This window comes from Streptomyces sp. NPDC087440 (assembly GCF_044744005.1).
Taxonomy (GTDB): Bacteria; Actinomycetota; Actinomycetes; order Streptomycetales; family Streptomycetaceae; genus Streptomyces.
Window position 1 is genome coordinate 297823 of record NZ_JBIUXN010000002.1, and the last position, 111168, is coordinate 408990.

107 protein-coding genes, 1 tRNA gene and 1 riboswitch (2 of these 109 cut by a window edge) are annotated in these 111168 nt (G+C 72.3%); of the genes, 57 read left to right on the plus strand and 51 right to left on the minus strand.

Going from position 1 to position 111168, the window contains the following annotated elements; translation table 11 throughout:
- A protein-coding gene (locus tag ACIO3O_RS06030) for a carboxymuconolactone decarboxylase family protein (protein WP_401742473.1) crosses the window boundary here: on the minus strand, positions 1 to 222 show its start. Its footprint begins 402 nt before the window's first position; only the first 222 of its 624 coding nucleotides appear in the window; the start codon lies at positions 220 to 222; the stop codon falls past the left edge of the window.
- A gap of 27 nt (positions 223 to 249) precedes the next feature.
- Between ACIO3O_RS06030 and ACIO3O_RS06035 the strand changes: the two genes are divergently transcribed.
- The 3 genes from ACIO3O_RS06035 (at position 250) to ACIO3O_RS06045 (ending at position 2601) form a co-directional block, all read left to right on the plus strand.
- The gene (locus ACIO3O_RS06035) at positions 250 to 825 is read left to right on the plus strand and encodes a MarR family winged helix-turn-helix transcriptional regulator (RefSeq protein ID WP_401742476.1); all 576 of its coding nucleotides are present in this window, start codon (positions 250 to 252) and stop codon (positions 823 to 825) included.
- 115 nt (positions 826 to 940) lie between these two features.
- Positions 941 to 1534, plus strand: coding sequence for a Uma2 family endonuclease (locus ACIO3O_RS06040; protein ID WP_401742478.1), 594 nt, complete (start codon positions 941 to 943; stop codon positions 1532 to 1534).
- 65 nt (positions 1535 to 1599) lie between these two features.
- The gene (locus tag ACIO3O_RS06045) at positions 1600 to 2601 is read left to right on the plus strand and encodes an aldo/keto reductase (RefSeq protein ID WP_401742481.1); all 1002 of its coding nucleotides are present in this window, start codon (positions 1600 to 1602) and stop codon (positions 2599 to 2601) included.
- A 733-nt stretch (positions 2602 to 3334) separates the two neighbouring features.
- On the opposite strand, the gene ACIO3O_RS06050 is transcribed toward ACIO3O_RS06045, so the two are convergent.
- Entirely contained in the window at positions 3335 to 4060 is a 726-nt protein-coding gene (locus ACIO3O_RS06050) for a TetR/AcrR family transcriptional regulator (protein ID WP_401742484.1), read from the minus strand.
- Positions 4061 to 4292: 232 nt separating this feature from the next.
- Between ACIO3O_RS06050 and ACIO3O_RS06055 the strand changes: the two genes are divergently transcribed.
- Positions 4293 to 5744, plus strand: a complete 1452-nt coding sequence (locus ACIO3O_RS06055) for an APC family permease (protein WP_401743391.1) — start codon at positions 4293 to 4295, stop codon at positions 5742 to 5744.
- Between the two features lie 49 nt (positions 5745 to 5793).
- Positions 5794 to 7452: an amidohydrolase gene (locus ACIO3O_RS06060; RefSeq protein WP_401742487.1), complete on the plus strand. Its 1659-nt coding sequence runs from the start codon at positions 5794 to 5796 to the stop codon at positions 7450 to 7452.
- 101 nt (positions 7453 to 7553) lie between these two features.
- Here the strand turns inward: ACIO3O_RS06060 and ACIO3O_RS06065 are convergent, their stop codons facing one another.
- Positions 7554 to 8891 (minus strand): MFS transporter, encoded by a 1338-nt coding sequence (locus ACIO3O_RS06065; RefSeq protein WP_401742490.1) that lies wholly within the window; start codon positions 8889 to 8891, stop codon positions 7554 to 7556.
- Between the two features lie 64 nt (positions 8892 to 8955).
- Positions 8956 to 9393, minus strand: a complete 438-nt coding sequence (locus ACIO3O_RS06070) for a MarR family winged helix-turn-helix transcriptional regulator (protein WP_401742493.1) — start codon at positions 9391 to 9393, stop codon at positions 8956 to 8958.
- Between the two features lie 154 nt (positions 9394 to 9547).
- Here ACIO3O_RS06070 and ACIO3O_RS06075 point away from each other — a divergent pair, with 154 nt between their 5' ends.
- Positions 9548 to 9730 carry a ribbon-helix-helix protein, CopG family gene (locus ACIO3O_RS06075; protein WP_266652680.1) on the plus strand — a complete coding sequence of 61 codons (183 nt, stop codon included), beginning with the start codon at positions 9548 to 9550 and terminating at the stop codon, positions 9728 to 9730.
- 13 nt (positions 9731 to 9743) lie between these two features.
- Here the strand turns inward: ACIO3O_RS06075 and ACIO3O_RS06080 are convergent, their stop codons facing one another.
- On the minus strand, positions 9744 to 11216 hold the full coding sequence (locus ACIO3O_RS06080) for an NCS2 family permease (RefSeq protein WP_401742497.1): 1473 nt from the start codon (positions 11214 to 11216) through the stop codon (positions 9744 to 9746).
- Between the two features lie 200 nt (positions 11217 to 11416).
- Between ACIO3O_RS06080 and ACIO3O_RS06085 the strand changes: the two genes are divergently transcribed.
- Together ACIO3O_RS06085 and ACIO3O_RS06090 are read left to right on the plus strand one after the other, a co-directional pair.
- A complete protein-coding gene (locus ACIO3O_RS06085) occupies positions 11417 to 11719 on the plus strand; it encodes a DUF2530 domain-containing protein (protein ID WP_401742500.1) in 303 nt (100 codons plus the stop codon).
- A 202-nt stretch (positions 11720 to 11921) separates the two neighbouring features.
- The gene (locus tag ACIO3O_RS06090) at positions 11922 to 14345 is read left to right on the plus strand and encodes an HAD-IC family P-type ATPase (protein ID WP_401742503.1); all 2424 of its coding nucleotides are present in this window, start codon (positions 11922 to 11924) and stop codon (positions 14343 to 14345) included.
- Between the two features lie 102 nt (positions 14346 to 14447).
- Here ACIO3O_RS06090 and ACIO3O_RS06095 read toward each other — a convergent pair whose 3' ends face one another.
- Positions 14448 to 17594: a sacsin N-terminal ATP-binding-like domain-containing protein gene (locus ACIO3O_RS06095; protein ID WP_401742505.1), complete on the minus strand. Its 3147-nt coding sequence runs from the start codon at positions 17592 to 17594 to the stop codon at positions 14448 to 14450.
- A 179-nt stretch (positions 17595 to 17773) separates the two neighbouring features.
- On the opposite strand from ACIO3O_RS06095, the gene ACIO3O_RS06100 reads away from it, so the two are divergent.
- Positions 17774 to 18664 carry a hypothetical protein gene (locus tag ACIO3O_RS06100; protein ID WP_401742508.1) on the plus strand — a complete coding sequence of 297 codons (891 nt, stop codon included), beginning with the start codon at positions 17774 to 17776 and terminating at the stop codon, positions 18662 to 18664.
- 99 nt (positions 18665 to 18763) lie between these two features.
- Here ACIO3O_RS06100 and ACIO3O_RS06105 read toward each other — a convergent pair whose 3' ends face one another.
- Positions 18764 to 19672, minus strand: a complete 909-nt coding sequence (locus tag ACIO3O_RS06105) for a DUF3027 domain-containing protein (RefSeq protein ID WP_401742510.1) — start codon at positions 19670 to 19672, stop codon at positions 18764 to 18766.
- Positions 19673 to 19972: 300 nt separating this feature from the next.
- Between ACIO3O_RS06105 and ACIO3O_RS06110 the strand changes: the two genes are divergently transcribed.
- From ACIO3O_RS06110 to ACIO3O_RS06125, 4 genes are all read left to right on the plus strand, one after another.
- Positions 19973 to 21358, plus strand: a complete 1386-nt coding sequence (locus tag ACIO3O_RS06110) for an MFS transporter (protein WP_401742513.1) — start codon at positions 19973 to 19975, stop codon at positions 21356 to 21358.
- Between the two features lie 162 nt (positions 21359 to 21520).
- Entirely contained in the window at positions 21521 to 22006 is a 486-nt protein-coding gene (locus ACIO3O_RS06115) for a DUF2771 domain-containing protein (protein ID WP_401742516.1), read from the plus strand.
- A gap of 5 nt (positions 22007 to 22011) precedes the next feature.
- The gene (locus ACIO3O_RS06120) at positions 22012 to 22650 is read left to right on the plus strand and encodes a futalosine hydrolase (RefSeq protein WP_401742518.1); all 639 of its coding nucleotides are present in this window, start codon (positions 22012 to 22014) and stop codon (positions 22648 to 22650) included.
- A complete protein-coding gene (locus ACIO3O_RS06125; protein ID WP_401742520.1) occupies positions 22643 to 23491 on the plus strand; it encodes a 1,4-dihydroxy-6-naphthoate synthase in 849 nt (282 codons plus the stop codon). Before ACIO3O_RS06120 ends, ACIO3O_RS06125 begins: the two co-directional genes overlap by 8 nt.
- A 4-nt stretch (positions 23492 to 23495) precedes the next feature.
- Here ACIO3O_RS06125 and ACIO3O_RS06130 read toward each other — a convergent pair whose 3' ends face one another.
- A complete protein-coding gene (locus tag ACIO3O_RS06130; protein WP_189825350.1) occupies positions 23496 to 23879 on the minus strand; it encodes a cold-shock protein in 384 nt (127 codons plus the stop codon).
- Positions 23880 to 24075: 196 nt separating this feature from the next.
- On the opposite strand from ACIO3O_RS06130, the gene ACIO3O_RS06135 reads away from it, so the two are divergent.
- On the plus strand, positions 24076 to 24327 hold the full coding sequence (locus ACIO3O_RS06135) for a hypothetical protein (protein WP_401742521.1): 252 nt from the start codon (positions 24076 to 24078) through the stop codon (positions 24325 to 24327).
- A gap of 61 nt (positions 24328 to 24388) precedes the next feature.
- On the opposite strand, the gene ACIO3O_RS06140 is transcribed toward ACIO3O_RS06135, so the two are convergent.
- Complete coding sequence (locus ACIO3O_RS06140; RefSeq protein WP_401742524.1) at positions 24389 to 25030, minus strand: HAD family hydrolase; 642 nt, start codon at positions 25028 to 25030, stop codon at positions 24389 to 24391.
- A 354-nt stretch (positions 25031 to 25384) separates the two neighbouring features.
- Between ACIO3O_RS06140 and ACIO3O_RS06145 the strand changes: the two genes are divergently transcribed.
- The 3 genes from ACIO3O_RS06145 (at position 25385) to ACIO3O_RS06155 (ending at position 28725) form a co-directional block, all read left to right on the plus strand.
- Positions 25385 to 26386, plus strand: coding sequence for an ABC transporter substrate-binding protein (locus ACIO3O_RS06145; protein WP_401742526.1), 1002 nt, complete (start codon positions 25385 to 25387; stop codon positions 26384 to 26386).
- A 113-nt stretch (positions 26387 to 26499) separates the two neighbouring features.
- Positions 26500 to 27453: an aldo/keto reductase gene (locus ACIO3O_RS06150; protein ID WP_401742529.1), complete on the plus strand. Its 954-nt coding sequence runs from the start codon at positions 26500 to 26502 to the stop codon at positions 27451 to 27453.
- Positions 27454 to 27501: 48 nt separating this feature from the next.
- Positions 27502 to 28725: a serine hydrolase domain-containing protein gene (locus ACIO3O_RS06155; protein WP_401742531.1), complete on the plus strand. Its 1224-nt coding sequence runs from the start codon at positions 27502 to 27504 to the stop codon at positions 28723 to 28725.
- Positions 28726 to 28738: 13 nt separating this feature from the next.
- Here ACIO3O_RS06155 and ACIO3O_RS06160 read toward each other — a convergent pair whose 3' ends face one another.
- Positions 28739 to 29389, minus strand: coding sequence for a TetR family transcriptional regulator (locus ACIO3O_RS06160; protein WP_401742533.1), 651 nt, complete (start codon positions 29387 to 29389; stop codon positions 28739 to 28741).
- A gap of 118 nt (positions 29390 to 29507) precedes the next feature.
- On the opposite strand from ACIO3O_RS06160, the gene ACIO3O_RS06165 reads away from it, so the two are divergent.
- From ACIO3O_RS06165 to ACIO3O_RS06210, 10 genes are all read left to right on the plus strand, one after another.
- Complete coding sequence (locus ACIO3O_RS06165) at positions 29508 to 30665, plus strand: IS701 family transposase (RefSeq protein WP_401743393.1); 1158 nt, start codon at positions 29508 to 29510, stop codon at positions 30663 to 30665.
- A 124-nt stretch (positions 30666 to 30789) separates the two neighbouring features.
- Positions 30790 to 31233, plus strand: coding sequence for a MarR family winged helix-turn-helix transcriptional regulator (locus ACIO3O_RS06170; RefSeq protein ID WP_401742535.1), 444 nt, complete (start codon positions 30790 to 30792; stop codon positions 31231 to 31233).
- A 250-nt stretch (positions 31234 to 31483) separates the two neighbouring features.
- A complete protein-coding gene (locus tag ACIO3O_RS06175) occupies positions 31484 to 32929 on the plus strand; it encodes an AMP-binding protein (RefSeq protein ID WP_401742536.1) in 1446 nt (481 codons plus the stop codon).
- Positions 32929 to 33198, plus strand: coding sequence for an acyl carrier protein (locus tag ACIO3O_RS06180; protein ID WP_401742539.1), 270 nt, complete (start codon positions 32929 to 32931; stop codon positions 33196 to 33198). Before ACIO3O_RS06175 ends, ACIO3O_RS06180 begins: the two co-directional genes overlap by 1 nt.
- A gap of 96 nt (positions 33199 to 33294) precedes the next feature.
- Complete coding sequence (locus ACIO3O_RS06185; RefSeq protein ID WP_401742540.1) at positions 33295 to 33669, plus strand: ectoine synthase; 375 nt, start codon at positions 33295 to 33297, stop codon at positions 33667 to 33669.
- Positions 33670 to 33777: 108 nt separating this feature from the next.
- Positions 33778 to 34908, plus strand: a complete 1131-nt coding sequence (locus ACIO3O_RS06190) for an acyl-CoA dehydrogenase family protein (RefSeq protein WP_401742542.1) — start codon at positions 33778 to 33780, stop codon at positions 34906 to 34908.
- 14 nt (positions 34909 to 34922) lie between these two features.
- Positions 34923 to 35666: a transglutaminase family protein gene (locus ACIO3O_RS06195; RefSeq protein ID WP_401742544.1), complete on the plus strand. Its 744-nt coding sequence runs from the start codon at positions 34923 to 34925 to the stop codon at positions 35664 to 35666.
- A 61-nt stretch (positions 35667 to 35727) separates the two neighbouring features.
- Entirely contained in the window at positions 35728 to 36591 is an 864-nt protein-coding gene (locus tag ACIO3O_RS06200; protein WP_401742546.1) for a maleate cis-trans isomerase, read from the plus strand.
- Positions 36588 to 36830, plus strand: coding sequence for a DUF6253 family protein (locus ACIO3O_RS06205; RefSeq protein WP_401742549.1), 243 nt, complete (start codon positions 36588 to 36590; stop codon positions 36828 to 36830). Before ACIO3O_RS06200 ends, ACIO3O_RS06205 begins: the two co-directional genes overlap by 4 nt.
- Before the next feature lie 56 nt (positions 36831 to 36886).
- The gene (locus ACIO3O_RS06210; RefSeq protein WP_401742552.1) at positions 36887 to 37666 is read left to right on the plus strand and encodes a 4'-phosphopantetheinyl transferase family protein; all 780 of its coding nucleotides are present in this window, start codon (positions 36887 to 36889) and stop codon (positions 37664 to 37666) included.
- A gap of 88 nt (positions 37667 to 37754) precedes the next feature.
- Here the strand turns inward: ACIO3O_RS06210 and ACIO3O_RS06215 are convergent, their stop codons facing one another.
- On the minus strand, positions 37755 to 38711 hold the full coding sequence (locus tag ACIO3O_RS06215) for a ScbA/BarX family gamma-butyrolactone biosynthesis protein (RefSeq protein WP_401742555.1): 957 nt from the start codon (positions 38709 to 38711) through the stop codon (positions 37755 to 37757).
- 215 nt (positions 38712 to 38926) lie between these two features.
- Between ACIO3O_RS06215 and ACIO3O_RS06220 the strand changes: the two genes are divergently transcribed.
- From ACIO3O_RS06220 to ACIO3O_RS06230, 3 genes are all read left to right on the plus strand, one after another.
- Positions 38927 to 39559: a ScbR family autoregulator-binding transcription factor gene (locus ACIO3O_RS06220; RefSeq protein WP_401742556.1), complete on the plus strand. Its 633-nt coding sequence runs from the start codon at positions 38927 to 38929 to the stop codon at positions 39557 to 39559.
- A gap of 80 nt (positions 39560 to 39639) precedes the next feature.
- On the plus strand, positions 39640 to 40359 hold the full coding sequence (locus ACIO3O_RS06225) for an HAD family phosphatase (RefSeq protein WP_401742558.1): 720 nt from the start codon (positions 39640 to 39642) through the stop codon (positions 40357 to 40359).
- Positions 40356 to 41126 carry an SDR family NAD(P)-dependent oxidoreductase gene (locus ACIO3O_RS06230; protein ID WP_401742560.1) on the plus strand — a complete coding sequence of 257 codons (771 nt, stop codon included), beginning with the start codon at positions 40356 to 40358 and terminating at the stop codon, positions 41124 to 41126. Before ACIO3O_RS06225 ends, ACIO3O_RS06230 begins: the two co-directional genes overlap by 4 nt.
- A gap of 74 nt (positions 41127 to 41200) precedes the next feature.
- On the opposite strand, the gene ACIO3O_RS06235 is transcribed toward ACIO3O_RS06230, so the two are convergent.
- The 5 genes from ACIO3O_RS06235 to ACIO3O_RS06255 form a co-directional block, all read right to left on the minus strand.
- Positions 41201 to 41614 (minus strand): DMT family transporter, encoded by a 414-nt coding sequence (locus tag ACIO3O_RS06235; RefSeq protein ID WP_401742562.1) that lies wholly within the window; start codon positions 41612 to 41614, stop codon positions 41201 to 41203.
- A 110-nt stretch (positions 41615 to 41724) separates the two neighbouring features.
- Positions 41725 to 42045 carry a DMT family transporter gene (locus ACIO3O_RS06240; protein ID WP_401742563.1) on the minus strand — a complete coding sequence of 107 codons (321 nt, stop codon included), beginning with the start codon at positions 42043 to 42045 and terminating at the stop codon, positions 41725 to 41727.
- Between the two features lie 86 nt (positions 42046 to 42131).
- Positions 42132 to 42635, minus strand: coding sequence for a nucleoside deaminase (locus ACIO3O_RS06245; protein WP_401742565.1), 504 nt, complete (start codon positions 42633 to 42635; stop codon positions 42132 to 42134).
- A 139-nt stretch (positions 42636 to 42774) separates the two neighbouring features.
- Positions 42775 to 43893: an NADH:flavin oxidoreductase gene (locus ACIO3O_RS06250; RefSeq protein ID WP_401742568.1), complete on the minus strand. Its 1119-nt coding sequence runs from the start codon at positions 43891 to 43893 to the stop codon at positions 42775 to 42777.
- Position 43894: 1 nt separating this feature from the next.
- Positions 43895 to 44551, minus strand: a complete 657-nt coding sequence (locus ACIO3O_RS06255) for a DsbA family protein (RefSeq protein WP_401742570.1) — start codon at positions 44549 to 44551, stop codon at positions 43895 to 43897.
- 184 nt (positions 44552 to 44735) lie between these two features.
- Here ACIO3O_RS06255 and ACIO3O_RS06260 point away from each other — a divergent pair, with 184 nt between their 5' ends.
- On the plus strand, positions 44736 to 45140 hold the full coding sequence (locus ACIO3O_RS06260) for an ArsR/SmtB family transcription factor (RefSeq protein ID WP_401742572.1): 405 nt from the start codon (positions 44736 to 44738) through the stop codon (positions 45138 to 45140).
- Between the two features lie 50 nt (positions 45141 to 45190).
- On the opposite strand, the gene ACIO3O_RS06265 is transcribed toward ACIO3O_RS06260, so the two are convergent.
- Positions 45191 to 46204, minus strand: a complete 1014-nt coding sequence (locus tag ACIO3O_RS06265; RefSeq protein WP_401743394.1) for a hypothetical protein — start codon at positions 46202 to 46204, stop codon at positions 45191 to 45193.
- A 1081-nt stretch (positions 46205 to 47285) separates the two neighbouring features.
- Here ACIO3O_RS06265 and ACIO3O_RS06270 point away from each other — a divergent pair.
- Positions 47286 to 49721, plus strand: a complete 2436-nt coding sequence (locus ACIO3O_RS06270; protein WP_401743397.1) for a helicase-associated domain-containing protein — start codon at positions 47286 to 47288, stop codon at positions 49719 to 49721.
- Positions 49722 to 49741: 20 nt separating this feature from the next.
- On the opposite strand, the gene ACIO3O_RS06275 is transcribed toward ACIO3O_RS06270, so the two are convergent.
- Positions 49742 to 50428 carry a VanZ family protein gene (locus ACIO3O_RS06275; protein WP_401742575.1) on the minus strand — a complete coding sequence of 229 codons (687 nt, stop codon included), beginning with the start codon at positions 50426 to 50428 and terminating at the stop codon, positions 49742 to 49744.
- Positions 50429 to 50528: 100 nt separating this feature from the next.
- Between ACIO3O_RS06275 and ACIO3O_RS06280 the strand changes: the two genes are divergently transcribed.
- Positions 50529 to 52172: a DNA repair helicase XPB gene (locus ACIO3O_RS06280; protein WP_401742576.1), complete on the plus strand. Its 1644-nt coding sequence runs from the start codon at positions 50529 to 50531 to the stop codon at positions 52170 to 52172.
- 69 nt (positions 52173 to 52241) lie between these two features.
- Here the strand turns inward: ACIO3O_RS06280 and ACIO3O_RS06285 are convergent, their stop codons facing one another.
- The 5 genes from ACIO3O_RS06285 to ACIO3O_RS06305 all read right to left on the minus strand — a co-directional run bounded on the left by ACIO3O_RS06285 (position 52242) and on the right by ACIO3O_RS06305 (position 55776).
- The gene (locus ACIO3O_RS06285; RefSeq protein ID WP_401742579.1) at positions 52242 to 52607 is read right to left on the minus strand and encodes a hypothetical protein; all 366 of its coding nucleotides are present in this window, start codon (positions 52605 to 52607) and stop codon (positions 52242 to 52244) included.
- Positions 52595 to 53020, minus strand: coding sequence for a hypothetical protein (locus ACIO3O_RS06290; RefSeq protein ID WP_401742582.1), 426 nt, complete (start codon positions 53018 to 53020; stop codon positions 52595 to 52597). Before ACIO3O_RS06290 ends, ACIO3O_RS06285 begins: the two co-directional genes overlap by 13 nt.
- A 162-nt stretch (positions 53021 to 53182) precedes the next feature.
- Positions 53183 to 53554 carry a hypothetical protein gene (locus ACIO3O_RS06295; RefSeq protein ID WP_401742583.1) on the minus strand — a complete coding sequence of 124 codons (372 nt, stop codon included), beginning with the start codon at positions 53552 to 53554 and terminating at the stop codon, positions 53183 to 53185.
- A 71-nt stretch (positions 53555 to 53625) separates the two neighbouring features.
- Complete coding sequence (locus ACIO3O_RS06300; protein WP_401743398.1) at positions 53626 to 54792, minus strand: glycosyltransferase 87 family protein; 1167 nt, start codon at positions 54790 to 54792, stop codon at positions 53626 to 53628.
- A gap of 690 nt (positions 54793 to 55482) precedes the next feature.
- The gene (locus ACIO3O_RS06305) at positions 55483 to 55776 is read right to left on the minus strand and encodes a hypothetical protein (protein ID WP_401742585.1); all 294 of its coding nucleotides are present in this window, start codon (positions 55774 to 55776) and stop codon (positions 55483 to 55485) included.
- Between the two features lie 419 nt (positions 55777 to 56195).
- Here ACIO3O_RS06305 and ACIO3O_RS06310 point away from each other — a divergent pair, with 419 nt between their 5' ends.
- Entirely contained in the window at positions 56196 to 58328 is a 2133-nt protein-coding gene (locus ACIO3O_RS06310) for a HelD family protein (RefSeq protein WP_401742587.1), read from the plus strand.
- 681 nt (positions 58329 to 59009) lie between these two features.
- On the opposite strand, the gene ACIO3O_RS06315 is transcribed toward ACIO3O_RS06310, so the two are convergent.
- Positions 59010 to 59714: a copper homeostasis protein CutC gene (locus ACIO3O_RS06315; RefSeq protein ID WP_401742589.1), complete on the minus strand. Its 705-nt coding sequence runs from the start codon at positions 59712 to 59714 to the stop codon at positions 59010 to 59012.
- Between the two features lie 250 nt (positions 59715 to 59964).
- On the opposite strand from ACIO3O_RS06315, the gene ACIO3O_RS06320 reads away from it, so the two are divergent.
- On the plus strand, positions 59965 to 62226 hold the full coding sequence (locus ACIO3O_RS06320; protein ID WP_401742591.1) for a heavy metal translocating P-type ATPase: 2262 nt from the start codon (positions 59965 to 59967) through the stop codon (positions 62224 to 62226).
- 74 nt (positions 62227 to 62300) lie between these two features.
- On the opposite strand, the gene ACIO3O_RS06325 is transcribed toward ACIO3O_RS06320, so the two are convergent.
- The gene (locus ACIO3O_RS06325) at positions 62301 to 63140 is read right to left on the minus strand and encodes an oxidoreductase (protein WP_401742592.1); all 840 of its coding nucleotides are present in this window, start codon (positions 63138 to 63140) and stop codon (positions 62301 to 62303) included.
- Positions 63141 to 63250: 110 nt separating this feature from the next.
- On the opposite strand from ACIO3O_RS06325, the gene ACIO3O_RS06330 reads away from it, so the two are divergent.
- Genes ACIO3O_RS06330 through ACIO3O_RS06345 form a run of 4 tightly spaced genes read left to right on the plus strand, consistent with a single transcriptional unit; the run spans position 63251 to position 66676 of the window.
- Positions 63251 to 64171 (plus strand): LysR family transcriptional regulator, encoded by a 921-nt coding sequence (locus ACIO3O_RS06330; protein ID WP_401742595.1) that lies wholly within the window; start codon positions 63251 to 63253, stop codon positions 64169 to 64171.
- 22 nt (positions 64172 to 64193) lie between these two features.
- On the plus strand, positions 64194 to 64853 hold the full coding sequence (locus tag ACIO3O_RS06335) for a hypothetical protein (RefSeq protein ID WP_401742597.1): 660 nt from the start codon (positions 64194 to 64196) through the stop codon (positions 64851 to 64853).
- Positions 64854 to 64901: 48 nt separating this feature from the next.
- Positions 64902 to 65804 (plus strand): DUF2268 domain-containing protein, encoded by a 903-nt coding sequence (locus tag ACIO3O_RS06340; protein ID WP_401742598.1) that lies wholly within the window; start codon positions 64902 to 64904, stop codon positions 65802 to 65804.
- Between the two features lie 14 nt (positions 65805 to 65818).
- On the plus strand, positions 65819 to 66676 hold the full coding sequence (locus ACIO3O_RS06345) for a MerR family transcriptional regulator (protein ID WP_401742601.1): 858 nt from the start codon (positions 65819 to 65821) through the stop codon (positions 66674 to 66676).
- 3 nt (positions 66677 to 66679) lie between these two features.
- Here the strand turns inward: ACIO3O_RS06345 and ACIO3O_RS06350 are convergent, their stop codons facing one another.
- Genes ACIO3O_RS06350 through ACIO3O_RS06360 form a run of 3 tightly spaced genes read right to left on the minus strand, consistent with a single transcriptional unit; the run spans position 66680 to position 67894 of the window.
- Entirely contained in the window at positions 66680 to 67210 is a 531-nt protein-coding gene (locus tag ACIO3O_RS06350) for an NUDIX hydrolase (RefSeq protein ID WP_401742604.1), read from the minus strand.
- 9 nt (positions 67211 to 67219) lie between these two features.
- Entirely contained in the window at positions 67220 to 67624 is a 405-nt protein-coding gene (locus ACIO3O_RS06355) for a VOC family protein (protein WP_401742606.1), read from the minus strand.
- A gap of 36 nt (positions 67625 to 67660) precedes the next feature.
- Positions 67661 to 67894, minus strand: coding sequence for a hypothetical protein (locus ACIO3O_RS06360; RefSeq protein ID WP_401742608.1), 234 nt, complete (start codon positions 67892 to 67894; stop codon positions 67661 to 67663).
- Between the two features lie 246 nt (positions 67895 to 68140).
- Between ACIO3O_RS06360 and ACIO3O_RS06365 the strand changes: the two genes are divergently transcribed.
- The gene (locus ACIO3O_RS06365; RefSeq protein WP_401743401.1) at positions 68141 to 69364 is read left to right on the plus strand and encodes a Cmx/CmrA family chloramphenicol efflux MFS transporter; all 1224 of its coding nucleotides are present in this window, start codon (positions 68141 to 68143) and stop codon (positions 69362 to 69364) included.
- A gap of 113 nt (positions 69365 to 69477) precedes the next feature.
- Positions 69478 to 70158: a DUF4232 domain-containing protein gene (locus ACIO3O_RS06370; protein ID WP_401742610.1), complete on the plus strand. Its 681-nt coding sequence runs from the start codon at positions 69478 to 69480 to the stop codon at positions 70156 to 70158.
- A 43-nt stretch (positions 70159 to 70201) separates the two neighbouring features.
- On the opposite strand, the gene ACIO3O_RS06375 is transcribed toward ACIO3O_RS06370, so the two are convergent.
- Positions 70202 to 70474: a DUF4031 domain-containing protein gene (locus ACIO3O_RS06375; protein WP_401742613.1), complete on the minus strand. Its 273-nt coding sequence runs from the start codon at positions 70472 to 70474 to the stop codon at positions 70202 to 70204.
- Positions 70471 to 70824, minus strand: coding sequence for a hypothetical protein (locus tag ACIO3O_RS06380; RefSeq protein WP_401742615.1), 354 nt, complete (start codon positions 70822 to 70824; stop codon positions 70471 to 70473). Before ACIO3O_RS06380 ends, ACIO3O_RS06375 begins: the two co-directional genes overlap by 4 nt.
- A 92-nt stretch (positions 70825 to 70916) precedes the next feature.
- Between ACIO3O_RS06380 and ACIO3O_RS06385 the strand changes: the two genes are divergently transcribed.
- Genes ACIO3O_RS06385 through ACIO3O_RS06395 form a run of 3 tightly spaced genes read left to right on the plus strand, consistent with a single transcriptional unit; the run spans position 70917 to position 74337 of the window.
- On the plus strand, positions 70917 to 71855 hold the full coding sequence (locus ACIO3O_RS06385; RefSeq protein WP_401742617.1) for a MurR/RpiR family transcriptional regulator: 939 nt from the start codon (positions 70917 to 70919) through the stop codon (positions 71853 to 71855).
- Between the two features lie 13 nt (positions 71856 to 71868).
- A complete protein-coding gene (murQ, locus tag ACIO3O_RS06390; RefSeq protein ID WP_401742620.1) occupies positions 71869 to 72816 on the plus strand; it encodes an N-acetylmuramic acid 6-phosphate etherase in 948 nt (315 codons plus the stop codon).
- A gap of 42 nt (positions 72817 to 72858) precedes the next feature.
- Positions 72859 to 74337, plus strand: a complete 1479-nt coding sequence (locus ACIO3O_RS06395; protein ID WP_401742622.1) for a PTS transporter subunit EIIC — start codon at positions 72859 to 72861, stop codon at positions 74335 to 74337.
- An 89-nt stretch (positions 74338 to 74426) separates the two neighbouring features.
- Here the strand turns inward: ACIO3O_RS06395 and ACIO3O_RS06400 are convergent, their stop codons facing one another.
- From ACIO3O_RS06400 to thrC, 6 genes are all read right to left on the minus strand, one after another.
- Positions 74427 to 75032 carry a Uma2 family endonuclease gene (locus tag ACIO3O_RS06400; RefSeq protein ID WP_401742625.1) on the minus strand — a complete coding sequence of 202 codons (606 nt, stop codon included), beginning with the start codon at positions 75030 to 75032 and terminating at the stop codon, positions 74427 to 74429.
- Positions 75033 to 75141: 109 nt separating this feature from the next.
- Positions 75142 to 76563, minus strand: a complete 1422-nt coding sequence (locus ACIO3O_RS06405; protein WP_401742627.1) for an alanine/glycine:cation symporter family protein — start codon at positions 76561 to 76563, stop codon at positions 75142 to 75144.
- 131 nt (positions 76564 to 76694) lie between these two features.
- Entirely contained in the window at positions 76695 to 78317 is a 1623-nt protein-coding gene (gene groL / locus ACIO3O_RS06410) for a chaperonin GroEL (protein WP_401742630.1), read from the minus strand.
- Between the two features lie 361 nt (positions 78318 to 78678).
- Positions 78679 to 78882: a cold-shock protein gene (locus ACIO3O_RS06415; RefSeq protein ID WP_005315736.1), complete on the minus strand. Its 204-nt coding sequence runs from the start codon at positions 78880 to 78882 to the stop codon at positions 78679 to 78681.
- 429 nt (positions 78883 to 79311) lie between these two features.
- A complete protein-coding gene (locus ACIO3O_RS06420; protein WP_189822116.1) occupies positions 79312 to 79587 on the minus strand; it encodes a MoaD/ThiS family protein in 276 nt (91 codons plus the stop codon).
- Positions 79588 to 79622: 35 nt separating this feature from the next.
- Positions 79623 to 80909: a threonine synthase gene (gene thrC / locus ACIO3O_RS06425; RefSeq protein ID WP_401742633.1), complete on the minus strand. Its 1287-nt coding sequence runs from the start codon at positions 80907 to 80909 to the stop codon at positions 79623 to 79625.
- Positions 80910 to 80924: 15 nt separating this feature from the next.
- Positions 80925 to 81053, minus strand: a riboswitch (SAM riboswitch).
- A gap of 174 nt (positions 81054 to 81227) precedes the next feature.
- On the opposite strand from thrC, the gene ACIO3O_RS06430 reads away from it, so the two are divergent.
- From ACIO3O_RS06430 to ACIO3O_RS06440, 3 genes are all read left to right on the plus strand, one after another.
- Positions 81228 to 82175, plus strand: coding sequence for a glucosyl-3-phosphoglycerate synthase (locus ACIO3O_RS06430; protein WP_401742636.1), 948 nt, complete (start codon positions 81228 to 81230; stop codon positions 82173 to 82175).
- Positions 82176 to 82248: 73 nt separating this feature from the next.
- A complete protein-coding gene (locus ACIO3O_RS06435) occupies positions 82249 to 84066 on the plus strand; it encodes a hypothetical protein (RefSeq protein ID WP_401742639.1) in 1818 nt (605 codons plus the stop codon).
- Between the two features lie 109 nt (positions 84067 to 84175).
- Positions 84176 to 85597: a trehalose-6-phosphate synthase gene (locus ACIO3O_RS06440; RefSeq protein ID WP_401742641.1), complete on the plus strand. Its 1422-nt coding sequence runs from the start codon at positions 84176 to 84178 to the stop codon at positions 85595 to 85597.
- 57 nt (positions 85598 to 85654) lie between these two features.
- Here the strand turns inward: ACIO3O_RS06440 and ACIO3O_RS06445 are convergent.
- From ACIO3O_RS06445 to ACIO3O_RS06460, 4 genes are all read right to left on the minus strand, one after another.
- Positions 85655 to 85728 (minus strand) — tRNA-Met (locus tag ACIO3O_RS06445).
- Between the two features lie 46 nt (positions 85729 to 85774).
- Positions 85775 to 86608, minus strand: a complete 834-nt coding sequence (gene otsB / locus ACIO3O_RS06450) for a trehalose-phosphatase (protein WP_401742643.1) — start codon at positions 86606 to 86608, stop codon at positions 85775 to 85777.
- A gap of 372 nt (positions 86609 to 86980) precedes the next feature.
- Positions 86981 to 87286, minus strand: coding sequence for a DUF3263 domain-containing protein (locus ACIO3O_RS06455; RefSeq protein WP_401742645.1), 306 nt, complete (start codon positions 87284 to 87286; stop codon positions 86981 to 86983).
- Between the two features lie 43 nt (positions 87287 to 87329).
- Entirely contained in the window at positions 87330 to 88607 is a 1278-nt protein-coding gene (locus ACIO3O_RS06460) for an extracellular solute-binding protein (RefSeq protein ID WP_401742648.1), read from the minus strand.
- Between the two features lie 263 nt (positions 88608 to 88870).
- Here ACIO3O_RS06460 and ACIO3O_RS06465 point away from each other — a divergent pair, with 263 nt between their 5' ends.
- The 5 genes from ACIO3O_RS06465 to ACIO3O_RS06485 all read left to right on the plus strand — a co-directional run bounded on the left by ACIO3O_RS06465 (position 88871) and on the right by ACIO3O_RS06485 (position 95422).
- Entirely contained in the window at positions 88871 to 89776 is a 906-nt protein-coding gene (locus ACIO3O_RS06465; protein WP_401742651.1) for an SIS domain-containing protein, read from the plus strand.
- 917 nt (positions 89777 to 90693) lie between these two features.
- The gene (locus ACIO3O_RS06470) at positions 90694 to 91716 is read left to right on the plus strand and encodes an ROK family protein (RefSeq protein ID WP_401742653.1); all 1023 of its coding nucleotides are present in this window, start codon (positions 90694 to 90696) and stop codon (positions 91714 to 91716) included.
- Positions 91716 to 92879, plus strand: a complete 1164-nt coding sequence (gene nagA, locus ACIO3O_RS06475; RefSeq protein ID WP_401742656.1) for an N-acetylglucosamine-6-phosphate deacetylase — start codon at positions 91716 to 91718, stop codon at positions 92877 to 92879. The genes ACIO3O_RS06470 and nagA overlap by 1 nt, the downstream gene beginning before the upstream one ends.
- A gap of 166 nt (positions 92880 to 93045) precedes the next feature.
- A complete protein-coding gene (locus tag ACIO3O_RS06480) occupies positions 93046 to 93981 on the plus strand; it encodes a 1-phosphofructokinase family hexose kinase (protein ID WP_401742658.1) in 936 nt (311 codons plus the stop codon).
- 592 nt (positions 93982 to 94573) lie between these two features.
- Positions 94574 to 95422, plus strand: a complete 849-nt coding sequence (locus ACIO3O_RS06485; protein WP_401742661.1) for a ketose-bisphosphate aldolase — start codon at positions 94574 to 94576, stop codon at positions 95420 to 95422.
- A 70-nt stretch (positions 95423 to 95492) separates the two neighbouring features.
- Here ACIO3O_RS06485 and ACIO3O_RS06490 read toward each other — a convergent pair whose 3' ends face one another.
- Entirely contained in the window at positions 95493 to 96476 is a 984-nt protein-coding gene (locus tag ACIO3O_RS06490; RefSeq protein ID WP_401742664.1) for a carbohydrate-binding protein, read from the minus strand.
- A 132-nt stretch (positions 96477 to 96608) separates the two neighbouring features.
- The gene (gene cdgB, locus ACIO3O_RS06495; protein ID WP_401742667.1) at positions 96609 to 98309 is read right to left on the minus strand and encodes a diguanylate cyclase CdgB; all 1701 of its coding nucleotides are present in this window, start codon (positions 98307 to 98309) and stop codon (positions 96609 to 96611) included.
- 347 nt (positions 98310 to 98656) lie between these two features.
- On the opposite strand from cdgB, the gene ACIO3O_RS06500 reads away from it, so the two are divergent.
- Positions 98657 to 99268: a flavin reductase family protein gene (locus ACIO3O_RS06500; RefSeq protein ID WP_401742670.1), complete on the plus strand. Its 612-nt coding sequence runs from the start codon at positions 98657 to 98659 to the stop codon at positions 99266 to 99268.
- Between the two features lie 9 nt (positions 99269 to 99277).
- Here the strand turns inward: ACIO3O_RS06500 and arfB are convergent, their stop codons facing one another.
- Positions 99278 to 99706, minus strand: coding sequence for an alternative ribosome rescue aminoacyl-tRNA hydrolase ArfB (gene arfB, locus ACIO3O_RS06505; RefSeq protein WP_401742678.1), 429 nt, complete (start codon positions 99704 to 99706; stop codon positions 99278 to 99280).
- Between the two features lie 193 nt (positions 99707 to 99899).
- Here arfB and ACIO3O_RS06510 point away from each other — a divergent pair, with 193 nt between their 5' ends.
- Positions 99900 to 100475 carry a TerD family protein gene (locus ACIO3O_RS06510; RefSeq protein WP_401742681.1) on the plus strand — a complete coding sequence of 192 codons (576 nt, stop codon included), beginning with the start codon at positions 99900 to 99902 and terminating at the stop codon, positions 100473 to 100475.
- A gap of 51 nt (positions 100476 to 100526) precedes the next feature.
- Here the strand turns inward: ACIO3O_RS06510 and ACIO3O_RS06515 are convergent, their stop codons facing one another.
- From ACIO3O_RS06515 to ACIO3O_RS06530, 4 genes are all read right to left on the minus strand, one after another.
- Complete coding sequence (locus ACIO3O_RS06515; protein WP_401742684.1) at positions 100527 to 101015, minus strand: hypothetical protein; 489 nt, start codon at positions 101013 to 101015, stop codon at positions 100527 to 100529.
- Positions 101016 to 101069: 54 nt separating this feature from the next.
- On the minus strand, positions 101070 to 101438 hold the full coding sequence (locus ACIO3O_RS06520) for a hypothetical protein (RefSeq protein WP_401742686.1): 369 nt from the start codon (positions 101436 to 101438) through the stop codon (positions 101070 to 101072).
- Between the two features lie 258 nt (positions 101439 to 101696).
- Positions 101697 to 102524 (minus strand): class I SAM-dependent methyltransferase, encoded by an 828-nt coding sequence (locus tag ACIO3O_RS06525; RefSeq protein ID WP_401742689.1) that lies wholly within the window; start codon positions 102522 to 102524, stop codon positions 101697 to 101699.
- A gap of 29 nt (positions 102525 to 102553) precedes the next feature.
- Positions 102554 to 103879 carry a tetratricopeptide repeat protein gene (locus ACIO3O_RS06530; protein WP_401742692.1) on the minus strand — a complete coding sequence of 442 codons (1326 nt, stop codon included), beginning with the start codon at positions 103877 to 103879 and terminating at the stop codon, positions 102554 to 102556.
- Between the two features lie 135 nt (positions 103880 to 104014).
- Between ACIO3O_RS06530 and ACIO3O_RS06535 the strand changes: the two genes are divergently transcribed.
- Together ACIO3O_RS06535 and ACIO3O_RS06540 are read left to right on the plus strand one after the other, a co-directional pair.
- Positions 104015 to 104677, plus strand: a complete 663-nt coding sequence (locus tag ACIO3O_RS06535) for a hypothetical protein (RefSeq protein ID WP_401742694.1) — start codon at positions 104015 to 104017, stop codon at positions 104675 to 104677.
- 52 nt (positions 104678 to 104729) lie between these two features.
- Positions 104730 to 105902, plus strand: a complete 1173-nt coding sequence (locus ACIO3O_RS06540) for a methyltransferase domain-containing protein (RefSeq protein WP_401742697.1) — start codon at positions 104730 to 104732, stop codon at positions 105900 to 105902.
- A gap of 15 nt (positions 105903 to 105917) precedes the next feature.
- Here ACIO3O_RS06540 and ACIO3O_RS06545 read toward each other — a convergent pair whose 3' ends face one another.
- Positions 105918 to 106250 carry a hypothetical protein gene (locus ACIO3O_RS06545; RefSeq protein ID WP_401742700.1) on the minus strand — a complete coding sequence of 111 codons (333 nt, stop codon included), beginning with the start codon at positions 106248 to 106250 and terminating at the stop codon, positions 105918 to 105920.
- Positions 106251 to 106278: 28 nt separating this feature from the next.
- A complete protein-coding gene (locus tag ACIO3O_RS06550) occupies positions 106279 to 106605 on the minus strand; it encodes a hypothetical protein (protein WP_401742702.1) in 327 nt (108 codons plus the stop codon).
- Positions 106606 to 106914: 309 nt separating this feature from the next.
- Between ACIO3O_RS06550 and ACIO3O_RS06555 the strand changes: the two genes are divergently transcribed.
- Positions 106915 to 108489 (plus strand): M4 family metallopeptidase, encoded by a 1575-nt coding sequence (locus ACIO3O_RS06555; RefSeq protein ID WP_401742704.1) that lies wholly within the window; start codon positions 106915 to 106917, stop codon positions 108487 to 108489.
- Between the two features lie 3 nt (positions 108490 to 108492).
- Here the strand turns inward: ACIO3O_RS06555 and ACIO3O_RS06560 are convergent, their stop codons facing one another.
- A complete protein-coding gene (locus ACIO3O_RS06560) occupies positions 108493 to 109968 on the minus strand; it encodes a M1 family metallopeptidase (RefSeq protein WP_401742705.1) in 1476 nt (491 codons plus the stop codon).
- 228 nt (positions 109969 to 110196) lie between these two features.
- Positions 110197 to 111168: the 3' portion of a zinc-binding dehydrogenase gene (locus ACIO3O_RS06565; protein WP_401742708.1), read on the minus strand. The gene runs 45 nt beyond the window's last position; the window shows 972 of its 1017 coding nt (coding positions 46-1017); its start codon lies beyond the right edge, outside the window; it ends in the stop codon at positions 110197 to 110199.

The following is a 111168-nucleotide window of genomic DNA, read 5'->3' on the forward strand; positions in this document are numbered from 1 at the left end:
GTTGCGCGCCGCGACCGTCATGATGACGACCTCCCGCGCGACCGGCTCCAACGTCACGCTCTCGAACAGTGCGCTCATGCGCAGGAACCCGTTCAGCAGCTCGGGCGACTCGGCCTGCCTGGCCGCCGGGGGCGGCACGAAGCCGAGGTTCCCGGCGATGGACTCCAGGGCCCGGACGGAGCCGGCGGGGGCGGTCTCGGTGGTGTGCTCGATGAAGGACATGGGCGACTCCTCGGCCGTGGACCTAGAATGGACAACATGGTTGACGATGAGATGAAGGTAAACCAGGTTGTCGATCTGGGCAAGGGGATGCCCACGGCAGGCGAGGCGAGCGAGGAGATTCCCCCGGCGGGCGAGGCGAGCGAGGACGGCCCCGCCTGGGAGCTGCCCTTCCTCCTGCTCTCCGGGTTCCGGTCACTGATCGACCGCCTGCACACCGAGCTGGCCGCCCAGGGCCACCCCGTCGCCCGCCCCGCCCACGGCTTCGCCCTCCAGGCCGTCGCGAACGGCGCCACCGCCAGCGAGATCGGGCGGCGGCTCGGCATCTCCAAGCAGGCCGCGGGCAAGACCGTCGACCGGCTGACCGCCCTCGGTTACGTCACCACGGCCGCCGACCCCGCCGACGCCCGCCGCAAGGTCGTCCGCCTCACCCCGCAGGGCCGCGATCTGCTGACCCGGTCGGCGGTGATTTTCGAGTCCCTGCGGGCCGAGTGGGCGGCTGCGGCCGGACACGACCGCGTACAGGAGATGGAGGCCGCCCTGCGGACGGTCGTCCCGCCTTCCGACCGGTATCGGCTGGACGCGGCGGGGTGGTTGGGCGGGTGAGGCGGGCCGTCAACGCCGGCAGGGCCGTCACCCCTGCGTAACCACGTCACCGTACGTATCGTTGTACTGCGCGACTGCCCGCTGGCCACGAGCGGCAGCGGGGAGGAGCGGCATCATGACGATCACCGAGGCGCCCGAGGGGATCAGGATGACCGACAGCAGCGACGATCCCACTCTGGACATGATGTTCGAGTGGCTTGAGCCGACCCCCGAGGGATACAAGGTCGAGATCGTCGAGGGTGCCGTCTACATGTCGCCGCAGACGGACACGCACTGGCAGATCATCCGCAGGATCGTGCGCGCCCTGGAGGACCGGTTCGGCCTCAAGGCCAAGGTCACGTCCGACGTACGCATCGACTTCGAGGGGCGGCTGAACGGCCTGGCTCCCGACGTGGTGAAGCTTCGCGACGACGCACGGAAGGACCCCGAAACCGGCCGCTGGAACCACCGGGACATCGAATTCGTGGCCGAGGTCATCTCCCAGGACACCGCGGCCAACGACTACGGCTCCAAGAAGGCCACTTACGCCGCCGCAGGTGTCCCGGTGTACCTGATCGTCGACCCGTACACCGGCGAATGGCACCTCCACACCCTCCCCAAGGACGACGAGTACAAGGGCAGCCTGTCCCTGGACTTCGGCGAGACCGTCGACATGACCGGCACCGTCCTCGACCTCACACTCGACACGAGCGACTTCCCCCGCGACTGAACCCCCGCCGGGACCGCACGGGCCCCCTTGCATCGAGCGCGCTCGAAGGCGTTGGGTTGAGGGTCATGAAGTACACACAGCTCGGACGCACCGGACTCAAGGTCAGCCGTCTTGTCCTCGGCACGATGAACTTCGGGCCCCAGACCGACGAGGCCGACAGTCACACGATCATGGACGCCGCCCTCGGCGCGGGCATCAACTTCTTCGACACCGCCAACGCCTACGGGTGGGGCAACAACAAGGGCCGCACCGAGGAGATCATCGGGTCGTGGTTCGCCCAGGGCGGCGGGCGGCGCGACAAGGTCGTCCTCGGGACCAAGGGGTACGCCAACATGGCGGGCGACGGCGAGCCCCCGTGGCCCAACCACGACAAGCTGTCGGCCCTCAACATCCGGCGGTCGGTCGAGGCCAGCCTGCGGCGGCTGGGGACCGACCACATTGACGTGTACCAGTTCCATCATGTCGACCGGTCGACCCCCTTCGAGGAGATCTGGCAGGCCGTGGACGTGCTCGTGCGGCAGGGGAAGATCCTGTACGCCGGGTCGTCGAACTTCGCCGGGTGGCACATCGCCCGCGCCAACGAGACCGCGCGGCGGCTCGGTTCGTACGGGCTGGTGAGCGAGCAGTGCCTCTACAACCTCGCCGAGCGGCGCGCCGAGATGGAGGTCATTCCGTCAGCCCAGGAGTACGGGCTCGGGGTCATCCCCTGGTCGCCGCTGCACGGCGGGCTGCTCGGCGGCGCGCTGCGCAAGGAGCGGGAGGGCTCCGGCGCGGGGCGCACCGCGTCCGGGCGGGCCTCGGACGAACTGGCGAAGCCGGAGGTACGGGCGCGGGTGCAGGCGTACGAGGACCTGCTCGGCAAGCACGGCCTCGAACCCGGCGAGGCGGCCCTCGCGTGGCTGCTGACGCGGCCCGGCGTCACCGGGCCGATCGTCGGCCCGCGCACCGCCGACCAGCTCGCGTCCGCGCTGCGGGCGGTGGAGCTGGAGCTTTCGGAGGAGGTGCTGGCCGGGCTGGACGAGATCTTCCCGGGGCCGGGGGCGTCACCGGAGGCGTTCGCCTGGTGAGGTTCGCTCGGGGTCAGTTCCCGAGGATGGAGGCCGCCGCGATGACGACGAACATGAGGACCAGGACGCCGGCCATGATCTGGTTACGGATTTTGGGATTCACGTATCGAGCGTAACCGGCGGGGCTGACGGGTCCGGCCACCGGCCCGGGGGCCACGCGGCGGGGGCCTCGCAACGGGGGCGTCTGTGCGGGCCGCTGCACACGAGGGTGAGCTCGGACACCGTCCACGGGGTGCCGGTGGGGGCCCCTCTCCACCTCCCTACCCCCCTTGGGCGGCGGGCCGCCCTTCCCCCTTCCCCCAGCCCCCTTGGGCGGCGGGCCGCCCCCCTCCCCTTCCCCCTAGCCCCCTTGGGGCGACGGAACCGCCCCTCCCCTTCCCCGTAGCCCCCTTGGGCGGCGGGGCCGCCCCCCCGGGGGCGGGACGGGCGGGCAAGGGGGCGGCCCCTCTCGCTCCCGGCCCACCCGGGTACCGCCCCTGGCTCCGCCCCGCCACCGGGCGCACGTCCAAAGGGGCCCCGGCCCGCCCCCGTACCGGACGCACAGCCCCGCCCGGCTCGGGCAGAAGAGGCCCCGGACCCGCCCCTTTCCCTAAAGCGCTCGCCGCGCGGCCGCACACGGTTCCCGTGCGGGAGCATCGTGGCTGGTCGCGCAGTTCCCCGCGCCCCTGAAGGGGCGCCCGCGCGGCGGAGCCGCACGTACAACACAGCCCCGCGCCCCTGACGGGGCGCGCCCCTATCGGGGCGCCGAGGCGATCGCCGTCAGGAGGAGGTCCAGGGCGCGTTCGAAAGCCGAGTCGCGCATCAGCGGGAGGTGGGCACGCGCCTCGTGCAAGTGGGGGTGCGTGGACGGGGAGAGGTCCGCGTAGACATCGGCCCACGCCCCCTCGTCCGCCTCCCGCTGCTCCGGACGCAGACCCTGCACCGCCGCGTCCAGCGCGGCGTGGCCCAGGACCGTGTCCACGAAGACGTGGTAGTGGCGGACCGCGTCCCGCGGGCCGAAGCCCGCCGCCCGCAGCAGGCCGATGCCCGTGTCGATGGCGCGTTGTTCGTTGGGGAGGCGGGTGACGCGGAAGCCGCTCAACAGGGCCGCCCGCGGGTGGCGTTGGGCCGAGCGGTAGGCCCGTATGCCGAAGTCGCGCAGGGAGGACTGCCAGTCGGCGGGGTCGGGCGTGAAGCCGGACATCGTTTCGCCGATCAGGCGGTCGCCCAGGGCCAGGTGCAGATCCTCCACCGAGCGGAAGTAGCGGTAGACCGCACTCGGGTCCGCCCCCAGCGCCTGGCCCAGTTTGCGCATGGTCAGGGCGTCCGCGCCGTGCTCGTCCACCAGGGTGAGAGCCTTCTCGACGATCGATTCGGCGGAGAGGACCGCCCCCGAGCGGGTCGGACGCCGCCGCTTGCGTTCCACCGGGACGCGCCCCGTGCCCGCCGTCGCGTCGTCCTTCGCCCTCGGCATGGTCATCCGCACGCCCCTCCCTCGGCCCGGCCCCGTCCGTACACCTTCCGCGCGCCAGTTAACCACCGCGTTACGTCAACACCATTGACATAACTCTGACGGCGGCTGTTTCATCGGCGCACACCACCCGAAACCCCATGACCCCGCAGGAGTGTGCGCCGTGCCCCCGAACACGCAGCAGCCACCGTCTTTGACGTCGCCGCCCGCCCTGCGCCGCTCCCTCGGCGTCAAGGACGGCATGGCCATCGCCGCCTCCAGCACCGCCGCCACCACCAGCATCGGGATCGGGATGGGGTCGCTGGCCGCGTACGCGGGGCGGCAGACTCCCGTACTGCTGCTGATCGCGTTCCTGCCGATCGTGGGGATCGCCCTCGCGTACGCCCGGCTGAACCGGACGGAGCCGAACTGCGGGAGCGGCTACACCTGGGTGGGGCGGACCATCGGGCCCTGGTCCGGGTTCCTCACCGGGTGGGTGGTGCTCGTCGGCACCATGATCTTCATGGCGTACACCGGGGCCGTCACCGGCTCGGTCATCCTCCAGTTCCTCAACAAGCTGGGGATGGAGTCCGCCTTCGGCGTCGCGCTCGACCCGACGTCGACCGGGGTCAGCACGGTCGTCGGGCTCGTCGCGCTCGTGGCCGTGACCATCACCGCGATCACCGGGGTGCGGGGGGCGACCCGCCTCCAGCTCGGGCTGCTGATCTTCGAGTACGCCGTGCTGATCGTGTTCTGCGGGTGGGCGATCGTCGTCGGCGACCAGCCGTTCTCCTTCTCCTGGTTGAATCCCTTCGAGATCTCGTCCGGGCAGGCGCTCGCGCAGGGGCTGGTGCTCGCGGTCTTCATCTTCTGGGGGTGGGACGCGGCCTTCAGCGTGAACGAGGAGAGCAAGGACCCGAAGGACGCGGCGCGGGGCGGGTTCATCGCGCTGTTCACCATGCTGGGGCTGTTCCTGTTCGCGTCGATCGCCTTCCAACGGGTCATGGACACCGGCGAGTTGGTGGAGAACGGGCCCGCCGCCCTCACCTTCCTCGGCTCGCACCTCGCCGCCGAGCCCTGGGCCTCCCTCCCGCTGGCCGCGCTGATGTGCTCCGCCTTCGCCTCGCTCCAGTCCAGCGTCATCCCCACCGCGCGCGGCAACTTCGCGATGGGCCGCGACCGTACGCTCGGCAAGGTGTGGACCCGTATCCACCCGCGCTTCGGGACGCCCGCGGTGGGGACGCTGATCCTGATGGCCATCGCCGCCGGGATCGCGGTCCTCGCCGTCGGCATCCCCAAGCTCAACGACATGATCCTGACCGCCGTGAACTCCATCGGCCTCACCGTCTCCCTCTACTACGGGCTCACCGCGATCGCCTGCGCCGTCCGCTTCCGGGCCAACCTGAAGGCCGGTGCGCGGGACGCCTTCGCCTCCGTCGTCGTCCCGGCGGCGAGCGGGCTCGCGCTCTTCGGACTCGGGGCGTACCTGGCGTACACGTACGCCACGATGAGCGACCACTTCGAGGCGAGCCCGGACAACGGGTGGTTCATGCTGACCATTCCCGTCGTCGTGGTCGGCTCGGGCTTCGTCGCCGCGGCGATCGCCAAGTGGGGGAGGAAGTCGCCGTACTTCACGCCGGAGGGGCGGGGCCGGGGCACCGACCCCGACCATGTCGTCCTGCCCATGGACCGGGCCGCCACCACACCTCACTGATCCCACCGATCTCGTACGACACCGCCGCACCACCCCGAGGAGCACCACCATGCCGACCTTCGACCACCCCGCCGACCTCGTCCTCACCGGCGGACCGGTGCACACCGTCGACTCCGCCCGCAGCCGCGCCACGTCCGTCGCCGTCCGGGGCGGACGGATCGTCGCCGTCGGGCACGACGAGGTGCGCGACCTGATCGGGCGCGGCACCCAGGTGGTGGACCTCGCGGGGAAGCTGCTCCTGCCGGGCTTCCAGGACGCGCACGTCCACCCGGTCGGCGGCGGCGTCGAGATGGGGCAGTGCGACCTGACGGGGGCCATCACGGCGGACGAGTACCGCGAGACCATCCGTGCGTACGCCGACGCCCACCCCGAGGCGGAGTGGATCACCGGCGGCGGCTGGTCGCTGGAGGCCTTCCCGGGCGGCACCCCCGACCGGGGCTTCCTCGACGCCCTCGTGCCCGACCGGCCGGTCTACCTCGTCAATCGCGACCACCACGGCGGGTGGGTCAACTCCCGCGCCCTGGAGGTGTGTTCGCTCGGGAAGGACACCCCCGACCCGGCCGACGGGCGGCTGGAGCGCGACGCGGACGGCGTTCCGACCGGCATGCTCCAGGAGGGCGCGATGGGCCTGGTCGCCCGCCACGTGCCCGACCTCACCGACGCCCAGCTCCTCTCCGGACTGCTCCGCGCCCAGGCCCTCCTGCACGCGCACGGCATCACCGCCTGGCAGGACGCCCTCCTCGGCGACCACGCGGGCATGGCCGACCCGGCCCGCGCCTACGCGGCGGCCGCCCGCGACGGGCTCCTCACGGCGCGGGTGGTCGGCTCCCTGTGGTGGGACCGGGCGCGCGGCGAGGAGCAGATACCCGAACTCCTCGCCCGGCGGGCCGAGTTGACCATCGGCGACCGGCTCCGCGCCTCGACCGTGAAGATCATGCAGGACGGCATCGCGGAGAACCACACGGCCGCCATGCTCGACCCGTACCTCACCGCCTGCGGCTGCGCCTCCGACAACTCCGGCATCTCCTTCATCGAGCCCACGGCGCTCTCCTCGTACGTCACCGCGCTCGACGCGGCGGGCTTCCAGGTGCACTTCCACGCGCTGGGCGACCGGGCGGTACGGGAGGCCCTGGACGCGGTGGAGGCGGCCCGGGCGGCCAACGGCCGGACCGACACCCGCCCGCACCTGGCCCACCTCCAGGTGGTCCACCCGGACGACGTCCCCCGCTTCCGCGCACTCGGCGCGAGCGCCAACATCCAGGCCCTGTGGGCGGCCCACGAACCCCAGATGGACGAGCTGACCATCCCCTTCCTGGGGACGGAGCGCGCCGCCCACCAGTACCCCTTCGGCGACCTGCTGCGCTCCGGGGCCACCCTGTGCGCGGGCAGCGACTGGCCGGTCAGCAGCCCCGACCCGCTGGCCGCGCTCCAGGTCGCGGTGACCCGCCGCGAGCCGGGCGCGGACGCGGACGTGCCGGTCTTCCTGCCGGAGCAGCGGATCGACCTGGGGTCGGCGGTCGCGGCGTACACGGCAGGCAGCGCGTACGTGAACCACCTCGACGAGACGGGCGCGATCCGGGTGGGCATGCTCGCCGACCTGACGGTCCTCGACCGGGACGTCTTCGCCGGACCGGCGGAGGAGATCGCCGAGGCCCGGGTGGTGGGAACGTACGTGGGCGGCGAAGCGGTGTACGCGGCGACGGAGTAGGCCACGGAGCAGGTCACGGAGCAGGTCACGGAGCAGGCCCGGGAAACGCAGGATGCCCCCGCCCCCCTCGGAAGGGGGACGGGGGCATCCGCGCGCGACCGTCAGGCCACCGCCACCAGCTCGCGGCGGCGGGCCCGTGCGCTCGGGACCAGCCGGAAGTGCTCGTGCCCCCGGCGCAGGTCCAGCTTCGGGCGGAGGCCGCCGACCCGCAGGAGCAGCGCGCCGACGCCCAGCGCCGCGAGGGCCGAGATGAGGCCACCGGCGGCGAAGCCCACCCGGGCCCCGTAGGTGTCGGTGATCCAGCCGAGCAGCGGGGCGCCGAGCGGGGTGCCGCCGGTGAAGACCATCATGAAGAGGGCCATGACGCGTCCGCGCATCGCGGGGTCGGTCGCCATCTGGACGCTGGAGTTCGCCGTGACGTTGACCGTCAGGCCGAACATCCCGATCGGCACCATCAGCGCCGCGAACAGCCAGAAGGACGGCGCGAAGGCGGTGACCGCCTCCAGCACGCCGAACAGCAGCGCGGCGCCCACCAGCAGCCGCAGCCGCGAGGTGCCGCGCCGGGCCGCGAGCAGCGCACCGGCCAGCGAGCCCGCCGCCATGAGGGTGTTGAGCAGGCCGTACGTCCCCGCCCCCTCGTGGAAGACGTCGTCCGTGAAGGCCGAGAGCCAGATGGGGAAGTTGAACCCGAAGGTCCCGATGAAGCCGACCAGCACGATCGGCCAGATCAGCTCCGGGCGGCCCGCGACGTACCGCAGTCCCTCCCGCAGCTGTCCCTTGCCGCGCGGGGTCCGCTCGACCTTGTGGAGTTCGGAGGTACGCATCATCAGCAGACCCGCGATGGGGGCCAGGAAGGACAGGCCGTTCAGCAGGAAGGCGACACCGCTGCCCACGGCCGTGATCAGCACACCCGCCACGGCGGGGCCGACCAGCCGGGCCGACTGGAAGTTCGCGGAGTTCAGGCTGACCGCGTTGCGAAGGTCCTTGGGGCCGACCATCTCGGCGACGAAGGTCTGCCGCGCCGGGTTGTCGACCACGGTGACGAGACCGCCGACGAAGGCGGTGGCGTACACGTGCCAGACCTCGACGTTGCCGGTCAGCGTCAGCGCGGCCAGCGCGAGGCCGGTGAGGCCCATCGCGGACTGCGTCACCAGCAGCAGCGGCCGCTTGGGCAGCCGGTCGGCCAGGACTCCTCCGTACAGACCGAAGAGCAGCATCGGCAGGAACTGAAGGGCGATCGTCACGCCCACGGCGGAGGCGGAGCCGGTGAGCGAGAGCACCAGCCAGTCCTGGGCTATTCGCTGCATCCAGGTGCCGGTGTTGGAGATGACTTGCCCGCTTGCGAAGAGCCGGTAGTTCCGGTTCCTGAGCGAGCTGAACATGGACTGCTTGGGGGTGGTCGGTGCGGGGGCGGAGTCTGCTCCGGATCCCGTACTCAAAGTGGGTTCGCCTCCTCGACGGCGCGCGGGGTTGTTGTCGTCAGGCGCCCACCCTGGGCAGTTCTTACAGGTGGGCGAGTTTCTCCAGGACGGGGGCGGCAGCGCGCAGCTTCTCCCAGTCGTCCTCGTCCAGACCGTCGGCGAGATGTGCCAGCCAGACGTTCCGCTTGCGGCGGCTCTCTTCGAGCATCGCCTCGGCGGTCTCGGTCTGGCTGACCACCTTCTGACGGCGGTCCTCGGGGTGCGGCTCGAGCCGGACCAGTCCCTTGGCTTCGAGCAGCGCCACGATGCGGGTCATCGACGGCGGCTGCACGTGCTCCTTGCGGGCCAGCTCGCCCGGGGTGGCGCTGCCACAGCGGGCGAGGGTGCCGAGCACCGACATCTCGGTGGGGCTCAGCGACTCGTCCACGCGCTGGTGCTTCAGGCGACGGCCGAGAAGCATGACGGCGGAACGGAGGGCGTTCACGGCGGCGGCGTTGTCGCCGTGGGACAGGTCAGGCATGTTTGTTAGCGTAACTCATTACCCATGCTAAGGACCACCTGAATCACAGGCGTATACGCAGCGGTGGCGGATCTCACCTCACATGTCACCCGTACGAGTGAGCCGCAGCCGGAAAGTGACGTGCCCGGCGGCCGACCGGCCCGACCCTGGGCACATGGACTCGTCAGTGCTCAGCCTGCGGATAGACGGCGATCTCCTCGACCGCCTCCGGGACCGTGCCGCAAAACGCGGAATGAGCGTCCAGGACTATGTGACCCGGACGCTCATTCGCGACGACTTCGACGAGCGCTTCAAGACGGCGGTCGACGAGACGGAGAAGTTCTACGGGCTGACCTAGCAGCCCCCGGCGCTTACGTCAGACCCAGCGCCGGCATCAGGTAGTAGAAGGCGAAGACCGCCGAGACGGCGTACATCGCGATCGGCACCTCGCGACCGCGCCCCGCCGCGAGCCGCAGCACGCAGAAGCTCACGAAGCCGATGCCGATGCCGTTGGTGATCGAGTACGTGAACGGCATCATCAGCATGGTCAGGAACGCCGGGATCGCGATCGTGTAGTCGCTCCAGTCGATGGCCTTGACCGAGCCCGCCAGGATCATGAAGCCGACCGCGAGCAGCGCGGGGGTGGCCGCCTGCGACGGGACCATCGTGACGATCGGGGTCAGGAACAGGCCGATCGCGAAGAGGCCGCCGGTGACCATGTTGGCCAGACCCGTGCGCGCGCCCTCGCCGACACCCGCCGTGGACTCCACGAAACAGGTGGTGGCGGAGGAGGAGGTGCCGCCGCCCGCGGCGACCGCGAGGCCGTCGACCAGGAGGACCTTGTTGACGCCGGGCAGGTTGCCCTTCTCGTCGGTCAGCTTGGCCTCGTCGCCGACGGCGAGGATCGTGCCCATCGCGTCGAAGAAGCAGGACAGCAGGACGGAGAAGACAAAGAGGACGCCGGTGAGGATGCCGACCTTGCTGAAGCCGCCGAACAGGCTGACCTGGCCGACCAGCCCGAAGTCGGGGAGCGCGACCGGGTTGCCGGGCCACTCGGGCGTGGTCAGGCCCCAGCTGTCCAGGTCGACGAACGCCTGGATGACCATCGCGACGATCGTCATGACGACCATCGAGATCAGGATCGCGCCGGGCACCTTGCGGGTCAGCAGCGCCATCGTGAGCAGTACGCCGAGTACGAAGACCAGGACCGGCCAGCCGGTGAGGTGGCCGCCGGTGCCGAGCTGGAGCGGAACGGTGGTGTGCGCGGCGTCCGGCATGCGCGAGACGAAGCCGGAGTCGACCAGGCCGATCAGCATGATGAACAGGCCGATACCGATCGCGATGCCCTTGCGCAGGCCCAGCGGCACCGCGTTCATCACGCGCTCGCGGAGCCCGGTGGCGACCATCAGCATGACGATGACACCGGCGAGGACGACCATGCCCATCGCGTCGGGCCAGCTCATCTTGGGTGCGAGCTGGAGGGCGACGACGGTGTTCACGCCGAGACCGGCGGCGAGCGCGATCGGCACGTTGCCGATGACGCCCATCAGGAGGGTGGAGAGGGCGGCGGTCAGGACGGTCGCGGTGACCAGCTGACCGTTGTCGAGCTGGTGCCCGTACATGTCCTTGGCACTGCCGAGGATGATCGGGTTCAGCACGATGATGTACGCCATCGCGAAGAAGGTGGCGAGACCACCGCGCAGCTCGCGCGCGACGGTCGAACCCCGCTCGGTGATCTTGAAGAACCGGTCGAGTCCGTTGACCGGCCCCGTCGGCTGCGTCGCGGACGACTCGGGGGCGGGCGGCTGCTCGGCGGCATCCACCGGGGAGCTGGCGGGGGACATGCGTGACCTCACGGGGAGACAGGAGCGGGGCGAAATTCGGCCGGACTTGGAGGTTTAAACGAACGGAACAAGTCAAACCAAGGCAGATTCAGTATGAATGCATAAGGCGAAGATCGGTATCTCCGCGCGTAGACCCTTGGGCTCACTGGCCCCACGGCCTTCCCGCGACCCCCTCCCGGATGCCGCCTACACTGACCCGCATGGCGAAGTGGACAGCGCAGCACGAGGCACCCGAGCCCCTGGAGGGGCCCGTCGTCGGCACGATCGTCGGCGGCACGATCATCTGGTTCGTGCTCTTCCTCGCCCAGGCCGCGTTCTACGGCTGGTTCGCCGACCGGGGTCTGACCTGGTGGTACTGGACCCCGCTGGCCGGAGCGGGCCTCGGGCTCATCGGCATCTGGTACGTCCGGGGGCGCGACGCCGCACTGAAGCGCTTCGCGGCGGAGAAGGCCGCCCGGGAGGCGGAGGCCGAGGGCGGGACGCCGGGGCCGGTCACTCCGTAGCAACGGGTCGCAGCCACCGCGTAGGGCACGCGAACGCGTCCGCCCATCGGTCGTAAGTCGTCCCGTAACCGACCGAAGTCGCCCGTTGTGTACGACTCCCGGTCGGCCCGCATCGTCCCCCGGGCGGATCTTGCCTCCCGGTGGCCCTGAAATTCGCGCACTCGACGGGTGAACCCGAACATCCGGCCGTACCGTCGGAGCCATGACGCACATTGACGCGGGCTCGGAGCTGGACCCCGTACACCCGGTGAAACCGCCTGCCTCCGAAGGGGCCGTCGCCGTGCGCGCGAGTGGCCTCAGCTCGGCCGAGGTGGCGGAACGGATCGCGCGGGGCGAGGTCAACGACGTACCGGTACGGAGTTCCCGCTCGACGGCGGAGATCGTCCGGGGCAACGTCTTCACCCGCTTCAACGCGATCATCGGCGTGCTGTGGATCATCATGCTGTTCGTCGCGCCGATCCAGGACAGCCTGTTCGGCTTCGTGATCATCGCGAACACCGGCATCGGCATCATCCAGGAGCTGCGTGCCAAGAAGACCCTCGACGGGCTCGCGGTCATCGGCGAGGCGAAGCCGACGGTGCGCCGTGACGGCGTGGCCGCCGAGATCTCGACCTCGGAGATCGTGCTCGGCGACGTCATCGAGCTGGGCCCGGGCGACAAGGTGGTGGTCGACGGCGAGGTCGCCGAGGCCGACAGCCTGGAGGTCGACGAGTCGCTGCTTACGGGCGAGGCGGACCCGGTGCTGAAGAAGCCGGGCGATGTCATGATGTCGGGCTCGTTCGTGGTGGCGGGCGGCGGCGCGTTCACCGCGACGAAGGTCGGCCGGGAGGCGTACGCGGCGCAGCTCGCCGAGGAGGCGTCCCGCTTCACGCTCGTCCACTCCGAGCTGCGCACCGGCATCTCCACGATCCTCAAGTACGTGACGTGGATGATGATCCCGACCGCGATCGGGCTGATCATCAGCCAGATGGTCGTGAAGGACAACGACTTCAAGAACTCGGTCGCCCGGACCGTCGGCGGCATCGTCCCGATGATCCCCGAGGGGCTGGTGCTCCTTACCTCGGTCGCCTTCGCCATCGGTGTCATCCGGCTCGGCCGCAAGCAGTGCCTCGTCCAGGAACTCCCGGCCATCGAGGGCCTGGCCCGCGTCGACGTGGTCTGCCTCGACAAGACCGGCACCCTCACCGAGGGCGGCATGGACGTCACCGAGCTCCGCCCGCTGGGCGGGGCGGACGAGACGTACGTACGACAGGTGCTCGGCGCGCTCGGCGAGTCCGACCCGCGCCCGAACGCGAGCCTGCAGGCCATCAAGGAGGCCTACCCGGACGAGGCCGAGTGGCGGGTCCTGGAATCCCTCCCCTTCTCCTCCGCGCGCAAGTACAGCGGGGCGTCCTTCAGCGACGGTACGGGCGAGAACTCGACGTGGCTGCTGGGTGCGCCGGACGTCCTGCTGCCGCAGGGGGACCCGGCCCTGGCCGAGATCGACGACCTGAACGCCCAGGGCCTGCGCGTCCTGCTGCTGGCCCGGGCCACGGGCTCGGACCTGACCGACCCGAAGATCGGCGCGGGCGCGAAGGCGACGGCCCTGGTCGTCCTGGAGCAGCGTCTGCGCCCCGACGCGGGCGAGACCCTGGCCTACTTCGCGGACCAGAACGTCGCCGCGAAGGTCATCTCCGGCGACAACGCGGTGTCGGTGGGCGCGGTCGCCGGGAAGCTGGGGCTGCCGGGCGCGGAGAACACGGTCGACGCGCGGACGCTGCCGACGGACCAGGCGGAGATGGCCAAGGTCCTCGACGAGAACGCGGTGTTCGGCCGGGTCACCCCGCAGCAGAAGCGGGACATGGTCGCCGCCCTCCAGTCGAAGGGCCACACGGTCGCCATGACGGGCGACGGCGTGAACGACGTCCTGGCCCTGAAGGACGCGGACATCGGCGTCTCGATGGGCTCGGGCTCGGAGGCGACGCGGGCCGTCGCCCAGATCGTCCTCCTCAACAACAGCTTCGCGACCCTCCCCTCGGTGGTCGCCGAGGGCCGCCGCGTCATCGGCAACATCACGCGGGTCGCGACGCTCTTCCTGACGAAGACCGTGTACTCGGTGCTCCTGGCGATCCTGGTGGTGTGCTCGCAGGTCGACTACCCGTTCCTGCCGCGCCACCTGACGCTGCTCTCCACCCTCACCATCGGCGTCCCGGCCTTCTTCCTCGCACTCGCCCCGAACAAGGAGCGTGCGAAGCCGCACTTCGTGAAGAGGGTGATGCGGTACGCGATCCCCAGCGGCACCATCGCGGCCGTCTCCACCTTCACGACGTACCTGATCGCCCGCCACTACTACACCGGCCCGGACGCCCTGGCGGCCGAGACGAGCGCGGCGACGCTGACCCTCTTCCTGGTCTCCATGTGGGTCCTGGCGATCATCGCCCGCCCGTACACGTGGTGGCGGATCGGGCTGGTCGCGGCGATGGGCCTGGGCTTCCTGATCGTGCTGGTCGTGCCGTGGCTCCAGAACTTCTTCGCGCTGAAGCTGATCGGGACGACGATGCCGTGGACGGCGGTCGGCATCGCGGTGGCGGCTGCGGCGCTGCTGGAGCTGGCGTGGCGCTGGGTCGGCAAGAAGTGGCCCGCGTAAGGGCGGCTTGAGCGCTGCGGGGGGGGGCGGGGCCCGGCCGGATGCACCGGCCGGGCCCCGCCCTCCGTCGTACTCGCTGGTCGAAGTCCTCCGTCGTACCCGCTAGTCGAACCAGCGGTTGCGCGCCAGTTCCGCCGTCCGGGTCGGGTCCTCCAGGAGGGCCGCCACCTCGAAGCGCCTCGGCCACTGGCCCGCCGCCCAGGCGAGCCCCGCCGCCACGCCCTCCAGCGTGGCCGCGTGCAGCGACCCGTCGGGCGTCCGCCGCCAGTCCAGCTCCACGCCGCCCGCGCGGAGTTCCTCGTGCTCGTAGTACGAGGACGGGGTCGCCGCGCCCAGCAGCTCGCGCACCTCGTCCGGCACCGCGTGCTCCGTCCCCTGCGACGTCACCTCCGCCGGTACGGTCTCGCTCAGCCGCCGCACCTGGAGCAGTTCGGCGAGCGCGCCCGCGCGGGACGGGGCGACCGGCAGCAGCGGCAGCCCGACCGTCAGCGGGAGGAGGTCCGGGGCGTCCACGACGAGCGCGTCGGCCGCGTCCACGACCTCCACCCGCCCGTCCGTGACCACGCACAACTCCTCGGGGACGGTGACCGTTTCGGGGTCGAGGTCGGCCAATGCCGTGTAGAGCGCGTGGAGTTGCGAGGTCGTCACCACGCTCTGCGGATCGGTCATCCGCCCGAGCAGCTCCGCCGCCCCGCCCGGCTCGGCGAGCAGCGAGGCGAGGGACGTGCGGACCCCGAGCGCCCGCAGCACCTGCTCGTCGTCAAAGCCGGTCGCGTCGGCCTCGTCGTACAGGCCCTCCAGGAGCGCGTCCCCGCCCGCCGCGAGCAGCCCCGCCGGGCGGCGGCCGTCGAGCACCGGGTGGTCGCGCAGCCACCACGCCGTGTACGGGCGTACGGACCGCGTCGTGCCGTCGGGCAGCAGCACCCGCACCTGCTGGGTGAGGGCGTCCCGCAGCGGGGGCCGGGCCAGCAGCGCGAGGGCCTGCGGCCACTTGTCGTCGTCGACCAGCTCCAGGTCCCGTACCGCCACGATCTCCGTCGCGACGGGCGGCAGCGGAGTGTCCGGCAGCCGGTCGAGGACGTCCTCGCACCACACGTCGACGGCGTCGAGGAGCCCGGCGTCGTCGGGTTCGGCGAAGTCGCCGTCGCGCGGCTCGAACTCGTCCGGGTCGAGCACGACGTCCGTCGCCCGCACGAGAGCGAAGTTGGCCAGCACACCGACCGCCGCAAGCGTCGCTTCGCCCCACTTATCCACCAATTCACCGTCACACAGGGCGAGTTCGTCCTCCCTCATGACCTGCGCGAAATGGCTTCCCGGTACGACCAGCTCCCCCGCCGGGGACAGTTCGCCGTCCTCGTCGGGGAGGGCGAGCGCCGCGAGCCAGGGCTCGTCGCCGGGGGCCAGGTCGGCGTCCCGTACGAGACCGAGAACGGCGTCGACCAGCTCCTCCGCGTCGAGCGCGTCCTCGTCCCACACGTCGGAGCCGTCGAGGGAAGCGGCCACGGCCGTCCGTACCTGCGGCGTGGTGAGCACCGCGCGCGGCGTCGCGGGGAGCGCGCCCAGCTTCTCCAGGAGCGGATGGGCGGCGTCGGCGTGCGCCACCCGCAGCCCGAGGCGGGCGAGCCGGCGGGCCGCGTCGGCGGACGCGTCGGGCAGCGGCAGGAGCACCTGCCGGGGGCCGACGGCCGTCCGCCCGCCGGCGAGCGGCACGGGAAGTCCGGCGAGCCGGTCCGGGTCGACGCCCGCCAGGGACTCGTACAGCCGGTGCCACCAGCCGGGAGCCCGCTCCGCGCCCGCGATCCGCTCGATGGCGTCGCCGAGGGGGAGGCGGCCGACGCCCAGCGTGCGCAGTTCCGTGCGGCGTTCGAGCCCGGCGGGCAGGAGGGTCGGCAGGACCTCGGAGAGGATCCGTACGGTCTCCTCGCCCGCCCCCTCCACGACCTCCGCCTCGAACGGGCGCAGCGCGGGCTGTTCCTCGGTCGGGTGGGCGGGCAGGAGGAAGGCGATGCGGGGCAGCAGCGCCACGATCGCGGCGCGCAGCGCGCCGTCCAGCTCGCCCTTGCCGAGCGGCCCGGGGGTGAGGCTGATCGTCCCGACGCCGACCGGCTCCCACTCCCCCAGCAGCTCGGCGTACGCGTCGGCCGCCCGCTCCACCAGGAAGGCGGTCAGCGGTCCCGGCGCGGGGTGACGGCGTGCGGTGTCGAGCGGGAAGGAGGCGATGAGCAGCGCGGGCACGCCGAGGGGCTCGTCGGTGGGCGTCGGCGCGTGTACGACGCGGGCGGTCCGGGGCGGCAGCGGCGAGCCGTCCTCGTCGACGGGAACGGCCCAGGTCAGGGCCCAGTGCGGCCGCAGCCGCTCCTCGACGGGCCGGTCGGCGAGGAGGTCGGTGGTGAGGGGGCCGGAGGCGGTTGCGGTGCGCCAGCGGGTGAGGCCGTGCGCGCTGTCGTCGACGTGTGTGTACGCCCCGTGCACCGACCGGGTCAGGGTCCGTACGCCCTCCGGGGTGTCGACGGCGACCTCGGTCAGCCCCGGCAGGGTGAGCAGCAGCGCGTCGTCGACGGCGGCGAGGAGGTGCTCGACGAGGGCGACGGCGGCGGGATCGCGCAGCGGCAGCACCACCACCGTGTCGTACCCGTCCGGCGCGCTGCCTTCGGCGGGCAACGGCAGCCGCAGCAACGGCACATGCCCGTCCCGACGCCGCAACTCGTCGGCCAGCCCGGGGCTCTTCTGCGCGGCGGCCTCCTCCGCCATGCCCCTGGCCTCGGCGAGGGACCACCGCACGCCGCCGTGCCGCCCGAGCACGGCGGGCTCGTCGCTGACCGCGAGTACGGCCGCGAAGCCGACGCCGAAGCGGCCGACGGCGGTCTCGGTGTCCTCGCGCTTGGCGGAGGCCCGCAGGGTGCTGAGGGATTCCGCGCCGGCGGCGTCCAGCGGGGCGCCGGTGTTCGCGGCGGCGAGGAGGGCGGGGCTGTCGACGGTGGCGGGGTGCAGGGTGAGGCGCAGCCGCCCCTCGACCCCGGCGCGCCCGGCCGCGTCGGCGGCGTTCTGGGCCAGCTCGACGACGAGGCGGTCCCGGTACCCGCCGAGGGCGAGGTCCTCCTCGGCGTTGGCGTCCTCGCGGAACCGGGCAGGGGTGGCGGTCCAGGCGTCGAGCACCCCGCGCCGCAGCCGGGCGGTGCCGAAGGGGTCGCCGGGGGTGGAGTCCTCACCCGTGTCGGCCCCGGGGGTGTCCGTCTCCTGAACGCTCACGGTGGTGCTCCTCTGTCGTGGGTGCTGCGGCGTGCAACGTATCGCGCGTGGACCCTTGCCCCTGCCCGGTGGGGGCAAGGTCAGTCCTGGTGGGGCGGCCGGGTGCGGCGGCCCCGCACGCCGGCGGCGGATCTTCCAACGCCCGGCGCCCTCCACCGCCGTCGCCCTATGCTCCGTGCATGACAAACACAGGTGCGCGTCGGGACGGCACCCCGGAGGTCGTCCTGACCGACCGGGGCGGCACCGCCCGCTTCGACGGGGCGCGCGTGCAGTTGGTGAGGGGCCCCAGCACCTGGCACATACCGGTGCGGGCCCTGCACACCGCCGAGTTGACCGGGGACGGCCGGGTCCGGATCGCGTTGGCGGAGGGCTCCGGCGACCACGGTCTCGGGACGGAGGTGCTGCTGCCCGCCGCGAGCCCCGTCGCCTCGGAGGCCTTCGCCGACCGGCTGCACCGGGCGATCCGTGCGGCAGGCCCCGCCGACGGCCCCGTACGCGTCCGGCGGGAGATCGCGGCGCCCTGCTCCTGGGGACCTCGGAACCTGGGGCGCCGCGCGCGCCTCCTGGTCCAGTACGCCGGTCTGGCCCTGCTCCTCGCCCCGCTGTTCCTGCTCGCCGGGCTGCTCGCCCCGCCGGTGGACGGTCTCTTCTACCGGCTCGCGGCGACGGAGCTCGCGATGCTGACCGGCTCAATCGTGCTGTGGCGGGTCGGGCAGCGCGTCCGGTCCCTGTGGCTGCTGCGGCTGCGGGGCATCGGAGTGGTCGGCGAAGTCATCGGATACGTACACATCTGGGACAGGGGCGGCCATCTGTGGGAATTCTCCAAGCTGGCCTACACGACGCTCGACGGGCAGTACCACCGGGGCGTTCCGTCGGTCGTCACGGTCTGGGGCCTCTCCGACAAGGTCTCCGGAAAGGTGGACCTCCTGTACGACCCTCAGCGACCGACCCGGGCCAGTCGCCCCCTCACGGTCGGCTTCGCCTTCCGCACCCTGCTGCTGGCGGCCGTGGGAGCCGTACCGGCGTTCGTCGGCACCACGATGCTGCTCTCGCTGCTGCTGTCCGGCTGACAGGAGGCCGCGCCCGGCCGGCATCAGGCCGCGCCCGGCGGTGAGGGAAGGCCGCGCCCGGCGGCCCCGCATCACCCCACGTCGGCCGAAGGACCCGCCTCAGGAGTGGCCCAGATCCTCCGACTCCGGGTCCGGGGCACCGGACACCGAGCCGCCGTCCGGGTCCGGGCGGAGCGGGAAGGCGTCGACGGCCATCGAGTCCAGTACCGGCACCGGCTGCTTCCCGGGCTTGGGGACGACCGCCTCCGAGTGGCCCCCGCAGCCGTACGAGAGCGAGACCACGTGCCCGTCCGCCGGGCCGAACTCGTTGGCGCAGATGCCGAAGGCCTGGCCGAGCGAGCCCGAGACGGGGATCAGGAAGGCGCAGGACACGCAGGTCGCCGGGGCCGCCTGGGCCATCGGGGTCTTCGCCCCGTACTCCTCGTCCCAGCGGTCGGCGGCGAGGTGGAGCCCGTACCGGGACAGGACCCGGGCCCGGCGCATGCCGAGTTCCTCGGCGACGGAGGTGATGGAGCCCCGGACGGGCGGGACCGTGGCCGTGGCCAGTTCGGCGTCCTCGGCCTCGACGAGGGATTCCATCTCCTCCGAGAGCAGGGAATTGGGCGGGGGCGCGTCCTCGCCCGTCCAGCCCGGCTCCAGGCGGAGGTCTTCGGCCTCGGTGGGCAGCAGGTCGCCGGGGCCCATGTCGCCCGGACGCAGCCGCTCGCTCCACGGCACCCATTCGGGGGCCTGGAGGGAGTCGGGGCCGGGGAGCAGGACGGTCTCGTCGATCGTCACGAACTTCGCGCGGGAGGCGCGGGCGACGGTGACCGCCCAGCGCCAGCCCCGGTAGCCCGGCTCCTTGGCCTCGAAGAGGTGGGTGACCACCCGGTCGCCTTCGGAGAAGAGAGAGACGTGCTCGCCCACCACCCCCGGGAAGGCCGCCTCCTCGGCGGCCTCGCGTGCGAGGTCGACCGCTTCGGCGCACAGACGGTCGGGGGTACGGCTTCTCGTCGTCGCAGCACTCACAGGTTTCGCTTCTCTCCTACGCCGTATCACGGGTGCGCCTGCCGAGGAGCGATGTAGACGGATGTCGGATGTACGAGCCGCGGGCGGAGCGGACCAAGGGGCCGCGTCGACGTCCGCGCCCGGTCCTGTCCTGTCTACGTGTCTCGGGCACACCTTCCGCGAACCATTCTGCGGGATCGCTGAGAGGCGCGCGGCCGAGGACAACCGCCGGTGGCGCGCTACGCACGCTACCCCCTCCGCCGCCCCCATCCCACCTGCACGTCCGAATCCCGGTTCGGGTCGTGTGGGGTCGGCGCGTCGTTGGGGCACTATGACGTGGTGGCCGGTACTCGTACGTCGTCACGCATCTCCGCCCCAACTGGGCCGCTGCGCAAGGCGGGCCGGGCGGTGGGACATGCCCTCCACCTGCCGTTCACCGGCACCGCGAAGGGCATCCGGCGGGCCACCCACGCGAACGGAGCAGGCGAGTCCGGCCTCGGGAAACTCATCGAGCTGCACGCCGTCAACGGCGCAGGCGACGTATTGATCACAATTGCGCTCGCCTCGACCGTTTTCTTTTCGGTACCGACGGACGAGGCCCGGGGGCGGGTGGCCCTCTACCTCGCGATCACCATGGCGCCGTTCACTCTTCTCGCCCCCGTCATCGGCCCGCTGCTCGACCGGCTGCCGCACGGGCGGCGGGCCGCGATGGCGGGGGCCATGCTCGCCCGGGCGGTGCTGGCGCTGGCCATGTCGGGGGCGGTGGCGACCGGCGGGATCGAGCTGTATCCCGCCGCGCTGGGGGTGCTGGTGGCGTCCAAGGCGTACGGGGTGGTGCGGAGCGCTGTCGTGCCCCGGCTGCTGCCGCCACGGTTCTCGCTGGTCAAGGCGAACTCGCGGGTGACGCTCGCGGGGCTGCTGGCCACCGGGGCCGCTGCTCCGATCGGGGCCGGGCTGCAGCGGATCGGGCCCGCGTGGCCGTTGTACGGGGCGTTCCTCGTGTTCGTCGCGGGGACCTTCCTGGCCTTCTCCATGCCCGGGAAGGTGGACTCCGCGAAGGGTGAACGGCGGGCCCATCTGGCGGCGGAACACGTCGGCGAGGCGCAGACGAAGACGGGGCTGCGGGACGTGGGGCCGTCCGTGGTGCACGCCCTCCAGGCGAACGCGGCGCTGCGGGCCCTGTCCGGGTTCCTGATCTTCTTCCTGGCCTTCCTGCTGCGGCAGCATCCGCTGGGCGGGCAGAGCGCGGCCGTCTCGCTCGGCATCGTCGGCGTCGCGGCGGGGCTCGGGAACGCGGTGGGGACGGCCGTCGGGGCCTGGCTGAAGTCGCGCGCCCCGGAGCTGATCATCGCGACCGTGCTCGGGGTCGCCCTCGGGGTGTCCGTGCTGACCTCGGTGTTCTTCAGCGGGTTCCTGGTGGCGGTGCTGGGCGCGGTGGCCGGCCTGTGCCAGGCGCTGGGGAAGCTGTCGCTGGACGCACTGATCCAGCGGGACGTGCCGGAAGGGGTGCGGAACTCGGCCTTCGCCCGCTCCGAGACCCTGCTCCAGGTCGCCTGGGTGGTGGGCGGCGCGATCGGCATCGCGCTGCCGCTGGTGGCGTGGCTGGGCATGGGCGTGGGCGCGGCCCTGGTGGGACTGGGCGCGCTGATCGCCGTCCGAGGCCTCCTGCGGGCCGCCCGCGCCAAGGGCCGCACGGCACTGAAGTAGCCGCCGGACCACGCTCACGCAGCTGCCGCCCGGCGCTCCAGCAGCCGCCGGGCCACGCTCACGCAGCCGCCGGACGGCACGCACGCAGTCCCCGCCCCGGCCCGGGACACCCCGTAAACCCCCCGGCGCAGCCGAGCGCGTCCGGAGCGATAGCCTTCGCGCATGACCGCTGCGTTGTTCACGGGCAAGGCCCGCCGTACCACTGCCGCCCTCGGCGTTGCCGCTGCCGGGCTGCTCGTCCTCTCCGCCTGCGACAAGCCGACGCCCCGCGCCACCGTCACGGTCGGCTCGACCTCGGTCAACGCCGAAGCGAACTGCTACGACGCGGACAAGGGCATCGCCGAGAAGGACATGAAGGCCTGCCTGAACAAGAAGCCCGCGGAGACCGTCAAGCTCTCCCTGGAGGACACCCTCCGCCTGGGCGTGGACCCCGAGGTCGCCGAGAACGGCTGGTCCCTGTTCCTCAACGGCGAGCAGGCCGAGCGCGAGCCGTACAAGAAGACGTACCGCACCCTCCCCGGCTCGGCCTTCTTCGGCCCCCGCCAGGACGGCTCGCCCGCCCCCAAGGAGGTCGTCCTGAGCATCGTGGAGACCGGCAGCAACAAGCTCATCGGCTCCTGGAACTTCAAGCTGGAAAAGGCCGCCTGAGCCCGGTGGACATCCTCGTCGTGACCGCGGTCCCCGCCGAGCGGGACGCGGTCACGCGTGCGTGCGGGGCCGGTTTCGACGTCCTGGCGGGCGGTGTCGGGCCCGCCGCGGCCGCCGCCTCGACCGCCCGCGCGCTGGCCACCGGGTCGTACGGCCTGGTGGTCTCGGCGGGCATCGGCGGCGGGTTCGCCGGCCGGGCCCCGCTCGCCTCCGTGGTCGTCGCGGACGCGATCGTCGCCGCCGACCTGGGCGCACAGACCGCCGAGGGGTACGTGCCCGTCACCGGCCTCGGCTTCGGCACCGTGGAACACCTGCCTCCGGCCGATCTCGTACGAGTGACCAGCGAGGCCGCCGGAGCCGTCACCGGCACCGTCCTCACCGTCTCCACCGTCACCGGCACCGCCGCCCGCGCCGCCGAGCTGAGCACCCGGCACCCGGGGGCCGCCGTCGAGGCGATGGAGGGCTTCGGGGTGGCGGAGGCCGCCGCCCTGTTCGGGCTGCCGGTGCTGGAGATCCGCGCCGTGTCCAACGCGGTGGGGCCGCGTGACCGCGACGCCTGGCGGATCGGGGACGCGCTCGGTGCGCTGAGCGACGCCTTCGGGAAGATCGCACCCGTACTGGAGGGTTGGACCCCACATGACTGACGACCGGCTGAACATAGCTTTCTCGCCCTGCCCCAACGACACCTTCGTCTTCGACGCCTGGGCGCACGGCCGGATCCCCGGCGCACCCGCGCTCGACGTGACCTTCGCGGACATCGACATCACGAACGGCATGGCCGAGCGCGGCGAGTTCGACGTGCTGAAGGTGTCGTACGCGGTGCTGCCGTGGGTGCTGGAGGAGTACGCGCTGCTGCCGTGCGGCGGGGCGCTCGGGCGGGGCTGCGGGCCGCTGGTCCTGACGAAGGACGCGGGCGTCGACCTCACCGGCAAGACCGTCGCCGTGCCGAGCGAGCGCTCGACGGCGTACCTGCTGTTCCGGCTGTGGGCCGCCGACGTCGTCCCGGGCGGGGTCGGCGAGGTCGTGGTGATGCCCTTCGACCAGATCATGCCCGCCGTGCGGGACGGCAAGGTCGACGCGGGTCTCGTCATCCACGAGGCACGCTTCACCTATCAGAACTACGGGCTGCACAAGCTGGCCGACATGGGCGAGCACTGGGAGGCCACCACCGGGCTGCCCATCCCGCTCGGCGCGATCATCGCCAAGCGCTCGCTGGGCGAGGAGCGGCTGCGGCAGCTGGCCGAGGCCGCGCGGACGTCCGTGACGATGGCGTGGGACGACCCCGAGGCCTCGCGTCCGTACGTCTCCGCGCACGCCCAGGAGATGGACCCGGCGGTCGCCGACCAGCACATCGCGCTGTACGTGAACGAGTTCAGCGCCGACCTCGGCGAGGACGGGTACGCGGCCGTGCGCGGGCTGCTGGAACGCGCGGCGGCCGAAGGGCTCGTTCCGCCCCTCGGCCGCGATGCGCTGAGTTTTCCCTGAGCTCCTACACGTCGAGCTGGTCCGCCACCGCGCGCAGCAGGCCCGCGATCTTCTTGCCCGCGGCCTTGTCGGGGTAGCGGCCCCGCTCCAGGGACGGGGTGATGTTCTCCAGGAGCGTCGTGAGGTCCTGGACGATGGAGGCCAGCTCGTCGGGCTTGCGGCGCTGGGCTGCGGCCACCGAGGGGGTCGGGTCCAAGACCGTCACCGACAAAGCCTGGTCACCGCGCTGACCTGCGACGACACCGAACTCGACGCGCTGTCCGGGCTTGAGGCTCTCGACACCGGCCGGGAGCACCGAGGAGTGGACGAAAACGTCGCCGCCGTCGTCGCGGGAGAGGAAGCCGAAGCCCTTCTCGCTGTTGAACCACTTGACCTTGCCGGTAGGCACCGTCTGTCCTCGTCCTCGTACTCGTCGGGTCCGGACAGCCGCGAAAACGGGTCCGGATAGCACTACAGCGGGTCTCCAGTGACCCGCCACTCATTAGGCTAATGGTCTGTTCGCCGCTGACAAGAGTCGCCGGGGGCTCCCCCGGGCCCCTCGGGCCCCGGGCCGACTCCCAGGGCTTGGGAACTACCCTTGCCGGGTGAGCAATGAAACCCGTACGACAGAGTCCGCGGAGTCCACGGCCGGCGATCGGCTGGTTCGCGTCGGTGGAGTCGTCTTCTTCGTGGGCGCGATCGCGACGCTGGTCACGATGGCGCCGCTGTTCCTGGGCACCGAGCCGTTCCCGTCGATCGCGTACGCGGTGTGCATGCTGATGGGCGTCGGTTTTGTGATCGCGGCGGCCGGTGTGCTGACGTCGATCGCGGCACAGCGCCGGGCCGCGCGGGGCTGAGCCCCGGCCCGTACGGGGTGAACGGCCGCCCCGGCGGGGCTGGCCGGAACCAGACGGCCCGTCAGCGTGCGGTCAGGGTGCGCAGCCAGGCGGGGAAGGCGGTCAGGTCGGGCAGGACCACGTCCGCGCCCGCCTCGCGCAGGGGTGCTTCGGCGTACGGGCCCGTGGTGACCGCCACCGCGAGCGCGCCGGCGGCCTTCGCGCCCCGGACGTCGCCCAGGTGGTCGCCGACGTAGATCCGCGCCCCCTCCTCGCGCAGGGCCAGCGCCTTGCCCTCCGCCCAGACGTTGCCCGCCAGCACGTCGACCTCGATGCCCAGGTGGGCGAGGTGCAGCTTGGCGTTGGGCTCCCACTTGCCGGTGACGACCATGACCCGGCCGCCCGCCTCCCGTACCGCCGCGACCGCCTCGTGCGCGCCGGGCAGTGCCGTGGTGGGCTCGATCGCGTACGAGGGGTAGAGGGAGCGGTAGAGGTCCGCCGCCTCCTCGACGCGGTCGGCCGGGAACCAGTTCGCGATCTCCTGCTCCAGCGGCGGGCCGAGCCGGGTGACCACCAGGTCGGCGTCGATCGCCACGCCGGTCTCCGCAGACAGCCGCCGGTAGGTGGCGCGGATGCCGGGGCGCGAGTCGATCAGCGTCATGTCGAGGTCGAAGCCGACGGCGAAGGGGGCGGTGAGGGGCTGGGCGGGGGTGGTGGTCGTCATGCGGCCATTGTGCCGCTGCGCCGCGGGGGTGTCCGAGGCCCGCACCAACGCTTAGGGTCACCTAACACGCTCACCTGCACGTACGCACGCCTTCCCCACACCCCCCGTCCTTCGGCCCCCCCCTGCTCCCCTGCTGCCTTCGGCTCACCGCTCCCCTCCGCTCACCCGTCCCCGCCCTTCGGCCCCCCCTGCTCCCCTCCTGCCTCAGCTCACCGCTCCCCTCCGCGCCCTTCCGCTCACCCTTCCCCGCCCTTCAGCCCTCCCTGCTCCCCGCCCTTCGGCCCTCCCAGCTCCCCTCCCCGTCCTTCGGCTCCCCGCTCCCCCGCCCCGCCCGAGGTTCAAGGAACTCCGCTCATGCACCGTGCGCCGCGCCCCCTCGCCGCGCTCTGCCTCGCCGCCGCCCTCGCCACCCTCGCCGCCTGCACGGCCTCCCCCGGCGCTCCCGGCGCTCCCGGTTCGGCCCCGAAGAGCGCGAGTGGCACCCGTACCGTCGAAACCGCGATGGGCGACGTGACCGTTCCCGCCGTACCGAGGCGGGTGGTCGTCCTCGACACCGCGGGGCTCGACTCCGCGCTCGCCCTCGGCGTCACCCCCGTCGGCGCCACCCACGGCGACGCCCCGTCCGGCTTCCCCCGCTACCTGCCCGCCGCGCGGCTCACCGGCGTGCAGGACCTCGGCGAGTCCATGAACCCCGACCTGAAGGCCGTCGCCGCCCTCAGACCGGACCTGATACTCGCCGGGAAGGTCCGCCACGAGGACACCTACGCGGAGCTGCGGGCCATCGCCCCCACCGTCATGACCGACGACTCCGGCGACTCCTGGAAGGACGGCTTCCAGATCCATGCCGCGGCCCTGGGCCGCGAACGGGAGGCGGCCCGCACGGTCGCCGCCTACACCGCGCACGCCGCCCGCGTCACCGAGTCCCTCGGCGGGACGGCCGCCGCCGCGCGCACCAAGGTCAGCGTGATCCGCTTCGTCGAGGGGGCCGACATCCGCATCCAGGGCCGCCGCACCTCGCTGGGCGTCGTCCTCGCCGACGTCGGGCTCGGCCGCCCGCCGGTGACGGCCAGGGCCGCGAACGGTTTCTCGTACGACATCGGGCCCGCCCGCATCGCGCTGGCGGGGGCGGGCGCCTCCGTGCTCTTCCACTCCACCTACGGCGACCCGGCCGCCGCGGGCCGCACCCGCACGCTGGCCTCCCCGGCGTGGCGGGCACTGCCGCCGGTGCGGGCGGGCCGGGCCTTCCCGGTCGACGACGAGGTGTGGGTGCGCAGCCCCGGCTACCTCGCGGCGGACCGCGTACTGACCGAACTCCAACAACACTTGACGACCCGTCAGGCACCGGGCGGGGGGTGACGTGGCGAAGTCGTCGGAGATCGGCAAGTAGGAGCGGGTTGCTGTCCCTCGGCGGTGCGGGCTGGTGACATGAGGGGGTCGCTTTCCGTCGTGCCGAAGGGAGTTCTCGCAGGATGCGGACCACAACACTGGGCAGGGACGGGCCGGTCGTCGGCCGGCTGGGGCTGGGGGCGATGGGCCTCTCCTACCGGTACGCCCCGGCCCTGCGGGACCGGAACAAGGCCGTCTCCCTGGTCCGGGAGGCGATGGATCTCGGGGTCAACCTCATCGAGACCGCCGGTGCCTACGCGGCCGGGGGCAACGAGCGCCTGATCGGCGAGGCCGTCCGGGGACGCCGGGACGAAGTGGTGCTGTGCACCGGCGGCGGCCTGCACGGCGACGCGGACGGATCGCTGCGCCCGGCCGGTGCCCCGCGCGAGCTGCGGGCCGCGGTGGACGAGAGCCTGCGGCAGTTGCACGTCGATCACATCGACCTCTACCTGCTGCGCCGTGTCGATCCCGGCGTGCCGCTGGAGGAGAGCTGGGGCGCGCTGGCCGAGCAGGTCTGGGCGGGGAAGATCCGCATGCTGGGGCTGCCCGTCGTCACGGTGGAGCAGGCGCGGGCCGCCGAGGCCGTGCACGGGGCGGCGGCGATGGCCGCCGAGGTGTCGCTGTTCACCCGCTGCGGGCTCGACGACGTGGTGCCGTACGCGGTGGAACGCCAGCTCGCGCTGCTGGTCGGCGCCCCGCTCGGCCGGGGCCTGCTGACCGGGACGCTGGCACGCCCGGAGGACCTGCCGCCGGGCGACTGGCGGCGCACCCAGCCCCGCTTCGCCCCGCGTGCCATCCGGCACAACTTCGCGCTCGCCCGGGCCGTCGCCCAGGTGGCCGACCGGCACGGGGCCACGCCCGCGCAGGTCTCCCTGGCGTGGCTGCTGCGGCTCGGCGAGCACGTGGTGCCGCTGCCCGGCACCAGGGCGTGGGACCACCTGACGGAGAACCTGGGCGCCGAACGGCTCCGGCTGACCGAACAGGACCTGACCGACCTGGAGTTCCTCCCCTACCCGTCGGGCGCTCCCGAGACGTAGCCCTCCACCCCCTTCCCCATCCCCTTCTCCCTCTTCGGAGTTCTCACCATGACGCTCTCGTTGACCCGTCCCCTGCCGCCGCATCCGTGGCCGACGTCCACCGGCGTCCGGGGGACCACCGCGCCCGGCTTCTCCTCCGTACGCCCCCTCTTCGAACGGGCCTGCCGGGACGCGGGCCGGCCCGGATCGCAGGGCGCCGCGCTCGCGGTCGTGCGGGACGGCGAACTGGTCGTCGACCTGTGGCAGGGCACCGCCGACCCCCACTCCGGCACGCCGTGGACCGGCGACACCCTCCAGCCGGTGCTGACGGGCTCCCACGGGGTCCTCGCCACGGCGGTCCTGCTGCTCGCCGACATGGGCGCGCTGGAGCTGGATCTGCCGATCGCCGCTTACTGGCCCGAGTTCGCGGTACGGGGCAAGGGCGCGGTGACGCTGCGGGACGTGCTGACGTTCACCGCCCGGCTGCCCGGCATGGCGGCCGATCTCGACCAGCGCGACATCGAGGACCCGCACATGATGGCCGCGCTGCTGGAACTGCACAGCCCGGAGGAGGACCCCCGGGCCCAGGGCGTGCTGCACGGGCCGTGGACGGCGGGCTGGATCGTCGCCGAGGTGGTGCGCCGGGTCGACGGCCGCGAGCTCGACCTGTTCTTCCTGGAGGAGATCGCGGGGCCGCTGGGCCTGGACGTCCACTTCGGGCTCGTCCCCGACCAGTTGCCGCAGGCCGCGCACATCTCGTACGACGCGGACTTCCACGCCCGGTTCCGGGCGCTGGGCGGCGGGGCCGACCTGTTCCGGCGGGTGTGGGACAACCCGTCCCCGTTCCCGGCGGACGCCGGGGTGTGGAACCAGGACCGGCGGCGGCGCGCGGTCGTCCCCTCACTGGGGGTGTACGCGTCGGCACGGGGTCTCGCCCGGCTCCAGGGCGTGCTGGCGGCGGACGCCGTCCGGGCCCCGGGCGAGGAGCCGCTGCTGCTGTCGCGCCGGACGCTCGACCAGGCGCGGAGCTTCTGGGTGGAGGGCCTGGACCCGCTGCTGGGCGGGGTCAGCGCGTACGGCGAGGGCGGCCTGCAACTGCTCGACGAGGGGCTGCACCCGTCCGTCCGCTCCGGCGCCTTCGGCCACCAGGGGCCCGGCGGGGTGGCCTACCAGGCATGGCCGCGGGTCCGGGCCGGGGCCGCCTGGGTGCACAACCGGCTGACGGCGGGGCCGGGGGCGGGAGTGCTGGAGGAGGTGGCGGGCGCGGTGGCGAAGGCGCTGCGGGAGGCGTGACGGCGAGTGGGGGTCAGGGCCGGTCGGTACGGCCCGGCTGCTCGGGCAGGTCCGGCTGCTCGGGCAGATCCGGATGCTCGGGCAGGTCGGCCGCGAGACCGTGCAGGACGATGTCCCAGACCGCGTCCCAGTCCGCTTCCCCGGCGCCCCCGAGATCGTCCGCCTCCCCCGTCACGTCGTGCGCGGTCAGGGTTCCCCGGGCGAGGTGCACGAGCAGGGTCACCGCGTCCTCGTACGACACACCGGGGCGCAGCCGTCGGGCCCGGCACGAGCGGTCGACCAGGGTGCGCAGCGGCGGGAGCCAGATCCGGGACAACGGCTGTGCCCCTTGCGGGCAGTCGGTCTCCAGTCGGCGCGCGGCGCGTACGAACCGGTCCTCCCGCACCAGCCCGGCCAGCCGGGCCAGCAGCGTGCGCAGCTCGTACAGCGGGTCGGCGGCGGGGGCGAGGTCCCGCAGCCCGTGCTCCAGGCGGGTCCGCCCGGTGACGCGCACCTCGTGGGCGAGCGCCGTCTTGGTCCTGAAGTGGAAGGTCAGCGAGCCCACCGAGGTGGTCGCCCGCCGGGCCACCTGATGCAGCGAGGCACCCTCGTAGCCCTGCTCGGCGAACTCTTCGGCAGCCGCTTCCAGCACGGCCTGGCGCGTCTTCGCCGCCCTTTCCTGCATGGGCCTTCTCCTTGGACTTCGGTAAGTAGTGACCTGGCTCAAAAAATTATAACGAACGTTTTCTATGTTTGTTAGTGTGCCTACGACGCTCACCTGGGAGGGACCTGCAGTGACGACGATGCATGACGTGCCGGACACGGCGGCGGGCCAACCGCCGAGCCCTCTGTCCCAGCGGGTGTTCAGCCACCTGCACCGCTCCGACCAGCAGCGATGGGGTCACGTCTACCTCCAGGGACTGCTGCGGACGCCGGGGAAGAAGACCGTGCGCAAGATGGCCTCCGCCGTCACCGGCTCGGAGGCGGCGTCGGCGTCGCTGCACCAGTTCGTCAACGCCAGCCCGTGGGACTGGGCCCCGGCGCGCGGCGAACTGGCCCGCTGGGCCACCCGGTCGCTGCCGGTACGGGCCTGGACGCTGGCACCGGCGGTACTGCCCAAGCGGGGCGACCGCTCGGCCGGGGTGCACCGGCGGTTCCTGCCGGAGACCGGACGGACCGTCAACTGCCAGCTGGGGCTCGGCCTGTTCCTGGACACCGGGCAGGCACACATGCCGGTCGACTGGCGGCTGTTCCTGCCGCCCCGCTTCACGCACGACGCGGCGGCGCGCGACCAGGCGAAGATCCCCGCGGCGGCGCAGGCCACACCTCTGTGGGCGCACGCCCTCGACCTGGTCCGGGAGACGGCGTCGTGGTCGGCGGCACGGTCGGCGTCGTGGTCGGCGTCGCCCTCGACGGCACAGACCGCGGCGCGGTCGGTCCCGGTGGTGGCCGACCTGACCTCCCTGTGCGACGCCCTGCCACTGGCGCGCCACCTGCACGGCGGCGGGCACGCCTACGCCCTCGCCCTGCCGGGCCAGAGCACGCTCGCCGATCCCGAACTGCCGCCCGGAGAGCGGGAGTCGGTGCGCGGACTGCTGCTGCGCCGGGGCGTCCTGCGGGCGGCGGGCACGGGGCGGCAGGTGGTCTCGTACGACACACCGGCGACCGGGCTGCGCCCGGACGGCGGACCCGGGCACCGGACGGTGCGCCTGCTGGCCGAATGGGACGCGGCCGGCAGGCGGCCGGGCCGGATCTGGCTGACGAACCTCACCGAACGCCACCCGGCCGACGTGCTGGAGCTGACCCGATCGCCCCGGGGCGCGCAGGCCGCGATCCGGCGCATGGGCGAGGACTTCGGCCTGCTGGACTTCGAGGGCCGCTCCTTCCCCGGCTGGCACCGGCACATGACGCTGGTCTCGGCCGCGTACGCCTGCGGCGTCCTGGAGGGCACCGGCTACTGACTCGATGCTCGTACCTACAACTGAAGAGCGAGCGGCCTCCCGCTCCCCCGGCTCCCGGCCTCCCCAGATGATTGCATGGGCATGTATATTGTTGGGAATCGCAGTCGAGAAGGGGAGCCGTTCCATGACGATCCACCAACAGCCGCGCGCCGCCTCCGACCAGGACATGTGGGAGGCCGTACTCGGCCTGCAGGCCTTCGTGGAACGACAGCTCGCGCACTCCCTGCAGCGCCGCCACGGCGTCGGCCTGTCCGAGTACCGGGCCCTGGAGGCCCTCGCCCAGACCGAGAAGGGCGAACGCCGCATGCAGGAGCTCGCCGACCGCATCGGTCTGGGCCAGAGCTCCGTGACGCGCCTGGTGGGAAGGCTCGACAGCGCCGGTTTCGCCCACAAGGACACCTGCGCCGACGACAAGCGCGGCGTTTTCGCCGTGATCACCGAGGCGGGCCGCAAGCGGTACCAGGAGGCCCGCGCCACCTACGCCGACGTGCTCAGCTCGGCACTCAACACCGCGAGCGCCGACGACCAGTTCGCCCGGGCGGTGCAAGCGCTGCGCAGCGCCGCCTGACACGACCGGGACAGACGGCGGGAGGCATCCGGGGAGACCCGGTGGCCTCCCGCCGTCTTTTGCATGCTCGGGCCATTTTCCCCTGAGGGCCGCACGTGACCTGGATCACTCCAGATCGAAAGATACATGCTTGACCATGCAAATGTTTGGCCCTAGATTCTTCCTCGTAGCCACCACCGATCACTCCGATCACTCCATCGAGGGGGGACCGTTGCCTTCGCCTCGCCTGTTGCAGGCCATCAGCCGGCACGTGCAGGAAAGACCCGACAGCACCGCGCTCGTCAGCGCCGGTCACCGGGTCACCTACGCAGAGCTCGACCGGCTGACCCGCCGTGCCGACGCAGACCTCGACGGCGCCGACTTCGGCCCCGTACGCGCTCTGTGCGTTCCGGCCCACAAGTCGCCGGAGACGATCGCGCTGCTGCTGGCGGCCTGGCGCCGGGGGATCAACACCCTGGTTCCGTCGCCGGGGCTCGGCGCCGCCGCCCAGTCCACGCTCATCGCCCAGGCACACGGCCCGCTGTCGGCCGTCGCGGTACCCGGCGGCGGTGCGACCCTCTCCCGGGAGCAGGCCGATCCGGCACTGGCGGAGGGTTTCCGTGTCCCCGACGCCGCAGAGTCGCTGCTCACCCTCACCACCTCCGGGTCCACCGGCGTGCCCAAGCTGGTTCCGATCCACACCGACTCCTTCGACCGCTTCGGCGCCTGGGCCACGGACACGTTCGGGCTCGACGCCGCCACCAGGTCGCTGAGCTTCGCCCCCCTGAACTTCGACCTGGCGCTCCTGGACGTGTGGACCGTGCTCCTGGCCGGCGGCACCGTCGTCCTGGCCGACGCGGGAGCGAGCGGGGACTCCGGTTACCTGCGCGAACTGACCCAGCACAACGAGGTGACCCTCGTCCAGGGCGTACCGCTGCTGCACCGCCTCCTGGCCGCCGACCACGCCCGCTATCCGACGGTCCGCACGGTCGTGTTCACCGGCGAGGCCGTCTCCGAGCAGGGGCTGCGGGACGCGTTCGCCTCCTGCCCGGCCGCCCGCTTCCACAACGTCTTCGGCTGCACGGAGACCAACGACAGCTTCGTCCACGACATCGACCCGGACGCCCTGGTGCACCCGCTGCCCATCGGCACACCGATCGAGGGCACCGAAGCCGTGGTGCTGATCGAGGGCGCCGACGGCGCCCGGGTGCTGCGCGGCCCCGGCATCGGCGAACTGCTGGTGCGCACCCCCTTCCAGACCGGCGGCTACCTCGAACAGGCCCGCAACGCCCACGCGTTCCTGCCGGACCCGCGCGGCGGCGACGCCCTGTTCTACCGCACCGGCGACCTCGTCCACCGCGACGCCGACGGCCGGTACTTCCTCCAGGGGCGCACCGACTTCCAGGTCAAGGTGCGCGGCGTGCGCACCAACACGCTGGAGGTCGAGACCGTACTGGAGGCGCATCCGGACGTCGTCGAGGCCGCCGTCGTCGCCCTGCCCTGTCCCGAGGCCGGTACCCGGCTGCACGCCGAAGTGGTGCGCCGGGACGGAGTCTCCCTCAGCTCGCTGGGCCTGCGGGCGTACGCGGCCAAGCACCTGCCGCGGCACGCCGTGCCCAGCTCGGTGGGGCTCACCGGCACTCCGCTGCCGAAGACCCCCACCGGCAAGCCCGACCGAAATTCCATCAAGAACGCCCGACTGAACGGAATCGCCTGATGAACATCGCCACCACCGACCCGATACGCGACTACATCGTCCAGGACTTCCTGGGCGGCGAGGACTCTGAGGACCTGACCGACGACTTCGACCTCATCGAGAGCACCGTGGTCAACAGCCTCGGGCTGGTCCGCCTCATCTCCTGGATCTCCGAGACGTACGCCATCTCCGTCGACGACATCCCGCTGGAGCCGGACGTGTACCGGACCCTCGCGGACATCCGGCGCTTCGTCACCCAGGCCGCTCCGGCCGCTCCGGCCGCGGCCTGACGAGCGCCGCTCCCCCGCACCACCTGCACCACTCGCACCACTCGCACCACTCGCACCAGCAGCACGCCCAGATACCGCGATGACAGGAGTGTCCTCATGATCGTCCGTTCCCTTTCCGACGTCCCCGCGATCCAGTGGGGCAACGGCACCAGCCACCGCCTGCTCACCGAGGCCGACGGCATGGGCTTCACCGTCTGCGAGACGCTGGTCCGCCAGGGCACCACCAGCTCGCTGCAGTACCTCGGCCACCTGGAGGCCTGCTACTGCATCGGCGGCTCCGGCGAGGTCGTCACCAAGGACGGCGACCGCCACAAGATCAAGACCGGCACCATCTACGCCCTGGACCTGCACGACGCCCACCACCTGGTCGCCTCCGACGACGAGGACCTGCTCCTCGTCTCGGTCTTCAGCCCGGCGCTGCGCGGCGACGAGAAGCACTCGCTGTCCGAGGACGGCTTCTCCCGCTACTGATCCGTCCCCGCCGGGTGCGGGGCAGCACGCCCCGCACCCGGCGACCCCGGCGACCCGCATCCGCCGCCCCGCACCCGGCGCCCCCCCGAAAGGCAAGGCAGAACAGGCATGGCAGTAGAGAAGGCCGCAGACACCTACGGCGTCACAGCGCCCTACGGCGACGAGTTGAACGACGACGTCACCGGCTGGGACCGCGCCGCGAAGTTCCCGCACGAGAAGTGGAAGCCGCTGCAGCAGTCCGGGCTCTTCACCCTCCCCTTCGCACCGGAGTACGGCGGAGCCGGGCGGACCCTGACCGAGACCATGGCGGCACTGGAGGGCCTCGGCCACACCAGCCGGGACGCCGGGCTGAACTTCTCGGCGTCCACCCAGATCGTCAGCGTGGGCATCCCGCTCCAGGCCTTCGGCTCCGAGGAGCTGCGGGCCCGCCACCTGCCGCGCATCACCTCCGGCCAGGCCATCACCGCCCACGCGATCACCGAGGCGGGCCACGGCTCGGACGTGATGAACATCCGGACGACGGCCGTCCGCGAGGGCGACGAGTACGTCATCAACGGCGGCAAGCTGTTCATCACCAACGCCCCCGTGGCCGACCTCTTCCTGCTGTACGTCCGCACCGGCAAGCCGGGGGCCTTCGGGCTGAGCACCTTCCTCGCCGAGCGCGACACGCCCGGCCTCACCATCGGCGAGCCGCTGGAGACGATGGGCCTGCGCACCTCCCCGATCAGCGAGGTCACGCTCAAGGACGTCCGGCTGCCCGTCGCCAACCGGCTGGGCAGCGAGGGCGCCGGCTTCCTGATCATGGACCACGTGATGAAGCGGGAGGTCCTCTTCTCCTTCGCGGTCAACCTCGGCGAGATGACGCACCGGCTGAAGCGGGTCGTCGAACACGCCACGACGCGCCAGCAGTTCGGCAGCGCCATCGGCAAGAACCAGGCGGTCTCCCACAAGATCGCCGACATGCGGATCGCGGTGGAGACGGCCCGCAAGTGGCTGTACGACACCGGCCGCAAGGTCGAGGCGGGCACGGACGCCTCGCTCGACGTGGCCGCCACCAAGATCGTGGTCAGCGAGGCCAACCAGCGCACCGCGCAGGACGCGATCCAGATCTTCGGAGCCCGCGGCTATCTGACCGACACGGGCATCGAGCGCGAGCTGCGCAACGCCGCCGCCGGCTCCATCTACTCCGGCACCAACGAAATCCAGCGCAACTGCATCGCCGCCCTCATGGGCCTGTGACGAGAGGCACCCGCATGACCGACACCATGGCCCCCACCACGGCCCCCACCACCGCCCCCGCCGCCGAAGGACCGCTGACCGACGACGAGCGCGCCCGGCTCACCGCGGCCACCGACTTCCTCGACCACGAGCACGAGAGCGTCCGGGCCTTCGTCGCCAAGGCCCTGCGCGGCATCGACCGCGAGAGCGCCGACCCGGTCGACCTCGCCGTCGCCCTCTACTACGCGGTCCGCGACGGCATCCACTACGAGGTCTACGGAGCCGACCTGTCGCGGCAGGGCCTGCGCGCGTCCCACGTCCTGGACGTCGGCAAGGGCTTCTGCCTGCACAAGTCCGTGCTGTACGCCGCCTGCTGCCGCGCCGTGGGCATCCCCGCCCGGCTGCACTACAGCGACGTCCGCAACCACCTCGCCTCCGACCGGCTGCGCGAGTACATCGGCGGCGACGTCTTCTTCCACGGCCTGGCCACCGTGTACCTCGACGGCCGCTGGCTGAAGGTGACCCCGGTCTTCAACAAGCTCCTGTGCCGTCTGTACGGCATGACCCCGCTGGAGTTCGACGGCCGCGCCGACAGCCTCTACCACCCCTTCGACGGCCAGGGCCGGCAGAGCATGGAGTTCCTCACCGACCACGGCGACTTCGACGACGTCCCCTACGAGTTCGTCATGGGCAACATGCGCCGCAAGCACCCGAAGTTCCTGGACGCGGACGGCACCGGAACCGTCGGCGGCGGCTCGCTCGCCGACGAAGCGGCCTGAGACCGCGCCGCCCCGCCCACGACCGAGCAGCAGCAGCACACCAGACGAGGAGAAGCACCCCATGTCGCAGTTCCAAGCCCGCGAGGACGGCTGGGCCGCGGTGGCCCGCGTCGGCGTCGTCGTTCCGCACGCGGACGTCGGCCCTGAGTCCGAGTTCCAGGCGATGGCACCGCGCGACGTCTTCGTCCACGGCTCCCGCGTCCACTTCGGGGCGATGCGCCCCGGCGGGGAGATGGACCCCAAGATTCCGCACGATCCGGTACGCGCCTTCATCGACCCGCCCTTCATCGACGACGCGGTCGAGCTGCTCGCCGCCTCGCCGCTGGACTCCATCGCCCTGGGATTCACCAGCTCCGCCTACGTGCTGGGCGCCGACGGCGAGCAGAAGCTCTTCGAGCGGCTCGCCGAGCGGACCCGCGGCATCCCGCTCACCGGCACCACCCACGCGGCCTCGGCCGGTTTCACCGCCCTGGGCGCCGAGCGGATCGCGCTCGTCAACCCGCCGTGGTTCGACGACGAACTGTCGTCCCTGGGCGCCTCGTACTTCGGCGAGCGGGGCTTCGACGTGGTCCACCACGCCCCGTGCGGTCTGCCCAGCAACCAGAAACTGATCACACCGGAGGCGCTCGTGCAGTGGATCGAGTCCACCGTCGCCCCCGAGCGGCCCCAGGCGGTGCTGGTGGCAGGCAACGGCATCCGCGCCGTGGGCACCATCGCGGGCCTGGAGGAACGGCTCGGGTTCCCCGTGCTCACCGCGAACCAGGTGCTGTTCTGGCACGCGCTGCACCTGGCGGGCGGGGCCGAGGCAGCCGCGCGGGTCACCGACTACGGGTCCCTGTTCGGCGTACGCCCCGAAGGCTCGTCCGTGGGCTCGCCCGTGGCGGCGAGGGCGGCGGAATTCGTGGGCGCGGGGGCAGCCGCATGAGCCTGCTGTCCGCGTACGGCTACGAGGCCGCCGTACAGGAGACCTGCGACACCCCCGAGTACCGGATGCCGCTCGTCTGCTGGCAGGACACCGGGACCGGCGTGTGCGGGCTGGTGCTCTACCGCGGGGCGCTGCGCCCGGCGGAGCAGGTGCCGGGGTTCCGGCGCTACGTCGTGACCGAGGACTTCGAGCAGCACTCCACGACCGGCCTGTGGCCGCTGCTCGCCGCAACCGCCTGACTCGACCCGCGGCGGGGACCGGCCGGGTTCCCGCCGCAGCAGGGAGCCGTATCGACATGACACACGACCTCACGTGGTCCGACGCACCCCCCGGGGAGGTGCTCGATCCGGTCGGCATCTGGATCGTCCGGGCCCCGGCCGGGCAGCGCCTGGTGGCCGACGGGTCCCCGCCCGACTGGCTCGACGAGAACGAACGGCGCCGACTGGCCGCGATCCCGCGCCCGGAGGGCCGGGAGGCGTACGTCTTCGCGCACTGGGCGCTGCGGAGCGTGCTCGGTTCCTCCCTCGGCTGCCGGCCCGGGAGCATCGGCTTCCTGCGGCAGCCGTGCCCCGGCTGCGGCGGGGCGCACGGCAGACCGGCCCTGGACGACCGGGTGCCGGGCGGGGAGGCGCTGGAGTTCTCGATGTCCCACAGCGGGGACCTCGTCGCCGTCGCGCTCGCCGAAGCCACCATCGGCATCGACATCGAGTCGTGGCCCACCCCGGAGGCGGTCGCCGGGTACCTGCCGTTCCTCCACCCGAGGGAGCAGCAGTGGCTGGGCGGCCGTCCGGACGACGAACTCGTCCGGGACTTCGCCCGCCTGTGGACCCGCAAGGAGGCCATGGCCAAGGCGACCGGACAGGGCATGGCCGCCGTCATGAACCGGCTGGATCTCACCGGCCAGCCGCTCGGCTGGCGGGTGCGGCAGCTTCTCGCACCCCCCGGGTACGAGGCCAGCTTCGCCGTTCCGGCCTCGGTGCATGTCGAGGTCACGGTGCACGAGGAACTTCCGGAACCCCTGCCGGGATCCATGCCGGGGCCCCTGCCCGAGCCCCTGCCGGAACCGGCGGCCTGACCCCACGGCGGGCGCAGGCTCCCCCCTCTCCGGGGTGGAGCGTGCGCCCGCCGTGTCGTGTGCCCGGGCCACAAACCCCGCGTCGCGCCTACAGGCCGAGCGCCGTCTCGACGGTCACCTCGGAGGTGAAGGCCGACGCCCCGTGCTGCTCCACCGACACGGCCACCCGGTGCCGGCCCGGGCCGTCGGGGACCGGTTCGCCCACCAGGACCAGGGCGGGGGCGTCGAACTCGACGTACCGGATGAATCGCGTGCGCATCCCGACCACGGCGTGCGGGCTGTCGAACGCGGCGTGCGCCGCCTGCCGGGCGGCCTCCAGCAGGAGCATCCCGGGAGCGTGGTCGACGGCGTGGTCGAAGAGCACCGGGTGCGCGGGGTCGGAGCGCAGCAGCCATCGCCCCCGCCCGCCGCCGGGGGCCGGTGAGAGGACCACGTCGTGCCGGGAGTCCCGGTCCACCCGGCGGGGCTCCACGGGCGGGCCCGGCGGCAGCCGCAGCGCGAGTGCCGCGGCCTTGTCCGCGTACGGTCCGCGCAGCCGTCGGTAGACGGCGGCGGGCTGGTTGTTGAAGCGGGTGCGGGCGGTGCCCAGCAGCCGTTCGCCCTGGTGCACCTCGACGTCCATCACCATGCCCGCGAACCTGGCGCCGCGCCGGACCACGTCCGAGCAGGCCACCGTCAGCCGCACCTCCTCGTCGGCTGTGGTCACCAGCGAGGCCAGCGGCTCGAAGGAGAAGCTGAAGTCCTCCCACGCCTGCTGGTGCTCGCGGGGAACGCCGTGCACGGCGTGGGACAGCAGCGGCACCGCCTGGCGCACGCTCTCGGCCAGCAGCAGCGGATCGTACGCACCCTGCGACGGCCGGTAGAAGTCGTGCTGCCGCGGCCAGTTCGCCGTGAGCACGAAGCACTCCGGGGACCGCTCGGCCCACGTCGTGAGCAGGATTTCCTCCGCGCACAGCTTGTGCACCTGCCACTGGTGCACCGGCTGCGGGTGCACCGCCGACTCGTGCTCCGGCTGCGTCTCACGGCTCAGTACGGAAACAGACAACTCCGCCCCCCAGGCTCGGTAGTGATGACGGTTGACTACACGGAGACACCGCAAGGCGACTCCGCGTGCCGTCGAACAAAATAATCATTCTTTTTTTTCGACACGTCAAGGGCAGCCATCGCCCTCCCCTGGGCCCTCTGGGGCCGATTTTCCGGTAGCCGGGCCCCTGCGACCCAGGTAACATAAGAATCATTCTTTTTTGAAAGGTGAGTGACATGGCGCACCTCAAGCAGGAACGGGCGGAGCAGACTCGCCGCGATCTCCTGTACGCAGCCGCGGAGGTCTTCGACGAGTTCGGTTACGCGGGGGCCAGCATCACCCGCATCCTCAAGCGGGCCGGAGTGACGGCGGGAGCCCTGTACTTCCACTTCGGCTCCAAGGAGGACCTGGCCAAGGCGGTGATGAGCAGCCAGCCGGAGACCATCGCCCCGCTGCTCGCCACCGGCGGGCTGCAGCGGCTCATCGACCTCACGCTCGTGTGGTCGTGGCAGTTGCAGCGCGACCCGCTGCTCAGGGCCGGCGTACGGCTGACGAACGAACAGGCATCCATGGCGGGGATGGCGAACCCGGACCCGTACGAGAAGTTCCGCAGCATCATGACGGAGTTCCTCCAGGAGGCGCAGGAGCACGGCGAGCTGCAGCCGGGCATCGAGCCGGTCACCGTCGCGGAGTTCGTGGTCGCCGCCTGCACCGGGATGCAGATGTACTCCCACGTGGTGAGCAACCGCACCGACCTCCCCGAGCGCACCCACCAGATGTGGAACCTGCTCCTGCCCGGCATCGCGGTCCCGGCCGTGATCACCCGGGCCGAGACGACGCCCGCCCGGGGCGCCTCGCTGATGCCCTGACCACCCGGTCGCCCCTCTCCTTCCGCCCCCGTCCGCACGTTCCGCACGTTCCGCTGCGGACGATTCCCTTACGGAGCCGCATGCTCTCGCTACGCCTGGCCGCCCTGAACATCGACGGCGTCCTGCTCAACGACACCTTCAGTCCGGTGATCCGCCACTTCGTCGTCAGCCGGGGCGGCGTGTACACCGCCGAGCTGGAGCGGTCCGTCTTCTCCCAGCCGCAGCACATAGCGGGCGAGTTGCTCGCGGCGGCCGTGGGCGGCGGCATGACGGGCCCCGAGGCCCTCGCCGCCTACTTCGAGGACCGCGCCGCCCACACCGACCGCCACCCGGTCACGGTCACGCCGGGCACGCGCGAACTGCTGCACCGGCTGCGGGAGGCGGGCCTGCGCACGGTCTGCTACGGCGGGCTGGGCAAGGACCACTTCGACCGTCACCTGGGGCAGTACGCCGACCTGTTCGACGGGCCGGGCTACGTCTGCACCAACGACATCCGCCCCGGCCTCAAGGAGATCACCGAGGACGTCTTCGGGCTCCGGCCCGAACAGGCCCTGTTCGTCGACGACGTGGCCCGGGTCGCCGTGGCGGCCCGTGAGCTCGGCACCGCCTTCGTCGGCCACCCCTCCGCCGACGCCCACAGCCACCAGCGCGCCTTCATGCGGGAGGCGGGTGTACGTCACGTGATCAGCGGTCTCGACGCGCTCGACGACGGCCTGCTGCACCGGATCGACCGGGAGGTGGGCGCCGGCACGTTCTGGGACCCCGCCCCGTCCGCGGCCGAGCAGGACGTGCTCGCGTGAAGCCGGCCGGGCCCCTGCTGGCGGACAAGGTGGCGCTGATCACCGGCGCCTCCAGCGGCATAGGCGCCGCCGCGGCCCGCTGCTTCGCCGCCGAAGGAGCCGCCGTCGTCCTCGTGGCCCGTCGGGCCGGTCTGGTGGAGGAGGTGGCGCGGGGCATCCGGGAGGACGGTGGCCGGGCGGTGGCCGTACCCGGCGACGTCACCCGGTACGCGGACATGGAGCAGGCCGTCGCGACGGCGGTCGACGAGTTCGGCAGCCTCGACTGCGCCTTCAACAACGCCGGTTACGCCAGCGCCGGACCGCTGCTGCACGAGCTCTCCGACGAGGTCTTCCAGCAGACCGTGGACGTCAACCTGCGCGGTGTGTGGAACTGTCTGCGCGCCCAGATCCCCGCCATGCTGTCCGCGGGCGCGGGGGCGATCGTCAACACCTCCAGCGTGGCGGGCGTCCGCGCCACCGCCGCCTCCGCGCCCTATGTGGCCGCCAAGCACGCCGTCCTCGGCCTGACCAGGGCGGCCGCCGCCGAGTACGGGGCGTACGGCATCCGCGTCAACGCAATCATGCCGGGCAGCACCGACACGGAGATGATGGACGGCGTCCTCGGCGCCGACCCCGCCGTGCGGACCCGGTTCGGCGGCAAGGCCATCCAGCAGCGTCTCGCCGACCCGGTCGAGATCGCCCGGTCGGCGGTCTGGCTGTGCTCGGACGCCTCGTCCTTCACCACCGGTGCCGTCCTCGCGGTGGACGGGGGCAGGACCGCGCGATGACGCCGGTACGACCGCGGGCGCCTGCCGTCCCTTCGAGGTGAAGGGAGGGCAGGCGCCCGCGGTGCACGACGGGGTCAGACCTGGAGGGCCGTGGCCCGGTCGTCGAGGCTCTTCGGCTGCGGCGCCGGAGCGGCCTCGGGGGCGGTACGGTCGGCCAGCTTGAGCCAGATGACGCCGACGATGATGACACCCAGCCAGACGCCCTTGGCCACGGTGAGGGTCTCGTCGAAGAAGAGGGGGCCGAAGACGGCCGCGCCGACGGCGCCGATGCCCGCCCAGACGGCATAGCCGATGCTCACGTCGATCGAGCGCAGGGCGAGGCTCAGCGCGTACAGCGTCAGCAGGAAGAACACCACGGCGACCAGGGACCAGGTCAGACGGCTGAAGCCCTCGCTGCCGCCGACGGCGAGCGCGTAACCGATCTCGAAGACACCGGCGAGCAGCAGCATGAGCCAGGCGTTGGCGGAGCTCCGGGGTGCGTGGGACATGGGGGTGGGTCCTCTCGTAAGACAAGGGGCTGAGGTGGCTGACAGGGCTTGAGTGGCTGACGGGGCTGGTGTCAGGTGGTGGCGACGTGCGCCCGGGGGTGGGCCGTGGCTCAGGCGGAGCCGCTGAGCTGGAGGCCGACGACGCCGCCGATGACCAGGGCGATGCCGATGACCTTCTTCCAGTTCAGGCGCTGGCCGAAGAACAGCGCTCCGAGGACGGTGATGCCGACGCCCGCGACGGACGTCCACAGGGCGTAGCCGACGCCGACGTCGAAGGTCAGCAGCGCCTTGCTGAGGAAGAAGGTGGCGGCGGCACCGCTGGCCAGAGTGATGGCGGTCCACTTGCGGTTCTTGAAGCCCTCGGCCTTGCCCGCGGCGATGGCGACGGTGGTCTCGAAGGCGACGGCGATGGCGAGGTAGAGCCAGTGCATGGGGGGTCCTTCCGTGCGGTGAGTGCGGTGAGTGCGGGGGTGGAGTGGAGCAGGGGGGTATGGCTGCGGCGGGTGTCCGGGGGCGGTCAGAGCCGGGCCGGGCCACCGGTGAGGTAGTCCCGGAAGGGCTGCTCCGCCTCGGGCAGCCGCAGTGCCGTGACCTTGAGCGGCCAGTTCGCCGGGTCCTCGGCGAACAGGGAGTACGAGTCCGTGTAGTCGAAGCCGAACCGGGCGGCGGTCCTGCGGTCGGCGGCGTGCACGATGTGGGCGACGCCGGCGTACCGTGCCGCCAGGTAGCAGAGGGCGCAGGGTTCGCCGGAGGCGATCAGGAGGGCTCCCGCGAGGGCGTGCAGGCCGTGCCGGGCGGCGGCCTCGCGCAGGGCGACGACCTCGGCGTGGGCGGTCGGGTCGCTGGTGTCGCGGACCCGGTTGAAACCGGCCCCCAGCACCCGTCCGCCGTTCACGACCAGGCCGGAGAAGGGGATGCCGCCCTGCGCGACGTGCTCGGCGCTGATCCGGATCGCCTCGTGGGCGTACTCCGTGACCTGCGCGAGCTCGCTGTCCGTCAGGTCGCCTTCGTGGGTCCGCATGAGCAGTTCTCTCCCGAGTTCAGCCGGTCAACTTCATAGGGTCAATGATTTGCCTGCACATGCATGGAATTTCTTCCACGGAGCCGCGGGCACGATGTCCGTCCACGCGCCTTAATCTTGCATGTGCATGTAACAACTGTCAAGCACGGGAACGCGCTTGGGCGTTCTCCAGCGTCGCCAGCGGCTCGATCAGCCGGGGGTCGAACGACGCCTGCTCCTCCCCCGCCGCCACCTTGCGCGGCAGGTCGGGGTTGGCCAGCGCGGCCGTGCCGATCGCCAGGAGGTCGGCGTGCTCCTCGTCCAGGACGCGCCGTGCCACCGCGTCCCGGTGCAGCCCGCCGTTGGCGATCACGGGGAGCCCGGTGGCCTTCCGGGCGAGCGCGGGAAGGGTGGACCCGAGCCGCCCGGACGGCATGGGTCCGTCGGCGGCCCAGTCCCGGCCGCTCCCCGCCAGGTGCAGGTATCCGGCCCCCGCACCGGCCGCGGCCTCGAAGACGGCCGCCGCCTCGGCGTCGCCGCCCGGCCACCGCCACGAGGGATCGTTGATCTTCCCCTGGGAGAAGCGGACGCCGACCGGGAACCCGGGCCCGACCGCCCCTCTGACCTCGGCCGTCACCTCCCTGACGAGCCGCAGCCGCCCCTCGGGCCCGCCTCCGTACCCGTCCGTGCGGACATTGGTGTACGGAGTGAGGAACTGGTCGAGCAGATAGCCGTTGGCCGCATGGATCTCCACGCCGTCGAACCCGGCCTCGCGGGCCCGGGCCGCGGCGGTGACGAACCCGTGCACGGCCTCGGCGATCTGCCGGTGGGTCAGCTCCAGCGGTACCGGCCAGCGTCCGCCGCCCCGGTACTTGGCCAGTTGTTCGCCCAGTGGCTGGACCGCCGAGGGCCCGGCCGCCCGGTCGCGGAACCGGTTGCCCTGCGCCACGGCCCCGGCGTGCATCAGTTGCAGGACGATGCGCGCCCCGGCGGCGTGCGCCTGCTCCACGACGGGCCGCCAGGCCTCGGCCTGCGCCTCGTCCGTGATGCCCGGCTGGTACAGGTACCCCTGGCTGAAGGCGGTGTCGGTGTACGTCCCCTCGGTGATCAGGAGGGCGAAACCGCCCCGGGCGAAGTCCCCGTAGTAGTCGGCCATTTCCGGTGTGGCCCGGCCGTCCTCGGTGGCGGACACCCGGGTCATGGGGGCGAGGGCGAACCTGTTGCGCAGTTCCATTCCCGCGAACCGGCAGGCGGTGAGGGCGGAGTGAGTGCCGGTCACCTCAGCAGCCCCCCTCGATGCCGCAGGCGGCGCCGTACGCGACGTCCTCCGCCTGGTGCGCCCGGGCGTCCAGGATCGCCTTGCGGAGTTGGGCGACGCGCGGGACGCCCTCGATGCGGGTGTCGCCGACGAGCAGGGTGGGCACCGACCGCACCTGGTGGGCCGCCGCCTCCCGCAGGGCGTCCTGGTGCCGGGCGCGATGGGTGCCGTCCTCCAGCGCGGCCCGGAAGCCGGCTTCGTCCAGGCCGATCTCGCCCGCCAGGGCGGTGAGGACGTCGAGCTGGCCCAGGTCCTGGTTCTCCTGGAAGAAGGCGCGGAACATCCGCCGGTTGTAGGCGGTGCCCAGGCCCCGGTCGGCCGCGTACTGGTACCCCTCGAAGGCGAGCGCGGTGTAGGGCTGGGGCGACACGTCGGGGAGCGTGATGTCCACGCCCAGGGCGCGGGCCATCGGGTAGACGGCACGCTCCCAGATCTCCGGCAGGTAGGGGTCCTCCGGCCGCAGAGTGGGGTGGGGGTGGGGGCGCAGCTCGAAGGGCATCCACTCGACCTCCACCTCGACGCCGACGTCGGCGATCGCCTCCTCCAGGGGGCCTTCGGCCAGCATGCAGAAGGGACAGACGTAGTCGGACCAGATCTTGATCTTCACTGGGTCGGCCATACAAGGCTCCTGGTAATTGATTGCGTAAGCAATAAGGGTGCGCGCCGACGGGACCCCGGGCGGCGAGAACGCTCAGAAGGTTGCACGAGCATGCACTTTTATGTCAAGTTCTCCTGGCCCCCGCAGAGCTGACGGACCGGCACCCTGCAGCACCACCCGGCATCACGAGGAGAGGCGTCCCGACATGAGCCCACGGACCATCACCACCACCGAGCGCACCGGGGAAGGGACCGCGGAGCGCGTCACGGACCACCCCGCGACCGCCGACATCACGCTCCAGGGAGTGCTGGAGGCCCTCGCCGATCCGGTACGGCGCACCATCGTGCGCGGGCTCGTCCACGCGCCCGGCCACATCGCCTGCGGCAGCTTCGATCTCTCCGTGACCCGCTCCACCCGCACCCACCACTTCAAGGTCCTCCGGCAGGCGGGCGTCATACGGCAGCACTACGTCGGCACGTCCCGCCTGAGCGAGCTGCGCGCCGAGGAGCTGGAGCGGCTCTTCCCCGGGCTGCTCTCCGCGGTCGTCGGCGCGTCGTCGGCCACGGAGAGCACGGAGACCGCCGAAACCACGGAGATCGCGGTGAGGTGAGGGGCGGTACCCCCGCCCCACGCGGGCCCCCCGCCCCAGGCGCCTCGCCGCTACCTGCTCAGGCGCCTCGCGCGCCACAGCACGAAGAGCGCCGAGGACACCGCCGCCACCCGCACCAGCACCGGCCACAGCCCGGACAGGGCGTCGGCCAGCGCGCCTTCCGCCTGGAGGGACAGCGGCGCGCCCCACCGCCCCTCCGTGCGGCCCCACAGCCACACCAGCCCCCCGGCCACCACCACTCCCGGCACTCCGAGCGCCGCGAACTTCGCCTCGGTGCGGGTCAGCCTGCGGGACACGTACACCAGGAACCAGCCGCCCAGCAGGAGCAGCAGGTTCCCCACGACCGCCCCCGCCACCAGCAGGACGGCGGCCAGCAGCAGGAAGGGGCTCCCGCGCGGGACCAGGGGCGCGCGCACGAACGCGTCCTCCTCGCCGGCCGCCGGTGCGCGGCGGCGCCGCAGCCGCGCCGGAATCCAGGGCCGCCGCCCGTCCGCCTGCGGCTCCTCCTCCCCGGACCCCTTCTCCTCCCCCTCTTCGTCCTCCTCCTCCGCGGGCGGCCGGAGTATCTCGGGGATCTCCACGCCCCCGGTGAAGCCGGGCACCGCCGTGCCCATGCCGCCGAAGGGCCCCGGCTCCGTACGCCACCAGTCGGGGTTGGCGTCGCCGGGGCCGAGCTCGTCCGTCCCCGCGACATGCGGCGCGGACGGGCCGGACGGGCCCGGCGGCGCCTTCTCGAACCCCACCGGCGCCTCGGGCTCCTCCGGCGCGGCGGCGCGCCGCTGCCGGGGCACCCTGCGTGACGTACGCGTGGACAGCACCGCCTCCACCCCGCCGCCGTCCGCCGCGTCCACGACCTCGTCCGGCGTGCCGAGCCTGCCGAGGATGCGCTGCACGGCGGCGGCGCTGTCCGGGCCGCCGATGGCCTTGGCGCGCTGCCGGTCGATCTCCCCGCGCAGGGCGCTGACCAGGCGCATCCGGTCGCCGGAGTCCAGCTGGCGCTGCTGGGCGAGGTCGCCGACCCGGCTCAGGTAGTCAAAGACCAACTGGTCGCTCTCGATGCCCACGGCGTCCGTCCCCTGCGTGTTCTGCGGCCCCGACGGCTTCGGCACCTCGCGGATCGTGTACGTCGATCTCCTGCCCGCAAGTGCCGGTCGGCCACGCCCGGTTGCCGACCCGCCCCGCACCGACGGTAGCGCCTGACGCTCGGGGCGGAGCGGTTCAGGGGCTAACGTGGGGCGGATGGGGACCAGCGAGCGCGACCTGGAGGCGCACGTGCCCGAACAATTCACCACCGGGAACCACACGGCGGACGCATCGAACACCTCGGTGGGCCACCACACCCCCCGGCCCGACACACCGGCACGTCACGACGCCGCCCGCACGGACACCACCGCCGCGAGCGACTCCGCCGCGGGTGGCGCGGCGCGCCCGGGCACGTCGGCGCATGCCACCGCGCGCCGGGCCACGCCGGTGGACCTCGACGCCTCCGCCACACCGGTGGACCTCGACGCCTCCGCCACACCGGTGGACCTCGACGCCTCCGCCACGGACACCTCGGCGAGCAGCACCGCCCACCGGGGCACCGCCGCGCACCGCACCCCGCACACCGGCACCCCGGCGGACCGCGGCACCAACACACCCGCTGCTCGCGACGCCGCCGCGAGCAACACCGCCCGCACGGGCACATCCGCCAGCGACGCCCCCCAGCCGGGCATCCCCCCGCACAGCGCCGCCCGCACCGACACACCCGCTGCTCGCGACGCCGCCGGCGCGAGCAACACCGCCCGCCCGGACACGTCCGCCAGCGACGCCCCCCGGACGGGCATCCCCCCGCACAGCGCCGCCCGCACCGACACACCCGCAGGCCCCGAAACCGTCGCCCGCGCGGACAGTTCCCCGGGCGGCACCCCCCGCACGGACGCCGACCCGGCGCCGGGCCGCGCCGCCGTGCACGGGCAGGCCCCCGCCTCCGCCCCGGGGCCCCTCGGGCGCGTGCCGGGTTCCCTCGGTGCTCCCCGAGCGGCCTCCGACGCCACCCGGCAGAGCAGTGCGGACGCCTCCGACGCCACCCGGCAGAGCAGTGCCGACGCCTCCGACGCCACCCCGCAGAGCGGGGCCGCCGCGCCCCGTACGCTCGCCGAGTCGCTGCGTACGCGGCCCGACTCCTCCCTCGCCGCGCTGCTGCGGTCGCGGCCCGATCTGCTCAACCCCGTGCCCGGCGACCTCACCCTCCTCGCCACCCGGGCCGGGACGCGGGCCTCCGTCGTGCGGGCCCTGGAGCGGCTGGACCGGTTCTCGCTCCAGGCGGCCGAGGCGCTCGCGGTGGCCCCCGATCCGGCTCCGTACGAGACGCTGCTGCACCTCATGACCGGCGACGAGGGCGACCCGGCGACCGCCGCCGCCCTCCCGGACGCCGTGCACACCCTGCGCGAGCAGGCCCTCGTATGGGGCGGCGACGACCGGCTGCGGCTGGTCCGCACGGTCCGCGAGCTGCTCGCGCCCTCCGCCACACACCCCTCCCCGACCGGTCTGGGCCCGACCGTCGCCGAGGCGACCGCCGGGATGTCCCCGACCCGGCTCCAGGAGATCCTGACGGCGATCGGGATTCCGACCACCCACGACCCGGTGTCGGCGGTACGGGCCCTCACCGCCCTGTTCACCGACCGCTCCCGCATGGACGGCCTGCTCGACACCGCGCCCTCCGACGCGCTGACGGTGCTGGACCGCCTGGTGTGGGGTCCGCCGTACGGCGAGGTCAGCTCCGACCCGGCCCCGCCGGTGCGCTGGCTGCGCGACCACGGCCTGCTGCTGCCCACCAGCGCCCGCACGGTCGTCCTGCCCCGCGAGGCCGCCCTGCACCTGCGTGCGGGCCGCGCCCACCGCACCACGGAACCCGCGCCTCCGCAGCTCGCGCCCGCCGCCACGCACGCCCCGAAGATGGTGGACCTGACGGCGGCCGGCCAGGCCTTCAGCGCCCTGTCCACCGTCGAGGAGCTGCTGAAGGACTGGGACAAGGGCGGCCCGGCCGTCCTGCGCTCGGGCGGCCTGAGCGTCCGCGACCTCAAGCGCACGGCCACCGCCCGCGACCTCACCGAGCCGACCACCGCCTTCTGGCTCGAGCTCTCTTATGCGGCGGGCCTGTTGGCCTCCGACGGCCAGGCCGACGAACGGTACGCGCCCACTCCCGCGTACGACGAGTGGCTCGACCTGCCGCCCCAGGACCGCTGGTCCCGCCTCGCCGCCGCCTGGCTGCGCGCCACCCGCACCTCGGGCCTGGTCGGCGGCCAGGACGCGAAGGGGCGGACGCTGTCCGTACTGGGCCCGGACCTGGACCGTTCGTCCGCCCCTGAGGTACGCCGCCGGGTCCTGACCCTGCTGGCCGCCCTCCCGGAGGGCACCGCCCCCGACCCGGACGCGGTCCTCACCCGGCTGCGCTGGGAACGCCCGCAGCGCGGCACCACCGGCGAACTCCGCGCCCGGCTGGCCCTGTGGACGCTGGACGAGGCGGAGCTGCTGGGTGTGACGGGCCGGGGCGCGCTCTCGGCACACGGGCGGGCGCTGGCGGGCCTGGACGGGGACCCCGAGCACCCGAAGTCCCCGGCACCCACCGAAGCCGACGCCGAAGCGGCCACCGCCGCCCTCCGCGCCGCCGCCCTCCTCGCCCCCCTCATCCCGGAGCCCCTGGACCACGTCCTCCTCCAGGCCGACCTGACCGCCGTGGCCCCCGGCCCGCTGCAACGCCCCCTCGCCGAGGCCCTCTCCGTGCTCGCCGACATCGAGAGCCGGGGCGGCGCGACGGTCTACCGCTTCACCCCCGGTTCGGTGCGGCGCGCCCTGGACTCCGGCCAGACCGCCTCCGACCTGCACGCCTTCCTCGCGGCGCACAGTCGTACCCCGGTTCCGCAACCGCTCAGCTACCTCATCGACGACGTGGCCCGCCGGCACGGCCACCTGCGGGTGGGCGCGGCCTCCTCGTACGTCCGCTGCGACGACGACGCCGTGCTGGGCGAGATCCTCGCCGACAAGCGCTCCGCCGGACTCGGCCTGCGCCGCCTGGCCCCGACCGTGCTGGCCTCCCGCGCCGAACCCGCCGCCCTCCTGGACGGGCTGCGCTCGATGGGCTTCGCCCCGGCGGCGGAATCAGCGGCAGGGGACGTCCTGATCACCCGGGCGGACGCCCACCGCACGCCGCCCCGGACGGCTCCCGTCCCGGTGCCGGAAGGTCCTCCCGTACCGGACGAGACCCTGCTGAGTGCCGCCCTGCACGCGATCCGCGCGGGCGACATGGCGGCGAACGCGGCCCGCAAGCCGACCGCCCCCGAGTCGCCCCGCTCGCACAACTCCCTGCCCCGCACGTCCTCCGCCGAGACCCTGGCGACCGTCCAGGCGGCGGCCATGACGGGCTCGGCGCTGTGGATCGGCTACGTCAACGCGGACGGCGCGGCGAGCCAGCGCGTGATCGCGCCGGTCCGGGTGGAGGGCGGTTTCGTCACGGCGTACGACCACACCGCGGACGAGGTCAAGACGTACCCCTTGCACCGCATCACGGGAGTGGCCGAACTGGCCGACGACCCGGCCTAGTCGGGGGGCTGCCCGGCCGGTCAGGGAGTCCGGGCCCCGGCACCCCCGGCACTCCCGGCACTCCCGGAACGGGACCGGGCCCGGGCGGCGAGCCCGCTCCCCCACGTCCGCCAGGACGCCTTCCCGCTCTCCGGCTTGTCCAGCTTGCCCGGCTTGCCCAGCACCGGAGCCGCGGGCTCCGCGACGGGCTCGGCCACGGGCGCCTCCTCCCGGTACCGCTTGCGGTGCACCACACGCCCCAGTCGCCGCCCGAGCACCAGCCACCCGATCAGCGCCCCGGTCGTGTTCATGATCACGTCGTCCACGTCGAACGCCCGCCCGGTGACGATCGCCCCCTGCGCCAGCTCCACCAGCACGATCACCGCGACGGTCGCGAGCAGCATCCGCAAGAACCGCCACCGCCTCGGCCCCAGGATCGGCAACAGCACCCCAAACGGCACCCCGAGCAGCACGTTCCCCCCGACCTGCTTGCACGCCGCGAGGAAGGTGTAGTCCTGCGCGTACTGCCGCAGCGAGTCACCGGGCCGCAGGTTGCTGTGCACGAGCCCCTCGGAGGCGGGCGAGGGCACGAGGGTCAGCTTCGCCAGGACGACGGAGAAGCCGATCAGCACGAGGAAGGCCAACAGGATCAGGGTGGTCCGCAGGAGCACCCAGCTCCACAGGGGACGCGGTTCCACTTCGGCGACGGGCGTGCGCTCGGCAGTCATGGCATCCCGCTTACCCCGCCGATCCCGGCTCTCACCCATGGAGTGGGGGCGTGCGTGAGGCACTATGGAGGTTTGACCGCGCGCGGAAGGACTCACGGCGTTGAACGGACCCCTCATCGTCCAGAGCGACAAGACGCTCCTCCTCGAAGTCGACCACGAGCGGGCGGACGCCTGCCGTCGGGCCATCGCACCGTTCGCGGAGCTGGAGCGGGCGCCCGAGCACATCCACACCTACCGGCTGACCCCGCTGGGGCTGTGGAACGCGCGGGCCGCCGGGCACGACGCCGAGCAGGTCGTCGACGCGCTGGTGGAGTTCTCGCGCTACCCCGTGCCGCACGCACTGCTGGTGGACGTCGCCGAGACGATGGCGCGGTACGGGCGCCTGACCCTCTCCAAGCACCCGGTGCACGGACTCGTCCTGACCTCCACCGACCGCCCGGTCCTGGAGGAGATCCTGCGCTCCAAGAAGGTGCAGCCGCTGGTGGGCGCCCGGCTCGACCCGGACACCGTGGCCGTGCATCCCTCCGAGCGCGGGCAGATCAAGCAGACGCTGCTGAAGCTGGGCTGGCCGGCCGAGGACCTCGCCGGGTACGTCGACGGGGAGGCGCACCCGATCGAGCTGGCCGAGGACGGCTGGGCGTTGCGCCCGTACCAGAAGCAGGCCGTGGAGGGCTTCTGGCACGGCGGCTCGGGTGTCGTCGTACTCCCCTGCGGTGCGGGAAAGACACTGGTCGGGGCCGGTGCGATGGCCGAGGCGAAGGCCACGACCCTGATCCTGGTCACCAACACCGTCTCCGCCCGCCAGTGGAAGCACGAGCTGGTGAAGCGGACCTCGCTGACCGAGGACGAGATCGGCGAGTACAGCGGTACGAAGAAGGAGATCCGTCCGGTCACCATCGCCACCTACCAGGTGCTGACGACCCGGCGGAAGGGCGTCTACCCGCACCTGGAGCTGTTCGACTCGCGGGACTGGGGGCTGGTGATCTACGACGAGGTGCATCTGCTGCCCGCACCGGTCTTCAAGTTCACCGCCGACCTCCAGGCGCGGCGGCGGCTCGGGCTCACGGCGACGCTGGTGCGCGAGGACGGGCGGGAGTCGGACGTCTTCTCGCTGATCGGCCCGAAGCGGTTCGACGCTCCGTGGAAGGAGATCGAGGCGCAGGGGTACATCGCGCCCGCCGACTGTGTGGAGGTACGGGTCAACCTGACCGACTCCGAGCGGCTCGCGTACGCCACGGCCGAGGCCGAGGAGAAGTACCGCTTCTGTGCGACGACCGCGACCAAGCGGAAGGTGACGGAGGCCCTGGTCGCCAAGCACAAGGGCGAGCAGACGCTGGTCATCGGGCAGTACATCGACCAACTGGACGAGCTGGGCGAGCACTTGGGGGCGCCGGTCATCAAGGGCGAGACGCCGAACTCGCAGCGGGAGAAGCTCTTCGACGCGTTCCGGACCGGTGAGCTGAACGTGCTCGTGGTGTCCAAGGTCGCGAACTTCTCGATCGACCTGCCGGAGGCGACCGTCGCGATCCAGGTGTCGGGCACGTTCGGGTCGCGGCAGGAGGAGGCGCAGCGGCTCGGGCGGGTGCTGCGGCCGAAGGCGGACGGGCACGAGGCCCGGTTCTACTCGGTGGTCGCGCGCGACACCATCGACCAGGACTTCGCGGCGCACCGCCAGCGCTTCCTGGCCGAGCAGGGGTACGCGTACCGGATCGTGGACGCGGACGATTTGCTGGCGGGGCAGTAGCCGACATGACGTGCGTCGGGCGTCCGTTGCGTGTGGATGCCCGGCGTACGGTGTGGTCCCCGGCCGGCCTCACATGGACATGAGCAGCAGGACGGTCGCCAGCGCCATGGTGCCCGCGGCACCCGCCGTCAGGGTCGCGCGTTTCGTACGCCACTGGCGGCGCGAGGGCAGCACGAGCGCCCTCGCCCAGAGCACGAGCGACCCGAACGTGCAGAACAGGGAAACCCAGGTCAGGGCGTAGAGGGTCGTCTCGCAGCTGCCGCTGCAATGGGCCAGGCTCATCTGCGACACCAGCAGGAACACGAGGTAGAGGTACACCAGCCCCACCATCAGCACCACGCTGCCGAGCCGCACCCACGTGGCCAGCGGGTCGCGCGCTTCGGGGGCGTACGACTCGGGGGCGTACGACTCGGGGCCGCCGATCACAGCGACCACAGCGAGCCGAGCGAGAGCGCCAGTGCGGCCACCGTCGCCGCGACCAGGAACCCGCGTGCCGCCCGGAACTTGCGGTGCGAGGGCAGGGCCAGCGAGGCGAGGAACGGCACCGCGCCGACGATCAGGGACACGAACGCGACGTTGATCCTGCCGGTGATCTCGCCGTAGCAGGGATCGGCGGGCTCGCAGTGGTCGAGCGCCATGGGGGAAAGCCCCAGGAGCATCAGGACGAACAGCATCGCCGGCACCAGCACGAGCACCGCCGCGAGGCGGATCCACTTGGCCGCCGGGTCGTGGTCGGCCGAGGCACGGAGTGCGCCGAGCGGGGTCTGCGGTCCCCATGTGGGGAATCTCTGCGCCGAGTTGGCGGGACCTGCTGCGGTGGGGCCGAGGTCGGCCGTGCGTCGCGTCATGTGCCCAGTGGACCGCGCGGCACCGCCCTCGTACATCCGGTGACGTACTCAGAAGTCCCGGCCCGGCGTACTCAGTTGACGTTCCCGGGAGCGGTTCTCCGTGGGTCTCCGACGGGGCCCGGCCTGCCGGGTCTCCGTGGGTCCCGGCCTGCGGATCAGGCCCTAGGGAACCAGGAACATCAAGCCGTACGCCGCCACCACCGCACCCAGCGACGACACCGCCAGCTGGACGCGCAGCACCTTGCGGGCACGGTTCGACGGCATCCACAGCACCACCGCGACCAGCACCGCCGCCACGATCAGGCAGCCCGCTCCGAGGACGGCTCCACCCGTAGCACGGCCCTTCGGGACCTCCAGCATCGACCAGACGGTCACGGCGACGAAGTACCACAGCGGGGCCAGCACCAGCAGGGTCAGGACGCGGACCCACACGGCCGTGCGGTCGCGCGGCGTCGGCGCGTAGGGCGGCGGGGGCGGGACGTGCGGCATCCGGCGGGTGGGCGACGGGTCGTTGCTGCTTCTCTGGGGCTCCATGCGGGCAGTACACCGTGCGGCCGGGCCCGTACACGTCCGCGCGGATACTCAGAACTCCCTTGCGTACGTGCTCACTTCTCCCCCTCGGGCACGACCGGGGCGGGGGCGTCCGCCACCGCCCCTTCGACGGTCGTACGCTGCGGGGTCGGACGCTGCGGGGTCCACCGGCGGCGGGCCAGCCAGCCCAGCAGGACCAGGCCCAGCAGGGGGTACGGGGAGAGCGCGGGCTGGGCCCACAGCCCATACGCGATGTCCGTGTCGCCGTGGTGCGGGAACACCCAGAAGCTGCGTGCGGTGAACACCACGGCCAGCACGCCCGCGAGCCGGTAGCGGCCCTCCGCCAGCAGCAGCGCCAGCAGCGGCACGCACCACACCCAGTGGTGGGACCAGCTGATCGGCGAGACCAGCAGCATGGTGAGGGCGACGGTGACGATGCCCCACTCCTCCTGCCCGGCCCGCACCGCGCGGCGCGCGATCCACAGTCCGGCGAGCCCGACGACGGCGGCGCAGCCCAGCCAGACCAGCCCCGGCTCCATGGAGTTCATGGCCCGGGCCAACAGCCCTTGCAGGGACTGGTTGTCGACGATCCAGACCTTGCCGACCCGGTCGGTCTCGAACATCCGCCGGGTCCAGAAGTCCAGGCTCGCCGACGGCAGCACGAGGATGCCGAACAGGACGGTGGCGACGAAGGACGCGAGCGCGGTGAGGCCGTTGCGGATGCGGCCGGTGACCAGCAAATACACGATGAAGATCGCCGGGGTGAGCTTGATCCCGGCGGCGATGCCGAGCGCGACGCCCTTGCCCAGGGACCCCTGGGGCCGAGTCAGGTCCCACAGCACCAGGCAGGCGAGCACCAGGTTGATCTGCCCGTACACGAAGGTCTGGAAGACCGGCTCCAGCCAGATCGCGAACGCGGTGGCGACCAGGATCAGTTCGGGCCGCCTGGGCAGCTTCGCGAACCGCCAGGACAGCCGGACGAGGAGGGCCAGCAGGGCGAGGTTCCCGAGGAAGAAGCAGACCTTCATGGCGGTGACCGGCAGCCAGGTCGTCGGCACGAACAGGATCGCCGCGAAGGGCGGGTACGTCGCCGGGAGCTTCCACTCGGTGGTCACGAAGTCGTACAGGCTCGTGCCGTTGACGACGGCCTGCCCCTCGGCCCGGTAGACGAGGGTGTCGCCGAGAGGGATGCGGGTCACCACGAAGAGGGTGGCGAGGGCGGCCACGGACAGAACGAGCAACACCCGTGCCGCGAGAAGCGCGCGCGGGCGCGGGGCTGGGCTCTCCCCTCCCCGGTCCCCCTGGTCACGCGTGCCGTACGGGCCGCTCGGGGAGCGGGAGGAGGTCACGCGGGCGGTGGCGGCGCGGGCGTTCTCGGTCCGGTCTGTCGTCACGCCGCAACCCTATGAGGATTCGCGGGGGACGGGGACGCGGGGACGCGGGGCTTCGGGGGGGTGGGGCTGTGCTCGCGCTGCGGCTCCGCCGCCCAGGCGCGCCCGCCCGGTGCCGGACTGCTCAACCGTGCCCCGCCAGGGACGCGAGGCTGTACTGACCTGCGGCTCCGCCGCCCAGGCGCGACCGTCCGGTGCCGGGCTGCTCAGCCGTGCCCCGTCAGGGGCGCGGGGAACTGCGCGAGCAACCACCCACCCACCCGCACGGGAACCGTTCACAGCCCCGCGGGTTTAGGTGAAGGGGCGGGGCTGGGGACCCCTCGCCCCGGCGGGACAGGGCCGAACGCACCCCGCACGGGGAGAGGCGGGCCCGGCGGCAGGTCGGGGCCGAACACACCCGACGCCGAGTGGGCGCGCCGAGGCCTTGACGATGACGCACGCGCGCCCGCCCCCCTGCGCTGACGCACGACGGCCGAACCCCTCCGGTGACGCCCCCCGTACCGGGCCCGGTCGACACCGAAAGCCCGACCCGCAGGCTGCTCAGTACGTACGGGGCGCGGAGCCACCCCGCTCCCCCGCCGCCCAAGCATCCCGCTCGCGCCGCCAGTCGCCCCCCGCACGCGCATCCTGCTTCCAGTCGTCCGCATAGTCCCCGAGCAGCACCACCCCCGCCGCCGCCCCCGCGAAGATACGGACGGCCCGGAGCGCGCGGGCCACGCGGTGGGGCTTGTCGGTGACCGCCGTCGCACCGGTGTGCGCGCGGTCCTTGGTCGTCGTCGTACGGGCGTCTGCCCTGCCCGTACCTGCACCGGGGGTGAAGGTCGCTGTACTCATGCCTCCATGGTGTCCGCCGGGCCTCCCCCGCACATCGGACCCCGGTCTGAACCTCCCCCGCCCCGCCCTCCCCCTCCAGGCTGACCCTTTCGGCCCACCCCGTCCCCCTTGGGGCCTACAGGCCGTGCACCCCAAGGCCAGCGGGCCCGTCCCCGCCCCGGGACGCCCCCGACCCCGACCCCGACCCCGTAAAAAATCATTCGCCAGACCCCGCCCCCGCCGCTAGAATCGCGCGTCTGCCCGCCTCCCTTCCGTGGAGTGCGCCGCGCCGCCCGGACGGAAACCGGTCGGCAGCCAGACGTGACTTCCCCGCCGAGCCGAGCCGCACACCCGGCCGCCCCGGTCCTCGCCCCGCGCCAGGACCCCGGCCGCCGCAAGGAACCCGGCCGCCCGGCCCGCGTACAGCCGGAGGCTTCACCGTGCCCGCGCACGACAACGTCAGCACCACCGCCGACACCACCGACACCACCACAGACACCCCCGGCACCCCCGCCGACCCGCTCTCCCACGAGCGCGCCCACCTCACCGCGTCCCGTGCCGCCCTGCGCGCCATGCGGGAGGACGTCGAGAACCTCGACATCAAGGACGTCACCGCGAACTGGGTGAACGCCGTCGTCCTCACCGCCCAGATCGAGGACCGCATCAAGGCCCTCGCCGACCTCTCCCACACCCCGCTCTTCTTCGGCCGCCTCGACTACCTGCACACGGTCGGCGCCGAGCAGGCCGAGGGCACCCCGGGCGAGAGCTTCTACATCGGCCGCCGCCACGTCCACGACGCCGACGGCGACCCCATGGTCATCGACTGGCGCGCGCCGGTCTCGCAGCCCTTCTACCGGGCGTCGAAGAAGGACCCGCAGGACGTCGGCCTGCGCCGCCGCTTCGGCTACACCTCCGGCGAGCTGACCGCGTACGAGGACGAGCACCTCTCCGACCCCTCCGACGCCGACGACCCCCTCACCAGCAAGCTCCTCCAGGCGGAGATCGAGCGTCCGCGCGTGGGCCCGATGCGCGACATCGTCGCCACGATCCAGCCCGAGCAGGACGAGATCGTACGGTCCGGGCTGGCGGGCTCGGTGTGCGTGCAGGGAGGCCCGGGCACCGGGAAGACGGCCGTCGGCCTGCACCGTGTCGCCTACCTCCTCTACGCGCACCGCGAGCGCCTCGCCCGCACCGGCACGCTCGTCATCGGCCCGAACAAGTCCTTCCTCCACTACATCGAACAAGTCCTCCCCGCGCTCGGCGAGTTGGAGGTCAAGCAGGCGACCGTGGACGACCTGGTGACCAGTGGGGACGGCGCCGGGATCGAGATCCGTGGCGCTGACGACTCGTCAGCCGCCTCCGTCCTCAAGGGAGATGCCCGGATGGCGGAGGTGCTGCGGCGCGCGGTGCGTTCGCACGTGACCCTGCCCGAGGAGGGCCTGGTCGTGGTGCGCGGCTCGCGCCGCTGGCGGGTCCCTTCCTACGAACTGGAGGAGATCGTACGGGAGTTGCTGGCCCGCGACATCCGGTACGGGGCCGCCCGCGAGGCCCTGCCGCAGCGCATCGCGCACCAGGTCCTGGTCCGGATGGAGCAGGCGGGCGAGGCCCCCGACGACCGGGTGCAGGACGCGGTGGCCCGCAACGCCGCGGTGAAGGCGGCCGTGAAGGCGATCTGGCCGCCGGTCGACCCGGCGAAGCTGGTGCTGCGGCTGCTGTCCGATCCGGAGTTCCTGGCGGAGCACGCGGAGGGGCTGCTGAGCGAGGACGAGCAGGCCGCGGTGGTGTGGGCGAAGCCCGCCCGGTCCGTACGGTCGGTGAAGTGGTCGGCGGCGGACGCCGTGCTCATCGACGAGGCGCGGGACCTGGTGGCGCGCACGCACTCGCTCGGTCATGTGGTGCTGGACGAGGCGCAGGACCTGTCGCCGATGCAGTACCGGGCGGTGGGCCGACGGTGCAGCACCGGCTCGGCGACCGTCCTCGGGGACCTGGCGCAGGGCACCACCCCGTGGGCGACGGGGAGTTGGGCGGAGGCGCTCGGCCACCTGGGGAAGCCGGACGCGGTGGTGGAGGAGCTGACGGCGGGCTTCCGCGTGCCGCGCGACGTCATCGCCTACGCGTCGCGGCTGCTGCCGTTCATGTCGCCGGGACTCGCCCCGGTCTCGTCCGTACGGGAGTCGCCGGGGGCGATGTCGGTGCGGCAGGTCGCGGACGGCGACCTCGACGCGGCGGTCGTCGCCGCGTGCGAGGAGGCGCTGCGGAACGAGGGGTCGATCGGGCTGATCGCGGCGGACGCACGGATTCCGGTGCTGGCGGAGGTGCTGGCGGCGGCGGGGCACGCACCCCTGTCCCCCGGCGAGGAGACGACGGCCGCGTCCCGGCTGACGCTGGTGCCGGCGTCGCTGGCGAAGGGCCTGGAGTACGACTACGTGGTGGTGGACGAACCGGCGGCGATCGTTGCCGGGGAGCCGGACGAGAGGACGGGGCTGCGGCGGCTGTATGTGGCGCTGACGCGGGCGGTGTCGGGACTGGCGGTCCGGCATGCGGGGGCGTTGCCGGGGGCGCTGGGGGTGTGACGGGGGTCCGCCGTGCGAAGGCTCGCCGCCGCCGGGGAACGCGCCCTTCAGGGGCGCGGGGAACTGCGCGACCAGCCACGACGCGCTCGCACGGGACGGAGACCACACGCCCCCTGCACGGGACCTGCCCCCATCAGCCCCGCGGGTTTAGGTGAAGGGGCGGGGCTGGGGCCCCCTTGCCCCGGCGAGGCGGGGCCGAACGCACCCGGCACCGGGTGGCGAGCCAGGGCCCGGCCCCGTACCGGGCAGTGCAGCCCCGTCCTGCCCAGGCAGAGAGGCCCCAGACCCGCCCCTCCACCTAAAGCGCTCGCCGCGCGGCCATTGCACGGGTCCGTGCAGGTGAGTGGGTGGCTGGTCGCGCAGTTCCCCGCGCCCCTAGGGCGCGTCCCTCGACGGCAGCGAGCCCGCCGGTCGCGCCCACGCGGCGAAGCCGCACATCGGAACAGCCCCGCGCCCCTAGGGTGCGTCCCTCGACGGCAGCGAGCCCGCCGGTCGCGCCCACGCGGCGAAGCCGCACATCGGAACAGCCCCGCGCCCCTAGGGTGCGTCCCCTGACGGCAGCGAGCCCGCTGGTCGTGCCCACGCGGCGGAGCCGCACATCGGGACAGCCCCGCGCCCCGGACGGGGCGCCCCGCGCGGCGGAGCCGCACGTGGAGCACAGCCCCGCGCCCCGGACGCGGCTCAGCGCTTGCCGTCCAGGACCCCCCGCCACTCCCCCACCGCATCCGCGCACACCGGCTCGCCCCAGCCCCGGGGCCTCGCCGCGCCGCCGATGTGGAAGGCGTTGATTCCGCCGGACCGGAGCACCGGCAGGTGGTCCAGCCGCAGGCCGCCGCCGACCAGGATCTCCGCGCCGTAGCCCGGGGTCCCCGCGCGGGACGCCTCCGCGAGGAGGGTCTCCAGGCCCGCGTCCACGCCCTCCGCCGCGCCCGCCGTCAGGTACGTGTCCAGGCCCGGCAGGTCCGCCAGCAGCTTGCGCGCAGCGTCGCGGTCCGCCGCCCGGTCGATCGCCCGGTGGAAGGTCCAGCGGCAGCCGTCCAGCTCCGCGACCAGGCGTTCCACCGTGACGAGGTCGGGGTTGCCGGCCGGGTCGAGGAAGCCCAGTACGAACTCCTCCGCCCCCTCAGCCCGCAGCGCCCGCGCGTCCTTGACCAGCGCTTCGACGTCCTCCGGCGTACCGGCGGAGAAACCGTCCGCGGCCCGCAGCATCACCCGCAGGGGAATGTCCACGGCAGCCCGGATCGCCGCGAAGGTCTCGACCGGGGGCGTCAGCCCGTCGGCGGCCATGTCCGTCACCAGTTCGAGCCGGTCGGCCCCTCCGGACTGGGCCGCGATCGCGTCCTCGGCGTTGAGGGCGATCACCTCCAGGACTGCACGCTCACTCATGGGGTTCGGTTTCCTTCGCCATCGCCGACACGGGTACGGGTTATAGGTCTAGTCCAATATCAAGACTAGAGCGCTTGCCGCGTCCGCGCACCACCCCCACGCGGCATGTGATCAACGCCCGATGGGCGGCCCATCGGGTCGATATACCCCCAGGGGGTGTGCCAATGGACCTTGCATCACATGGGGGTGGGGGGTATACATGGACTCATCAGATACCCCCCAGGGGTAACCAAAGTCCAGGGAGCCCCCCATGACCACCGCCACCCCCACCCACGTCGAACTCGCCATCGGCGGCATGACCTGCGCCTCCTGCGCCGCCCGCATCGAGAAGAAGCTCAACCGCATGGACGGCGTCGAGGCCACCGTCAACTACGCCACCGAGAAGGCCAAGATCGCGTACGACGGGCAGAACACCGAGGTCGCCGACCTCATCGCCACCGTCGTCAAGACCGGCTACACCGCCGAGGAACCCGCCCCCCGGGAGGAGACCCCACCCGATCCCGACGCTCCGGGCGCTTCGGGCGAGCCCGACGACCCCGCCCTCACCTCCCTCCGGCAGCGGCTCGTCACCGCGACCGTCCTCGCCGTACCGGTCATCGCGATGGCGATGGTTCCGGCGCTCCAGTTCCCGAACTGGCAGTGGCTGTCGCTGACACTGGCCGCACCCGTCGTCACGTACGCCGCCTGGCCCTTCCACAAGGCGGCCTGGACGAACGCCCGGCACGGCGCGGCGACGATGGACACGCTGATCTCGGTCGGCACGTCGGCGGCCTTCCTGTGGTCCCTGTGGGCGCTGTTCTTCGGCACGGCGGGGATGCCCGGCATGACGCACCCCTTCGCGTTCACGATCGCCCGCAGCGACGGCGCCGGGAACATCTACCTGGAGGCGGCGGCCGGCGTCACCGCGTTCATCCTGGCCGGGCGGTACTTCGAGGCGCGCTCGAAGCGGAAGGCGGGGGCCGCCCTGAAGGCCCTGCTGCAACTGGGCGCCAAGGACGTCACGGTGATCCGGGCCGACGGCAGTGAAGCCGTCGTCCCCACCCGGCAGTTGACGACCGGGGACCGCTTCCTGGTCCGCCCCGGCGAGAAGATCGCCACCGACGGGAAGGTCGTGGAGGGCTCCTCCGCCGTCGACGTCTCGATGCTGACGGGCGAGTCCGTGCCGGTCGAGGTCGGCGTCGGCGACGCCGTCACCGGGGCCACCCTCAACGCGGGCGGCCGGCTGGTCGTCGAGGCGACCCGGGTCGGCGCCGACACCCAGCTCGCCCGGATGGCCAAGCTGGTGGAGGACGCGCAGAACGGCAAGGCGGCGGCACAGCGGCTCGCCGACCGGATCTCCGCCGTGTTCGTGCCGATCGTCATCGCGCTCGCGCTGGGCACGCTGGGGTTCTGGCTCGGCAGCGGGGCGGGCCTGACGGCCTCCTTCACGGCAGCCGTCGCCGTACTGATCATCGCCTGCCCGTGCGCCCTGGGGCTGGCCACGCCGACCGCGCTCATGGTCGGCACCGGGCGGGGCGCGCAGCTCGGCATCCTCATCAAGGGCCCGGAGGTCCTGGAGAGCACCCGCAAGGTCGACACGATCGTCCTCGACAAGACGGGAACGGTCACGACCGGCCGGATGACCCTGCTGTCGGTGCACACCGCTCCCGGCGTCGACGAGGCCGAAGTACTGCGGCTGGCGGGCGCGTTGGAGAAGGCCTCCGAGCACCCGATCGCGCAGGCGGTCGCCACGGGGGCGACCGCGAAGGTGGGCGCCCTGCCCACCCCCGAAGACTTCGCGAACGTCCCCGGGCTCGGCGTGCAGGGAATCGTGGACGGACACGCCGTCCTCGTGGGCCGTACGAAGCTGCTTGCCGAGTGGGCCATGGCGCTGCCCGTCGAGCTGGAGCGGGCGAAGGCGGAGGCCGAGGCGGCGGGACGTACCGCCATCGCCGTCGCCTGGGACGGCGAGGCCCGCGCGGTCCTCACCGTCGCCGACGCCGTCAAGGACACCAGCCCGGAGGCCGTCCGCCGCCTGCGCGCCCTCGGTCTCACCCCGATCCTGCTCACCGGCGACAACAAGGCCGTCGCCGAGGCCGTCGCGGCGGAGGTCGGCATCGAGCGGGTCATCGCGGAGGTCATGCCCGAGGACAAGGTCAGCGTCGTCAAGTCCCTCCAGGAGGAAGGGCGTTCGGTGGCGATGGTCGGCGACGGCGTCAACGACGCGGCCGCACTCGCCCAGGCGGACCTGGGCCTGGCCATGGGCACGGGCACCGACGCCGCGATCGAAGCGGGCGACCTGACGCTCGTACGGGGAGACCTGCGGGCGGCGGCCGACGCGATCCGGCTCGCACGCCGGACCCTCGGCACCATCAAGTCGAACCTCTTCTGGGCCTTCGCCTACAACGTGGCCGCACTGCCGCTCGCGGCGATGGGCCTGCTGAACCCGATGATCGCGGGGGCCGCGATGGCCTTCTCCTCGGTCTTCGTCGTCGGCAACAGCCTGCGCCTGCGCAACTTCAAGGCGGCGTAGGGGCGCGCAGGAGCACACGGCCCGGGGAGCCCGGAGGGACCACCTCCCGGCTCCCCGGGCCGCCGCGTTCCCCCTCATCCCACGGCGGGCCCCTCCAGCAACGTGTCCCGCGCCACCTTCTCCCACGCCCGCACCTCGTCCTGCACCGCCTGCGCGTGCCCCAGTACCGCGTCCACCCCGTCGTCGCCCAACGGCAGCCGCAGCGGCGTCACTTCGGCGTCGAGCGCCTGCCGGATCGCCAGGGCCGCCTTCGCCGGGTCGCCCGGCTGGGTGCCCGCCGCGGACTCGACCATCCGCCGGGTCGCGCCCGCGCTCTCCTCGTACTCCGCCATCGGCTCGCTCGCGCTGAACGCCCCGAACAGCCCCGTCCGGAACGCCCCCGGCTCCACCACCAGCACCTTGATCCCGTACGGCCGCACCTCGTCCGCCAGCGCCTCGCTCAGTCCCTCCAGGGCGAACTTCGTCGCGCTGTACGCCCCGAACCCGGCGAACGACATCTGCCCGCCCATGCTGCTGAGCTGCACGATCGCCCCCGAGCGGCGGGCCCGCATGTGCGGCAGGACGGCGCGGACCAGCGCCGTGGGCCCGAAGAAGTGCACCTCGAAGAGCGAGCGGAGGGCGGCGTCGGTGTCCTCCTCGACGGCCCCGACGTGCGTCCGGCCCGCGTTGTTGACCAGCACGTCGATGCGGCCGTGCCGGGCGACGACGTCCGCCACCACCTCCTGCGCCCGGGCGAGGTCGGTGACGTCCAGCCGTACCGCGTCGACCTGCCCGGGGTGGGCGGCCGCCAGGTCGTCCAGGGTCTCGGGGCGCCGCGCGGTCGCCACGACGGTGTCGCCGGCGGCGACCGCCGCCTCCGCGAGGGAGCGGCCGAAACCGCTGTTGGCGCCCGTGATCAGCCAGACCTTGCCCATGGTGTTTCCCTCCGTCCGCGGGTCCGCCCCACGCGGTGTCCCGGTCACGGAATGAACTCTGCTGGGCCCCGCCCGTATCCGTCCAAGACCTTCGGTGATAACCATCGGCTATGGACGTGCACACCAGGGACCTCCGCTACTTCCTCGCGGTGGCCACAGAGCTGAACTTCACGCGGGCCGCGGAGTCGCTGTACGTGTCCCAGCCCGCCCTCAGCAAGCAGATAAGGCAGCTCGAACGGGCCCTCGGGACCGAGCTGTTCGTCCGCGACCGGCGTGAGGTGCGGCTGACGCAGGCGGGCGAGGCGCTCCTTCCGCACGCCCAGCAGACCTGTTCCACCTGGGAGTTGGGCACCACCGCCCTCGCCGCCCTGCGCACGGCGACCGCCGGGGTCCTCACCATCGGCATGAGTACGAGCCCGGGGCGCGGCGGCATGCTCCCCGCGATCCGCTCCCGCTTCACCGAGGCCCACCCGGAGGCCTCGCCCGTACTGCGGCAGGTCGGGTGGGACGACCCCACGGCCGGGCTCGCCGACAGCAGCAGCGACGTCGCGTTCGTGTGGCTGCCGCTGCCGGAGCCGTCCCGGTACGCGCACCTGGTGCTGGCCGAGGAGCCCCGCCTCGTCGCCCTGCCGACGGGACATCCGCTGGCCGGCCACTCCTGCGTCGACTTCGCCGACCTGCTCGACGAACCCTTCCTGGCGCTGCCCGACGCGGCCGGACCGCTGCGGGACTACTGGCTGGCCATGGACGCCCGGGGCGGGATGCCGGTGCGGGTGGGGGCGGTGGTGAGCAGCCCCGACGAGACGTACGAGGCGGTGGTGGCGGGGCAGGGGGTCGTCCTCGTCGCCTCCGGGAACGCGTCGCTGCTTCTGCGCGGGGACGTGGTGACGGTGCCCGTCCGGGGTGTCACGCCGTCCCGTTTCGCGCTGGCGTGGCGCCGCGACGACATCCGCCCGCTGGTACGGGCCTACGCCCGCGCCGCCCAGCACTTCACCCGGGCGAACGCCCCCGGGGGTGCCCCGCCCCCCTGACGGGGCACGGCAGACTGGGCCCATGACCACCCCGTACCCCGACCTCCTCCACCGCTGGGCGGCGACCGTCGGCGCCCTCCGCGCGAGCGCCGGTGAGAGCCCGGCCCCGGTCGACCCCGAGCCGTACGCCCGCAATCTCCTGGACCGCTGGGCCGAGCCCCACCGCGCCTACCACACCACCGCCCACCTCGCCGCCGTCCTCGCCCACCTCGACACCCTCGGCGACCACCCCGACGACCCGCACCTCGTCCGCCTGGCCGCCTGGTTCCACGACGCCGTCTACCACCCGGAGCGCGACACCAACGAGGACCGCTCCGCCCGCCTCGCCGAGCGCGCCCTGCCCGAGCTGGGCCTCGGGGCGGAGGACACGGCGGAGGTCGCCCGGCTGGTGCGGCTGACCATCACCCACGACCCCGACCCGGACGACACCAACGGCGAGGCCCTCTGCGACGCCGACCTCGCCGTGCTGGCCTCCTCGCCCGAGGACTACGCCGCCTACGCGGCCGCCGTGCGGACGGAGTACGGCTTCGTGCCCGACCCCGACTTCCGCACCGGCCGGGCCGCCGTGCTCACCCAACTCCTCGCCCTGCCAAGGCTGTTCCGCACCCCGTACGGCGTCAAGCACTGGGAGGACGCCGCCCGCCACAACCTCTCCACGGAGCTTGCCCTGCTGAGCCCGTGACCGGCGGGGCTGGACCCTGACCCGACAGGAGGCTCTAGCTTCACCCCCATGAAGATCGTCGTGCACGACACCGCCCCCGCCCACCTCCGCCTCCTCCGGCTCCCCGTCGCCGACCGCCCCGCCGCGCTCCGCGAGATCTACGCACCCCTCCACCCCACCCTCGCGGCGGCCTTCGGCGGTCATGCCGACCTCGTCGCCACCCACGAGCAGGGTGTCGGGTTCCCCCTCGACCGGGACGATGCGCGGCTGGCGGAGGCCGTGGAGCAGATGCGGGAGGCTCGGGTGTGGGAGCGCGTCACGGACTGCCTCGACGCGGCCCGCCAGGAGCTGACGGCCGTGCCCGGCGTCCGCACCCCCGACACCGTGCACGTCGTGCTGGTCCTCGGCGACCCCGATGACGACCACCTCGTCACCCGCAGCAACGGCTACTTCGGCTTCGGCGGCATCCCCGGCGCGATCCACCTCGTCATGTGGCCCACCCCGGACGCCCTCGCCAAGATCGGCCACGCCGCCGCCCACGAGCTGCACCACAACGTCCGGTACGCCAACGTCACATGGGACCCGGCGACCGTGACCGTCGGGGAGCAGGTCGTCGCGGAGGGGCTGGCCGAGGCGTTCGTACGGGAACTGGCCGGGCCGGAGGCGATGGGTCCCTGGGCGACCGCCCTCACCGGGGCCGCGCTGGACGACGCGTACGCGAAGGTGACGGCCGGGATCGACGTCGCCGGGATGCACCACCTCACCGCGTACGTCCACGGCGACGCCACCGCAGCCCTCCTCGACCCGGACGCCGTCCCCCTCGGCATCCCCGACATGGCCGGTTACGCCACCGGCCTGCGCATCGTCGACGCGCACCTCGCCGCCACCGGGCTCACCGCCGCCCGCAGCGTCGCCCTGCCCGCCCACGAGATCCTGGCCGGGGCGGGCGTCCCCACCGCCGTGGCCTCCTGAGCCACACTGGCCGCATGGAACACGAGCAGCCCGCGGCGGCCCTCACGGTCGGGCGGGCCGCCGCGCTCGTCGGGGTCAGCGTCAAGACGCTCCACCACTGGGACAGCATCGGGCTGATGCGTCCCACGTCGCGGACGCGGTCCGGTTATCGCGTGTACGGGGCCGAGGACATCGCCCGTCTCCACCGCGTGCTCGTCTACCGCGAGCTGGGCCTTCCGCTCGCCGAGATCGGCCGCATCCTCGACGCCCCCGACACCGACGCCCGCGCCCACCTCCGACGCCAGCGCACCGAACTCACCGAGCGCATCGAGCGGTTGGAGCGCATGGTGGTCGCCGTCGACCGCATGCTGGCGGCCGCCGAGCCCGGCGGCATGCGCCTCACCCCCGAGGAGCAGATCGAGATCTTCGGCTCCGACTGGCGGCCGGAGTGGGTCGAGGGCGCCGAGGAACGGTACGGCGAGAGCCCCCAGTGGGCGCAGTACCAGGAGCGCGCCTCCCGGCTCTCCCGCGAGGAGTGGGAGGAGGTCGCCGCCGCCACCCACACCCTCCACCAGGACCTGGCCACCGCCCTGCGCACGGGCACCGCCCCCGGTTCCCCGGCGGCGAACGCCCTCGCCGAGCGGCAGCGGGCCCTGCTCTCGACGTACTTCGACTGCACGCTCGCCATGCAGGTCTGCATCTCCCGCAGGTACGTCACCGAGCCCGGCTACGCGGACGCCTTCGAGGCGCTGGAGCCGGGCCTCACGGCGTGGCTGCACAACATCGTGTGCGCGAACGCGGCGGCCCAGGGGGTCGACCCGGAGACGGCCGCCTGGCCCACCGAACCGCCCACCTCACGGCCCACCGCCGGAGACCGCTTTCCCCCGCGGTGACGCTCAGTGCTGCCACTCCAGCCGCACCGGCTCCGCAGGGACGCGGCCCGCCGCCAACTCCCTTACGAGCGAGGCGATCCCGTACGGATAGACCGTCCCGCCCGCCGCGACGAACCCCTCCAACTCCGCCACCGCCCACCAGCGGTGGCCCGCGTACGCCTCCCGCTCCAGCCCCTCCATCCCGCTCGCGTCCACCTCGTACGCGCTCACCCGGCAGTGGAAGAAGACGTCCCGGAAGACCCCCGCCGCCCAGCCGAGGTCGGCGTACCCGGAGGTCTCCGCGACCGGCTCCCCCAGCGCCTCCACGGGCACCGTCAGCCCGGTCTCCTCCCTCAACTCCCGTGCTGCCGCCCGCGCCAGGGTCTCCCCCTCCTCGACACCGCCGCCCGGGGTGCACCATCCGGCCACCGCATCCGAGCCGCCCTCGCGGAAGGCGAAGAGCAGCAGCCGCCCGTCCTCGTCGGTCACCAGCACACGCGCGGAGAGCCGCCCCGACCCCTCGTTTCCTTGATCATCGTTTCCTTGATCACTCATCCCCCCAGCCTAGGCAGGGTGGTTCCCCTGTGTCGCCGCCCGCTCGGCGGCGCTCCTCAGTACGCAGAACTCGTTGCCCTCAGGGTCGCCAAAGACCAGCCAGCCGCCCCCGTCCGGCGTGCGGTGGTCGCCGATCACCCGTGCGCCCAGCCCGACGTATCGTTCCACCGCGTCGTCGCGGAGGCCGTCGGGCTGGAGGCACAGATGCACCCGGTTCTTGCCCGCCTTGCCCTCGGCCGCCTCCGGCACCTCGGCGAAGTACAGGTGCATGCCGGTGGGCAGCGTCAGGGCGACCTCCGGGTCGCCGGGGCCGTCCCCCGCGTCGATCGGGCTCCCCAGCACCCGGCTCCAGAACTCCGCCAGCTCATATGCGTTCGCGCAGTCGAAGGCCACGTTGTAGACGATCGCGGTCATTGCTCACTCCATCGTTCACCCGGGTCACAACTCCCCCTACTGTGTCCTGCGTTCCCCGGACGGGCCACCGGCGCCGATCACCTCGGCCAGCCGCCGCGCGGTCTCCACGTCGCAGCGGCCCAGGTCCACCAGGGGCGCGGGGACGTCCCGGGCGCAGGAGGCGGAGTCCAGGCCCAGCGAGGGCAGGTTCAGACCGGCGGCGATCAGGGCCTCACGCAGCGTACGGATCGTTTCTTCAGCGGCTCGGATGCCGAGCTCCTTCGTCGTCATGATCTATATCTCTACCGGCCGTATGGTGCTTATGCGTCAAGGGAGTTGAAAGCCCCCACAAGGGGACCGATGAGGTCGCGCGCAGGCCCGGGAATGGCCGGGTTCGACAGCTTGTTGAACGCTGTCATGCCCCCCTCTGATCAGTCGCGCCGACCGGACGACGCCCCCGCCGCCGCACCCGCCGCCCGTACGACCACCTCCACGGCCACCCCCACGGCCCCCGCCGGGCCCGCCGCCCGCGCCCGGATGCCCCTGGCCGTGTACATGCTCGGGCTCGCCGTCTTCGCGCTCGGCACGAGCGAGTTCATGCTCTCCGGGCTGCTGCCGCCGATAGCCGACGACATGGACGTGTCCATACCGCAGGCGGGTCTGCTGATCTCCGCCTTCGCGATCGGCATGGTGATCGGCGCCCCGCTGCTGGCCGTGGCGACTCTGCGGCTGCCCCGCCGCACCACCCTCATCGCGCTGATCAGCGTCTTCGGCCTCGGCCAGGTGGCGGGCGCCCTCGCCCCGACGTACGAGCTCCTCTTCGCGTCCCGGGTCGTGAGCGCCCTCGCGTGCGCCGGGTTCTGGGCGGTGGGCGCGGCCGTGGCCATCGCCATGGTGGACGTCGGCTCGCGGGCCCGGGCGATGGCGGTCATGATCGGCGGCCTGAGCATCGCGAACGTCCTGGGCGTCCCGGTGGGCGCCTTCCTCGGCGAGCACCTGGGCTGGCGCTCGGCGTTCTGGGCGGTGGGCGCGGCCTCGGCGGTCGCCCTCGTCGGCGTGGTGACGCTCATCCCGCGCATCCCGCTCCCCGACGAGAAGCCGCAGCTGAAGCGGGAGCTGGGCATCTACCGGGACCGCCAGGTGCTGGTCTCGGTCCTGATCACGGCGCTCGCGGCGGGCGGCGTCTTCTGCGCCTTCAGCTACCTCTCCCCGCTCCTCACCGACGTGGCGGGCCTGGACTCGAAGTGGGTCCCCTGGGTGCTGGGCCTCTTCGGGATCGGCGCGCTCGCCGGTACGACGGTGGGCGGCATGGTCGCCGACGCCCGTCCCTTCGGCGTCCTGATCGGCGGCATCAGCACCTCCACCGTGCTCCTCGCGGCGCTCGCCCTGTTCGGCTCGACGGCGGCCGTGGCCGTCACCCTCTCCTTCGCGCTGGGCTTCTCGGCCTTCTTCACGGCACCGGCGCTCAACGCCCGGATGTTCAACGTGGCGGGCGCGGCCCCGACCCTGGCGGGCGCGACGACCACCGCCGCCTTCAACATCGGCAACACGGGCGGCCCGGCGCTGGGCGGCACGGTCATCGACGCGGGCTGGGGGTTCTCGGCGACGGCCTGGGCGGGCGGCGCGATGACGATCGTCGCGGTGGGCCTCGTACTGCTGGCACTGCGGTGGCAGCGGGCGGCCAGGAGCGGGGCATCACGCCTGGTCGCAGCGGGTGCACCGGCGGCCGCGGTGGCCTCCCCGGTCCCCACCCCGAAGTGACACAACCCATTTACATGTAACCCGCAACCGCTTCTGTCCCCCGTGATGTCATCCCTCTCGTGACGAATACACGTCACGGAACCACTGCACGGAAGACCCACGGGGGACCACCCATGCGCCTGCGCACCGCCTCACTCGCCACCGCCGTCCTCGCGGCCGGTCTCGCCCTCACGGCCTGCAACGACAACGGGGGTACGGGAGCGGCTTCGCCCTCCGAGAGCTCCGCGGGCTCCGCGAGCGACAATGCCTCGTCCTCCGCCGCCCCCTCCACCGGCGGAACGGGCTCGCAGGGCACGGGCGGCACCGACAAGCCCGCCACCACCGGCGGCGCCGGGACCGGGGGCGGGGGCATCGCCGCCGCCGCGAAGTGCAAGACCTCCGCCCTCGGCTTCCAGGTCGACCCCGGCGGCGAGCCCGCCGACGCCACCGCGCAGGGCCACGTCACCATCACCCTCACCAACAAGGGCACGGCCCCCTGCTCGCTCAACGGCTACCCGGGCGTGGACCTGATGAGCGCGCCGGGCGACACCTGGTCCCTGACCCGCCAGCTCTCCGTCAAGCCGAAGGCCCTCACCCTGGACCCGGGCGGCGACGCGTACTTCACGATCACGTACCTCCCGTACTCGGCGGAGGGCAACACGGCGGACGCGGAGTTCAAGACCGCGACCATCACCCTGACTCCCCCCGGCGAGACCCAATCCAAGGACCTCCCCTGGCCCCACAGGACGCCGCTCCTGAAGCAGGACGCGGCGACGCACCCGGGCACGTTCGTGGGCCCGGTCCAGGGCGAGTAGCCAAGGGAGCACCTACAGGTCCACCACGGGGGGTGACCAGCGGTCAGTTCGGCTCGTAGCCGTGTTTGCGGCGGCGCAGGCCGGCGGCCGTGATGCGGCGGACCAGTTCCTTGCTGCCGATCTCGATCGCGCCCGCCGCCACCGCGTCCGCGTAGCGGGACTCCGGTACGTCGTAGTGGTCGCGCTCGAAGGCGCGGGGCGGGCAGCCGATCGAGGCCGCGAAGGCGTGGAGTTCGTCGTACGACGCGTCGCTGACCAGGTGGGACCAGAGGCGGCCGTGGCCGGGCCAGGTCGGCGGGTCTATGTAGATCGTCACGCCGCGGGGAGCTTTCCGACCGGGGCCACGGCGACGACGGCCTTCGTGCAGACCCAGTGCGGGTCGGGGCCCAGTTCCGGTTCCACTTCGAGCGCGTGCGGGTCGCCGTCGTGGCAGACCGGGCACAGCGGCCAGCGGCCGTACTGCTCCAGGAGCGCGTCCTGCACGTCCTGGGCGATCAGGCCCGCGACGAACGCGGCCCCGTCCGGCCACTGCTCCACCCACCAGCGCCGGTGCGCGACGGCGTCCTCCACCAGGGACACGATGCCGGGGTCCGCGACATCGCGAGCGGTCAGATCGGCCATGACCTGGGCGCGGGCGGTGTGCAGGGACTGTTCGAGGGGGGTCATGGGGCCATTGTCGCGCGACGGGACCAAAGTCCCCACGGGAGCGGGACCTGTGGACCGTTGACGCGACCCCGGCCTGAAAATATCTTTCAGGTATGAGCGAGACGGTGAAGGAAAGTTCCAGGACGGTGGGCGCGAGCCCCGAAGCCGCTCCCCCCGCGCCCGCGGCCCTCGCCGCGAAAGTGCGGACCCTGGCTCCGTCCATGACCCGCTCCATGCAGCGCGTCGCCGAGGCCGTCGCCGGGGACCCCGCCGGGTGCGCCGCCCTCACCGTGACCGGGTTGGCCGAGCTGACGGGGACGAGCGAGGCCACCGTCGTACGGACGTCGAGGCTCCTCGGCTACCCCGGCTACCGGGACCTGCGGCTGGCGCTCGCGGGGCTCGCCGCGCACCAGCAGTCGGGGCGCGCGCCCGCCGTCACCGCCGACATCGCGGTGGACGACCCGATGGCCGACGTCGTCGCCAAGCTGGCGCAGGACGAGCAGCAGACCCTCGCCGACACCGCTGCGGGCCTGGACACCGTCCAGCTCGGCGCGGCGGTCGCCGCCCTCGCGCAGGCCCGGCGGGTGGAGATATACGGGGTGGGGGCCTCCGCCCTGGTCGGCATGGACCTGGCCCAGAAGCTCCAGCGGATCGGGGTGTTCGCGCAGGCCCACAGCGACGCGCACCTCGCGGTGACCAACGCCGTCCTGCTGCGCGCCGGTGACGTCGCCATCGCGATCACCCACTCCGGGGCGACGGGCGACACCATCGAGCCGCTGCGGGTCGCCTTCGAGCACGGCGCGACGACCGTCGCGGTCACCGGCCGGCCCGGCGGGCCCGTCACCCAGTACGCCGACCACGTCCTCACCACCTCCACGGCCCGCGAGAGCGAACTGCGCCCGGCCGCCATGTCGAGCCGCACCAGTCAACTCCTGGTCGTGGACTGCCTGTTCGTCGGCGTCGCCCAGCGTACGTACGACACGGCGGGGCCCGCGCTGTCCGCCTCGTACGAGGCTCTCGCCCACCGCCACGCCCCCCGCACCACCCGATAAGGAACCCCCCACCATGACCAGCACCCCCGCCCCCTACGGCGAACTCCGCGCCCAGCTCGACACCCTCACCACCGAGGCCTTCCGGCCCGAACTCGCCGAGATCGACCGGCTGTCCACCCCCGAGCTGGCCGCGCTCATGAACAGCGAGGACGCGACCGTCCCGGCGGCCGTCGCCGCGCAGCTGCCGCAGATCGCCGCCGCGATCGACGGCATCGCCGAGCGGATGGCCCGGGGCGGCCGCCTGATCTACGCGGGCGCGGGTACGGCCGGACGCCTCGGGGTGCTCGACGCCTCCGAGTGCCCGCCCACCTTCAACACCGACCCGAGCGAGGTCGTCGGCCTGATCGCCGGTGGCCCGTCCGCCATGGTGAAAGCCGTGGAAGGGGCCGAGGACAGCAAGGAGCTGGCCGCCGAGGACCTCGACGCGCTGAAGCTGACCGCGGACGACTCCGTCATCGGCATCTCCGCCTCGGGCCGCACCCCGTACGCCATCGGCGCCGTCGAGCACGCCCGTACCCGCTACGGGGCCCTCACCGTGGGACTGTCCTGCAACGCGGACAGCGCCCTGGCGGCCGCCGCCGACCACGGCATCGAGGTCGTCGTCGGGCCCGAACTCCTCACCGGCTCCACCCGGTTGAAGTCGGGCACGGCCCAGAAGCTGGTCCTCAACACCATCTCGACGCTCGTGATGATCCGGCTCGGCAAGACGTACGGAAACCTGATGGTCGACGTCCGCGCGTCCAACGAGAAGCTGCGGGCCCGCTCGCGGCGCATCGTCGCCCTGGCCACCGGCGCGGACGACGCCGAGATCGAGGCCGCCCTCACCGCAGCCGGCGGGGAGGTGAAGAACGCGATCCTGATCATCCTCGGAGACGTGGACGGCCCCACCGCCCAGACCCTGCTCAAGGAAGAGCACGGCCACCTCCGCGCGGCCCTCGCATCGGCCCGCACCACCGCCTGACCCCTCCCTCCCCACCCCCCGCACAGCAAGGCACCACGCACCATGAGCACCGACACCCCTGAGAACAAGAACCGCGCCACCGCTGCCGCGATCCTTCCGCTCGTCGGCGGCGCGGACAACGTGACCTCGGTCGCCCACTGCATGACCCGGCTCCGGCTGGGCCTGCGCGACCGTACGCTCGTCCAGGACGACGCCCTGAAGGCGGTCCCGGCGGTCATGGGCGTGGTCGAGGACGACACGTACCAGATCGTCCTCGGGCCGGGCACGGTCGCCCGGGTCACCCCCGAGTTCGAGGCCCTCGTGGCGGAGGGGAAGTCTCCCGAAAAGGCGCTCACAGCCGACGAACTGGCGGCCGAGGGCGCCGCGATGCGGGCCGCGCAGAAGGCGAAGAACGCGACGCCGTTCAAGCTCTTCCTGCGCCGGATCGCGAACATCTTCGTTCCGCTGATTCCCGCGCTCATCGGCTGCGGCATCATCGCGGGCCTCAACGGCCTGCTGGTCAACCTGGGCTGGCTCCCGGCCGTCACCCCGGCCCTCGCCTCCATCGCGTCCGGCTTCATGGCGCTGATCGCGGTGTTCGTCGGCTTCAACACGGCGAAGGAGTTCGGCGGCACGCCGATCCTGGGCGGGGCGGTCGCGGCGATCATCGTCTTCCCCGGCGTCGCGAAGATCGACGCGTTCGGCCAGACGCTCTCGCCCGGTCAGGGCGGTGTGCTGGGCGCGCTCGGCGCGGCGGTGCTCGCGGTGTACATCGAGAAGTGGTGCCGCAAGTGGGTGCCGGAGTCGCTGGACGTGCTCGTGACGCCGACGCTGACGGTGCTGCTGTCCGGGCTGGTCACCATCTTCGGGCTGATGTTCGTCGCGGGTGAGGTCTCCACGGCCATCGGTACGGGCGCCAACTGGCTCCTCGACAACACCGGCGCCTTCGCCGGTCTCGTCCTCGGCGGGTTCTTCCTCCCGCTGGTCATGCTGGGGCTGCACCAGGCGCTGATCCCCATCCATACGACGCTCATCGAGCAGCAGGGCTACACCGTGCTGCTGCCCATCCTGGCCATGGCGGGCGCGGGCCAGGTCGGCTGCGCGGCGGCGGTCTTCCTGCGCCTGAAGAACAACCACTCGATCCGCAACACGATCAAGTCCGCCATGCCCGCGGGAATCCTGGGCGTCGGCGAGCCGCTGATCTACGGTGTCTCGCTGCCGCTGGGCCGCCCCTTCATCACGGCGTGCGCGGGCGGCGCGGCGGGCGGTGCGTTCGTCGGGCTCTTCTCGATGCTGGGCGACAAGGTCGGCTCGACGGCGATCGGTCCTTCGGGCTGGGCGCTGTTCCCGCTGCTCCAGGGCAACCAGGGGCTGGGCACGACGATCGCGATCTACGCGGGCGGGCTGCTGGTCGGGTACGTCGTGGGCTTCCTGGCCACGTACTACTTCGGCTTCACGAAGACGATGCTGGCGGAGCTGAACACGGTGGCTGCCGAGAAGGCGGCGGACCCGGCGGAGCCGAAGACTCCGGTCGCGGCCTAGCCGTACGCGTACGAAGCGAGAGCGGTGCTCCCGGGTGGGAGCACCGCTCTCGTCGTGAGCCCGTGCCCGGCGTCAGTCGGTGCCCGGCGTCAGTCGGTGGGAAAACGCGCCGTGTCCAGCTCTCCCGCGAACGGCTCCGGCAGCTCCAACCGCTCACCGAACGGCACCCGCTCCATGCGCTTGTAGGCACCGTCCTGCGGCTCCGTGAACAGGGTGCTGGTCGGCCCGTGCTGGTCAAAGCGGTCGATCAGGAGGTAGGCGGGGACGGGCGCGTGCGCGTACCCCCACAGCTTCATGGTCCGGTCGTCGCGGGCGTTGCCGCGGGAGGTGATCTCCACGACGAGGAGGGCGTCGGCGGCGTCGACGGGATCGGTTGCCGCCGCGTCGTCATCCGTCACGAAGCTCTCGGGCATCACCACGAGATCGGGCACGTAGAGCCTGTCCAGGCGAGCGATGTGGATGCCCAGGGTCTGGAAGATTCCGAGGTCGGTACGGAGACCCGAGTAGAGGAACTTCTGGATCTGGTGTGCGATGACGTTGTGATGCCTGTTCGGCGGCGGTACCAAGACGATCTGCCCCTCATCGATCTCGGCGCGCCAACCCTGGGGAATGTCCAGCTCGCGCCATGTCTGCAGCAGGTAGTCCCACGGCCCCTCGGAGGACACCTCGTAGTGCTCGACCATCGCTGCGGTCATTGCGAGTCCCTTCTTCCTCGGCCCGGGAGACGTCACCGTAGCCAGGCATATGCACGGCGGTACGTCACTTCCGCAAGCGTCCCACGTACGGGTGAGACGCGCACGGATGTCACCGCACCCAGCACTCCACCCCGCCCAGGTCCGGCATCCGGTCCCGCACGAACAGCGGGTCGAGGCCCATGCGGCGCTGCTCGCGGTAGTCCTCCAGCAGGCGGAACGCCACCCGCGACAGCGGGATGATCGCCACCAGGTTGACCAGCGCCATGAAGCCCATGAAGACGTCGGCGAGGTTCCACACGACGGAGACGGAGCCGAGCGCGCCCAGGAACACGACCACCAGCACCAGCACCCGGAAGGCCGTCAGCACCCACTTCCGCTCGTCGCCGGTGATGAACTCGATGTTGGACTGCCCGTAGTAGTAGTTCCCGATCATCGAGCTGAACGCCAGCATGAAGACGACCACCGTCAGCACGTGCCCGGCCCAGTTGCCCAGGCTCGCGTTCAGCGAGGTCTGGGTGAGGTCCGCGCCCTGGCGGGCGCCCGCCAGGTCCGGGTTGGTGGTCAGGATGATGAACGCGGTCATCGTGCAGATCAGCATCGTGTCGAAGAAGACCCCCAGCGACTGCACCAGCCCCTGCTTGACCGGGTGCGAGACGTCCGCCGCCGCGCCCGCGTTCGGGGAGGAGCCCAGGCCCGCCTCGTTGGAGAACATGCCGCGTCGGATGCCCTGCTGGATCGCGGTGCCGATCGCGCCGCCCGCGACCTCCCGGAAGCCGAGCGCCCCGCCCACGATGTCCGCCAGGACGCGGGGGAAGTCGGTGATGTTGAGGACGACGACCGCGAGGCCCAGCAGCAGGTACAGCACCGCCATGACGGGCACGAGCACCTGCGTCACGCTGCTGATGCGCCGTACGCCGCCGAAGATCACCAGCCCGAGCAGCGCCGCCAGGACCAGACCCACCACCGGCTCCCGCCAGCTCGCGTCGCCGCCAATCGAGTTCCCGACGACCGCGACGATCGTGTTGGCCTGCACCGCGTTGAAGACGAAGCCGAAGGTGACGGTGATCGTGACGGCGAAGAGCACGCCCAGCCAGCGCTTCCCGAGACCGCGCTGCATGTAGTAGGCGGGTCCGCCCCGGAACGTACCGTCGTAGTCACGCACCTTGTACAACTGCGCCAGCGCCGACTCGACGAAGGCGGAGGCCGCGCCGACCGTCGCCATCACCCACATCCAGAACACCGCGCCGGGGCCGCCCAGCGTGATGGCCGCGGCCACACCCGCGATGTTGCCGGTGCCGACGCGCGCCGCCGCCGAGATCGTGAACGCCCCGAACGAGGACACCGCCTTGCGGCCGTGCGCGTCAGGCTCCGCCTTGTCGCCCAGCACCCGGATCATCTCCGGGAACATCCGCAGCTGGACCACCTTCGACCGGACGGTGAAGTACAGCCCCGCGCCGATCACCAGCGGGATGAGCAGATAGCTCCAGAAGACGTCGTTGATGTCGACGATGACGGAGTCCAGGGTGTCCATGCGCCCCAGCTTCGAGGCGGACGCGCAGGTCAGCCACCCGGGAACGCCACTGGGGCGGCACCCCCGAAGGGATACCGCCCCAGTGGACGTACGTACTGCTGCCTGCGCGAGGCGGGAGGGGGAGGGAGGACTTAGAAGTCCATGTCCCCGCCCGGCATGCCGCCCGGAGCGGCCGCGGCGGCCTTCTCCGGCTTGTCGGCGATGACGGCCTCGGTGGTGAGGAACAGCGCGGCGATGGAGGCGGCGTTCTGCAGGGCAGAGCGGGTCACCTTCGCCGGGTCGAGGATGCCCTCGGCGATCATGTCGACGTACTCACCGGTGGCGGCGTTCAGGCCGTGACCGATGGGCAGGTTGCGGACCTTCTCGACGACGACGCCGCCCTCAAGGCCACCGTTGACGGCGATCTGCTTGAGCGGGGCCTCCAGCGCGAGCTTCACGGCGTTGGCGCCGGTCGCCTCGTCGCCCGTGAGCTCCAGCTTCTCGAAGACGGCCGAGGCCTGGAGGAGGGCGACGCCACCACCGGCGACGATGCCCTCTTCGACGGCCGCCTTCGCGTTGCGGACGGCGTCCTCGATGCGGTGCTTGCGCTCCTTGAGCTCGACCTCGGTGGCGGCACCGGCCTTGATGACGGCCACGCCGCCGGCCAGCTTCGCCAGGCGCTCCTGGAGCTTCTCGCGGTCGTAGTCCGAGTCGCTGTTCTCGATCTCGGCGCGGATCTGGTTCACGCGACCGGCGACCTGCTCGCTGTCACCGGCACCGTCGACGATGGTCGTCTCGTCCTTGGTGATGACGACCTTGCGGGCGCGGCCGAGGAGGTCCAGGCCCGCGTTCTCCAGCTTGAGGCCGACCTCTTCGGAGATGACCGTGCCGCCCGTGAGGATGGCGATGTCGTTCAGCATGGCCTTGCGGCGGTCGCCGAAGCCCGGGGCCTTGACGGCGACGGACTTGAACGTGCCGCGGATCTTGTTCACGACCAGGGTGGAGAGCGCCTCGCCCTCGACGTCCTCGGCGATGATCAGCAGGGGCTTGCCCGACTGCATGACCTTCTCCAGCAGCGGAAGGAGGTCCTTCACATTGCCGATCTTCGAGTTGACGATCAGGATGTACGGGTCGTCGAGCGACGACTCCATGCGCTCCATGTCGGTGGCGAAGTACGCCGAGATGTAGCCCTTGTCGAAGCGCATGCCCTCGGTGAGCTCGAGCTCCAGGCCGAAGGTCTGCGACTCCTCGACCGTGATGACGCCTTCCTTGCCGACCTTGTCCATGGCCTCGGCGATGAGCTCGCCGATCTGGGTGTCGGCGGCGGAGATGGAGGCCGTCGAAGCGATCTGCTCCTTGGTCTCGACATCCTTCGCCTGCTCCAGGAGGGCGGCGGAGACGGCCTCGACGGCCTTCTCGATGCCACGCTTCAGGGCCATCGGGTTGGCGCCCGCGGCAACGTTGCGGAGACCCTCACGGACCAGCGCCTGCGCGAGGACGGTCGCGGTCGTCGTGCCGTCACCGGCGACGTCGTCCGTCTTCTTCGCGACCTCCTTGACGAGCTCGGCGCCGATCTTCTCGTACGGGTCCTCGAGCTCGATCTCCTTGGCGATGGAGACACCGTCGTTGGTGATCGTGGGGGCGCCCCACTTCTTCTCAAGAACGACGTTCCGGCCCTTGGGGCCGAGAGTGACCTTGACGGCGTCGGCGAGCTGGTTCATGCCACGCTCGAGGCCGCGCCGGGCCTCCTCGTCGAACGCGATGATCTTGGCCATGTGAAGTGGTCCTCCCAGGACGGGGTGGATTTCTCCGGACCGGGGGTTCGGTGCCCGCGACGGACGGCTTCGCGATGCCCGGGAATCCTTACCCCGACACCTCTCGGCCTCACCGAACCTGGTCCAAGTTCTGTCACTCTCACTGGGAGAGTGCTAACGCCAATGATTAGCACTCGACCCATGCGAGTGCAAGCGGATACCACAGATCTTGGACACGGGCACGCACGGTGGGCCGACCGTGGACCGGTCGCGGGCCGGGGCACGGGCCCCGGACGCACCAAGGGCCCGTACCCCTGTAGCGGGATACGAGCCCTGAGCGCGTGAGAACTGGTGAGTGCGTAGTTGGCCGATCGCGCCGAGATCAGACGGCGAGCTTGACCATGTCCGCCTGCGGACCCTTCTGGCCCTGCGAGATCTCGAACTCGACTCGCTGACCCTCTTCAAGGGTGCGGTAGCCGTCCATCTGGATCGCGCTGTAGTGGACGAAAACATCCGCACCACCGTCGACCGCGATGAAGCCGTACCCCTTCTCCGCGTTGAACCACTTGACGGTGCCCTGAGCCATGCCTAACTCCCCTATTACTGGCCCTTGCGCGAGACCGCACTTCGCGACCCCGGGTCAGACCCCACCCGCCGACAGGAACGCGGAAGGTGTGCGCCGTAGCGCGTCGACCGCGGCTGAATGTATCCGCCCAACTGCCCTCTGCAACAGGTCAATCCGACGAGAATTCTGGGCAGGATCGAACGCCCGGATCGGTCAACTCCCGCATTTCCAGGGCAAGTCGGGCCGGACATAGCGTGCGCATCGGCGGCAAATCGCTCGAACACACGGGCCGCATCTTGTCGCCTTCTCATATGCACGGGGCATGGGCGGCGACCGGGGCTTCCCCCACTCTACCCCTTTCAACCCTGCAGAATTGCCCCCTCCGCTTGTGTGCGGAGGGGGCAACTGGGGTCAACGCGGGGCGCGTTGGGGGCGCACGCCGAGGGGCGGTCAGCCTCCGGCGACGGCCGGGATGATCGAGACGCCGGCGCCGTCCGGGGTGGCCGTCTCCAGGCCGCTCTCGAAGCGGACGTCGTCGTCGTTCACGTACACGTTCACGAAGCGGCGCAGCTTGCCCTGGTCGTCCAGGACGCGGGCGGCGATGCCCGTGTGGTTCTTCTCCAGGTCGGCGATGACCTCGGCGAGGGTCGCACCCTCGGCGGCCACCTCGGCCTCGCCTCCGGTGTACGTGCGGAGGATGGTGGGGATGCGGACCTTGACGCTCATGGGTTCAGCCTTCCTTGCGTACGTACGGGGGTGATTCAGCGTGCCAGGCCGGCGTCGCGGAACGCGTCCAGGCTCGGCCGGATGGTCGCGGAGGGGCCGGTGGTCGGGGCCACCGCGTCCAGGGTCTTGAGACCGTCGCCGGTGTTGAGGACGACGGTGGTCAGCGTCGGGTCCAGCAGCCCGGCCTCGATGAGCTTCTTCGTCACGCCGACGGTCACGCCGCCCGCGGTCTCCGCGAAGATGCCCTCGGTGCGGGCCAGCAGCTTGATCGCGTCGACGACCTGCTCGTCGTTCACGTCCTCGACGGCCCCGCCGGTGCGCCGGGCGATGTCCAGGACGTACGGGCCGTCCGCCGGGTTGCCGATGGCGAGCGACTTGGCGATGGTGTTCGGCTTCTGCGGGCGGACCACGTCGTGACCGGCCTTGAAGGCCGTCGACACCGGGGAGCAGCCCTCCGCCTGGGCGCCGAAGATCTTGTACGGCTTGTCCTCGACCAGACCGAGCTTGATCAGCTCCTGGAGGCCCTTGTCGATCTTCGTGAGCTGCGAACCCGAGGCGATCGGGATGACGATCTGGTCCGGAAGCCGCCAGCCGAGCTGCTCGCAGATCTCGTACGCGAGCGTCTTCGACCCCTCGCCGTAGTACGGGCGCAGATTGACGTTGACGAAGCCCCAGCCCTCGCCCAGCGGGTCGCCGATGAGCTCGGAGCAGAAGCGGTTCACGTCGTCGTAGTTGCCCTCGATGCCGACCAGCTCGCCCCCGTACACGGCGGCCATGACGACCTTGCCCTGCTCCAGGTCGTGCGGGATGAACACGCAGGAGCGGAAGCCGGCCCGGGCGGCGGCGGCGCCCACCGCACCGGCCAGGTTGCCGGTGGAGGAGCAGGAGAGGGTGGTGAAGCCGAAGGCGCGGGCGGCCTCGACGGCGATCGCGACGACGCGGTCCTTGAAGGAGTGGGTCGGGTTCCCGGAGTCGTCCTTGACGAACAGGCCGCCGGTGACACCCAGTTCACGCGCCAGATTGTCCGCCTTGACCAGCTTCGTGAAGCCGGGGTTCAGGCTGGGCTTGGTGGCGACGTCGGCCGGGACGGGCAGCAGCGGGGCATAGCGCCAGATGTTGTCCGGACCGGCCTCGATGCGCTTCTTCAGCTCTTCGGGGCTGTCGGTGGGGAGGTCGTACGCCACTTCCAGCGGCCCGAAACAGAGCTGGCAGGCGAAGATCGGACCGAGTTCGAAACGCTCCCCGCACTCGCGGCAGGAGAGGGCGGCGGCGGGGCCGAGGTCAACGGTGTTCACTGCGGCTTCGGTGGTCTGCACAGCCATGATGGCGAGGTCCTTTCCTCATCTTCCCCGCGACGACTTTCGTACGCGAGACGGAATTGGCACCTTCCTGGCCTGACCTCGCGGTCGGCTGGGGGGTTGCCGGGACTTCAACGGGCCGTTTCCCTCTGTCCCTCTGGATGAGCGCTATGACTCCGGCGACCGCACAGGCGGGCCGAGTGTTTATGTGCGCTTCCGACCCCGACATGCACAGGTCGTCCGCGTTGTTCAAGACTGTAACCGAACCCCCGGACGGGTGTGCCAGACGTCCGGACCGCGAGATGGATCACAAAAGCGACCACAGGGACAGGAGTGACGGGCGTGCTGGAAGAGGTGGAGCGCTGGCTGCAGGCGCGGTCCTGGTCGGCCGCCGACCGCCCGCCGGAGCAGCTCCTCGCCGCCAAGGCCGCCCACGGGCAGAGCATCAGCGTGGTGCTGCCCGCCCTGAACGAGGAGGCGACGGTCGGCGAGATCGTCGCCACGATCCGCCGGGACCTGATGGGCCCCGCGTTCCCCCTGGTGGACGAACTGGTGGTGATCGACTCCGGCTCCACCGACCAGACCGCGAAGGCGGCCGCCGAGGCGGGCGCCCGGGTGGTGCACCGGGACGAGATCCTGCCGCGCGTCCCCGCCCTGCCCGGCAAGGGCGAGGTCCTGTGGCGCTCACTCCTGGTCACCACGGGCGACGTCGTCTGCTTCGTGGACGCGGACCTGAAGGACTTCGACGCCTCGTTCGTCTCGGGCATCGTCGGCCCGCTGCTCACCGACCCGCACCTCCAGTTCGTGAAGGCCACCTACGACCGCCCGCTCGACGGCGCGGCGGGCCAGGGCGGCCGGGTCACCGAGCTGATGGCCCGCCCCCTGCTCAACCTGCACTGGCCCCAACTGGCCGGATTCGTCCAGCCGTTGGGCGGCGAGTACGCGGCCCGCCGCTCCCTCCTGGAGCGCCTGCCCTTCCCCGTCGGGTACGGGGTCGAACTCGGCCTGCTCATCGACTCCCTGCACACGGTCGGCCTGGACGCGCTGGCCCAGGTGGACGTGGGGGTGCGCATCCACCGCCACCAGGACGGCCAGGCGCTGGGCCGGATGGCCGCCGCGATCTACCGCACCGCCCAACTCCGGCTCTCCCGGGGGCATTTGATACGTCCGTCCCTCACCCAGTTCGAGCGGATCGGCTCCGGCTTCGTCCCCCGTACACACCCTGTGGACACCGAGGAGCGCCCGCCCATGCGGGAGATCGCGGAGTACGCGGCGCGGCATGCGGCGTAAGCGGCTGCCACAACCGGCCCGGGACCGCGCGTCGCACCCCGCTCCGTAACTCTGCGTAGCTAGCTTTCGCCGTATGCGACTGACCCGACCCCGGAGCACCCTGACCCTGCTCCTCACCGCCGCGGCCCTGACCACCGCAGCGGCCCCCCAGCCCCGCATCCCGGCTCCCGCACCCCGCGCCGGGGTCGTCGAGCCCTTCGCCAAGCGGTACGACGCCTCGCTGTACGGCGACTTCCGGACCATCGGCAACACGGTGCTGGGCTGCGCCGCCAACCCCGCCGACGCCCAGGACTGCGCCGACGCGACCAGCGGCGCCTGGGCCCAAGGGTCCAACAACAGCTTCGTGATGCGGCGGATCAACACCGCGGGCATGAACCCGGCACACGGCTCCAGCACCGGCCGGCTGGTGATCCCGCCGGGCGCGCGGGTCGCGTACGCGCGCCTCTTCTGGGGCGGCAACAACGGCAGCATGTACGCGCGCGGCGCCGTGCACCCCGGCTGCGACTCCCGGGCCCTCAGCGAGCCGACCGACCCCACCCCGGGCAGCCCGGACGACGTGGTGCCGAAGCTGCGGGTGGGCACCGGACCCGCCACCCCGGTGGTACCTGAGTTCCGGGTGCAGGACCCGGCCGACGCGAGGGGCGCGCACTTCTTCACCGCGGAGGCCGACGTCACCGGGGCCTTCGCCGGGACGACCGGCACCGGGCAGCCGCTGACGGTCGGCGTCGGCGACATCTGGACCACCGAGGGCTTCGGCTGCTCGGCGGGCTGGTCGCTGACGGTCGTGTACGCCTACGACGCCCCGCAGCCGGAGCACGCGCCCAACCGCCGCCACGTCTACGTCTTCGGCGGCCACGTCTTCCAGGGCGCCTCCGACCCGGACACCACGCTCACCGTGGCGGGCTTCCGCAAGCTGGGCGGGGTGAAGGCGCGGGCGAGCGTCACCGCGTACGAGGGCGACGCCGCGTACAAGGGGGACCGGTTCCTGGTGGGCGGCCTGCCGGTCGCCGAGAGCCGTACCGGTGCGCTGGACAACTTCTTCGTCAGCCACGCGGACGGCTCCCTCGATCCCGACCTGGTCACCAACATGTCCATCGACGCCAAGGAGTTCGACCTGCCGGACGGAGCAATTCCGCCGGGTGCGACCTCGACGGCGCTGACCTTCACCACCGCCGGGGACACCTACGTGCCGCAGTCGCTGGCGCTGTCCGTGCCGATCCCCGACCTGGAGTACTCCAAGACGGCGAGCACGAAGTCGGCGCACCCGGGCGATGTGGTCCGCTACACGGTCCGGGCCCGCAACACGAGCACCCTGGACCACCCCGGCGCGGACTTCACCGACGACCTGACGGACAACCTCGACGACGCGGTGTACCAGGGCGACGCCCGGGCCTCGCTGGGGACCGTGACGTACCAGGCCCCGAAGCTGCGCTGGTCGGGGGCGGTGCCGGCCGGGGCGACGGCCGAGGTCACCTACTCGGTACGGGTGACGAAGCCCAGGTCGGGCGACGGGAAGCTGCGCAACGGCGTGGTCGTGACGACCCGGAACACCAACTGCCCGCCCGGCAGCAAGGACCCGGCGTGCGTGGTGACACCGACGGTGGGCCCGGTCAAGCCGACGGGGAAGCCCACGGGCAAACCGACGGGCCACGGCGGGAAGCCGACCGGCAGGCCCACCGGGCACGGCTCCTGGTGGCACGGCGGCGGGACGAAGCCCGGCGGCCGGCCGCACCCGGGCCCGATGCCGTCCGCGCAGAGCGCCGGTGCCCATGAGCTGGCCCGTACCGGCCCCGACGACCGGGCGCTGTGGGTGGCGGCCGGGGGCGCGCTGACGCTGGCCGGGCTCGGCGTGCTGGCGTCCGTCTCGGTCCGGAGCCGCCGCCGGCCGTGAGCGGGAGTGCCGTACCGGGGTGCGCGGGAATGCCGTGCGGCCGTGCTCGTCCGTCGAGTGCGGCCGTACGCACGTTTGAGGGGAATCCCTACCGGCTAGGTTTCGCCACATGACTTCCGCGTACGACGCTGAGCAGCCCGAGCCCGTCCAGGCCGAGATCCTCGTCGCCTCCAACAGGGGCCCGGTGACGTACGCCCTCGGCGACGACGGGGAACTGACCGCCAGGCGCGGCGGCGGTGGGCTGGTCTCGGGCCTGTCCGCGATCGGACCCGACGCGGACGCGCTGTGGGTGTGCTCGGCGCTCGGCGAGGGCGACCGGGAGGCGGTCCGGCGCGGGGTCGGCGAGCCGGGCGTACGGATGCTGGACATCGACGCGGACACGCACGCCGACGCGTACAACGGCATCTCGAACTCGGTGCTGTGGTTCGTGCACCACCTGCTGTACCAGACCCCGCTGGAGCCGGTCTTCGACGCGGAGTTCCGTCGCCAGTGGGCGGCGTACGAGACGTACAACCGGGCCTTCGCGCGGGCGCTCGCCGAGGCGGCGGCCCCGGGGGCGGCGGTCCTCGTGCAGGACTACCACCTGTGCCTGGTCCCCGGCATGCTCCGCGAGCTGCGCCCCGACCTGCGCATCGGCCACTTCTCGCACACCCCGTGGGCCCCGGTGGACTACTTCCGCCTGCTCCCCGACGACATCGCCGAGCAGCTCCTGCGCGGCATCCTCGGCGCGGACCGGGCGGCCTTCCTGACCCGGCGCTGGGCGGACGCGTTCACGCAGTGCGCGCTGAGCGTGCTGGGCGAGGAGGCGCTCGACGGCAAGCGGATCGGGGTGCACGGTCTGGGCGCGGACGCCGACTTCCTGCGGGAGCGGGCGCACCGGGACGACGTGGCGGAACGGCTGGCGGCGCTGCGCGAGCAGGTCGGCGGCGGCCCGGACCGGCGCACGATCGTCCGCGTGGACCGCACCGAACTGTCCAAGAACATCGTGCGCGGGCTACTCGCGTACGGACACCTCCTCGACACCCGCCCCGAGTGGCGGGAACGGGTCGTGCACATCGCCTTCGCCTACCCCTCGCGGCAGGACCTGGCGGTGTACCGGGACTACACGCAGGAGGTGCAGCGGGTCGCCGACGACATCAACTCCCGTTACGGGACGGAGGGTTGGACGCCGGTCGTGCTCCACGTGAAGGACGACTTCGCGCGCTCCCTGGCCGCGTACCGGCTCGCCGACGTGGCGCTGGTGAACCCGATCCGGGACGGCATGAACCTGGTCGCCAAGGAGATCCCGGTGGTCTCCGACGAGGGCTGTGCGCTGGTGCTGTCGCGGGAGGCGGGGGCGTACGAGGAGCTGGGCGAGGACGCGGTCGTGGTGAACCCGTACGACGTGGTGGGCACGGCCGACGCCCTGCACGAGGCCCTGACGATGGAGCCCGGGGAGCGCGCCGAGCGGACCAAGCGGCTCGCGGCGGCGGCGACGGCGCTGCCGCCCGCGCAGTGGTTCCTGGAGCAGCTGGAGGCGCTGCGCGCCTAGGAAACGACCGAAGGCCCGGAGTCCCTGGGAAGGGATTCCGGGCCTTCGGCCTGCTAGTAGCGGGGACAGGATTTGAACCTGCGACCTCTGGGTTATGAGCCCAGCGAGCTACCGAGCTGCTCCACCCCGCGTCGGTGAACACGACAGTACGGGGTTTCGGCGGCGGTGGGAAATCGATTATCCGGAGACCCGTTCGGCGAGGGCCGCCAGGAAGGCGGTGACCTCGGCCGGGCCCGGCAGCAACACGTCTGCCTGGTCGGCGAGTTCGGGGATGGCGGTGCCGCTGCACACGAGGAGGCCCGGGACGCCGTCGGAGCGGAGTTTCTCGACGGCCGCGTAGGCGGGGAGGTCGCCGAGGTCGTCGCCCGCGTAGAGCACGCAGCGGGCGCCCACTTCGCGTACGTACGCCTCCAGCGCGACGCCCTTGTCGACGCCCGGCGGCCTCAACTCCAGTACGAGTCGGCCGGGTTCGAGGAGGAGGTCGTGGCGGGCGGCCAGCTCGGCGAGGGGGCCGCGCAGGGCCTCGAAGGCGGCTTCGGGGGCGGTGGCGCGGCGGGTGTGGACGGCGACGGCCTGCCCCTTCTCCTCCACCCAGGTGCCGCGCCAGGCGCCGTGCGCGTCCAGCACGCCGGGCAGCTCGGCACGGGCGGCGGCGAGGCCGGGGTGGGGGGCGGGGGCGCGGACGGTGCCGGTGCGGGCGTCCCAGCGTTCGGCGCCGTAGTGGCCGAGGACGACGAGGTGCTCCAGGGCGGGCACCCCGGCGAAGCCGCCGTACCGCACGGCCACCCCCGCGGGGCGGCCGGTGACGATCGCCACGGAGGCCACGTGCGGGGCCAGGGCGGCGAGGGCGGGGACGGCGCCGGGGTGGGCGCGGGCCTGTTCGGGGTCCGCGACGATGTCGGCGAGGGTGCCGTCGAAGTCGAGGGCGACCAGGGCGCGGGCGGGGTCGGCGAGCAGGGCGGCGAGGGCGTCGCGGCCGGCGGGGGTGGACGGTTCGGGAAGAGTGTCCATGGCGGGGAGCCTACCGAGCGGGGGCTCGGGGTGAACGGGGGGTTCCGGCCTTGCGGGGCCGGTGCCGGGGATGGCTGCCCGGAGGGCATGCCATCCAGGGGCGCGGGGAACTGCGCGAGCAACCACCCACCCGGCCGCCCGGCGAGCGCTTCAGGTGAAGGGGCGGGGCCTTGGCGGTGAGGCGCGTCCGGCACAGGGCTGGGGCGGGGGCGGCACCCGGGTGGGCCGGGAGCGGGAGGGGCCGCCCCCTTGCCCGCCCTCCCCCAAGCTCTCAACTTCGTTCGAGCAGGGGGTACCCCCCTCGCCCCCGGGGGGCGGCCCCGCCGCCCAAGGGGGCTCAGGGGGCTACGGGGGCTCAGGGGGCTACGGGGGTTAGCGCCGAGCCCTCCGCTCGTCCCGCACCCTGCGCAGCCGTTTCACCGTGGAGGGGTCGTGCTCCCACGCGCGGGAGTCGTCCAGCAGGGCGTTGAGGAGCTGGTAGTACCGGGTGGGCGAGATGCCGAGCTGCTCGCGGATGGCGCGCTCCTTGGCGCCCGGCCCGGGCCACCCCCGCTTCTCGACGTCGAGCACGGCCAGCTCGCGGGCGGACAGCGAGGGGGCGGCGGGGAGGGCGGCAGGGGCGCCGGCGGGGGTGCCGGAGGGGCTGCCCCCGTCCTCGTACGGCTGCTGGTCGGACATGCGTCCAGACTAGGCCGACGGGACGGGCGGCGGAGGCGACGGACTACCGCAGGGCCGCGTTGTCCAGGGCGGCGGCCTCGCGGGACAGGACGCCCAGGACGGCGCCGGGGGTGTTCGAGGGCTCGACGGCCGTGCCGATCTGCTGCTTGATGTTGCTGCTGACCTCGGCCCAGGAGGTCTTGGAGACCGGGTACGACACGGCGTTCGGCAGCGCCTCCAGGAACTTGTGCAGCTTCTGGTGCTTGCTGTCGCCCGCCATCTTCGCGGAGGCGGACAGGGTGACCGGCAGCAGGTCGAACTCGTCGGCGAAGTCCAGGACGTTCTCGTCGCTGTAGACGAAGTCCAGGAACTTGCCCATCTCCTTGCGGTGGCCGTTCTGCTTGAAGCCCATCATCCAGTCGGCGACGCCCATCGAGGGGCGCTTCTTGCCGTTGGGGGTGGGCAGCGGCGCCATCTCGTACTTCACGCCGTTCTTCTCGGCCTGCTGCATCAGCGACGGGTGGCCGTTGAGCATGCCGACCTGGCCCTTGGAGAAGGCCTCGAAGGCGGCCTTGCGGTTGAGCTTGCCGGGGGCGACGGGGCCGGTCAGACCGGGCGCGACGAGTTCCTTCTTGAGGAACTGGAACGCGTTGATGTTGTCGGCCGAGTTGATGATGTACGTACCGATGTCGTCGACGTAGCCGGAACCGCCCGCCAGCATCCAGTTCAGGGTCTCCGCCTGGGCCTCCTCGGGGCCCAGCGGCAGCGCGAACGGGGTGGGCACGCCCTTGGCCTTGAGCTTCTTCGCGTCGGCGGCCAGCTCGTCCCAGGTCTCCGGGGCCTCGGCGATGCCGGCCTTCTCGAAGAGGGTCTTGTTGTAGAAGAGCTGGCGGGTGCTGCCGATGAAGGGCAGCCCGTACTGGATGCGGTCGAACTTGCCGTCCTGGGCGAGGGAGTCCAGGAAGTTGGCCTGGACCGGGATGGAGAGCATGTCGTTCGCGGAGTAGAGCTTGCCCGCGGCCGCGTAGTCGGCGTACGCGCCGATCTGGGCCAGGTCGGGGGCCTCGTTCGCCTTCACCATCGCGGCGACCTTGCTGTCGACGTCGTCCCAGGAGTAGATCTGTACGTCGACCTTGATGCCGGGGTTCTTCGCCTCGAACTTCTCGGCCAGCCTGTCCCAGTACTTCTTGGTGCCGTCGCCGCCGTCGAGGTTGTAGTCGGCGGCCACCAGCTTGAGGGTGACGTCACCGCCCGAGCCGCCGACGCTTCCGCAGCCGGAGACCGATATCGCCGTCGCGAGTGCGGCGACTGCCGCGGTCAGACCCAAGTAGCGCCGCTGCACAGCCCGTTCCACCCTCTATTGCCCGATTTGCCGCTTGTTGACGTTGATATGTGCGTTGATGTCCACGTGCCCTTGTGGGGCCCCGCGTGTCCCACCTACGCCCTTTTCCACATGAGTTGTGATTTTGGCTCATGCGCGAGCGCGAGGTCTACACCACTTGGGTATCTCTTCCGCAACACCTTCCGCAAATCGCGCACGGCCTGCTAAGCAGGGCGGCAGCAAGGTCATCCCCGTGTTCGTCCGTGTTCTAGGAGCCGTCGCGCATGTCCCGCACCGCAGTTGAGATAGCCACCCAGCCGACCTGTTGGCGGCGCGCCGCCGAGTACGCGGCCGACTTCGAGGGGCTTCCCCTGCCTGGTGAGCGCGTTGCGGTCACCGGCTGCGGCACCTCCTGGTTCATGGCCATGGCGTACGCGGCGCTGCGCGAGGCGTCCGGCCAGGGCGAGACGGACGCCTTCGCGTCGTCCGAATTCCCGGTGGGCCGCTCCTACGACCGTGTGGTGGCAATCACTCGCTCCGGTACGACCAGCGAGGTGCTGGCCCTGCTCGGCGAGGTCCGCGGCACGGTCCCCACGCTCGCCCTCACCGGCGACCCGACCACCCCGATCATGACCGCGGCGGACACCGTCGCCGTCCTGGACTGGGCCGACGAGGAGTCCGTCGTCCAGACCCGCTTCGCCACCACCGCGCTCGCCTTCCTGCGGGCGGGCCTGGAGCGCACGGGCAAGCTGGCGGACGGGGTCAAGACGGTGGCGGAGGCGGCCGTCGACGCCGAACTCGCCGTCACCGAGCCGCTCCCCGAGACCGTCACCTCCGCCGAGCAGTGGACCTTCCTGGGGCGGGGCTGGACGTACGGGCTGGCGCAGGAGGCGGGCCTGAAGATGCGGGAGGCGGCCGGAGCCTGGACCGAGTCGTACCCGGCGATGGAGTACCGCCACGGGCCGATCTCGATCACCGGCCCGAACCGGGTGGCGTGGATGTTCGGCACCCTGCCGGAGGGGCTGGCCGGGGACGTGGCAGGAGTCGGCGGCACGGTCGTCGCCCACGCCTCGGCCGACCCCATGGCGGACCTGATCCGCGCGCAGCGGCTGGCGGTGGTCCTGGCCGAGTCCAAGGGCTACGACCCGGACCACCCCCGCAACCTCTCCCGCAGCGTCATCCTTCCTTGACCGGGTCCCCCGCACCCCGGGGGCTGGGGTGCCCGCTGATCCCCTGACCGGGCCCCCGCACCCGGGGGGCTGGGGTGCCCGCTGGTCCCTGGGCCTCCGCCCCCCCCTGATCCCAGGCCCCCCGTTCCCTAGCCCCCCGGGGGGGCGCTGCCCCCTTGGGCTCCCGCCTCTTGCCGCCCTGCCTCCTCGGCTCCGCCTGTCCGCCCCGCCCCCTTGGCTCCGCCTCTTGCCGCCCCGCTCCCTTGGCTCCGCCTCTTGCCGCCCCGCCCCCTTGGCCCCGCCTCTTGCCGCCCCGCCCCCTTGGGCGACGGGGCCGCCCCAAGGGGGCGGAACGGGCGGGCAAGGGGGCGGCCCACCCGACACCGGCCCCGCCCGGTTCCGGCCCTCTCGCCACCGGCCCAGCCCGGCACCGGCCCAAGGCCAAGCCCCCCCCCGCCGGACGCCCGTCCCAAGGGGCCCTGGCCCACCCCCCGGCGCCGGGCACGCGCAGCCCCGCCCCGCCGGGGCAAGGGGGTCCCCAGCCCCACCCCTTCACCTAAACCCGCGGGGGCAAGGGGGACAGGTTCCCGTGCAGGTGGTGGTGGGTCTCGGTCCCGTGCGGGTGCGTCGTGGTTGCTCGCGCAGTTCCCCGCGCCCCTGGCGGGGCACGGAGGTAGTGCGTCTGGTCGCGCCCGCGCGGCGGAGCCGCAGACGGGTACAGCCCCGCGCCCCTGAAGGGGCGCCCACGCGGCGGAGTCGCACGTGCAGCACCCGCCCCGCGCCGTTGAAGGGGCACGGCTCGACGGCGGCGAGCCGTCCGGGCGCGCCCGGACAGCCCCACGCCCTCCGCCCCGGAGAAGGCCCAGGAACGTACCCCCGCCGCACAGGGAAGAGGCAGTGGACTAGACCTCTCAGGGCAGACGCGCGACACTGACCCCGTGAAACACGTCATCGCCCTCGATGTAGGCGGCACCGGCATGAAAGCCGCCCTGGTCGCCCCCAACGGCACCCTCCTCCACGAGGCCCGCCGCCCCACCGGCCGGGACCGCGGTCCGGACGCCGTCGTCGAGTCGATCCTCGCCTTCGCCGCAGACCTCCGCGCCCACGGCGAGACCCACTTCGGCACGAGCGCCGATGCCGCCGGCGTCATCGTCCCCGGCATCGTCGACGCCGAGAAGGGCGTCGCCGTGTACGCCGCCAACCTCGGCTGGCGCGACGTCCCCCTGCGCACCCTCCTCGGCGAGCGCCTCGGCGACATCCCCGTCGCCGTCGGCCACGACGTCCGCACCGGCGGCCTCGCCGAGGGCCGCATCGGCGCGGGCAAGGGCACCGACCGCTTCCTCTTCGTACCGCTCGGCACCGGCATCGCGGGCGCCATCGGCATCGACGGCGGCATCGAGGAGGGCGCCCACGGCAACGCGGGCGAGATCGGGCACATCGTCGTGCGCCCCGGCGGCGTCGACTGCGGCTGCGGCCAGCGCGGCTGCCTGGAGCGGTACGCCTCCGCCTCCGCCGTCTCCCTCGCCTGGGCACAGGCGACGGGCGACCCGGACGCCGACGCCGCCGACTGCGCGAAGGCCGTCGAGGCCAAGGATCCGAAGGCCGTAGCCGTCTGGCAGGACGCCGTCGACGCCCTCGCCGACGGCCTCGTCACCGCGCTCACTCTTCTCGACCCGCGCACGATCATCGTGGGTGGCGGACTGGCCGAAGCCGGGGAGACCCTGTTCGTGCCCCTGCGCGAGGCCGTCGAGCAGCGCGTCACCTTCCAGCAGCTGCCGACGATCGTCCCGGCCGCCCTCGGCGACACGGCCGGGTGCCTCGGCGCGGGCCTCCTCGCCTGGGACCTGCTGGCCGCGTACAACGGCAGCACTCCTCAAGACCCCCGAGAAGCCCCCCAGAACCACCCCCACACCCACGCCATGCACACCGACGTCATGGCCCCCACGGAGGTATCCGACTGATGACCAGCAGCAAGGGCAGCGATGTCCACGTCCTGTCCGGCGCCAAGGTGGTGCTCCCCACCGGCACCGTCGACGGCGGCCGGGTCATCGTCGACGGCACGAGGATCGCGGGAGCGCTCCCCGACTCCGCCGCCACCGCCCCCGCGCGGGACCTCTCCGGCCACTGGATCGTCCCCGGCTTCGTGGACATGCACGTCCACGGCGGCGGCGGCGCGTCCTTCACCTCCGGCACCCCGGAGGAGGTCCTCACCGCGGTCGAGACGCACCGCAGGCACGGCACGACCACGATGGTCGCCTCCACCGTCACCGACGACATGGACGTGCTGGCCGGCCGCGCCGCGCTCCTCGCCGAGATCGTCCAGCAGGGCGACCTGGCGGGCATCCACTTCGAGGGCCCGTTCATCTCCCCCTGCCGCAAGGGCGCGCACAGCGAGGCGTTGCTGCGCGACCCCGACCCGGCGGACGTGCGCAAGCTGATGGACGCCGCGCACGGCACGGCCAAGATGTTCACCCTGGCCACCGAGCTGCCGGGCGGCCTGGACTCCGTACGCCTGCTGGCCGACAGCGGCGTGATCGCCGCGATCGGGCACACGGACGCGACGTACGAGCAGACCGTCGCCGCCATCGACGCGGGCGCCACCGTCGCCACCCACCTCTACAACGCGATGCCCGCCATCGGCCACCGCACGCCGGGCCCGATCGTCGCCCTGCTGGAGGACGAGCGGATCACCATCGAGCTGATCAACGACGGCACCCACCTGCACCCGGGCTCCTTCCAGCTCGCGTACCACCACGCGGGCGCCGACCGCGTCGCGCTGATCACCGACGCGATGGACGCGGCGGGCTTCGGGGACGGCCACTACGAGCTCGGCCCGCTCGCCGTCGAGGTCAAGGACGGTGTCGCGCGCCTGGTCGAGGGCGGTTCCATCGCGGGCTCGACCCTCACCCTGGACACGGCCTTCCGCCGCTCGGTGACCATCGACGGCCTGTCGGTCGACGACGCGGTGCGCTCGCTGTCCGCCAACCCGGCCCGCCTGCTGGGCGTGGACGACAGGGTCGGCTCGCTCGACCCGGGCAAGGACGCGGACCTCGTGGTGCTCGACGCGGACTTCGCGATCGTCGGGGTGATGCGCAAGGGCGCATGGGTGGTTGAGCCCGGATAGTTCCCAAGTGGGGTGATTTCCCCCGCGCATTGATGTGAAGTGGCTGGCCCGCACCCCTGGGCCAGCCACTCTTCTTTTGGCATGATCCCCCTGGTAGGCCAGACAGAAAGCGCTTTCTAAGCTTCGGCGCTTTGAACCTCGGGGACCTTGGGGGTGGACGCGGATCATGGCCACGATCCTCACCGTCACGCTGAACACCGCACTCGACCTCACCCACCACGTCCCCGAACTCGTCCCGCACGCCTCGCACCGCGTCACCCGCGTCACCCAGCGCCCGGGCGGCAAGGGCCTGAACGTGGCCCGTGTGCTGTCCGCCCTCGGCCACGACACGGTCGTCACCGGCTTCGCGGGCGGCCCCACCGGTGACGTCCTGCGCTCGCTCCTGGCCGCCGAACGGCCCGTCGACGCGCTCGTCCCCATCACCGGCGAGACGCGCCGCACGCTCGCCGTCGTCGACGAATCCACCGGCGACACCACCCAGTTGAACGAGCCCGGGCCGACCGTCTCCCCCGCCGAGTGGGAGTCCTTCCTCCTCTCGTACGAGTCCCTGCTGACCGGCGCCGAGGCCGTCGCCCTCTGCGGCAGCCTGCCGCCGGGCGTCCACGTGGGCGCGTACGCCGACCTGGTCCGCCGGGCCAGGGCCGCCGGGGTCCCGGTCCTCCTGGACACCAGCGGCGAGCCCCTGCTGCGGGGCCTCGCCGCCCGCCCCGACCTGATCAAGCCGAACGCCGACGAGCTCTTCCAGCTCACCGGCTCCCGCGACCCCGCCACGGCCTCGGCGGACGCCCGCCGCAAGGGGGCCCGGGCGGTGGTCGCCTCGCTGGGCCCGGACGGCATCCTCGCCACCACGGACACGGGCACCTGGCAGGCCGCCCCGCCCGCCCTCATCCGGGGCAACCCCACGGGCGCGGGCGACTCCGCCGTCGCGGGCCTCCTCTCGGGCCTGGTCTCCCACCTCCCCTGGCCCGCCCGCCTGGCCCGCGCGGTCGCCCTCTCGGCGGCGACGGTCGCGGCACCGGCGGCGGGCGAATTCTCCGCTTCGGTGTACGAGTCCCTCCTCCCGGAGATCAAGGTCACCGAACACCCCCTCACCCCCTCATGACCCCTCCCACCCCCACCACACCCCCCTTTGGGCTCCACCCTCTGCCGCCCCGCCCTCTCGGGCTCCACCCCCACCCTCTCGGACGCCGCCCCCGCCCTCTCGGGCTCCGCCCCCGCCCTCTCGGGCTCCGCCCTGTGCCGCCCCACCCCCTTGGCTCCGCCTCTCGCCGCCCCGTCCCCTTGGGCGACGGGGCCGCCCCAAGGGGGCGGAACGGGCGGGCAAGGGGGCGGCCCACCCGACACCGGCCCCGCCCGGTTCCGGCCCTCTCGCCACCGGCCCAGCCCCGTACCGGCCCGAGGCCAAGCCCCCCGCCGGACGCCCGCCCAAAGGGGCCCCGGCCCACCCCCGTACCGGACGCAGAAGCCCCGCGCCGCCCAGGCAGAGAGGCCCCAGACCCACCCCTCCACCTAAAGCGCTCGCCGCGCGGCCATTGCACGGGGCCGTGCGGGTGCGTCGTGGCTGGTCGCGCAGTTCCCCGCGCCCCTGACGGGGCGCCCCGCGCGGCGGAGCCGCACATCGAAACAGCCCCGCGCCCCTGACGGGGCAGAGCCGCACATCCAGTACAGCCCCGCGCCCAGAACAGGAAGCCCGCATGCCGCTCGTCACCACCGGTGAGCTCATCACCGGCGCCACCACCGAGGGCCGTGCCCTCGCCGCGTTCAACGTCATCACCCTGGAGCACGCCGAAGCGATAGCCGCCGGAGCCGAGGAGGCGGGCGCCCCCGCCGTCCTCCAGGTCTCCGAGAACGCCGTGAAGTTCCACGGCGGCAACGTCCTCGCCATCGCCGCCGCGGCCGCCGCCGTCGCCCGCGCGTCCTCCGCCCCGCTCTCCCTCCACCTCGACCACGTCGTCTCGGTGGAGCTGCTGCACGCCGCCCACGAGGCGGGCTTCAGCTCCGCGATGTTCGACGCGTCGAAGCTGAGCTACGACGACAACGTCAAGGCCACGGCGGAAGCCGTCCGTTGGGGGCACCAGCGCGGCATCTGGATCGAGGCCGAGCTCGGCAAGGTCGGCGGGAAGGAAGGGGAGGCCGCGCTCGACGCGCACGCCCCCGGGGTGAGGACCGACCCCCAGGAGGCCGCCACGTACGTCGCGGACACCGGCGTCGACGCCCTCGCCGTCGCGGTCGGCTCCTCGCACGCCATGACCGAGCGCACCGCCGCCCTCGACCACGAGCTGATCGCACAGCTCCGCGAGGCCGTCCCGGTCCCGCTCGTCCTGCACGGCTCCTCGGGCGTCCCCGACACGGAGATCCGCCGCGCGGTCGCCGCCGGAATGGTCAAGATCAACGTCGGTACGGCCCTCAACACGGCCTTCTCCGGGGCCGTACGGGAGTACCTGGAGGCGCACCCCACCACCGTCGATCCCCGCAAGTACATCGCCCCGGGGCGCGACGCGATGGCGGCGACGGTGGCGCACTTCCTGCGGACGGTCGCGTAGCGGATGCGAGAAGAGGGCCCTTGCCGGAACATCGCTGTTCCGGCAAGGGCCCTCTCGCGGTACGACGGCGTCAGTTGCCCCTGTGGCCCTGCTCCAGCGAGAGGCTCGCCAGATTCGCCTGGCAGCCCGCCGGGCAGGAGATCACGAAGGTGTTGTCGCCCTCCTTGAGGTTCACGAAGGAGTAGGTGCTCTGCCAGCCCTTCGCCCAGTCCCCGGCCGGAGTGCCCCCGAAGTTCTTCATGTTCACGCCGGTCCCGTGCGGCTTGCCGTTGACCGTGAGGTCCGCCTTGGCGTCCTGGCCCGGGATGCCGTAGTTGACCGACAGCGTGTACTTGCCGGCCGACGGCACCTTCGCCGTCCACGTCGCCGACGAGTTGGGGGCGCTCAGCGGCACGTACGTCCCCGACTCCGACTTCGCGCCCGGCACGTCCTTCACCGCGCTCAGCCCCGTCGACAACTGGAGCATCGCCGCATCCGACTTCGGCAGCTCCGCCGACGGCTTCTCGCCCTCGGTCGGCTGCGTCGTCGGCGACGGCTTCTGCTCCTGGCCGGACGTTGCGCCGCCCTTGTCGGCCGCCTCGTCCTTCTTGTCGTCGTCGCCGCCCAGCAGCGCCACGCCGATGCCGATCACCACCGCCGCGACCACCGCGATCGCGCCGATCAGCAGCCCCTTGGTGTTGGGGCCGCGACCGCGACCGCCACCGCGCGGGTCGCCCTGGTACGGAGCCGGACCGTTGGGGGCTCCGCCCGGCTGGGTCTCCGGGGCCGCGTAGTGCGCGTTGGGCTGTCCGTACGGCTGCTGCCCCTGCTGCGGGAAGGCCTGCGTGGCCTGCTGGCCGCCCTGCTGGGCCTGCTGCCCGTACTGGCGCTCGCCGACTGCCCGGACCTGGTTGTACGACGTCCTGGGGACCCCGCTGCGCGAGTTCGGTCCCGGGTAGCCGTAGCCGCCGCCCGAGCTCGGCGGCTGAGCGCCCGCCGCACGTCCGTCCTCGTAGAGGTAGCCGAACGGATCGTCGTCCTCGGTCGTGCCCGTGCCGTTGTTCCCGGCCGTCATCCCAGCGTCACTCCTCACCATGTTCCCGCCAGCGTCGCCGACCGGGCGAGCCTACCTGGTGCGGGCGAACGGCCTCCGGGATGTTGACCACAGCATGGACGCGGACGGAGGCGGGAAGAAGCGCGCGCGGAACTACCCCGCCCGCCTGTGCACCTTCGACCGCGACCGCTTCTCGATGTACATCCGCTGGTCGGCGGACTGGAGGACCTCCTCCACCGTCATCCCGCACTCCGCCCACCCGATGCCGAAGCTGGCGCCCACCCGGACCGCGCGCCCGTCCACCCGGATCGGCGGAATGATCGCGTTCCGCAGCCGCACCGCGAGATCCGCCGCGTCCGCGCTCCCCAGCCCGTCCGCCAGCACCACGAACTCGTCGCCGCCGAGACGCGCGACAGTGTCACCGTCCCGGACACACGTGGTCAGACGTCGGGCGACTTCGATCAGAACCGCGTCACCGGCCTGGTGCCCGAAACGGTCATTGATGGACTTGAAGCCGTCCAGGTCGCAGAACAGGACCGCGAGCCCCTTCTGGCCGTCGTCGGGGTGGCCGGAAGCACCCTCCCCCGCACCCTCCTGAGGTGCGACCGTGTGCACGTGGTGGTCGTAGAGACCGGGGTCGCCCTCGCCCATCGGATCGCCGTAGAAGCCGTCGTCGTACGCCACGGTGCCGTCGTCGTACGTCAGCCCCTGGTCGTACGCACCGTCGTACGCGGCGTCCAGCGCCTCCACCGCCGTCGCGCGTACGGCGTGCGGCCGGCGGCACAGGCGGGCGGAGAGGCGGGCCCTCAGCTCGGCGCTGTTGGGCAGGCCGGTGAGGGAGTCGTGGGACGCGCGGTGCGCGAGGTGCAGCTCGTGGCGCTTGCGCTCCTCGATGTCCTCGACGTGCGTGAGCAGGAAGCGGGGGCCGTCGGCGGTGTCGGCGACCACGGAGTTGCGCAGGTTGACCCAGACATAGCTGCCGTCGCGCCGCTGGAGGCGCAGCTCGGCGCGGCCGCCCTCCGCCGACGTACGCAGCAGCGTCCCGACGTCCTCGTGGTGGACGAGGTCGGCGAAGGAGTAGCGGCGCATGGCGGACGCGGGACGGCCCAACAGGCGACAGAGCGCGTCGTTGGTGCGCAGCAGACGGCCGTGCTGGTCGCCGCCCATCTCGGCGATGGCCATGCCGCTGGGCGCGTACTCGAAGGCCTGGCGGAAGGATTCCTCACTGGCGCGCAGGGCCTGCTGCTCGCGCTCCAGGCGGACCAGGGCGCGCTGCATGTTCGACCTGAGGCGGGCGTTGATGATGGCGATGGCGGCCTGGGAGGCGTACATCGTGAGCGCTTCCTGCCCCCACGCGCCGGGCCGCCGCCCGCCGCGCGGCCGGTCCACGGAGATGACCCCGATCAGCTCGCCGTCGCCGCCGGAGGCGTACATGGGCGCGTACAGGCGGTCGCTCGGGTGCCACTCGTCGGCGAACCGCGGGTCGGGGCCTTCGGTGTGCCACTGCGGGACGTCGTCCTCCATCAGCACCCAGCCCTCGTGGTGCGGGATGAAGTGGAGGGCGCCCCAACGCTCCCCCATCGACAGCCGCCGCTCCCACGACCCGCGCGATCCGACGCGCCCGGTGATCAGGGCCTCCGCCGCGGTGTTTCCCGCGAACGCGGCCACCACCAGGTCGCCGTCAGGACGTACGAGATTCACACACGCCAGCTCGTACCCGAGACCGGTGACGATGCCGTCGGCGACGGCCTGCACGGTGTCGGAAAGACTGCGTGCGGTGTTGAGGTCAGCGACCACCTGGTGCAGTTGCCGCAGGGTCGCAAGACGGACGTACGGCTCCGACTCGGCCTCCATGACCCGCTCCCCGAGACCTCGACAGCAACGACAGCAACTCCAGGCTTCTCATCGTCCGATTGCCACCGCCACTGAATCACAGCGCGCTGCCCTCTCGGTACACAGGGTCAACAATTACTTCCCTCTGTGACTCAAGTCACAGACAGATAGCGGAAGTTGATGTTTCGCGCGTGGGAGCGCTCCCGCACTGCTGAGAGCACCCGTGTGGCCGAAAACGGGCGGCGAACGGAGGATGACGTTCGGGCGTCCGGGGGCGGGAACGGCCCGCGACCGGCGGGAGGGGACGGCCCGCGACCGGCGGGGGGACCTAGGTCCCGTCTGGTCCCTATGCCCGATGTGCCCGGGGCATGGTCCCGCCTAGCGTTGATCATGTGTTGCAGACGACTGAAGCCACCCCGCAAAGCCCCCAAAGCGCCCTCCCTTCACCCCGCCCGTCCCTGATCCCCCATCCTGAGGGGGTGAGCGATGACGAGTTCCGGGCCGCGATGTCCCGCTTCACGGCGGGCGTGACGCTGGTGACGGCCCACGACGAGGACGGCGGTCCGCGCGGCGAGGACGTCGGGATGACCGCGACGGCCTTCATGTCGGTGTCCCTCGACCCGCCGCTGGTGATGATCAGCCTGCGCAACGGCTCCCGGATGGACGACCTCCTGGCCGAGCAGCCCCTCTGGGCGGTCTCCCTCCTGTCGGAGAGCCAGCGGCACATCGCGGGCCGGTTCGCGATGAAGGGCCGGCTGAGCGACCGTCTGCTCTTCGAGGACATCGCGTGGAAGCGCGGCGAGGTGTCGGGGGCGCCGCTGGTGGGGGGTTCGCTGGCGGTGGTGGAGTGCCGTACGGAACAGACGGTGGTGGCGGGCGACCACACCCTGGTCATCGGCCGCGTGCTGGCCGTGGAACTCCCCAGCGCGGAGGGCGGCCCGCTGACGTACTTCCGGGGCAAGTACCGGCAGCTCGCCTAACAGCCCGGGCTACTCCCAGCCCCGCCCCGACCGGCCCCCCTTGGTCTGACTCCGCTGCTTCTTCTCGCGCAGGCGGCGCTCGTTGATCCCGCGCGGGATCTTGGTCGCACGGCGCGGCTTGGGCGGCGGGGCCGAGGCTTCGGCGAGCAGGGACGCGAGGCGGACGGCGGCGGTCTCACGGTTGCGCCACTGCGACCGGTGCTCGGCGGCCTGCACGGAGACGACCCCGTCGACGAGCCGCCCGGCCAGCCGTTCCAGGGCGCGCACCTTCCACACCTCGGGCAGCGCCTCGGTCTTCGCCAGGTCGAACCGCAGCTCGACGCGCGTGTCCGAGGTATTGACGTGCTGCCCGCCCGGCCCCGACGACCTGGAGAAACGCCACATGAGCTCGGCCTCCGGGAGGGAGACGGAGCCACGGATGATGTAGGGACCGGACATGCGTCCATACTCCCTGCTCACCCGCCGCCCCGTCACACCGTTTTTGTCGCCCGCCCGGCAACTGCGTAAAGAAAGTAAAGAGAACCGCACCGAGCTGGAACTTAACGGGACCCTGGCCGCGTTAGATGGGGTGACGGTAGCTTCGGGACTCGTACCGGAGCCCGCACATGACGCACGAGGAAAGGGACATCCCATGGCAGTCAGCCTCAGCAAGGGTGGCAACGTTTCGCTCTCCAAGGAGGCCCCGGGCCTGACCGCCGTCACGGTCGGCCTCGGCTGGGACGTCCGCACGACGACGGGCACGGAGTTCGACCTCGACGCCTCGGCCATCGCGGTGAACGGCGCGGGCAAGGTCTACTCGGACGGTCACTTCGTCTTCTTCAACAACAAGGCCACCCCGGACCAGACCATCGTGCACACGGGCGACAACCGCTCCGGCGAGGGCGAGGGCGACGACGAGCAGATCAACGTCAACCTGGCCGCGCTGCCCGCCGACATCGACAAGATCGTCTTCCCGGTCTCGATCTACGACGCGGAGTCCCGCTCGCAGAACTTCGGCCAGGTCCGCAACGCCTTCATCCGCATCATCAACCAGGCCGGCGGCGCCGAGATCGCCCGCTACGACCTGAGCGAGGACGCCGCCACCGAGACCGCGATGGTCTTCGGCGAGCTGTACCGCAACGGTGCGGAGTGGAAGTTCCGCGCGGTCGGCCAGGGTTACGCCTCGGGCCTGACCGGCATCGCCCAGGACTTCGGCGTCAACGTCTGACCCCGACACCTGACCCTCTGAGGGCCCCGCCCGCCAACCCGCTCACACCCGTCAGCGGCGCGGCGACCGGGGCCCTCGGCCGTACCCGCCACCGCCCGGCCGCCGCTCCAGCTCGTACCGGATGCGTGCCGCCTTTCCGCGTACGACGTCGGCGGGCAGCCCGCGCTCGGGCCGCGCCTCGTACGGCGTGCTCCGACAGGGCCCGCACAGCCCACCGGGCAGGGCCTCGGCCGTCCCCGGCACGCCGCACCCGGTGCACTCCACGGCGATCAGCCCCTGCACGGGCCCCGGCAGCTCGGGCGGCATCTCGTCGATCAGCCGCCGCTGCACGAACCCGAACGGATGCCGCACCGGCTGCGGCAGGCAGAACGTCAGCGCCAGCACGAACTGCGCCTCGCTCATCCCCCGCTTGAACCACTCCCCGGCAAGCGGCGCGAGCGCCTGGCACGAGGCGGCGGACAGGGGCAATTGCGGCTCGCTCCGGGCGATGCGCGCCAGCGCGTCGTACCCACGCCGCTCGGCCTCCCCCGGCTCGTCCACGGGAACGTCATGCTCCTTCCCGCTCTCGGGCACGTCTTCGCACAGCAACGCCCGTCACCAGTGCTCGTGCCGCGCGGTCCGCGAGAACCACGTCCTCGTGACCTGCCGATACCCCTCCCGCTCCACCCACACTTCTTCGACGAATCGCCGCAGGTGCCCGGCGATGGTCAGGTACCTGAGCGCACTGCCGACGGCCATCTGCCCGTACGCCTCGATCTCCCGGGCCAGCGTCTTGATGCTGATGTCGGCACCCTCGGGCAACCCGTCGATGTACCGCGCGATGGACGCCTCACGCCTGGGCAGGTGTGCGAACGTCCCACCATCAAGCGGGAGTTGATCGGGCGCGGCCTTCTTCCCGTACCCGGGCTTGGCCATCGGGTGGGCGGGCGCGTGCAGGGTACGACTAAGCTGCTCAACAGCCACGGGGATCTCCTTAAGCTGCGGATCTCTCTGGTCAGACCCTCATGCGGCTTAGGCCCCGCATGGGGGTCGTTCTGTTGTCACGCACCGTACACGCTCGCAACGCGTGGTCGCGACCCGATCACAAAAAGTCATCTCGCGTGCCAGTGTGCCCAGTTGACCGCTCGCGCCCGCCTCACGCGCCCGCGAAAGGGTGGGTGGGCGGGATGTGTCCCACCCACCATTCCTAGTAAAGAGGACTCGAATCTCGCGGCCCGGGTCTCAAGCGCTGAGCGGGGCCTTCCGGCCCACGGCCAGCAAGTGCGAGGAAGCGGCAAGGAGTTCGGGGTACGGCTCGGCGAGGCGGGCGGCGGTGAGCGCCGAGGCGAAGAGGCCGGAGTCGGCGACGGACTCGCGTGTGTACTGCTCGGTGGCCTTGAGGAGGGACCATGCGGGCCCTTCCACCCCGTACACGACGACGTCCCGGAGTCCCGACCCGCGCACCTCCTCGTCCAGGAGCTGGGGGCTGTGGAAGTACGCCTCGGTGAAGCCCCGTTTCCCGTCGTGGACATGGGTGGCGAGGATCTTCTCGATGCTTGTCCGTACGGGCTCCTGGTCAAGGTGCGCGAAGGCGGTGTGCTCGAAGAGGGAGGCGTACTGGTTGATACCGGCGACGGCGACGAGCCCGCCGGGCCGGACGACCCGGAACGCCTCGGCGAGGGCCCGGCGCCGGTCGGCGGCGTCGGGCAGGTGGTACAGCGGCCCCATGAGCAGGACGACGTCGTACGAGGAGTCCCCGGCGCTCAGGCTCCGGGCATCACCCAACTCAACTGTGCACCCCTGCACTTGAGCCTGCTCGATGTGCCGCTGCACGGGGTCGACCAGATGGACCGCATACCCGTCCGCCACCAGCCACGCGGCGTGCGCACCGGGCCCGCCACCGACGTCGAGAACGGTGGCCGGCGCCTGCGGCAGGTGCCGCCGCAGCAGCTCCTTCGTGCGGATCAACTCCAGCCGCCCATCGGCGGAGCCGGTCAGGCGGGTGCTCTCGTCGATGGTCTTGGCGTAGAAGTCGAGGACGGCGCGGGCCACTGCCGGGGGTGTCGTCATGGGGGCATTCTGTGCGCCCATGGGCCCGGCTATGCGGCCATCGTGCGGGCGCGGTCGTACAGGTCGCGGGCCTGGGGGTTCCTGAGGTGCGGCTTGAGGAGGCCGAGCATGGCCCGGACGCGGTCGTCGGCGCGGCCGGACTGGACCAGGGGGTAGTCGTCGAGTGCCTGGTGCCAGGTGGTGCAGGCGGCTTCCAGGTGGCCGAGTTCGAGTTGGCGCTCGGCCATCGTTCCCCGGTGGCGGACGCGGGTACGGCGGTAGACGCCGGGCCTGAGACGGTCGGCGAGCTCCATGGCCTCGACGGCTCCGGAGACGTCGCCAAGCTCGTAACGCACCTGACTTGTGTGGTAGTTGAGGGCTGCCGGGTCGTACGAGCCGAAGGCCTTTCCGCGTGACTCCGCCCGGTCCATGGCCGTCTCGGCCTCCCGGAGGCGGCGCAGCGCGCCGGTGCGGTCGCCGGTCTGGGCTGCGGCGTGGGCCTGCTGCCCGAGGAGGAAGGCGAGCATCCGGGGTCCGGCCTTGGGGGATGCTGCGGCGGCCGCGTCCGCGAGGTCCAGCGCCCTGCGGCCGTGGCCCAGGTCGACGGCCTGGACGCTCATGCCGCGCAGGGTCGTGCAGTAGGTCAGGTGGTCCTCGGCCGCGCCCGCCAGCTCCAGCGCCTTGACGTAGTACTGCTGGGCGAACCCGTGCAGGCCCTCGTCGACGGCCATGTACCCGGTCAGGTACAGCAGGTCGGAGGCGGCCGACAGCATCGCCTGCCGTACGGGGGCGGGCGCGTCCGCGCGCAGATAGGCGGCGACGGTGTTCACCATGAACGCGGCGGCCATGGGGCGCGCGTGCCGACCGCCGAACTGGTCGTCCAGGTCGGACACCTTCTCGGTCATCGCGGTCACCGTGTCGACCTCGGCCATCCCGATGCGCGAGGTCCGCCCCGACTGCACCGCTTCGGCCCGGCCCACGACGTCCTGCCAGCCGGGAATCGTCAGCGCCACGGAGAACAGCCCGGCTCCGAGGACGCGTCGGCGCGACGGGTCCATGTCCTGGCGGCCGAGATCGACCAGCCCTTCCACGGCATTCGCGGCCGGAGTCGTGGCGGCGGCCGGTGCCGGAAGACCCGCTTCGGCGTGCGTGACCGGTCGGCCGAGCCTGCGCGAAAGGGCTTCGAGGATGCAGGTCCGGGCGGCCTGGCGAGGTGCGGTGCCGGTCAGCCAGTGGCTGACGGCGGACTCGTCGTACCGCAAGGGTGTCCCCGTCTCGGTGCCGACCCGGTTCACGGCCCGCGCGAACTGCCGGTACGTCCAGCGGGCCTCGCCGATCAAGCGGCTGAGTGCCGCGTTCGGCCCCCTCGCTGCCATGGCCCCAACTCCTTGCGCTCTTGCGAACTTTCAAGGCTTTCAAGTCCCGACCTCGCCTCAACGGTACCGCTGGGCGTGGTCGCGCGGTTGCGTAGAGCACAAGGCAGGAACTCGGGAACGAGGGAGTTGAGGACCGTGACGGCACACAACGGCGTGGGTCGCCAGACGAGACACCAGGACCACATCGCGGACTGGCTGGCACACACCTCGGACGAACCCGCGTCGGCCCACGCGGAGTGGGCGGAGCGGGGTGTGGCGGTGCTGCCGCTCGGGCGGCGGTTCGACGCGGTGCGGGTTTCCGGGGTGCTGGTGCGGGCCGCGCTCGCCGCTAACGCGGTTGCTCACCGGCCGCTGATCCTCGACCCGCACAGCGACACGTACTACGCCCTCGTCCCGCCGCAGACCACCGAGACCTGGACCTGCGCCTTCGGCACCTGCTTGGGTCGCGGGGCCTGGCTCGGTGTGCCGCACCCGGAGCGGGCCGCAGCGCCCGGCCCGCACTGGACCTCGCCCGTGCGGGAACTGCCGCCGGTCGGGACCGCGCCCGGTGTCCGCGTCCTGATCGAGCGCGGGCGGCAGGAGGTGGAGCGGGCCCCGCGTGAGCGGTGTGCGTGGTGCAGGCAGGAGACCGGGCGGCCGGTGATCGCCGGGATCATCCACGCCGGAAGTGGGGGCGGCGGGCACATCCACGCCTGCCCCGCCTGTACGGCGACGTACCGGATCGTGCCCCTCGCCGAGCACCCGTCCGACAGCGACGGCACGCCTCGCTGCGGGGCGGTGGGCGAGCAACTCCCGTGATGGGCAGGCACAGGAACGGACCGTACGGGCATGTCACCTACGGAGCACTCCCATGAGCGGGGACGCCCCCGGAGAAGCGGGACCCGCGCGGCTGGCCGCCCTGCTCAGGGAAGCGGGCGTGCTCACCGACGACTGGCTGCCCGCCTACGCAGCCGTGCCCCGGCACCGCTTCGTGCCCGACGCCATCTGGCCGGGCCGGGCCGGTATGAACCGGCAGGAGGACCGCGTCGTCCGGGGCGAGCAGCCGGATGTGTGGTGGGAGGCGGTCAATCGTGACGCTCCGATCACCACGCAGTGGGACGACGGAGCGTTCAGCGGACCGGGCCGGGGACGGATGCCGACCAGTTCGAGCTCGATGCCCAGCATGGTGTTCCGGATGCTGGGGGCACTCCAAGTGGCGGAGGGAACAAGAGTCTTGGAGATCGGGACCGGCACCGGCTGGAACGCCGGTCTGCTCTCGTACCGGCTCGGCGGCGAGAACGTCGTGTCCGTCGAGGTGCATCCCGCGTCCGCGCAGGCCGCCCGCTCCCGGCTGGAGCGGGCAGGGCTGCACCCCCTGGTGCACGTGGGCGACGGGGCACGGGGGTTCCCGGACCGTGCTCCGTACGATCGCGTGCTCGCCACCTGCTCGGTGGGCCGTGTCCCACGGGCCTGGCGGGAACAGACCGTGCCGGGAGGCGTCATCGTGACGCCCTGGGGGCCGACGTACGGCGGGGAGGCCGTCGTACGACTGACGGTCGGGGAGGACGGTACGGCGGAAGGCCCGTTCGTCGGGTCGTCGGCGTTCATGCGCATGAGCGCACAGCGCAAGTTGCTGCCGTCGACGCGGGCCTTTGCCGAACACGGGGAAGGGGCGGCGTCCTGGACACGGCTGTCGCCGGACGACGTGGGTGACTGGGTGCAGATGTTCGCCATCGGGGTGCAGGTCCCAGACCTGTTCTGCCGGGTCGAGCCGGGCGAGGGGGGCGCGTACCGCCTGCGGCTGATGGACACGGGGGTCACGGCGTGGGCGACGGCGGACTACGAGCGGGGCCGGGAGGCGTTCCGCGTCGTCCAGGCGGGTGCGCGGCGATTGTGGGAGGAGCTGGAGGCCGCCTGGGACTGGTGGGCCGGGCAGGGGCGTCCCGGGTTCGAGCGGTTCGGGCTCACGGTGGATGGCCTGGGCGAGCGGGTGTGGCTGGACGAGCCGCATCGACTGGTACCGGTGCACGGACCGGCCGCGTGATGGCGCGGAAGGGGGTCAGGGGGTCGGCTTGCGCTTCACGTCGGTGACCTTGAGTTCTGATTGCTCCGAGGCTCCGAAGGGGTCCACCTGTACACCCTTCGTCGTGGCGGTGACCTCCAGGACCAGGTTGCCGCCCATGAAGCGCAGGTCGATACGGACCCGGGCAGCGCCCTCGTGGTCCGGCATCCGGTGGATGACGGAGGACGGGTAGTCCAGGGTGGTCAGGGTGTGGTGGAGGGTGGGGTAAGGGGTGGGCCCGGGGGTGTGGAACGCCTTGGTGATGCGCTTCGTGTGGAAGTCGCCCTCGCACTTCTCCATGGCGCCCAGGGGGACTTCCTCACGGGACACGGGGCGTGGCGTCGTCGGGCCCGGCGGCTCACTGTCGCCCGGCGGGACCGGGACCGGCGGGGGCGTCGGGGTCGCGGGTGGTCATGGCGCGGCCGATGAGGGCCAGGAAGCGGGCCTCCGCGTCCGGGGAGTCCGACAGGGTGTTCGCCGGGGAGTCCGGCGGAGTGTCCGCCGGGGTGTCGCCCTTCGCGCGGGCCGCCGCCGCCCGCGCGGCGTCGCCACCGGCCGGGGCGTCGGCCGAGGCCGCCCGTTGGGTTCCGCAGCCGGTCAGGAGGAGGACGGCGGCGGTCGTGGTGGCCAGGGCGGTCGTCAGCAGGGGGCGGAGGAAGGGCCTCGCGGGGGTCTTGGTTCGCATGAGGACATGGTGTGACCGCCCGTGGTGGTCCCGCATGCGCGCTCGTGCTCAGGTGACGGTCGCGGGCAGGTGGGTGCGGGTGTGTGGCGAACGCAGTCCGACCCCCTGCACAACTTCGGCCCATTGATCACCAGTTGGTCGCGTACTGATCGACTTCCGTCACAAGTGGACCGTCGGCAAGCGATCAAGAGGCAAGGGAAGGTCAAAAAGTTGTGAGGCAATTGTTGGCACACGGTCAACACCGGTCGATCGGTGTCAGTCTCACATCGCTCAGCTCTTACCCCCCACGGAACGAGTGATGGAGAGCGCATGACCCCCCACGTTTCACGGAAGAACTCTGTCCGCGCCGCCGCCCTCGCCGCCGCCGCGGCCATGGTGGTCGTCGGCGTCCAGGCCGGTACGGCGACCGCCGTGCCCGACCAGGCGCAGCAGGCGCAGGCCCCCTCGGTCTCCGCCGCGGCTGCCGCTGTTCGTACGGAGAACATCAAGTCGGCCCAGGCGGGCGCCACTTCGACGGCCAGAAGCCTCGGGCTCGGTGCCGGTGAGAAGCTCGTCGCCCGCGATGTCATCAAGGACGCCGACGGCACCGTACACACCCGGTACGAGCGGACGTACGACGGTCTGCCCGTCCTCGGCGGTGACCTCGTCACCCACGTCGCCAAGGGTGGAAAGGTGAAGGGCGTCGACAAGGCGACCGACGCGAAGATAGCCGTGGCGTCGACGACGCCGAAGGTGAAGGCCGCGGCCGCCGCCCGCAAGGTGATCTTCGCGCTCAAGGGCAAGCCGGTGCTGGCCTTCGAGACGGTGAAGACGGGCACCAAGAAGGACGGCACGCCGAGCCGCCTGCACACCGTGACCGACGCCAACTCCGGCAAGAAGCTCTACGAGTTCGACGAGATCGAGACCGGTAGCGGCAGCAGCATGTACAGCGGTGAAGTGCCGCTGACCACCACGAAGGGCGGCTCGGGCTTCGAGCTGACCGACGGCGAGCGCGGCGGCCACAAGACGTACGACCTCAAGGGCGGCCAGTCCGGGACCGGCACCCTGTTCACGGACGCGGACGACAAGTGGGGCAACGGCAAGGCGGACGACGCCCAGACCGCCGCCGCCGACGCCGCCTACGGCGCAGCCATGACCTGGGACTTCTACAAGGCGGAGCTCGGCCGGAACGGCATCGCGGGCGACGGCAAGGCCGCCTACTCCCGCGTCCACTACGGCAAGGCGTACGTCAACGCCTTCTGGGACGACAGCTGCTTCTGCATGACGTACGGCGACGGCATCGGCAACACCCACCCGCTGACCGCCATCGACGTCGCCGGGCACGAGATGAGCCACGGGCTCACGGCCGCGACCGCCAACCTGGAGTACGCGGGCGAGTCCGGCGGCCTCAACGAGGCGACCTCCGACATCTTCGGCACCGCCGTCGAGTTCTTCGCCAAGAACAAGACCGACGTCGGCGACTACCTCATCGGCGAGAAGATCGACATCAACGGGGACGGCTCGCCGCTCCGTTACATGGACAAGCCCAGCAAGGACGGCCAGTCGCTCGACTACTGGGACGCCAACGCCGGTGACGTGGACGTGCATTACTCGTCCGGCATCGCCAACCACTTCTTCTACCTGCTGGCCGAGGGCAGCGGCGCGAAGGAGATCAACGGGGTGAAGTACGACTCGCCGACCAAGGACGGGTCGAAGGTCACCGGCATCGGCCAGGAGAAGGCGTACAAGATCTGGTACAAGGCGCTGTCGACGTACATGACGTCCACGACCGACTACAAGGCCGCCCGTGAGGCGACCCTGAAGGCGGCGGGCGACCTGTACGGGGCCGACGGCGTCGAGGCCAAGGCCGTGGCCGCCGCTTGGACCGGGGTCAACGTCAAGTAACGCTCACCCGTTGGGCGTTGCGGGGCGTTCACCCCCGTAGAGCCAGACGTCCCAGACCGCCGACAGATCCGCGTCCGTCTTCTTCTCGACGAACGCGGTGAAGTCGGCGGTCTTCGCGTTCCCGCCCCGGAGTTCGGCGGGCCACTCCTGAAGGATCTCGAAGAAGGTGTCGTTGCCGACGGCCTGGCGGATCTTGTGCAGGACCATCGCGCCGCCCCCGTACACCGGTTCCTTCGACACGTACCCGGGACCGGGCGGACTCGCGGGCGGGAACTTCCAGTTGGCGTCGGCCTCGAACGCCGCCTCGAAGGACTCCTGCGCCGTGTCGCCGCCCTCGTCCTCCTCCCACAGCCACTCCGCGTACGTCGCGAAGCCCTCGTTCAGCCACATGTCCTTCCAGCCCTTGGGCGAGACCGAGTTGCCGAACCACTGGTGGGCGATCTCGTGGAGCTGGGCGTCGTCGAGCGCGCCGCCGTTGCCGGTGATGCCCGCGTAGACCGGCTTGGTCTGCGCTTCCAGGGCGTACTCGATGTCTCCCTGACCCCGGGTGACGACCGAGCCGATCGAGTCGAAGGGGTACGGGCCGAAGTAGGTGACGGCCCAGTCCATCATCCGGGGGATCTCCTTGCGGAGGGCGAGGCTCGACGCGTCGACGGAACGCTCGGCGGCCGCGTACACCGGGACGGTCCGCAGCACCGTCTCCTCGTCGTCCGCTAGCTCGGCGGTCGCCCTCGACTCCCACACCGCGAAGTCGCCGACGGCGACCATCGCGAGGTATCCGGCCATCGGCTCGCGCATCTGCCAGTCGAAGGTGGTGCGGCCGTTCTGCGTGCGGGGCGGGGTCCTCAACTCACCGTTGGAGATGGCTGTTTGGCCCTGCGGGACGGTGACTTTGATGTCGTACGTCGCCTTGTCCGAGGGGTGGTTGTTGCTGGGGAACCAGGCCATGGAGCCCACGGGCTGGCCGACGGCGACCGAGAGCTTCTTGTCCTTCGGGCGCAGCCAGCCCTCGCGGGCCCCGTCGACGTCCTTGATCTCGCGGGGCGTGCCGGAGTAGCGGACGACCGCCGTGAAGGTCTCGCCCTTGCGCAGGTCCCGCCTGGGGCGCAGCGTCAGCTCCGTACCGGCCTGGCGGGCGGCGGCCTGCTCGCCCTCGACGGTGGCGGAGTCGACGGTGAGCCCGGCCAGGTCGAGGTTGAAGGCGCTGAGCTCCTGGGTGGCCCTGGCGGTGATGGTGGCGGTGCCCTGGAGGCGGTTGGTGGCGGGGGTGTAGTCGAGGTCGAGGGCGTAGTGGGCGACGTCGTAGCCGCCGTTGCCCAGCTTGGGGAAGAGGGGGTCGCGCAGGCCGTGGGCGCCGGGGGTGCCGGTGGGGACGCCTTCACCGGTGCAGCCGCTGAGCGCTGCCGCGAGGAGGAGGGCGGCGGTGGCGGTACGGGTGCGGGGGCGCGCGCGGAGGGGACGGCGACTGCGGGAGGGCATCCCTCGATCTTAGGCGGGGGTGTCCGGTACGGGGTGGGGCGAAGCCGTGCGCTCCCTTCCCCCCCTCCCCCTTAGCCCCCTTGCCTCCCCCCGTAGCCCCCTTGGGCGACGGGGCCGCCCCAAGGGGGCGGAACGGGCGGGCAAGGGGGCGGCCCCTCCCGCTCCCGGCCCAGCCCGGCGCCCCCCCGCCCCGCCCCCGCGCCGGGTGCACGCCCCACCCCCAGAGCCCTACGGGACCAGCACGACCTTGCCGACCGTGCGCCGCTGCTCCAGATCGTCGTGCGCCCGCGCCGCCTCCGCGAGCGGATAGACCTGGACGGCCGGCCGCAACACCCCCTCCGCAGCAAGAGCCAGCGAACGAGTCTCCAGGCTCCGGATGGGATTGGCCCCACCCCCCGCCTTGGCCAGCATGGGCGGCCCCAGCACGACCTCACTGGTGATCGCCCGCTCGGCAAGCTCCGCCTCCGTGAAGGTCAGCGGCTCACCGTCATGAACCCCCTTCCCCGACCAGCCGAAGACCAGGTGGTGACCCCCCGGGGCAAGCAGATCAACGGCCGCCAGCCCCGTACCCCCGCCGACCGAGTCGAAGACGACCGTCGCACCCCCGATCCCGCGCGCGGAGAGGAACTCCGAGACCTCGTCCTGCCAGTCGGGCCGCGTGTAGTCGACGGCGAGGTCGGCCCCGTTCCGCTCGACCAGTGCGACCTTGGCGGGCCCCCCGGCCAGGCCGATGACGGTGCCGCCCGCGTTCTTCACGTACTGCACGAGCAGGGTCCCGATGCCCCCCGCTGCCGCCGGTACGACGGCGACCGTGTCCGCCGTGACCTCGGTGAAGCCGAGAACGCCGAGGGTGGTGCGGCCGGTGCCGATCATGGCGACGGCCTCGGGGTCGGTGAGGCTGTCGGGTACGGGGTGCAGCTTGGCGGCGTCGGTGACGGCCAGCTCGGCGTAGCCGCCGGGGTTCATGCCGAGGTGGGCGACGACCCGCCTGCCGAGCCAGGACGGGTCGGTGCCCTCGCCGAGCGCGTCGACGGTGCCCGCGACCTCGCGGCCGGGGACGGTGGGCAGGGCGGGCGGCTCCGGGAACGGGCCGGGGTCGCCCTGGCGCAGGGAGGTGTCGATGAGGTGCACACCGGACGCGGTGACGGCGATACGGACCTGCCCGGGGCCCGGGACGGGGTCCTCGGTCGTCTCGTACGT

Excerpts from the sequence above, each read along its gene's own strand:
- ACIO3O_RS06035 (WP_401742476.1), top strand. The coding sequence starts at position 250 with ATGGACAACATGGTTGACGATGAGATGAAGGTAAACCAGGTTGTCGAT.
- ACIO3O_RS06040 (WP_401742478.1), top strand. The coding sequence starts at position 941 with ATGACGATCACCGAGGCGCCCGAGGGGATCAGGATGACCGACAGCAGC.
- ACIO3O_RS06045 (WP_401742481.1), top strand. The coding sequence starts at position 1,600 with ATGAAGTACACACAGCTCGGACGCACCGGACTCAAGGTCAGCCGTCTT.
- ACIO3O_RS06050 (WP_401742484.1), bottom strand. The coding sequence starts at position 4,060 with ATGACCATGCCGAGGGCGAAGGACGACGCGACGGCGGGCACGGGGCGC.
- ACIO3O_RS06055 (WP_401743391.1), top strand. The coding sequence starts at position 4,293 with ATGGCCATCGCCGCCTCCAGCACCGCCGCCACCACCAGCATCGGGATC.
- ACIO3O_RS06060 (WP_401742487.1), top strand. The coding sequence starts at position 5,794 with ATGCCGACCTTCGACCACCCCGCCGACCTCGTCCTCACCGGCGGACCG.
- ACIO3O_RS06070 (WP_401742493.1), bottom strand. The coding sequence starts at position 9,393 with ATGCCTGACCTGTCCCACGGCGACAACGCCGCCGCCGTGAACGCCCTC.
- ACIO3O_RS06075 (WP_266652680.1), top strand. The coding sequence starts at position 9,548 with ATGGACTCGTCAGTGCTCAGCCTGCGGATAGACGGCGATCTCCTCGAC.
- ACIO3O_RS06080 (WP_401742497.1), bottom strand. The coding sequence starts at position 11,216 with ATGTCCCCCGCCAGCTCCCCGGTGGATGCCGCCGAGCAGCCGCCCGCC.
- ACIO3O_RS06085 (WP_401742500.1), top strand. The coding sequence starts at position 11,417 with ATGGCGAAGTGGACAGCGCAGCACGAGGCACCCGAGCCCCTGGAGGGG.
- ACIO3O_RS06090 (WP_401742503.1), top strand. The coding sequence starts at position 11,922 with ATGACGCACATTGACGCGGGCTCGGAGCTGGACCCCGTACACCCGGTG.
- ACIO3O_RS06100 (WP_401742508.1), top strand. The coding sequence starts at position 17,774 with ATGACAAACACAGGTGCGCGTCGGGACGGCACCCCGGAGGTCGTCCTG.
- ACIO3O_RS06115 (WP_401742516.1), top strand. The coding sequence starts at position 21,521 with ATGACCGCTGCGTTGTTCACGGGCAAGGCCCGCCGTACCACTGCCGCC.
- ACIO3O_RS06125 (WP_401742520.1), top strand. The coding sequence starts at position 22,643 with ATGACTGACGACCGGCTGAACATAGCTTTCTCGCCCTGCCCCAACGAC.
- ACIO3O_RS06140 (WP_401742524.1), bottom strand. The coding sequence starts at position 25,030 with ATGACGACCACCACCCCCGCCCAGCCCCTCACCGCCCCCTTCGCCGTC.
- ACIO3O_RS06145 (WP_401742526.1), top strand. The coding sequence starts at position 25,385 with ATGCACCGTGCGCCGCGCCCCCTCGCCGCGCTCTGCCTCGCCGCCGCC.
- ACIO3O_RS06150 (WP_401742529.1), top strand. The coding sequence starts at position 26,500 with ATGCGGACCACAACACTGGGCAGGGACGGGCCGGTCGTCGGCCGGCTG.
- ACIO3O_RS06155 (WP_401742531.1), top strand. The coding sequence starts at position 27,502 with ATGACGCTCTCGTTGACCCGTCCCCTGCCGCCGCATCCGTGGCCGACG.
- ACIO3O_RS06160 (WP_401742533.1), bottom strand. The coding sequence starts at position 29,389 with ATGCAGGAAAGGGCGGCGAAGACGCGCCAGGCCGTGCTGGAAGCGGCT.
- ACIO3O_RS06165 (WP_401743393.1), top strand. The coding sequence starts at position 29,508 with ATGCATGACGTGCCGGACACGGCGGCGGGCCAACCGCCGAGCCCTCTG.
- ACIO3O_RS06170 (WP_401742535.1), top strand. The coding sequence starts at position 30,790 with ATGACGATCCACCAACAGCCGCGCGCCGCCTCCGACCAGGACATGTGG.
- ACIO3O_RS06180 (WP_401742539.1), top strand. The coding sequence starts at position 32,929 with ATGAACATCGCCACCACCGACCCGATACGCGACTACATCGTCCAGGAC.
- ACIO3O_RS06185 (WP_401742540.1), top strand. The coding sequence starts at position 33,295 with ATGATCGTCCGTTCCCTTTCCGACGTCCCCGCGATCCAGTGGGGCAAC.
- ACIO3O_RS06190 (WP_401742542.1), top strand. The coding sequence starts at position 33,778 with ATGGCAGTAGAGAAGGCCGCAGACACCTACGGCGTCACAGCGCCCTAC.
- ACIO3O_RS06195 (WP_401742544.1), top strand. The coding sequence starts at position 34,923 with ATGACCGACACCATGGCCCCCACCACGGCCCCCACCACCGCCCCCGCC.
- ACIO3O_RS06200 (WP_401742546.1), top strand. The coding sequence starts at position 35,728 with ATGTCGCAGTTCCAAGCCCGCGAGGACGGCTGGGCCGCGGTGGCCCGC.
- ACIO3O_RS06205 (WP_401742549.1), top strand. The coding sequence starts at position 36,588 with ATGAGCCTGCTGTCCGCGTACGGCTACGAGGCCGCCGTACAGGAGACC.
- ACIO3O_RS06210 (WP_401742552.1), top strand. The coding sequence starts at position 36,887 with ATGACACACGACCTCACGTGGTCCGACGCACCCCCCGGGGAGGTGCTC.
- ACIO3O_RS06220 (WP_401742556.1), top strand. The coding sequence starts at position 38,927 with ATGGCGCACCTCAAGCAGGAACGGGCGGAGCAGACTCGCCGCGATCTC.
- ACIO3O_RS06225 (WP_401742558.1), top strand. The coding sequence starts at position 39,640 with ATGCTCTCGCTACGCCTGGCCGCCCTGAACATCGACGGCGTCCTGCTC.
- ACIO3O_RS06235 (WP_401742562.1), bottom strand. The coding sequence starts at position 41,614 with ATGTCCCACGCACCCCGGAGCTCCGCCAACGCCTGGCTCATGCTGCTG.
- ACIO3O_RS06240 (WP_401742563.1), bottom strand. The coding sequence starts at position 42,045 with ATGCACTGGCTCTACCTCGCCATCGCCGTCGCCTTCGAGACCACCGTC.
- ACIO3O_RS06245 (WP_401742565.1), bottom strand. The coding sequence starts at position 42,635 with ATGCGGACCCACGAAGGCGACCTGACGGACAGCGAGCTCGCGCAGGTC.
- ACIO3O_RS06255 (WP_401742570.1), bottom strand. The coding sequence starts at position 44,551 with ATGGCCGACCCAGTGAAGATCAAGATCTGGTCCGACTACGTCTGTCCC.
- ACIO3O_RS06260 (WP_401742572.1), top strand. The coding sequence starts at position 44,736 with ATGAGCCCACGGACCATCACCACCACCGAGCGCACCGGGGAAGGGACC.
- ACIO3O_RS06275 (WP_401742575.1), bottom strand. The coding sequence starts at position 50,428 with ATGACTGCCGAGCGCACGCCCGTCGCCGAAGTGGAACCGCGTCCCCTG.
- ACIO3O_RS06290 (WP_401742582.1), bottom strand. The coding sequence starts at position 53,020 with ATGACGCGACGCACGGCCGACCTCGGCCCCACCGCAGCAGGTCCCGCC.
- ACIO3O_RS06295 (WP_401742583.1), bottom strand. The coding sequence starts at position 53,554 with ATGGAGCCCCAGAGAAGCAGCAACGACCCGTCGCCCACCCGCCGGATG.
- ACIO3O_RS06305 (WP_401742585.1), bottom strand. The coding sequence starts at position 55,776 with ATGAGTACAGCGACCTTCACCCCCGGTGCAGGTACGGGCAGGGCAGAC.
- ACIO3O_RS06315 (WP_401742589.1), bottom strand. The coding sequence starts at position 59,714 with ATGAGTGAGCGTGCAGTCCTGGAGGTGATCGCCCTCAACGCCGAGGAC.
- ACIO3O_RS06320 (WP_401742591.1), top strand. The coding sequence starts at position 59,965 with ATGACCACCGCCACCCCCACCCACGTCGAACTCGCCATCGGCGGCATG.
- ACIO3O_RS06325 (WP_401742592.1), bottom strand. The coding sequence starts at position 63,140 with ATGGGCAAGGTCTGGCTGATCACGGGCGCCAACAGCGGTTTCGGCCGC.
- ACIO3O_RS06330 (WP_401742595.1), top strand. The coding sequence starts at position 63,251 with ATGGACGTGCACACCAGGGACCTCCGCTACTTCCTCGCGGTGGCCACA.
- ACIO3O_RS06335 (WP_401742597.1), top strand. The coding sequence starts at position 64,194 with ATGACCACCCCGTACCCCGACCTCCTCCACCGCTGGGCGGCGACCGTC.
- ACIO3O_RS06340 (WP_401742598.1), top strand. The coding sequence starts at position 64,902 with ATGAAGATCGTCGTGCACGACACCGCCCCCGCCCACCTCCGCCTCCTC.
- ACIO3O_RS06345 (WP_401742601.1), top strand. The coding sequence starts at position 65,819 with ATGGAACACGAGCAGCCCGCGGCGGCCCTCACGGTCGGGCGGGCCGCC.
- ACIO3O_RS06350 (WP_401742604.1), bottom strand. The coding sequence starts at position 67,210 with ATGAGTGATCAAGGAAACGATGATCAAGGAAACGAGGGGTCGGGGCGG.
- ACIO3O_RS06355 (WP_401742606.1), bottom strand. The coding sequence starts at position 67,624 with ATGACCGCGATCGTCTACAACGTGGCCTTCGACTGCGCGAACGCATAT.
- ACIO3O_RS06360 (WP_401742608.1), bottom strand. The coding sequence starts at position 67,894 with ATGACGACGAAGGAGCTCGGCATCCGAGCCGCTGAAGAAACGATCCGT.
- ACIO3O_RS06365 (WP_401743401.1), top strand. The coding sequence starts at position 68,141 with ATGCCCCTGGCCGTGTACATGCTCGGGCTCGCCGTCTTCGCGCTCGGC.
- ACIO3O_RS06370 (WP_401742610.1), top strand. The coding sequence starts at position 69,478 with ATGCGCCTGCGCACCGCCTCACTCGCCACCGCCGTCCTCGCGGCCGGT.
- ACIO3O_RS06380 (WP_401742615.1), bottom strand. The coding sequence starts at position 70,824 with ATGACCCCCCTCGAACAGTCCCTGCACACCGCCCGCGCCCAGGTCATG.
- ACIO3O_RS06385 (WP_401742617.1), top strand. The coding sequence starts at position 70,917 with ATGAGCGAGACGGTGAAGGAAAGTTCCAGGACGGTGGGCGCGAGCCCC.
- murQ (WP_401742620.1), top strand. The coding sequence starts at position 71,869 with ATGACCAGCACCCCCGCCCCCTACGGCGAACTCCGCGCCCAGCTCGAC.
- ACIO3O_RS06395 (WP_401742622.1), top strand. The coding sequence starts at position 72,859 with ATGAGCACCGACACCCCTGAGAACAAGAACCGCGCCACCGCTGCCGCG.
- ACIO3O_RS06400 (WP_401742625.1), bottom strand. The coding sequence starts at position 75,032 with ATGACCGCAGCGATGGTCGAGCACTACGAGGTGTCCTCCGAGGGGCCG.
- ACIO3O_RS06405 (WP_401742627.1), bottom strand. The coding sequence starts at position 76,563 with ATGGACACCCTGGACTCCGTCATCGTCGACATCAACGACGTCTTCTGG.
- groL (WP_401742630.1), bottom strand. The coding sequence starts at position 78,317 with ATGGCCAAGATCATCGCGTTCGACGAGGAGGCCCGGCGCGGCCTCGAG.
- ACIO3O_RS06415 (WP_005315736.1), bottom strand. The coding sequence starts at position 78,882 with ATGGCTCAGGGCACCGTCAAGTGGTTCAACGCGGAGAAGGGGTACGGC.
- ACIO3O_RS06420 (WP_189822116.1), bottom strand. The coding sequence starts at position 79,587 with ATGAGCGTCAAGGTCCGCATCCCCACCATCCTCCGCACGTACACCGGA.
- thrC (WP_401742633.1), bottom strand. The coding sequence starts at position 80,909 with ATGGCTGTGCAGACCACCGAAGCCGCAGTGAACACCGTTGACCTCGGC.
- ACIO3O_RS06435 (WP_401742639.1), top strand. The coding sequence starts at position 82,249 with ATGCGACTGACCCGACCCCGGAGCACCCTGACCCTGCTCCTCACCGCC.
- ACIO3O_RS06440 (WP_401742641.1), top strand. The coding sequence starts at position 84,176 with ATGACTTCCGCGTACGACGCTGAGCAGCCCGAGCCCGTCCAGGCCGAG.
- otsB (WP_401742643.1), bottom strand. The coding sequence starts at position 86,608 with ATGGACACTCTTCCCGAACCGTCCACCCCCGCCGGCCGCGACGCCCTC.
- ACIO3O_RS06455 (WP_401742645.1), bottom strand. The coding sequence starts at position 87,286 with ATGTCCGACCAGCAGCCGTACGAGGACGGGGGCAGCCCCTCCGGCACC.
- ACIO3O_RS06465 (WP_401742651.1), top strand. The coding sequence starts at position 88,871 with ATGTCCCGCACCGCAGTTGAGATAGCCACCCAGCCGACCTGTTGGCGG.
- nagA (WP_401742656.1), top strand. The coding sequence starts at position 91,716 with ATGACCAGCAGCAAGGGCAGCGATGTCCACGTCCTGTCCGGCGCCAAG.
- ACIO3O_RS06480 (WP_401742658.1), top strand. The coding sequence starts at position 93,046 with ATGGCCACGATCCTCACCGTCACGCTGAACACCGCACTCGACCTCACC.
- ACIO3O_RS06485 (WP_401742661.1), top strand. The coding sequence starts at position 94,574 with ATGCCGCTCGTCACCACCGGTGAGCTCATCACCGGCGCCACCACCGAG.
- ACIO3O_RS06490 (WP_401742664.1), bottom strand. The coding sequence starts at position 96,476 with ATGACGGCCGGGAACAACGGCACGGGCACGACCGAGGACGACGATCCG.
- cdgB (WP_401742667.1), bottom strand. The coding sequence starts at position 98,309 with ATGGAGGCCGAGTCGGAGCCGTACGTCCGTCTTGCGACCCTGCGGCAA.
- ACIO3O_RS06500 (WP_401742670.1), top strand. The coding sequence starts at position 98,657 with ATGGTCCCGCCTAGCGTTGATCATGTGTTGCAGACGACTGAAGCCACC.
- arfB (WP_401742678.1), bottom strand. The coding sequence starts at position 99,706 with ATGTCCGGTCCCTACATCATCCGTGGCTCCGTCTCCCTCCCGGAGGCC.
- ACIO3O_RS06510 (WP_401742681.1), top strand. The coding sequence starts at position 99,900 with ATGGCAGTCAGCCTCAGCAAGGGTGGCAACGTTTCGCTCTCCAAGGAG.
- ACIO3O_RS06525 (WP_401742689.1), bottom strand. The coding sequence starts at position 102,524 with ATGACGACACCCCCGGCAGTGGCCCGCGCCGTCCTCGACTTCTACGCC.
- ACIO3O_RS06530 (WP_401742692.1), bottom strand. The coding sequence starts at position 103,879 with ATGGCAGCGAGGGGGCCGAACGCGGCACTCAGCCGCTTGATCGGCGAG.
- ACIO3O_RS06540 (WP_401742697.1), top strand. The coding sequence starts at position 104,730 with ATGAGCGGGGACGCCCCCGGAGAAGCGGGACCCGCGCGGCTGGCCGCC.
- ACIO3O_RS06550 (WP_401742702.1), bottom strand. The coding sequence starts at position 106,605 with ATGCGAACCAAGACCCCCGCGAGGCCCTTCCTCCGCCCCCTGCTGACG.
- ACIO3O_RS06555 (WP_401742704.1), top strand. The coding sequence starts at position 106,915 with ATGACCCCCCACGTTTCACGGAAGAACTCTGTCCGCGCCGCCGCCCTC.
- ACIO3O_RS06560 (WP_401742705.1), bottom strand. The coding sequence starts at position 109,968 with ATGCCCTCCCGCAGTCGCCGTCCCCTCCGCGCGCGCCCCCGCACCCGT.